This window comes from Prosthecobacter fluviatilis (assembly GCF_055388355.1).
Genome location: NZ_AP043782.1, coordinates 5,798,342 through 5,913,684, shown reverse-complemented (window position 1 = coordinate 5,913,684; position 115,343 = coordinate 5,798,342). Strand labels below are relative to the sequence as shown.

General features: G+C 61.8%; 78 protein-coding genes and 3 tRNA genes (2 of these 81 running past the window's edge). 38 read left to right on the top strand and 43 right to left on the bottom strand.

The annotated features are described in order from the left end of the window. From rpoC to ACZ5WW_RS23035, 12 genes are all read right to left on the bottom strand, one after another. Positions 1–2,338: the 5' portion of a DNA-directed RNA polymerase subunit beta' gene (gene rpoC, locus ACZ5WW_RS23090; RefSeq protein WP_377163349.1), read on the bottom strand. Its footprint begins 1,802 nt before the window's first position; the window shows 2,338 of its 4,140 coding nt (coding positions 1–2,338); the start codon lies at positions 2,336–2,338; the stop codon falls past the left edge of the window. A gap of 54 nt (positions 2,339–2,392) precedes the next feature. After that, positions 2,393–6,253, bottom strand: coding sequence for a DNA-directed RNA polymerase subunit beta (rpoB, locus tag ACZ5WW_RS23085; protein WP_377163347.1), 3,861 nt, complete (start codon positions 6,251–6,253; stop codon positions 2,393–2,395). An 86-nt stretch (positions 6,254–6,339) separates the two neighbouring features. Beyond that, positions 6,340–6,519 carry a hypothetical protein gene (locus ACZ5WW_RS23080; RefSeq protein ID WP_377163345.1) on the bottom strand — a complete coding sequence of 60 codons (180 nt, stop codon included), beginning with the start codon at positions 6,517–6,519 and terminating at the stop codon, positions 6,340–6,342. Between the two features lie 116 nt (positions 6,520–6,635). Continuing rightward, on the bottom strand, positions 6,636–7,013 hold the full coding sequence (rplL, locus tag ACZ5WW_RS23075; protein ID WP_377163343.1) for a 50S ribosomal protein L7/L12: 378 nt from the start codon (positions 7,011–7,013) through the stop codon (positions 6,636–6,638). Positions 7,014–7,142: 129 nt separating this feature from the next. Further along, positions 7,143–7,700, bottom strand: coding sequence for a 50S ribosomal protein L10 (gene rplJ, locus ACZ5WW_RS23070; protein WP_377163341.1), 558 nt, complete (start codon positions 7,698–7,700; stop codon positions 7,143–7,145). Positions 7,701–7,719: 19 nt separating this feature from the next. After that, positions 7,720–8,418 carry a 50S ribosomal protein L1 gene (rplA, locus tag ACZ5WW_RS23065; RefSeq protein WP_377163339.1) on the bottom strand — a complete coding sequence of 233 codons (699 nt, stop codon included), beginning with the start codon at positions 8,416–8,418 and terminating at the stop codon, positions 7,720–7,722. A gap of 54 nt (positions 8,419–8,472) precedes the next feature. Then, the gene (rplK, locus tag ACZ5WW_RS23060) at positions 8,473–8,898 is read right to left on the bottom strand and encodes a 50S ribosomal protein L11 (protein WP_377163337.1); all 426 of its coding nucleotides are present in this window, start codon (positions 8,896–8,898) and stop codon (positions 8,473–8,475) included. Positions 8,899–8,951: 53 nt separating this feature from the next. Beyond that, the gene (gene nusG / locus ACZ5WW_RS23055) at positions 8,952–9,521 is read right to left on the bottom strand and encodes a transcription termination/antitermination protein NusG (protein ID WP_377163335.1); all 570 of its coding nucleotides are present in this window, start codon (positions 9,519–9,521) and stop codon (positions 8,952–8,954) included. 38 nt (positions 9,522–9,559) lie between these two features. Beyond that, a complete protein-coding gene (locus ACZ5WW_RS23050) occupies positions 9,560–9,778 on the bottom strand; it encodes a preprotein translocase subunit SecE (RefSeq protein ID WP_377163333.1) in 219 nt (72 codons plus the stop codon). A 42-nt stretch (positions 9,779–9,820) separates the two neighbouring features. After that, positions 9,821–9,896 (bottom strand) — tRNA-Trp (locus ACZ5WW_RS23045). Positions 9,897–10,047: 151 nt separating this feature from the next. Next, a complete protein-coding gene (gene tuf / locus ACZ5WW_RS23040) occupies positions 10,048–11,232 on the bottom strand; it encodes an elongation factor Tu (protein ID WP_377163331.1) in 1,185 nt (394 codons plus the stop codon). Between the two features lie 74 nt (positions 11,233–11,306). Then, a tRNA-Thr gene (locus ACZ5WW_RS23035) sits at positions 11,307–11,381 on the bottom strand. Positions 11,382–11,646: 265 nt separating this feature from the next. Between ACZ5WW_RS23035 and ACZ5WW_RS23030 the strand changes: the two genes are divergently transcribed. The 7 genes from ACZ5WW_RS23030 (at position 11,647) to ACZ5WW_RS23000 (ending at position 19,611) form a co-directional block, all read left to right on the top strand. Continuing rightward, positions 11,647–12,999, top strand: coding sequence for a VWA domain-containing protein (locus tag ACZ5WW_RS23030; RefSeq protein ID WP_377163329.1), 1,353 nt, complete (start codon positions 11,647–11,649; stop codon positions 12,997–12,999). Between the two features lie 959 nt (positions 13,000–13,958). Continuing rightward, the gene (locus tag ACZ5WW_RS23025; RefSeq protein ID WP_377163327.1) at positions 13,959–14,231 is read left to right on the top strand and encodes a hypothetical protein; all 273 of its coding nucleotides are present in this window, start codon (positions 13,959–13,961) and stop codon (positions 14,229–14,231) included. A 746-nt stretch (positions 14,232–14,977) separates the two neighbouring features. Then, positions 14,978–15,325, top strand: a complete 348-nt coding sequence (locus ACZ5WW_RS23020) for a DUF6547 family protein (RefSeq protein ID WP_377163325.1) — start codon at positions 14,978–14,980, stop codon at positions 15,323–15,325. 70 nt (positions 15,326–15,395) lie between these two features. Continuing rightward, entirely contained in the window at positions 15,396–15,560 is a 165-nt protein-coding gene (locus ACZ5WW_RS23015; protein WP_377163323.1) for a hypothetical protein, read from the top strand. Next, positions 15,560–16,522, top strand: coding sequence for a tRNA (adenosine(37)-N6)-dimethylallyltransferase MiaA (gene miaA, locus ACZ5WW_RS23010; protein WP_377163321.1), 963 nt, complete (start codon positions 15,560–15,562; stop codon positions 16,520–16,522). Before ACZ5WW_RS23015 ends, miaA begins: the two co-directional genes overlap by 1 nt. Further along, positions 16,477–17,577 carry a 3-dehydroquinate synthase gene (gene aroB, locus ACZ5WW_RS23005; RefSeq protein ID WP_377163319.1) on the top strand — a complete coding sequence of 367 codons (1,101 nt, stop codon included), beginning with the start codon at positions 16,477–16,479 and terminating at the stop codon, positions 17,575–17,577. The genes miaA and aroB overlap by 46 nt, the downstream gene beginning before the upstream one ends. 201 nt (positions 17,578–17,778) lie before the next feature. Further along, on the top strand, positions 17,779–19,611 hold the full coding sequence (locus ACZ5WW_RS23000; protein ID WP_377163317.1) for a vWA domain-containing protein: 1,833 nt from the start codon (positions 17,779–17,781) through the stop codon (positions 19,609–19,611). Positions 19,612–19,891: 280 nt separating this feature from the next. Here ACZ5WW_RS23000 and tnpA read toward each other — a convergent pair whose 3' ends face one another. Continuing rightward, the gene (gene tnpA, locus ACZ5WW_RS22995) at positions 19,892–20,338 is read right to left on the bottom strand and encodes an IS200/IS605 family transposase (RefSeq protein WP_377163316.1); all 447 of its coding nucleotides are present in this window, start codon (positions 20,336–20,338) and stop codon (positions 19,892–19,894) included. 629 nt (positions 20,339–20,967) lie between these two features. Here tnpA and smc point away from each other — a divergent pair. Beyond that, positions 20,968–24,981 (top strand): chromosome segregation protein SMC, encoded by a 4,014-nt coding sequence (gene smc, locus ACZ5WW_RS22990; RefSeq protein ID WP_377163314.1) that lies wholly within the window; start codon positions 20,968–20,970, stop codon positions 24,979–24,981. A 444-nt stretch (positions 24,982–25,425) separates the two neighbouring features. Here smc and ACZ5WW_RS22985 read toward each other — a convergent pair whose 3' ends face one another. The 3 genes from ACZ5WW_RS22985 to ACZ5WW_RS22975 all read right to left on the bottom strand — a co-directional run bounded on the left by ACZ5WW_RS22985 (position 25,426) and on the right by ACZ5WW_RS22975 (position 26,809). Beyond that, positions 25,426–25,902, bottom strand: a complete 477-nt coding sequence (locus ACZ5WW_RS22985) for a hypothetical protein (protein ID WP_377163312.1) — start codon at positions 25,900–25,902, stop codon at positions 25,426–25,428. A gap of 99 nt (positions 25,903–26,001) precedes the next feature. Beyond that, a complete protein-coding gene (locus ACZ5WW_RS22980; protein ID WP_377163310.1) occupies positions 26,002–26,676 on the bottom strand; it encodes a ubiquinone/menaquinone biosynthesis methyltransferase in 675 nt (224 codons plus the stop codon). 48 nt (positions 26,677–26,724) lie between these two features. Beyond that, a tRNA-Leu gene (locus ACZ5WW_RS22975) sits at positions 26,725–26,809 on the bottom strand. 111 nt (positions 26,810–26,920) lie between these two features. Here ACZ5WW_RS22975 and ACZ5WW_RS22970 point away from each other — a divergent pair. Then, positions 26,921–27,805, top strand: a complete 885-nt coding sequence (locus ACZ5WW_RS22970) for a prenyltransferase/squalene oxidase repeat-containing protein (RefSeq protein ID WP_377163308.1) — start codon at positions 26,921–26,923, stop codon at positions 27,803–27,805. A gap of 174 nt (positions 27,806–27,979) precedes the next feature. On the opposite strand, the gene ACZ5WW_RS22965 is transcribed toward ACZ5WW_RS22970, so the two are convergent. The 3 genes from ACZ5WW_RS22965 to ACZ5WW_RS22955 all read right to left on the bottom strand — a co-directional run bounded on the left by ACZ5WW_RS22965 (position 27,980) and on the right by ACZ5WW_RS22955 (position 31,635). After that, positions 27,980–29,314, bottom strand: a complete 1,335-nt coding sequence (locus ACZ5WW_RS22965; RefSeq protein ID WP_377163306.1) for a DUF1501 domain-containing protein — start codon at positions 29,312–29,314, stop codon at positions 27,980–27,982. A gap of 103 nt (positions 29,315–29,417) precedes the next feature. Continuing rightward, positions 29,418–30,629: a hypothetical protein gene (locus ACZ5WW_RS22960; RefSeq protein WP_377163304.1), complete on the bottom strand. Its 1,212-nt coding sequence runs from the start codon at positions 30,627–30,629 to the stop codon at positions 29,418–29,420. Positions 30,630–30,699: 70 nt separating this feature from the next. Next, a complete protein-coding gene (locus tag ACZ5WW_RS22955) occupies positions 30,700–31,635 on the bottom strand; it encodes a D-alanyl-D-alanine carboxypeptidase family protein (protein ID WP_464694190.1) in 936 nt (311 codons plus the stop codon). A gap of 154 nt (positions 31,636–31,789) precedes the next feature. Between ACZ5WW_RS22955 and ACZ5WW_RS22950 the strand changes: the two genes are divergently transcribed. After that, entirely contained in the window at positions 31,790–32,677 is an 888-nt protein-coding gene (locus tag ACZ5WW_RS22950) for a peptidylprolyl isomerase (protein WP_377163300.1), read from the top strand. 60 nt (positions 32,678–32,737) lie between these two features. On the opposite strand, the gene ACZ5WW_RS22945 is transcribed toward ACZ5WW_RS22950, so the two are convergent. Continuing rightward, a complete protein-coding gene (locus ACZ5WW_RS22945) occupies positions 32,738–33,286 on the bottom strand; it encodes a hypothetical protein (protein ID WP_377163298.1) in 549 nt (182 codons plus the stop codon). 51 nt (positions 33,287–33,337) lie between these two features. On the opposite strand from ACZ5WW_RS22945, the gene ACZ5WW_RS22940 reads away from it, so the two are divergent. Both ACZ5WW_RS22940 and ACZ5WW_RS22935 read left to right on the top strand, forming a co-directional pair. Further along, entirely contained in the window at positions 33,338–34,471 is a 1,134-nt protein-coding gene (locus tag ACZ5WW_RS22940) for an outer membrane protein assembly factor BamB family protein (protein WP_377163296.1), read from the top strand. A gap of 14 nt (positions 34,472–34,485) precedes the next feature. Then, on the top strand, positions 34,486–34,905 hold the full coding sequence (locus ACZ5WW_RS22935; RefSeq protein ID WP_377163294.1) for a hypothetical protein: 420 nt from the start codon (positions 34,486–34,488) through the stop codon (positions 34,903–34,905). Between the two features lie 33 nt (positions 34,906–34,938). On the opposite strand, the gene ACZ5WW_RS22930 is transcribed toward ACZ5WW_RS22935, so the two are convergent. Then, entirely contained in the window at positions 34,939–35,505 is a 567-nt protein-coding gene (locus ACZ5WW_RS22930) for a cupin domain-containing protein (RefSeq protein WP_377163292.1), read from the bottom strand. A gap of 221 nt (positions 35,506–35,726) precedes the next feature. On the opposite strand from ACZ5WW_RS22930, the gene rsmD reads away from it, so the two are divergent. Then, positions 35,727–36,308 (top strand): 16S rRNA (guanine(966)-N(2))-methyltransferase RsmD, encoded by a 582-nt coding sequence (rsmD, locus tag ACZ5WW_RS22925; RefSeq protein WP_377163290.1) that lies wholly within the window; start codon positions 35,727–35,729, stop codon positions 36,306–36,308. Continuing rightward, positions 36,289–37,614, top strand: a complete 1,326-nt coding sequence (locus tag ACZ5WW_RS22920) for a 3-deoxy-D-manno-octulosonic acid transferase (protein ID WP_377163288.1) — start codon at positions 36,289–36,291, stop codon at positions 37,612–37,614. Before rsmD ends, ACZ5WW_RS22920 begins: the two co-directional genes overlap by 20 nt. 69 nt (positions 37,615–37,683) lie before the next feature. Here ACZ5WW_RS22920 and ACZ5WW_RS22915 read toward each other — a convergent pair whose 3' ends face one another. Then, positions 37,684–38,595 carry a nucleotidyltransferase family protein gene (locus ACZ5WW_RS22915; RefSeq protein WP_377163286.1) on the bottom strand — a complete coding sequence of 304 codons (912 nt, stop codon included), beginning with the start codon at positions 38,593–38,595 and terminating at the stop codon, positions 37,684–37,686. A 150-nt stretch (positions 38,596–38,745) separates the two neighbouring features. Between ACZ5WW_RS22915 and ACZ5WW_RS22910 the strand changes: the two genes are divergently transcribed. After that, on the top strand, positions 38,746–39,450 hold the full coding sequence (locus ACZ5WW_RS22910; RefSeq protein WP_377163284.1) for a zinc ribbon domain-containing protein: 705 nt from the start codon (positions 38,746–38,748) through the stop codon (positions 39,448–39,450). Between the two features lie 139 nt (positions 39,451–39,589). Continuing rightward, entirely contained in the window at positions 39,590–41,035 is a 1,446-nt protein-coding gene (locus tag ACZ5WW_RS22905) for a hypothetical protein (RefSeq protein WP_464694189.1), read from the top strand. A gap of 81 nt (positions 41,036–41,116) precedes the next feature. On the opposite strand, the gene ACZ5WW_RS22900 is transcribed toward ACZ5WW_RS22905, so the two are convergent. The 6 genes from ACZ5WW_RS22900 to ACZ5WW_RS22875 form a co-directional block, all read right to left on the bottom strand. After that, the gene (locus tag ACZ5WW_RS22900; protein WP_377163280.1) at positions 41,117–41,644 is read right to left on the bottom strand and encodes a hypothetical protein; all 528 of its coding nucleotides are present in this window, start codon (positions 41,642–41,644) and stop codon (positions 41,117–41,119) included. A gap of 128 nt (positions 41,645–41,772) precedes the next feature. Continuing rightward, positions 41,773–42,627 carry a peptide chain release factor N(5)-glutamine methyltransferase gene (gene prmC / locus ACZ5WW_RS22895; RefSeq protein WP_377163278.1) on the bottom strand — a complete coding sequence of 285 codons (855 nt, stop codon included), beginning with the start codon at positions 42,625–42,627 and terminating at the stop codon, positions 41,773–41,775. A gap of 61 nt (positions 42,628–42,688) precedes the next feature. Beyond that, positions 42,689–43,264, bottom strand: coding sequence for a 5-formyltetrahydrofolate cyclo-ligase (locus tag ACZ5WW_RS22890; RefSeq protein WP_377163276.1), 576 nt, complete (start codon positions 43,262–43,264; stop codon positions 42,689–42,691). 69 nt (positions 43,265–43,333) lie between these two features. Next, positions 43,334–44,578, bottom strand: a complete 1,245-nt coding sequence (locus ACZ5WW_RS22885) for a 2-oxo acid dehydrogenase subunit E2 (protein ID WP_377163274.1) — start codon at positions 44,576–44,578, stop codon at positions 43,334–43,336. A gap of 30 nt (positions 44,579–44,608) precedes the next feature. Continuing rightward, positions 44,609–45,574, bottom strand: coding sequence for an alpha-ketoacid dehydrogenase subunit beta (locus tag ACZ5WW_RS22880; protein WP_377163272.1), 966 nt, complete (start codon positions 45,572–45,574; stop codon positions 44,609–44,611). Continuing rightward, positions 45,571–46,617 (bottom strand): thiamine pyrophosphate-dependent dehydrogenase E1 component subunit alpha, encoded by a 1,047-nt coding sequence (locus tag ACZ5WW_RS22875; RefSeq protein WP_377163270.1) that lies wholly within the window; start codon positions 46,615–46,617, stop codon positions 45,571–45,573. The genes ACZ5WW_RS22880 and ACZ5WW_RS22875 overlap by 4 nt, the downstream gene beginning before the upstream one ends. A 223-nt stretch (positions 46,618–46,840) precedes the next feature. Between ACZ5WW_RS22875 and ACZ5WW_RS22870 the strand changes: the two genes are divergently transcribed. Both ACZ5WW_RS22870 and rfaD read left to right on the top strand, forming a co-directional pair. Beyond that, positions 46,841–47,407 (top strand): hypothetical protein, encoded by a 567-nt coding sequence (locus ACZ5WW_RS22870; RefSeq protein WP_377163268.1) that lies wholly within the window; start codon positions 46,841–46,843, stop codon positions 47,405–47,407. A gap of 67 nt (positions 47,408–47,474) precedes the next feature. Further along, positions 47,475–48,485, top strand: a complete 1,011-nt coding sequence (gene rfaD, locus ACZ5WW_RS22865) for an ADP-glyceromanno-heptose 6-epimerase (RefSeq protein WP_377163266.1) — start codon at positions 47,475–47,477, stop codon at positions 48,483–48,485. A gap of 452 nt (positions 48,486–48,937) precedes the next feature. Here the strand turns inward: rfaD and ACZ5WW_RS22860 are convergent, their stop codons facing one another. Beyond that, positions 48,938–49,498 (bottom strand): hypothetical protein, encoded by a 561-nt coding sequence (locus ACZ5WW_RS22860; RefSeq protein ID WP_377163264.1) that lies wholly within the window; start codon positions 49,496–49,498, stop codon positions 48,938–48,940. Positions 49,499–49,501: 3 nt separating this feature from the next. Further along, complete coding sequence (locus ACZ5WW_RS22855; RefSeq protein WP_377163262.1) at positions 49,502–50,380, bottom strand: hypothetical protein; 879 nt, start codon at positions 50,378–50,380, stop codon at positions 49,502–49,504. Between the two features lie 144 nt (positions 50,381–50,524). Here ACZ5WW_RS22855 and trpA point away from each other — a divergent pair, with 144 nt between their 5' ends. From trpA to dapA, 3 genes are read left to right on the top strand one after another with little or no spacing between them, the layout of a single operon-like run. Further along, the gene (trpA, locus tag ACZ5WW_RS22850; protein ID WP_377163260.1) at positions 50,525–51,337 is read left to right on the top strand and encodes a tryptophan synthase subunit alpha; all 813 of its coding nucleotides are present in this window, start codon (positions 50,525–50,527) and stop codon (positions 51,335–51,337) included. 49 nt (positions 51,338–51,386) lie between these two features. Next, positions 51,387–52,199, top strand: coding sequence for a diaminopimelate epimerase (gene dapF / locus ACZ5WW_RS22845; protein ID WP_377163258.1), 813 nt, complete (start codon positions 51,387–51,389; stop codon positions 52,197–52,199). Positions 52,200–52,228: 29 nt separating this feature from the next. Further along, positions 52,229–53,110, top strand: a complete 882-nt coding sequence (gene dapA, locus ACZ5WW_RS22840) for a 4-hydroxy-tetrahydrodipicolinate synthase (protein WP_377163256.1) — start codon at positions 52,229–52,231, stop codon at positions 53,108–53,110. Between the two features lie 260 nt (positions 53,111–53,370). Here dapA and ACZ5WW_RS22835 read toward each other — a convergent pair whose 3' ends face one another. Continuing rightward, positions 53,371–53,880, bottom strand: a complete 510-nt coding sequence (locus ACZ5WW_RS22835) for an HD domain-containing protein (protein WP_377163254.1) — start codon at positions 53,878–53,880, stop codon at positions 53,371–53,373. Positions 53,881–53,978: 98 nt separating this feature from the next. Between ACZ5WW_RS22835 and ACZ5WW_RS22830 the strand changes: the two genes are divergently transcribed. The 6 genes from ACZ5WW_RS22830 to cimA all read left to right on the top strand — a co-directional run bounded on the left by ACZ5WW_RS22830 (position 53,979) and on the right by cimA (position 59,552). Further along, a complete protein-coding gene (locus ACZ5WW_RS22830; protein WP_377163252.1) occupies positions 53,979–54,584 on the top strand; it encodes a hypothetical protein in 606 nt (201 codons plus the stop codon). Then, positions 54,581–55,768, top strand: coding sequence for a molybdopterin molybdotransferase MoeA (locus ACZ5WW_RS22825; RefSeq protein ID WP_377163250.1), 1,188 nt, complete (start codon positions 54,581–54,583; stop codon positions 55,766–55,768). The genes ACZ5WW_RS22830 and ACZ5WW_RS22825 overlap by 4 nt, the downstream gene beginning before the upstream one ends. Positions 55,769–55,812: 44 nt before the next feature. Next, on the top strand, positions 55,813–56,415 hold the full coding sequence (locus tag ACZ5WW_RS22820; RefSeq protein WP_377163248.1) for a hypothetical protein: 603 nt from the start codon (positions 55,813–55,815) through the stop codon (positions 56,413–56,415). Positions 56,416–56,479: 64 nt separating this feature from the next. Next, positions 56,480–57,124 carry a sigma-70 family RNA polymerase sigma factor gene (locus ACZ5WW_RS22815; RefSeq protein WP_377163246.1) on the top strand — a complete coding sequence of 215 codons (645 nt, stop codon included), beginning with the start codon at positions 56,480–56,482 and terminating at the stop codon, positions 57,122–57,124. Between the two features lie 45 nt (positions 57,125–57,169). Further along, positions 57,170–57,679 carry a hypothetical protein gene (locus ACZ5WW_RS22810; RefSeq protein WP_377163244.1) on the top strand — a complete coding sequence of 170 codons (510 nt, stop codon included), beginning with the start codon at positions 57,170–57,172 and terminating at the stop codon, positions 57,677–57,679. A 307-nt stretch (positions 57,680–57,986) separates the two neighbouring features. Continuing rightward, the gene (cimA, locus tag ACZ5WW_RS22805) at positions 57,987–59,552 is read left to right on the top strand and encodes a citramalate synthase (protein WP_377163242.1); all 1,566 of its coding nucleotides are present in this window, start codon (positions 57,987–57,989) and stop codon (positions 59,550–59,552) included. Here cimA and ACZ5WW_RS22800 read toward each other — a convergent pair. Both ACZ5WW_RS22800 and rfbD read right to left on the bottom strand, forming a co-directional pair. Continuing rightward, complete coding sequence (locus ACZ5WW_RS22800; protein WP_377163240.1) at positions 59,549–60,280, bottom strand: RluA family pseudouridine synthase; 732 nt, start codon at positions 60,278–60,280, stop codon at positions 59,549–59,551. The genes cimA and ACZ5WW_RS22800 overlap by 4 nt on opposite strands. A gap of 14 nt (positions 60,281–60,294) precedes the next feature. Next, positions 60,295–61,179 (bottom strand): dTDP-4-dehydrorhamnose reductase, encoded by an 885-nt coding sequence (gene rfbD / locus ACZ5WW_RS22795; RefSeq protein ID WP_377163238.1) that lies wholly within the window; start codon positions 61,177–61,179, stop codon positions 60,295–60,297. Positions 61,180–61,258: 79 nt separating this feature from the next. On the opposite strand from rfbD, the gene ACZ5WW_RS22790 reads away from it, so the two are divergent. Next, the gene (locus ACZ5WW_RS22790) at positions 61,259–62,530 is read left to right on the top strand and encodes an NAD(P)/FAD-dependent oxidoreductase (protein ID WP_377163236.1); all 1,272 of its coding nucleotides are present in this window, start codon (positions 61,259–61,261) and stop codon (positions 62,528–62,530) included. Here the strand turns inward: ACZ5WW_RS22790 and ACZ5WW_RS22785 are convergent. From ACZ5WW_RS22785 to ACZ5WW_RS22775, 3 genes are read right to left on the bottom strand one after another with little or no spacing between them, the layout of a single operon-like run. Continuing rightward, the gene (locus tag ACZ5WW_RS22785) at positions 62,469–62,942 is read right to left on the bottom strand and encodes a hypothetical protein (RefSeq protein ID WP_377163234.1); all 474 of its coding nucleotides are present in this window, start codon (positions 62,940–62,942) and stop codon (positions 62,469–62,471) included. The genes ACZ5WW_RS22790 and ACZ5WW_RS22785 overlap by 62 nt on opposite strands. After that, a complete protein-coding gene (locus tag ACZ5WW_RS22780) occupies positions 62,939–64,153 on the bottom strand; it encodes an acyltransferase family protein (RefSeq protein WP_377163232.1) in 1,215 nt (404 codons plus the stop codon). The genes ACZ5WW_RS22785 and ACZ5WW_RS22780 overlap by 4 nt, the downstream gene beginning before the upstream one ends. 58 nt (positions 64,154–64,211) lie before the next feature. Beyond that, positions 64,212–64,658 (bottom strand): hypothetical protein, encoded by a 447-nt coding sequence (locus ACZ5WW_RS22775; protein WP_377163230.1) that lies wholly within the window; start codon positions 64,656–64,658, stop codon positions 64,212–64,214. A gap of 120 nt (positions 64,659–64,778) precedes the next feature. On the opposite strand from ACZ5WW_RS22775, the gene ACZ5WW_RS22770 reads away from it, so the two are divergent. The 4 genes from ACZ5WW_RS22770 (at position 64,779) to ACZ5WW_RS22755 (ending at position 68,076) form a co-directional block, all read left to right on the top strand. Further along, positions 64,779–65,273, top strand: a complete 495-nt coding sequence (locus ACZ5WW_RS22770; protein ID WP_377163228.1) for an FHA domain-containing protein — start codon at positions 64,779–64,781, stop codon at positions 65,271–65,273. Positions 65,274–65,419: 146 nt separating this feature from the next. Continuing rightward, positions 65,420–66,691 (top strand): adenylosuccinate synthase, encoded by a 1,272-nt coding sequence (locus ACZ5WW_RS22765; protein ID WP_377163226.1) that lies wholly within the window; start codon positions 65,420–65,422, stop codon positions 66,689–66,691. Between the two features lie 76 nt (positions 66,692–66,767). Next, the gene (gene rpsU / locus ACZ5WW_RS22760; protein WP_377163224.1) at positions 66,768–67,004 is read left to right on the top strand and encodes a 30S ribosomal protein S21; all 237 of its coding nucleotides are present in this window, start codon (positions 66,768–66,770) and stop codon (positions 67,002–67,004) included. 187 nt (positions 67,005–67,191) lie between these two features. Continuing rightward, a complete protein-coding gene (locus ACZ5WW_RS22755; protein ID WP_377163222.1) occupies positions 67,192–68,076 on the top strand; it encodes a polyphosphate kinase 2 family protein in 885 nt (294 codons plus the stop codon). 39 nt (positions 68,077–68,115) lie between these two features. Here the strand turns inward: ACZ5WW_RS22755 and ACZ5WW_RS22750 are convergent, their stop codons facing one another. The 3 genes from ACZ5WW_RS22750 to ACZ5WW_RS22740 all read right to left on the bottom strand — a co-directional run bounded on the left by ACZ5WW_RS22750 (position 68,116) and on the right by ACZ5WW_RS22740 (position 73,917). Beyond that, positions 68,116–70,959: a PVC-type heme-binding CxxCH protein gene (locus ACZ5WW_RS22750; RefSeq protein WP_377163220.1), complete on the bottom strand. Its 2,844-nt coding sequence runs from the start codon at positions 70,957–70,959 to the stop codon at positions 68,116–68,118. A gap of 68 nt (positions 70,960–71,027) precedes the next feature. Further along, complete coding sequence (locus ACZ5WW_RS22745) at positions 71,028–72,467, bottom strand: hypothetical protein (RefSeq protein WP_377163218.1); 1,440 nt, start codon at positions 72,465–72,467, stop codon at positions 71,028–71,030. Positions 72,468–72,492: 25 nt separating this feature from the next. Next, on the bottom strand, positions 72,493–73,917 hold the full coding sequence (locus tag ACZ5WW_RS22740; protein WP_377163216.1) for a Gfo/Idh/MocA family protein: 1,425 nt from the start codon (positions 73,915–73,917) through the stop codon (positions 72,493–72,495). Positions 73,918–74,023: 106 nt separating this feature from the next. Here ACZ5WW_RS22740 and ACZ5WW_RS22735 point away from each other — a divergent pair, with 106 nt between their 5' ends. The 3 genes from ACZ5WW_RS22735 to ACZ5WW_RS22725 are packed head-to-tail and all read left to right on the top strand — an operon-like array spanning position 74,024 to position 77,085. Further along, a complete protein-coding gene (locus tag ACZ5WW_RS22735) occupies positions 74,024–74,995 on the top strand; it encodes an ABC transporter substrate-binding protein (protein ID WP_377163214.1) in 972 nt (323 codons plus the stop codon). After that, entirely contained in the window at positions 74,992–76,374 is a 1,383-nt protein-coding gene (locus ACZ5WW_RS22730; protein WP_377163212.1) for a sensor histidine kinase, read from the top strand. Before ACZ5WW_RS22735 ends, ACZ5WW_RS22730 begins: the two co-directional genes overlap by 4 nt. 36 nt (positions 76,375–76,410) lie before the next feature. Continuing rightward, positions 76,411–77,085: a response regulator transcription factor gene (locus tag ACZ5WW_RS22725; protein ID WP_377163210.1), complete on the top strand. Its 675-nt coding sequence runs from the start codon at positions 76,411–76,413 to the stop codon at positions 77,083–77,085. A gap of 392 nt (positions 77,086–77,477) precedes the next feature. Here ACZ5WW_RS22725 and ACZ5WW_RS22720 read toward each other — a convergent pair whose 3' ends face one another. Further along, complete coding sequence (locus tag ACZ5WW_RS22720) at positions 77,478–107,561, bottom strand: autotransporter-associated beta strand repeat-containing protein (RefSeq protein WP_377163208.1); 30,084 nt, start codon at positions 107,559–107,561, stop codon at positions 77,478–77,480. A 303-nt stretch (positions 107,562–107,864) separates the two neighbouring features. Here ACZ5WW_RS22720 and dnaG point away from each other — a divergent pair, with 303 nt between their 5' ends. Beyond that, entirely contained in the window at positions 107,865–109,715 is a 1,851-nt protein-coding gene (dnaG, locus tag ACZ5WW_RS22715) for a DNA primase (protein WP_377163206.1), read from the top strand. Positions 109,716–109,750: 35 nt separating this feature from the next. Further along, positions 109,751–111,604 (top strand): RNA polymerase sigma factor RpoD, encoded by a 1,854-nt coding sequence (rpoD, locus tag ACZ5WW_RS22710; RefSeq protein WP_377163204.1) that lies wholly within the window; start codon positions 109,751–109,753, stop codon positions 111,602–111,604. A gap of 60 nt (positions 111,605–111,664) precedes the next feature. Here rpoD and ACZ5WW_RS22705 read toward each other — a convergent pair whose 3' ends face one another. The 3 genes from ACZ5WW_RS22705 to ACZ5WW_RS22695 form a co-directional block, all read right to left on the bottom strand. Then, positions 111,665–112,309 (bottom strand): transposase, encoded by a 645-nt coding sequence (locus ACZ5WW_RS22705; protein ID WP_377163202.1) that lies wholly within the window; start codon positions 112,307–112,309, stop codon positions 111,665–111,667. Positions 112,310–112,440: 131 nt separating this feature from the next. Next, a complete protein-coding gene (locus ACZ5WW_RS22700; RefSeq protein WP_377163200.1) occupies positions 112,441–112,821 on the bottom strand; it encodes a gamma-glutamylcyclotransferase family protein in 381 nt (126 codons plus the stop codon). Next, on the bottom strand, positions 112,791–113,474 hold the full coding sequence (locus ACZ5WW_RS22695; protein ID WP_377163198.1) for a lipoate--protein ligase family protein: 684 nt from the start codon (positions 113,472–113,474) through the stop codon (positions 112,791–112,793). The genes ACZ5WW_RS22700 and ACZ5WW_RS22695 overlap by 31 nt, the downstream gene beginning before the upstream one ends. Positions 113,475–113,728: 254 nt before the next feature. Here ACZ5WW_RS22695 and ACZ5WW_RS22690 point away from each other — a divergent pair, with 254 nt between their 5' ends. Continuing rightward, positions 113,729–115,343, top strand: the 5' portion of a protein-coding gene (locus ACZ5WW_RS22690; protein ID WP_377163196.1) for an SMP-30/gluconolactonase/LRE family protein. Its footprint extends 137 nt past the window's final position; the window shows 1,615 of its 1,752 coding nt (coding positions 1–1,615); the start codon lies at positions 113,729–113,731; the stop codon falls past the right edge of the window.

Genomic DNA, 115,343 nt, shown 5'->3' with positions numbered 1-115,343 from the left:
TGGAGATGAAGTACTCAAGCACGCTCAGACCTTCGCGGAAGTTCGAGGTGATCGGACGTTCGATAATTTCACCGGAGGGCTTGGCCATCAGACCGCGCATGCCGGCGAGCTGTTTGATCTGCGTACGGTTGCCTCGGGCGCCCGAGTTCACCATGACGTAGAGCGGGTTGTGGTGCTTCTTGCCCTCGTTGTATTCCAGGGTGCGGAAGAGCTCGTCGGCGACGATTTCACCCACCTGCGTCCAGATGTCGATGATCTTCTGATAGCGCTCACCGTTGGTGATAATACCACGGCGATACTGCTTCTCGATTTCCTCGATCTGCTTGTAGGCGTTCTCAAGGCCACCGGCCTTGGCGGTCGGGATGACCATGTCGGTGATACCGATGGAGCAACCGGAGCGGGTCGCTTCGCGGAAGCCGAGCTGCTTGAGGCGGTCGAGCGCAAAGACGGTCTCCTTCTGGCCGAAGGTCTGGAAGCAGCGCCAGATGATGTCAGACACCTGCTTCTTGCCGACGGTGGTGTTGATGAAGCCCAGCCCTTCAGGCCAGATTTCATTGAAGAGCACGCGGCCGGCGGTGGTTTCGATCACAGCCTTGCTCGGGTCGCCATAGGGGCGCTTTGGCAGGCCGTGGTCGGGGTTGCGGAAGCGCACCTTGTCGTTCACGGCCAGGCCGCCTTCGGAGATGGCGAACTCGACTTCGGAGGCGTCGTTGAAGACCGGCACGCGGCCTTCCACATCGCCCTTCTTGCCTTTGGCGTCATGGTTCGGGAACTCACGCAGATAGGTGAGGAAGTAGCAGCCCAGAGGAATGTCCTGGGAGGGGTTCATCACGGGCTTGCCGCTGGCAGGGCTGAACAGGTTGTTCGGCGCGAGCATGAGCAGGCGGGCCTCCATCTGAGCTTCGATGGAAAGCGGGACGTGCACGGCCATCTGGTCACCGTCGAAGTCGGCGTTGTAGGCCGTACAAACGAGGGGATGCACGCGGATGGCCTCACCTTCGATGAGCTTCGGCTCGAAGGCCTGGATCGAGAGACGGTGGAGCGTCGGAGCGCGGTTGAGGAGGACGGGGTGGCCTTTGGTCACTTCGTCCAGGATGTCCCACACTTCCGGGGTGCGGCGCTCGATCATCTTCTTCGCAGAGCGCACGGTGTGCACCAGGCCCATCTCCTTGAGACGGCGGATGATGAAGGGCTCGAACAGAACGAGGGCCATCTTCTTGGGAAGACCGCACTGGTTCAGGTTGAGGTCAGGACCGATAACGATGACGGAACGGCCGGAGTAGTCGACGCGCTTGCCGAGAAGGTTCTGACGGAAGCGGCCGGACTTGCCCTTGAGCATGTCGGACATGGACTTCAGCGGGCGGTTGCCTGCGCCGGTCACCGGGCGGCCATGGCGGCCGTTGTCGAACAGGGCGTCCACGGCTTCCTGCAGCATGCGCTTTTCGTTGCGGATGATGACATCCGGCGTGCGGAGCTGGAGGAGGTTCTTGAGACGGTTGTTGCGGTTGATGACGCGACGGTAGAGGTCGTTCAAGTCGGAGGTGGCAAAGCGGCCGCCTTCGAGGGGGACGAGAGGACGAAGGTCTGGCGGGATGACTGGAAGCACTTCCAGGATCATCCACTCAGGACGGCTGTGGCTTTCGGCAAAGCCCTGGCAGAGCTTGAGGCGCTTGGCGAGCTTCTTGCGGATCTGCTTGGAGCGCGTCTTGGTCATCGCCTCTTCGAGTTCCTTGGTCACTTCGGCCAGGTTGAGCTGGGCGAAGATGTCGCGGATGGCCTGGGCACCCATGCCGACGCGGAAGGCGTCTGCACCGTACTGCTCTTCGGCTTCACGAAGGTCGACTTCGGTCAGGAGCTGGCCGCGCTGAAGCGGGGTGCTGCCCGGATCGATGACCATGTAGTCTTCATAGTAGATCACGCGCTCCAGCGAGCGGGCGGTCATGTCGAGCATGAGGCCGATGCGGGAAGGCATGCACTTGTAGAACCAGATGTGCGTCACCGGCACGGCGAGCTCGATGTGGCCCATGCGCTCGCGACGGACGCGGGAGAGGGTCACTTCGACGCCGCAGCGGTCGCAGACGACGCCCTTGTGCTTGATGCGCTTGTACTTGCCGCAGGCGCACTCCCAGTCACGGGTGGGTCCGAAGATACGCTCGCAGAAAAGGCCGCCCTTTTCTGGCTTGAACGTACGGTAGTTGATGGTTTCTGGGTTCTTGACCTCGCCGGAGGACCAGGAGCGGGTGCGGTCCGCCGAGGCGATGCAGATCGACACATAGTCGAACTCCTCGCCGTGCTGGGGTTCCCCGAAGATTTCTTTCAAGCTCGCGTCAGCATTCATGATGTGTGGAGATGGGTGGCAGGTTTATGCGCTGGGTTTCTGGGGAATGGCGGGTTAGGCACCCGCCGTGGTGACGAAGCCGTCGAGAGCTTCCGCATCAGCATTGGCGTTGGCGCGCTTGTGCACCTTGACGTCGAGACCGAGGGACTGCATTTCCTTGATGAGCACGTTGAAGGACTCAGGCGTGCCGGCCTCCAGAGCGTGGTCGCCTTTGACGATCTGCTCATAGATGCGCGTGCGGCCCTGCACGTCGTCAGACTTGACGGTGAGGAGCTCCTGCAGGGTGAATGCGGCGCCGTAGGCTTCGAGCGCCCACACTTCCATTTCCCCGAAGCGCTGGCCGCCGTATTGGGCCTTGCCGCCCAGAGGCTGCTGCGTGACGAGGGAGTAAGGTCCGACGGCACGTGCGTGGATCTTGTCTGCCACAAGGTGGTTCAGCTTCAGCATGTAGATGTAGCCGACGACGACATCGAGGCTGAAGGCGTCTCCTGTGCGGCCGTCGAAGAGCTTCGACTTGCCGTTGAGGCCCATCCATTCGTAGCCCGGCACCTTCTTGGCGTCCTTGATGTACTCCATGATCTTGGTCTCTGGAATACCGTCGAACACCGGGGTGGCGATCTTCATGCCCAGGGCCTTGGCCGCGAGGCCGAGGTGGGTCTCAAGCACCTGACCGACGTTCATTCGGGAAGGCACGCCGAGGGGGTTGAGCACGATGTCCACCGGGCAGCCGTTTTCGAGGAACGGCATGTCCTCTTCAGGGACGATGTTGGCGACGATGCCCTTGTTGCCGTGGCGGCCGGCCATCTTGTCACCCACGGAGAGCTTGCGCTTGGAGGCGAGGAAGACGCGCACCTGCTTGACCACGCCGCTGTCGGCGGTGTCTTCGCTGGACTCGATCTTGTCGAGGTTGCGCTCACGTTCCATGTCGGCATCGGAGAACTTCTGCTCGAAGGTCTGGATGATGTCGAAGATCTTGTTACGGATCGGGCTCGGGTCGATTTCGATGGTGTCGTAGCTTTCGGCCACGTGACGCAGCATCGTCTTGGTGATCTTCTTGTTCGCGCCGACGAGGGGCTCGCCGGTCTGGCCGTTGACGATGTCGAGAGGGATCTTCTCGTTGAGAAGGATGTCAGAGAGGCGCTCGGTGAGCTGCTCGGTGAGGTCTTCCTTCTTGGCGCGGTAGTCTTCCTCGATCTGCTTGATCTGCTTCTTGTACTCGGCCGGGGAGAGCTTCTCCTTCTCGGAGTCGCCGTTGGCGCCGCGCTGGGCGATGCGCACGTCCATGATGATGCCGGTGCAGCCGGAGGGCACGCGGAGGGAGGTGTCCTTCACGTCTGCGGCCTTTTCACCGAAGATGGCGCGCAGGAGGCGCTCTTCAGGAGCCAGCTCGGTCTCGGACTTCGGCGTGATCTTGCCGACGAGGATGTCCCCGGGCTTCACTTCCGCACCGATGCGCACGACGCCCTGGGCATCGAGATTCTTCAGCGCTTCGTCACCCACGTTCGGGATGTCGCGCGTGATTTCTTCAGGCCCCAGCTTGGTGTCACGGGCGATGACTTCAAAGTCCTCGATGTGGATGGAGGTGTAGATGTCCTCCTTGACCACGCGGCGGCTGATGGTGATGGCGTCTTCGAAGTTGTAGCCGTTCCATGGCATGAACGCGACGAGCATGTTCTTGCCGATGGCAAGCTCACCCTGGTCGGTGCAAGGACCGTCGGCGATGACGTCACCCTTCTTGATCTTCTGACCGCGCTTCACCAGAGGCTTCTGGTTGATGCAGGTGCCGGCGTTGGAGCGGCCAAACTTGCGCAGCGGATAGACGTGGGTGCCCTTCTCTTCGTCGGTCTGCACCGACTTGAGCGGGTTTTCGAGGAATTTCTCGTCCTTGACGGGCAGGTTGCCGTCCTTGGTGACGATGATCACGTCAGCAGTCGCAGCGGCGACGGTGCCGTTGGCGTCTGCGACGATCACGGAGCGTGAGTCGCGGGCAGCCTTGCCTTCCATGCCGGTGCCGACGAGGGGGGACTCACCTTCGAGGAGAGGCACGCCCTGGCGCTGCATGTTGGAGCCCATCAGAGCGCGGTTGGCGTCATCGTGCTCAAGGAACGGGATGAGCGCGGCAGCCACGGAGACGAGCTGCTTGGGAGACACGTCCATCAGAGTGACGAGCGAAGGCTCCACTTCGATGAACTCGCCGCGGTAGCGGACGGTCACCTTGGCGCCTTTGAAGCGTCCGTTTTCGTCGATCGGGTTGTTCGACTGGGCGATGTAGTGCTTCTCTTCCTGGTCGGCGGTGAGGTAGTCGATCTTGTCCGCCACCACACCATCCTTCACGGGGCGGTAGGGGGTCTCGATGAAGCCGAACTCATTGATCCGGGCGTAGGAGCCGAGGGAGTTGATCAGACCGATGTTCGGACCTTCCGGGGTCTCAATCGGGCAGATACGGCCGTAGTGGGACGGATGAACGTCACGCACTTCGAAGCCTGCACGGTCACGGTTCAGACCACCAGGCCCGAGTGCGGAGAGACGGCGCTTGTGGGTCAGCTCGGCCAGAGGATTGATCTGGTCCATGAACTGGGAGAGCTGGCTGCGGCCAAAGAAGTCGCGCACGACGGCGGAGAGCGCCTTCGGGTTGACGAGCTTGGCGGGCGTCATGGTGTCCATGTTCACGTCGAACAGGGTCATGCGCTCCTTCACCAGACGCTCGGTGCGGGAAAGGCCCACACGGCACTGGTTGGCGAGGAGTTCGCCCACGGCGCGCACGCGGCGGCTTCCAAGATGGTCGATATCGTCGAGGATGCCCTGACCTTCGCGCAGATGGAAAAGGTAGCGCAGGGCGGAAATGACGTCCTCAGCGGTGAGGATGCGCATTTCGGTGTCGATCTTGAGACCGAGCTTCTGGTTGATCTTGTAACGGCCGACGCGGGTGAGGTCGTAGCGCTTCGGATCGAAGAACAGGCGCTTGACGAGGGCACGGGCGTTTGGCGTGGTGGGCGGATCTCCCGGACGCAGGCGGCGGTAGATTTCCTTGAGGGCCTCGTCTTCGTCCTTGGCGGTGTCCTTGCGCAGGGAGGTGATAAGGAGGTCGTCCGGGGAGGCGGTGACGACCTTGACGGACTTGTGGCCGAGCTGGATGAGCTGGCGGATGACGCCGGAGGTCAGGGGCTCATAGGCACGGGCGACGATGAGCTCGCCGTCGAGGATGTCCTTGAAGAGGATCTTGGTGGCCACTTCCTCTTCGGAGAGGCTGTCCTTGAGCTTGAGGTCCTGGATTTCGTAGAAGAGCTTGAGGATGTCCTCATCGCCCGGGAAACCGATGACGCGCAGGAGCGTGGTGGCCAGGAACTTGCGGCGGCGGCGGCGGCGGTCGAGATAGACGTAGAGGAGGTCGTTCGTGTCGAACTGCACTTCCAGCCAGGTGCCGCGGTCAGGGATGATGCGGAAGCCGTGCAGCCAGCGGCCGTTGAGGTGCTGGCTGGTTTCAAAGCAGATGCCGGGGGAGCGGTGGAGCTGGGAGACGACGACGCGCTCCGCACCGTTGATGACGAAGGTGCCGCGCACCGTCATGAGGGGGATTTCACCCATGTACACACGCTCCTGCTTGGCGCCCTGCTCGTCCTTGAGCTCATAGGTCACGTAAAGAGGGGCGCTGTAGGTCTCGGCCTCATGGATGGCTTCGAGGGAGGAGAGCTTGGGCTCGCCGATTTCGTACATGACGAAATCGAGGGTCATCTTCTCATCATAGCTGGTGATCGGGAAGACTTCCCGGAACACGGCCTGGAGGCCAAGGTCCTTGCGCTTCGAGGGCAGGATGTTTTTCTGGAGAAACTCCTCGTATGAGCGGAGCTGGATCTCGATGAGATTCGGGGGCTCGGCGACTTCGTGGATTTTGCCAAAGTTGGTGCGCTGGGACATAAGGCAGTGATGAGGCGGTTAGGGGGCGATGGGCGGTGGCACGGGATGCGGAACGGTGAATTCCGCGAAGCAACAAAAGAACAATGTCAGGCAGCCAGCCCGGCATTGTTGACGATTGTCGCGAAAACGAAGCAGCCGGAATCCAGGTACAAACCCGGATTCAGGCCATGAAAATTGTCTGAAGCAGGCCTCGCATCGCGTGGTGTCCCGGAACCGTAGCACTTGCTGCGGAGGTTCAGGCGGGAATCACGGGCGGTTGCGGGCATGCGATGTAACGAAGCGGACGGGGGATTGGGACTGACACTGACTGGACACTCCTGACCGCGTGGCGCTGCGGATTGAGGGCAAACGCCACGCGGCAAAGAGCAGGAGGGACGAGAGATTACTTGATCGTGATCTTGGCGCCAGCGGCTTCCAATTTCTTCTTGATCTCTTCGGCTTCTTCCTTTTTGCAGCCTTCCTTGAGGGTCTGCGGAGCGCTTTCGACAAGCTTCTTCGCTTCTGCAAGGCCAAGGCCGGCAACGACGCCGCGGACTTCCTTGATGACGCCAATCTTGTTGGAGCCAGCGTCGGTCAGGATGACGTCGAACTCGGTCTTCTCTTCCACTGCAGCGGCAGGGGCGGCACCACCAGCGGCGGCGGCAGCGACAGGAGCAGCGGCGCTCACGCCCCACTTCTCTTCGAGGGATTTCACGAGTTCAGCGACTTGCAGGACGGTCAAGCCACTCAGTTCTTCAACGATTTTGTTCAGGTCAGCCATAGTATTTTGTCGGTATCGCCGCTTTCCGCAGCTGCGGATCATTTAAGAGCAAAAGCTTTTGCTCCGGCGAGGAACCATTGGGTGTTGGGGTATTCAGGCCGTTTGACGGGCCATCTGGTCAAATGGGGGTTACGCAGCGGGTTGTTCGGCAGGAGCAGCAGCTTCTTCAGCGGCTGCTGCGGGGGCAGCTTCCTCTGCAGGGGCGCCACCTTCCTTGTCGGCCTTGGCCTTGAGGACGCGGGCGAGGGCGGAGGCCGGAGCCTGGAGCACACCGAGGAGCTGGGCGAGCAGCACTTCGCGGGAAGGCAGATCGGCCAGGACTTTGATGGCGGCGGTGTCGAGCAGGTTGCCGTCAAGCACGCCGACCTTCATCACCGGCTTTTCAAACTCAGCCTGGAAATTCTTGAGAATTTTGGCCGCGCCGAAGACGTCCTTGGCACCCGTCACGAAGGCGCTCTGGCCGGTGAGGTGGTTGCCCAGGTCACCTGGGTAGCCGGCCTTTTCAGCGGCCTTCTTCACCAGGTTGTTCTTGTAAACGTGGATCTCAGATCCCACGGCGCTGAGGCGCTTGCGCAGCTCGGCAAATTTGTCCACCTTCAGACCGGTGTAATCGACGACGAACAGGAAGGGAGAGGCATTGACCCGCTTCAGAAGGTCATCAATGAGCAATGTTTTGAGTTCTTTCATGATACAGTGCTTCTATAAATTAGAGTTTGACGTACTTCGACACGTCGATGCGGAGAGCAGGCGACATGGTGGCGGCGAGGGTGATGGTCTCGACGTAGCGGCCACGGGCGGAGGCGGGCTTGGCGCGGACGACGGCCTCAATGAGGGAGGTGGCGTTTTCAGCGAGCTGGGCCACTTCGAAGGAAGCCTTGCCGACGGAGGAGGCGATGTTGCCGTTCTTGTCGAGCTTGAAGTCGGCGCGGCCGGCCTTGACGGCCTTGACAGCAGCGGCGGTGTCGTCTGTGACGGTGCCGGTACGGGGGTTGGGCATCAGGCCGCGAGGTCCGAGCTGCTTACCGAGCTTGCGGACTTCATTCATCGCAGCCGGGGTGGCGATGGCGACGTCGAAGTCGGTGAAGCCGTCCTTCACCTTGGCGATGAGGTCTTCGTTTCCGACGATGTCTGCACCGGCGGCCTTGGCGGCTTCAGCAGCGGCGCCCTGGGCAAAGACGGCGACGCGCACAGTCTTGCCGGAGCCGTGGGGCAGCGGGCAGGTGCCGCGCACCATCTGGTCGCTCTTCTTGGGGTCCACACCCATGCGGAAGGACAGGGTGACGGTCTGGTTGAACTTGGTGCCAGGGAGTTTGCGCAGGAGTTCGGCCGCTTCTTCGAGCGTGAATGCCTTGCCTGCCGGGACCATCTCGGCTGCTTTCTTGTAACGTTTGCTTCTCTTTTGCATGGTAGGTGTGCAGTGGTGGCGAACTGTGACGTTCTCCTGCTTCGGTTGGGGGGATTAGTCGATGATGTCGATGCCCATCTGGCGTGCGGTGCCTGCCATGATGCGGGAGGCCTGCTCGAGATTGGAGGTGTTGAGGTCGGCGATCTTGAGCTTGGTGGCTTCCAGGAGCTGGGCCTTGGTGATCTTGGCGACCTTCACCTTGTTGGCTTCCTTGGAGCCGCTGGCGATGTTGGCGACCTTCTTGAGGATGTTGGAAGCCGGGGGCTGCTTGGTGATGAAGGTGAAGCTCTTGTCCTTGTACACCGTGATCACGGTCGGAAGGACGTCACCACCGGCCTTGGAGGTGGCGGCGTTGAACTCCTTGCAGAAGGCCATGATGTTCACACCGGCCTGACCGAGAGCAGGGCCGATGGGCGGTGCGGGGTTGGCGGCACCAGCCTTGATCTGGAGCTTGATGAGTTTGATGATTTCCTTGGCCATGTCTTTGTGTTCCTTGCTTGCTTGAGTTGAGATTCAGGGGGCGGCGGGGCGGCTTATGCCTTCTCGACCTGCCAGTATTCGAGATCGACCGGTGTGGAGCGCCCGAAGATGTTGACGGAGACGCGCAGCACGCCGCGCTCGGGATCGATTTCTTCCACGATGCCGTTCTGGCTTTCGAAGGGGCCGTCTGCCACACGGACGGTGTCGCCGAGGCTGAAGGCGATCTTGGGCACGGCGCCGTCGTCCTTGTCACGCACCTGGGCCAGCATGGCGTCCACTTCCTTCTGACGCATCGGGATGGGGTGGTCCTTGGTGCCGGCAAAGTTGAGGACGCCGTCGGTCTCCTTGACGAAGTACCAGGTCTTGTCCACCAGGCGGTTGTGCTCGTCGAGCAGGTGGCAGTTGGCGATGACGTAGCCTGGGAAGAACTTGCGGTTGCTTTCCGAGCGCTTGCCCTTCTTGACTTCGGCCACGCGCTCCATCGGAACGAGGACCTGGAAGACATAATCACCCATCTCCTCTTTTTCAATGCGGCGGAGCATGCTGTCACGGACCTTCTGTTCAAGGCCGGAGCGGACGTGGATCACGAACCACTGGTCGCGGGGTGAGGGGATGGCTCCCATAAGGATTCGGAAAAAAAGGGGGTTGGGGGAAACGGAAATTACATGCCCAGCTTCTGAGCGGCCTCGAAGGCCCACTTGAAGCTGATGTCAAACGCTGCCACGAATCCTCCGAGAAGGATCATCGCGACGAAGACCACCACTGTGGATTCATTCAGCTCGCGGTATTTGGCAAAGCCCTTTTCCTTGGGGTCCCAGGGCCACGTGGCCTTCTTGAGCTCGAGGATGACTTCGCCGATGTATTTGCGGATGCGACTCATGTGAAGCGTTTCGTTTTCTGCGGATGATTCCGGGATTTTCGCTGGCAGGCCAGGAGGGACTCGAACCCCCAACCGACGGTTTTGGAGACCGCTACTCTACCAATTGAGCTACTGACCTGTATGAGCGAGAAATGCTTCCCGGAATGGATAACGGATGGAATGACAGAATGCAAGTCCGCAGCCTCTTTTCGCTCCCGGCTGGGAGACGAAATCACCGCCGGGTCTGGCGCACAGACCCGGCGGGATTCGAGACAAACGAACTGCGCGAACTAGTCGAGGATGTTGGCCACGCGGCCGGCACCCACGGTCTTGCCACCTTCACGGATGGCGAAGCGGATGGTCTTTTCCATGGCGATCGGGGTGATCAGCTCGACTTCGATCGAGACGTTGTCACCAGGCATCACCATTTCCACGCCTTCAGGAAGCTTCACGCTGCCGGTCACGTCCGTGGTGCGGAAGTAGAACTGCGGGCGGTAGTTGTTGAAGAAGGGGGTGTGACGGCCGCCTTCGTCCTTGGAAAGGACGTACACTTCAGCGGTGAACTTCTTGTGCGGGGTCACGGAGCCGGGCTTGGCGATGACCTGACCGCGCTCGATGTCGGTCTTCTTGGTGCCGCGAAGCAGAAGGCCCACGTTGTCGCCTGCACGACCTTCGTCGAGCAGCTTGCGGAACATTTCGATGTCGGTGACGGTGGTCTTGGCGGTCGGACGGATGCCGACGATTTCCACTTCGGACATCTTCTTGATGATGCCACGCTCGACACGGCCGGTGCAGACGGTACCACGACCTTCGATCGCGAACACGTCTTCCACGGGCATGAGGAAGTCCTTGTCGATCGGACGCTCTGGCAGCGGGATGTAGCTGTCCACAGCTTCCATGAGCTTGAGGATGTTGCCTTCATGCTCGGCGTCACCTTCCAGAGCCTTCAGGGCGGAGCCCTTCACGATCGGGATGTCGTCACCTGGGAAGTCATACTTGGAAAGGAGGTCACGGACTTCCATCTCCACGAGGTCGAGGAGCTCAGGATCGTCCACCATGTCCACCTTGTTCATGAACACCACGAGGGCGGGCACGCCGACCTGACGGGCGAGCAGGATGTGCTCACGGGTCTGGGGCATCGGGCCGTCGGCGGCGGAGACCACGAGGATCGCTCCGTCCATCTGGGCGGCGCCGGTGATCATGTTCTTCACATAGTCAGCGTGTCCGGGGCAGTCCACGTGTGCGTAGTGGCGCTTGTCGGTCTCATACTCCACGTGGGCGGTGTTGATCGTGATGCCGCGTTCCTTTTCTTCAGGTGCTGCGTCGATCTGGTCATATGCACGTGCCTGGGCGAAGCCTTTCTTGGAAAGGACGGTCGTGATGGCGGCGGTCAGGGTGGTCTTGCCGTGGTCAACGTGGCCGATGGTGCCGATGTTGACGTGCGGCTTGTTGCGTTGGAATGCTTCTTTAGCCATGGTGGAGTTAGTTGAGGGGGTGCGCTTGGGACTGGTTCGTTTGTCGTGTTTCGAAGATCCCCACGGACAGCCACTGGAGCTGTTAGAGGGACTTGAACCCTCGACCTCGTCCTTACCAAGGACGTGCTCTACCACTGAGCTATAACAGCGTAACCGGCGGCGGCCTGATGAGAGACCTCCTCCTCTTTCGACAAGAAAACCGGGATATGAACACCTCCATAACTGGCGTCAGGAGACAGTACACCCCGGCTTTTTTCCGAAAAAGTGGCGCGATACTAGGACGGCTGAGGTCACTGTCAAAGACTATTTCATTTGTTTGAGAAAGAATGGCGAATATTTCGCCGTGAATCACCTCCCCCCAAGGCGGCCATTGGCAGCGAATGCCAGCCCTCCCCTTCCCCACGCACCGCCACCATGCGCTACGCTCTCGCCAGCCTCGCCCTCCTGCTGCCTGCGGGCCTGAATGCGGCGGATGATGCGGCGGCAGTGCTGAAAGACCTCGTCAAAAACGTGCGCGCCGGCCGCCAGGAGGCGCTGGCCCCGCTGCAGGAGCTGCACGCCCAGCGCCTGGCCGGCGAGGCCGTGCTCTCCCTCGTCAATGACAGGCGCACGGGCCTGGGCATCAAGCTGCGGCTCGCCGAGATCGTGGCCGCATGGCCTGCGGGCGAAGGGCGCCGGACGCTGGCGGACTGGCTGGCCAGGCACCCGGGGTGCGATGGCGATGCGCTGCTGTTTTTCGCCAGTGCGCACCTGCCGGAGACGCGCAGCTTTTTCTGGGGCCTCCTCTCGCAGCCCAAGGGCCCGCTGGCCACGGCCAAGGAGCCGGTGCGCCTCGCGCTGGCGGCACGGGCGCTGGGCGCCTTTCCGGACCATCCGGACCCCGTGGTGGCCCGCGTGGCCGCACTGCTGGACGCCGCGTGCCCGCACGTCATGCGCGCCTGCGCGGCGGAGGCGCTGGGCGGCATGCGCAGCCCCGTGGCGCTGCAGGCCCTGCTGCCCTGGCTGAATGACGACGCCATCGGCCAGAGCGTGCATGCCTCGCTCTTCCAGCTCACCGGGCAGGACTTTGCAGACGATGCGGAGAAGTGGAAAGCCTGGCTGGCAGAGCAGGGCCGGAGCCTGCCGTGGAAGATGCTGCCCCGCAGCGACTACGCCGAATACCTCAAGCTGCAAAAGCTCCTCAAGCCCCTGGAGGACGACCCCGCCGCCATGGCAGCCATGGCCAGCTTTTACGGCGTGGAGTTTCGCGGCAAAGGCGCGCTTTTCATCCTGGACGTGAGCGGCAGCATGAACGCCGACGGCCGCATCGGCAAGCTCCGGGGGCAGATGAGCAACCTCCTCACCGCCCTGCAAAACAAACCGTCCCGGCTGCGCTACGGCATCCTCACCTTTGGCGAAGACGTCACCCCCTGCTTCTCCGGGCGCGGCATGGCGCTCAATGACGAGAAAAACCACCGGCAGGCCGTGAGCTTTGTGGACCGCCTCGAAGCGCGCGGCGGCACGCCTATGTGCGAGGCCTTCACCCACGCCCTCACCCGCATCCTCCCGGAGGGCGGCATCGACTCCATCTACTTCCTCAGCGACGGCCAGCCCAGCGACGGCACCCCCGCCATGGTGCTGGATCTCGCGCAGCGCATCCATGCCGAGTACCGGGTCCGCATCCACTGCATCAGCATCGGGGAGGAAACCCCGCCCGGCAGCGCCGAGCCCTCCCTGCTCAGGCAGATCGCGGAGGCCTGCGAAGGCACGTTTACCGTGCCGCCGTGAGCGCTCACAGCTCCGGCCGTAGGCTGGGTGTGTTTGGCGTCGAAGGCATTCCAAAGCTCCAACGCCCCTTCCGCCAAACCGCCCGACTGTCAGCATGTTCGCATGCCGTGACGATTGCCTTATGCTTCCAGAAGCACCCGCTTCCCTCCTCCGAGTTGCCCAGTTTCCACACCTAAGCACGGCAACTCGGCAACTCGCATTTTCAGAGATGGCAAAGCTGTGCAAGGAAAGGCATCCCAATGTCATTGCATGACCACTCATGGTATTTCATAGCTGAAACAGCCACCCACTGACGGCAACTTTCCAGCCCCGGCGAGTTGCCATGATTTCCGGGCGCGGAGGCTGCGTATCCAGCCCGGCGGAGAGGGATCGTCCCGATCCCTCAGCGCTCCGCTTTCAGCCCAAAACTCCGCACGAACAGAAGCGCCCAAGACCCTCCATTTTAAGAGCCGTGGGCAAGACGGCGCATGGAGGGATCAGGATGATCCCTCTCCTGCCAGAGGCTCTGGATGGCTTGAAGGAGGGGGACCATCCTGGCCCCCTTTCGGCAGCGCGACGCGATGCAGCGCCCTGGATAAAGCTGAGCGTTGGATGCACGCGGCGCGTGGAGGCATCAGGATGATCCCTCTCCTCCGGCAGCAGGCGCGCAGACTTCCACAGTTTCAACGGGGGCTGGTGTGTGTATCCGACCCAAGGCCGCAGAAGAAAGCATTGAAGAGCCAGAGATCTGGAAAAGGAAGCGGCTATCTTTGTGAGGGATCAGCAGGGTCCAAAGAGTGAAAAAAAGAGATCAGCGGAGGCAGTGCGCGAACTGCTTGATCTGGGACTTCGTGAGTTCATCGAGAAGTTTGAAGCAAAGCTCAATAAACTAGGGCCTCTTTTTACTGACCATAAAGTGAGAGTAAGCCCCGGAGCAATGGGTGGGGGGTATAACCAGTGAGTCCAAACCCTTGGCTATCTTGGAATGGCTCATTCAACTCTCCAACCAGCCTTCTCAATTCTCGGTAACGCATGAATTCCTTGGTTATGGGACAGCCCATCCATTTAACTTACAGGCCTCATTTAAACTTCAATTCGGTGAGTATCGTTACATTCCAACCTTCGATAATACAGAGCAGTTCCGCAGCCCCTACACCGAACCCGTCCTCCCAGACGAAGCCGAAGCCCTCGCCAACAAAGCCCTGGCTCACGCCTTCGCTGAGATCAAAAGACACAGCGGCAGCCAGGAGTAAACAGCGCTCTTGGACGGGATGCATTCATCCCCTGACACACACATCACAGTTCAGCTTTTCAAACCCAGCGCCTGAAAGGCTGCAGCGTTTTTGGAGTGCGGCTGCGCAACCCTGAAGGGGTGGAGCTGCCGCTTTCGAGCGTCTCGCGGCAGGCGTGTGCTGACCGGCCTGCGTCACTCCACCGGCTCCCGCCTTCGGACCTGCCAGCACGTCGAAAGCGGTAGCTGCGTTCGTCCCTCACTGCGCGACCGCAGTCCATATCTGAAGCGATCCGACCCGGGGCTTTTCGAAACTCCAGAACACGGTGCCATGACCAACTCACACACTCCCCCGTTGAAACTGTGGAAACAGTGGAAGTCTCCCATCGGCAGGCGGAGCCTCCCCGACGCGAGTTGCCGAGTTGCCGTGCTTAGCACTGGAAACTCGGCAACTTCGGGAGGGTGATCGCGCTGACGCCGTGCAGGAAACCGCAGCAGGATACAAACGTTGGAAAGCGGTGGCAATGCGATGCAGGCTGATGAAAGCGCTCAGGTCCAAAAGCACTCCAATGATGGCAACTCGGGAGGGTCTCTGAGTTGCCAGGGTTTCCACTCATGCTTCGGAGCCTTCCACGCGCCACCAGGCACAGACAGGGTCGTACCTGCCCCCGTTGAAAATGTGGAATTTGAGGAAGCTGCTTTTCGGCAGGACCGAAAAAGCTTGGCATGGTGGCTACGGCCTGATGTTTTGAAAACTCTCTCCCCAGCATGACCACTCCCTCCGAACTGACCGTGTACAAAGCCTTCATCGACGGCCTGATCTCCCGCCGAGGAACTCTGGATTACCGGCTCCAGGCCTTCAGTGCCGGGGAGTGGCCGCGCGAGCATGCCGAAAAGCTCAGCGCGCTGCCGGAAGACATCCGCGATGCCATTCGCTCCATCATGATCTCCACTGCGGAGGCTGCCACGCACGATGCGCTGGCCTACCTGGAGGAGCAGGACGTGCGCCTGGAAGCAGGCGGCGCAGCCCTGCCCCATGCCCCCTTTGGCTCTTCTTTGCACGAAGACTGGGCACTGCGTGTGCAGAATCTGCCGTGGCCGGATGAAGAGGAGTGAACGAGGACGCACCATTCCACCCTCACTCCCCGCTTGAGCCTTTCCGCCCCCTGCACTAGTTTGCACCGTCATGAAAATCATCGCCTCTTTCCTCATTGTCGCTGTTTTCTCCCTCGCCTCCTGCCGTGGCAGCGGCGGCCCCATGACCCGCGCAGGGCGCGGCGTGGACCACGCCTTTGAAAAGACCGGCCAGGGCATTTCCAAGGTCGGTCGCAAGATCGAGCACACCTTCTGATGCCCGCTCAGCCGGGCACGGCCATGCTCCCCGCCAGCACCTTCTTCATCACCGGGCCCACGGCCTCGGGCAAGTCCGCCTTGGCCATCGCCCTGGCGCAGCACGTGGGCGGGGAGATCGTGAATGCGGATGCCTTTCAGCTCTACGCGGGGATGGACATCCTCACGGCCAAGCCCTCCCCGGCGGAGCTGGCGCAGGTGCCGCACCACCTCTACGGGGTGATCCCCCTCACGGAGGCCTGCGATGCTGCCAGCTACCACGCGCTGGCACTTCCCGTCATTCAGGGCATCGCTGCGCGGGGCCGCGTGCCCATCGTGGTGGGGGGCTCCGGGCTTTACATCAAGGCGCTCACCCACGGGCTCTCTCCCCTGCCCGCCGCCTCGCCGCAGCTGCGGGCGCAGTTTCAGCACCTGAGCCCCGGCGAAAAAATCGTGTGGCTGCTGCAGCGCGACCCCGAGGCCGCCACCACCGTGAACCTGCGCAATCCCCGCTACGTGGAGCGCGCGCTGGAGATCTGCCTGCTCTCCGGCCGCCCGCAGTCCGGCCTGCGCCGCTCCTTTGAGCAGGCCGAGCCGCAGGTGAGCGGCGTCATCCTCACCTGGGACCGCGAGACGCTGTACCGCCGCATCAATCAGCGCACGCTGGACATGTTTGCCGCCGGGCTCATCGGGGAAGTCCGCGCCCTGGGCCCGCTCTCGCCCACGGCGGAAAAGGCCATCGGCCTGCGCGAAGTGCGCGCCCACCTGGCCGGGCAGGCCACGCTGGAGGACACCGTCGCCGCCATCCAGCAGGCCACGCGGCACTACGCCAAGCGCCAGATCACCTGGTTTCGGCGCGAGCGCTGCTTCCAAACGATTTGCCTCGATTCCCTTCCGGCGGCACAGTACGCGCTCCCCCATCTCCTCGAACTTTTTCCATGCCTCCGCCCGACCAGCCCGCCAGCCCCGTCTTCGTCAATCTAGGCCCCCGCAGCTACCTCGTGCAGGTGGGGCGCGGCCTGCTCAAAACGCTGGGTGAAGAGGTGAACTCAAAGCTGCCGGACCGCACGAGCTGCGCCGTGATCACCGACTCCACCGTGGGCCCGCTCTACGCCGAGACCGTGCTGCAAAGCCTGCGTGAGGCCGGGAAAAAGCCCCACCTCATCACCGTGCCTGCCGGGGAGGCCTCCAAATCCCTCGCCAAGAGCGAATGGGTGCTCAGCGAGATGGTCACCGCCGGACTGGACCGCAAAAGCTTCGTCGTCGCCCTCGGCGGTGGCGTCATTGGCGATCTCGCGGGCTTCTGCGCCGCCGTTTACCAGCGCGGCATCCCTTACGTGCAGGTGCCCACCACCGTGCTCTCCCAGGTGGACAGCTCCGTGGGCGGCAAGACCGGCGTGAACCTGCCGAATGCCAAGAACATGGTCGGCTGCTTTCACCAGCCCGTCCACGTCATCGCAGACCTGGACACCCTCGGCTCCCTCCCCGCCCGCGAATGGAACGAAGGCTTTGCGGAAATCATCAAGCATGCCTGCATCCGCGATGCCTCCATGCTCCAGGCCATCGAAGACGTCGCCGCCGGCAAGGGCGACATCGTCGACCTCATCCGGCGCAACATCGCCATCAAAGCCGCCGTCGTGGAGGCCGACGAGCACGAGACCCTCGGCATCCGTGCGCTGCTGAATTTTGGCCACACCCTCGGCCACGCCATCGAGGCCGCCGCAGGCTACGGCAGGCTGCTGCACGGGGAGGCCATCAGCCTCGGCCTGCGCGCCGCCGCCTGGCTCTCCACGCAGGTGGGCGATCTCACCAGCGCTGAGTACGAGCGCATCCTCGCCCTGCTCAAGCTCTACGACCTCCCCCTGCGCCTGCCCGACGACCTCGACACCGAGGAGCTCATGCGCATCACCCGCACCGACAAGAAATTTGAAAACGGCAAGATCCGCTTCGTCCTCCTGCGCAAGATCGGCGACGCCTACGTGAGCAAGGACGTCCTCGAAGGGCACCTGAAGCAGGCGCTGGAGGAGCTGCGCAAATGACGAATGAGTAAATCCGAATGACTCATTTCCAGCCACCGGCTTAGGACACTCCCGGGTCTTTGCTTCTTCCATCCCGCATTCGACGCTCAATGCTCGAGGGCGAGTAGGAGGACGAAATAAATGCCATGCCACATTCGTCATTCAGGCTTGGACATTGTTTCGTCATTCGGATTTACTCATTCGTCATTCTGATCCCATCCGATGCGCTTCCTCACCCCCAGCTACCTGCACCTCCTCTGGCTCGCGCTGATCCCGCTGGTGCTGTGGCTCTTCCGGCGGCAGGCGCGGCGGGTGCCGGTGTCCACGCTGCTGTTTTTCAAATCGCTCGCGCGTGAGCATCAGGAGTCCGCGTGGCTGCGCCGCATCAAAAAATGGCTCTCGCTCATCCTCACGCTGCTGGTGCTGCTCTTTGCCATCCTGGCGCTGGCGCGGCCCAGCGGCACGCTTTCCGCAGACGCCGTCAGCGCCGCCGTGGTGGTGGTGGACTGCTCCGCCTCCATGGCCGCGCAGGACGTGCAGGGCCAGACCCGGCTGGACGCCGCCAGGCAGCGCGTGAAGGAGCGCCTCCGCACCCTGCCAGACCAGGCCGTGGTCTCGCTCATCGCCTTTGACGCACGCCCCCGCGTGCTGCTCTCCCGCAGCCGCAACCACCGCGAATGCCTGCGCCTGCTGGAGGAGCTCACGCCCGCGCCCATCGAGGGCAAACCCGAGGCCGCCCTCACCGTGGCGCAGCGCCTCGCAGACCTCGAGTCCCGCTCCAGCATCTGGGTGGCCAGCGATCTGCAGCCGCCCGCCAGCACAGCGGTCGACTGGATTCCCGTGGCCCTCAGGGAGCCGCTCAATGTGGGCCTCACCGGCTTTCAGATCCGCCACAGCCCGCTGGCGCGTGACCGCTACGAGGCCTTTGTCAAAGTCAGCGCCTCCGCCGGCAACGCCGCCAAGGCCACCACCACGCTGGAGGTCACCATCTCCGGCCGCATCGCCCAGCTGCGGGAGCTGGAGCTCGCCCCTGGAGAATCCAGCGCGCTCATCCTGCCGCTGGAAGGCGTGCGCGGGCAGCAGATGGAGATCCGCCTCAAGACCGCCGGCGACTGCTTTGGCTGGGACGACGCCCTCGCCGCGCCGCTGCCCAAGACCAAGCCGCTCAGCGTGGCCTACTTTGCCGAGAAGCCCGACCCCTTCACCGAGCTGGCGCTCTCCGCGCTCATCGAAAACGGGCGCATCGAAATGCGCAAAGGCGACCCAGCGGCCTGGCCGCCCAAAGAGCAGCCGGACGTGTACATCTTTGAGCACTGGCTGCCCAAGGAATGGCCCGCAGGGCGCCCCGTGATCGCCCTCACCCCGCAGGGCAGCTCCGGCCCGGTGCAGACGCGCCGCAGCAGCAGCGTGCCGTATGATGGTGTGCGCAGCGTGCAGCCAGACCACCCCGTGCTTTTTCGTGCCAGCAGCAGCCGCATCGCCCTGACCCAGACCACCCTGCTGACCCTGCCCACCTCCATCGAGCCGCTGTGGTTTGCCGGCAGCGAGCCCGTGCTGGCCGCCGGGGAGTACGAGGGCCAGCGCCTCGTCTGCACCGCCTTCTCGCCCGCGCAGTCAGAGCAGCTCGCGCTGCTGCCCTCCTTTCCCCTCATCCTCGGCAATGCCCTCTACTGGTGCGCCGAAAACAGCGAAGCCCTCACCGACACCCGCACCCTGCACACCGGCGAACTGCTGCACACCGGCAGCCTGGTGCAATGGCATGCGTGGAATGGCAGCTCCTTCATCGAAGTGGCGGACGATCCCGCGCACGGCCTCCTCGCCCTCAGCCGCATCGGCGCGTGGGAAACCGGCGACCGCAGCGGCGCCTGCGCCCTGATCTCCGCCGCCGAGACGGACCTGCCCGCCCTCGCTGCTGATGCCGCGCACTCCACACAGCCCGCCGCCCCGCTCATCACCGCCAGCGCCTTCAGCACCTGGCCGCAGCGCCTCATCTGGCTCGCACTCACGCTGCTGCTGCTGGAGAGCTTTCTGTTTCACCGCAAGGCGGTGTATTAAAGTAGCCCTGTTCCTGCGGAACAGGGGAAAGCGCCGCAAACACCTGCGGTGGGAAGCACCGTAAAACTTGGGCGATCCAGTGATATTCCTTGTTGCACAGCAAGAAGGCTACTTTGCTGGCGAAAGCTCTCCGCCCACTCCCGGAGGGAGCATGGAAATTAGCCGGTGGTGAAGGGAGCGTAGCGACCGGGAACCGCCGGATTTACGCATTATCCATCGTTTATATTGGGCCGCGCCCTGGAAGGGCGCGAGAAGCGTTCAAACCACCCTGCATTCCCTTTCACCACAAATACCGTTCGTCGTATTCCACCATCCCGCGCTGCAGCATTGCCTTGTATTCCTCTTGAAAGGTCTTCACCCGATGATGCTCCTCCTGGTTCAGCACGTACGAGCGCACCGACTCCAAATCGGGTGCGGCAAACGTGAACGCACCATAGCCCTCCTGCCAAGTGAACCCTGCCTGCCGCAATTCCTCATGAATCCAGCGTGATGACTCGCTTTTGATCTCGCGCATCACATCAGCCAGGCAATGCGTGGCCCGTAAACCCGCAGCGATGTGGATATGGTCGCCTGTTCCGCCCACCGCATGCGCGGTACCATTCATGCTGCGGATGATGCCGCCGATGTATTCATGGACACGTTTGCGTGCGGTCGGGGCCAGCCGGGGTTCACGGTTCTTAGTGCTGAACACGACATGATAGTGCAACGATAGATGCGTCGAGGGCATGGGAAACGTTTTCCGCCACATGCGCTAGTTCGCAATCATCGATTTCTGGCGTGCCGGAGGCACGAGAGATATTAGCCGGTGGTGAAGCGAAACCGCGAAGCGGTGCAGCGAGAACCACCGGAATCGCGCCATCCACCGCACCCGAATCACGGTAGCGCCCTTGAAAGGCGCGAGAATCAATCCTGGGTCATGCATCCACATTTGCCGGGCGGCATTCGAACCCTTCTCGCGCCCTTTCAGGGCGCATCGCTTGAAGATGCGATAGGGCGACTCGATCCGGTGGTTCCCGCTCGCCAAGCCTCGCTTCACCACCGGCTAATTTCCGTGCACCCTCCGGGAGCCCTTTGCATGACAGACTGCCACGCCACAGAGCACATGCGGGTCCGCCCCCCAAACCCCGCCCTTGAAAACTTGTTCACAGCCGTTACGATTATTCACAGGAAAAACGCCCTGAAAAATCCCACATCTTGTTTAAGATGTCTTAATGACCCCCAAGATAGCGTGGAATTTTGGGTTCACTCTTGCGGGCATCTGGCGCGGAATGGTTCAGTCCATCTCAGTACTCACCGCGAAGTCATTCGTCCTTCGGATTTCTTCACCCGTCTTTTCATCTCCGCCCCTTCATCGTCATGTATCTCAAGAGCCTCACCCTTCACGGCTTCAAGTCCTTTGCGGACAAGACCCATTTCGAATTCCACAAAGGCGTCACCGGCATCGTGGGCCCCAACGGCTGCGGCAAGTCCAACGTGGTCGATGCCATCCGCTGGGTGCTGGGCGAAACCTCCGCCAAAGCGCTGCGCGGCGATGAAATGGCGGACGTCATTTTCAACGGCACCGACAAGCGCAAGCCCGTGGGCCTCGCGGAAGTGACGCTGACCATGGCGGACTGCGAGCAGTCGCTGAACGTGGACTTCAACGAAGTCGCACTCACCCGCCGCGTCTTCCGTGACGGCCGCAGCGAGTACCGCCTCAATAACACCATCTGCCGTCTCAAGGACATCCACGATCTCATCGCGGGCACCGGCATCGGACGCGCGGCCTACTCCATCATGGCGCAGGGCCAGATCGACATGCTCCTGAGCTCCAAGCCGGAAGACCGCCGTACCGTTTTCGAAGAAGCCGCAGGCATCACCAAATTCAAATCGCAGAAGCGTGAAGCCCTGCGCAAGCTGGAATACACCGAGGCCAATCTGCTGCGCGTCGCCGACATCGTCGCCGAAGTGAAGCGACAGATGGGCACGCTGCAGCGCCAGGCCGCCAAGGCACGCCGCTACCAGGCCCTGCTGGAGGACACCCGCCTGCTGGACACCCACCTCGCGCACAAGCAGTACACCGAATTCAGCGGGGAGAAGTCCGAGGCTGAAAACCAGGTGCGCATGATGGCGAACCAGATCGAGGAGCTGCAGCACCGCCTGCAAGTGGCCGAGACCGAGGCCGCGCAGACGCGCGAGGCCTACCACGCGCTGGAATCCCAGATCAGCCAGGCACGCCAGCAGGCGCAGGAACTGCGCTCGCAGATGCAGAGCGCGCAGAGCCGCATCGGCTTCAACCGTGAGCGCACCGAGGAGCTGGAAGGCCGCCTGCGCCAGAACGAGGAGCAGATCGCCGCCAACGAAGAGCTGCTGGACCAGGCACGCCGTGACCTCGCCAGCGCCGACGAACAGCTGCTCGCCATCGCGGACAACATCCAGACGCGCCAGATGGCGGTGAACGAGCACGCCAGCCAGCACCAGAACATCATGCCGGAGCGCAACCGTCTGGAAAGCGACCGCCGCGCCATCCGCGAGTCCATCCGCCAGTTTGAAGGCCAGATCGCCGCCAGCGAGGCGCGCGCGCAGTCCCTCGGCAATCAGATCTCCGGCGACCGCCAGCGCTTTGAATCCCTGGCGCATGACCGCATGACGGCGCAGCAGGCGCGCGAGGCCAGCCAGATCGAATTCGACGAGCTGCAGCGCAACATCCAGGAGCTGGAGGACACGCGCAACCAGCTCGAAGAAAAGGCCAAGGACTGCGCCCGCGAGATGATCGAACGCCGCCGCCAGCGCGACGCGATGAACAACGAGCTCAACGACCTGCAGCGCAACCTGACGCAGCGCAAGTCACGCCTCGAGATCATCGAGCAGCTCCTCCAGAAAGGCGAAGGCCTCTCCGCCGGCACGCAGAAGGTCATCAGCGGCCTCGACAATCCCGAAGTCTATGGCGTCGGTGTGCGCGGCCTGCTGGCCTCCAGCATCGAGGTGGAGCCCGAGTACATCACCCCCATCGAAGCCGCGCTCAAAGACCACCTGCAGGCCGTCCTTCTCACCGAGAGCGAGCTCGCCGCGCAGATCATCGACCGCCTCACGGACCACAAGATGGGCCGCGCCGCGCTGGTGCCGCATGATTTCTGCAACCTGCGCAACGCCGCCGACCGCGAGCTGCTGCCCGCCGGCGCACTCGCCTGGGCCACGGACAAGGTGCGCGTGAAGACCGGCGTGCAGGGCCTCATCGACCACCTGCTGCACAATGTGGTGGTCGTGGACGACCTCCACACCGCCCTGCGCATGAAGCGCGAGATGCCCCACCTCGCCATCGCCACCATGCGCGGAGAGTTCATCACACATGATGGTATCATCACCGGCGGCGCCAGCAAGGAGGAGGGCTCCTCCACCCTGCGCCGCGAGGCCGAGGTGCGCCAGCTCCGCGCCGAGGTGGAGGCGCTGGAGTACCAGTACATGGAAAAGGAGGACGCCGTGAACAGCGTCACCGCCCAGCTCGAGGAAATGCAGCGCGAGGAAGTCTCCCTGCGCGAGCAGTCCCAGCGCGCCCGCGAGGGCTTCTCCCAGTTCCAGGGCAAGATGAGCGTCGTGCAGCGCGCCCTGCAGCAGGCCACCACCAAGCTCGAAAGCGTCGAGTGGGACCAGAACCAGATCCAGGAGCGCATCAGCGGCTCCGAAAGCCAGATCACCCAGCTCCGCGAGGCCGTGGCCATCGCCCAGGAGCAGCTCGAAACCTCCCGCATCCGCGAGGCCGAGCTGGAGCTGGAAATGGAGTCCTTCCTCCGCCGCGAGCTGGAGTCCAGCGAGCGCCTCAACGAGCTGCGCACCGCGCTGGCTCTGGAGCAGAGCGCCCTGCAGTCCATCGAGCGCCAGAAAGCCCCGCTCGGCGTGCGTCTGCAGGAGCTGCAGGCCGGCATCAACCGCTTCTCCGAGGAGATGAACACCTGGCGCATGCGCATCCAGCAGAGCGAGGCGGAAAACGCCCGCTTCCAGGAGCAGATCGAGTCCCAGCGCGACACCATCGGAGCGATTGAAGAACACCTGCAGTCCAAGACCGAGGAGCGCGCCGGATTGTTTGAGCAGGTCAGCCAGCTCGAGTCCCAGCTCACGCAGCTGCGCCAGAGCTTCAACGGCCTCAACGAATCCCGCAACCGCGCCGAAGTCACGCTCACCCGCGTGGACCTGCGCCTCGAAAACCTCATCAACCAGGTGCAGGAGCGCTACAGCTTCCACATTGAAGCCTTTGAGCCCGACTACCACGTGCTCATGATGACCATCGAGGAGCAGAAGAAGAACCGCAGCCGTGGAAAAAAAGGCGCCGCCAGCACCGCCGAAAGCAGCTCTGCCGACGACAGCGCCGACGCCACCGCCGAAGCCCCTGAAGAGCCCGAGGCCGAAGAAGCCCCGCAGGTGCGCGCCGTCTCCAACCGTGACGACGATGCCGTGGACATCGACGAGGTCGTCATCCCCGGCCAGGAGGCCGAGCCCGACTGGGCCTTCGTCATGGAGGTGGTCTATGAGCTGCGCCAGAAGCTCGAGGGCATCGGCCCGGTGAACCTCGACGCCATCCAGGAGTTCGAAGAGCTCGAAGAGCGCCACAACTTCCTCGACACCCAGCACAACGACCTCGTCAAATCCAAGGACGAGCTGCTGCAGGTCATCGCCAAGATCAACGACACCACAAAGACCATGTTTGTGGAGACCTTTGAGCAGGTGCGCGGCTTCTTTAACAACAATTTCCGCGAGCTCTTCGGCCCCGCCGCCAAGGCCGACCTCATGCTGGTGGATGAAAACGATCCGCTGGAGTCCGGCATCGAAATCATCGCCAAGCCCCCGGGCAAAAAGCTGCAGACCATCAGCCTCCTCTCCGGTGGCGAGCGCAGCATGACCGCCGTGGCCCTGCTCTTCTCCATCTACCAGGTGAAGCCCAGCCCCTTCTGCGTGCTGGACGAGCTTGATGCACCTCTCGATGAAACGAACATCGGCCGCTTCCTCAAGATGCTGGACGCCTTCATCGACAACTCCCAGTTCATCATCGTCACGCACAACAAGCGCACCATGAGCCGCGCGGATGTGATCTACGGCGTGACCATGCAGGAGTTCGGCGTCAGCAAGCCTGTGGGCGTCCGCATGACCACGGAGGACACCCGCACCCTGGCCAAGTCCGCCCAGGAGCTGGCCCTCGAAGCCCCGAACCAGCAGAAGCGCCGGAAGAAGTCTGACGACGCCAATGCCGCTGAAGGTGAAGACGCCGACGAAGCCGCAGACGCAGCGAGCGCCGAGGCCTCCGAGTCCACCCCCGTCAACGAAGACCTCGATGAGGAGCAGGCCCGCCTGACCGCCATCGAGGAGCAGGAGGAGCAGACACCTGCGGCGCTGGTGTAAACACACCGGAGCAAGGTCCTGGTTGATTCGCTGCGCTGCCCTTCGGACTCCATAAGGTCGTCTGTCTCGCTTCGCTAGGCTGTCCTCGATTCTAACGCTCCCGAAAAGCGCGTGCCACGTCCTTGGTCCGCAGCGCATGTATTGTAGTTCCGCCTTCAGGCGGCTTCGGATTCTGGACTCCACACGCTGGATTCCAGGCTCCTTGCTTTCTTAATACCATGATGCGTTGAAAACGACTCTGAAGGTGGAGGCACGATCCGACGGAGGGGGATCATCTTGATCCCCCCACCTGCAGCGTGTTCGTGGATGTTCGAGGGCGCTGGGCGACGCGTGAGCGTGTGGGATCGGGACGATCCCACTCCTCCAGAGCGCAGGCTGGCCGCATGGAATGCTGGCTTTCACCCATGAGACCCGTTTTCAGCTGTACGTGGTATAAAGCCGGTACTACAATACGGTACTGGGTGGCTGGGAGCTTCCAGGGCTTGGCGCGAGTGCTCGCCTCATCATCCCCTCAAACCTCTCCCGCAGTTCCTCGTCCCCCACACGCTGCGCCAGTTCGATGAGCTCCAGGTATGCGCTCCGTTCCTCCGGGTAGTAAAACAGGATCTTCTCATACTCCTGCACTGCCGCCTCCACCTTGCGCTCCTGGCTGTACTTGCGTGCCAGCACGTAGGACAGCGGCGGCTTCTCAAACTCCTCCGAAGGGTAAAACAGCTCTGCAAACGGCTGCGCAATCCACTCGGCCAGCTTTACAGCCGTGTCCGGCGCCAGCAGCAGCACCGCAGCCACGAGCAGCAGCATGCTGCCGATCACCAGAAAGGCCGCAGAAAGCCAGTCCATCCTCAGCGCTGCGCACATCAGCCACACACTCGCCAGCAAGGCGAGTCCGGCGAGAATCCTGCGAGCTTTCTGCCAGTGCATGCACAGGGATAAATCCGATCACAAGCTCTGCAACTGCGAGGCCAGCACCTTCGTCTGCCGCACGCATGCCCCGGCGCTGTTCCAGCTTTGCGCGCCCCGCTACTTCACCGCCTCATACAGCGACGCAATCCCCAGCGTGAGCTGGCGTGAGCCCGCGCTGCTGAAGCCATTCGCACAGATCAAAGACTCCATCTCACGGCCGGAGGGGAAGCGCTCGATGGACCCGCAGAGATAGACATAAGCCTCGCGCTTGCCGGTGATCCACCCAGCCACGCGGGTCATGACCTCCTTGAGATAAAACAGGTACAACTGCCGGATGCCCGGGATGCGCGGGATGGAAAAATCGAGCACAAACAAGCGCCCGCCGGGCCGCAGCACGCGGCTCATCTCCTGCAGGGCGGCGGGCCAGGAGGCCATGTTGCGCAGGCCAAAGGCAACCGTGAGCACATCAAAGGAATTGTCCTGAAAAGGCAGCGCCAGGCCGTCTGCAGCCACCAGGGCGCGGAGCTGGCGCTTCTGCGCCTCACGCATCATCGGCACCGAGAAATCCGCGCCCAAAACTTTGGCCTGCGGACAGGCAGCCTGGATGGCCTGGGCGAGATCTCCGCTGCCGGTGGCGAGATCGAGCACACGCTGCGGATTCAGCTCTGCAATGCGCCGGGCCGTGGTGCGGCGCCAGAGGCAGTCGATGCCGAGGCTGAGGACGTGATTTGCCAGCACATAACGCGATGCGATTCCCGCAAATGCCTGCCTCACAAATCCTGCGTCTTGCATGTGGCTTTCTGTGTAACCGGTCACCCGGGCGGCACTGTTGCCGCTGGATGGTGCTCACGAGAGGACTCGAACCTCCACGATGTTACTCACTAGAACCTGAATCTAGCGCGTCTACCAATTCCGCCACGTGAGCAAAGGAGTCGGGTTGACCGGGGACGGGAGTTTTGACCAAGCTGGAAAATACTCAAGCGAGAAAATGACTTTCTTCTAGCCGCAGGGCTGGCCCGGGTTTAGTCGCATGGGCATGTCCTTTCGTCTTGAAATGCTGCAGGTGGCGCGCCTGGCGCCCAAACTCCTCGGAGAATCGGCGGAGCTGGTGGAGGCTTTTCTGCGCTCCCGCCTCTCCCCCGAGGGTGGTTTCCTGGACCGCAACGACAAGCCGGACCTCTACTACACCGTGTTTGGCCTGGAGGGCCTGCAGGCTCTTTCCGTCGATGCCGCCACCCTTCCCGATGTGCGCCCCTGGCTGAAGCCCTTTGGCGACGGCGAGCGGCAGGATTTCGTACACCTCTGCTGTCTGGCACGCTGCTGGGCCAATGCGGGCATGGCGGACTTTTCAGCGGCCTCACGTGAAGCGCTGGCGGCACGCATCGAGGCCTTTCGCTGCCCGGACGGCGGCTACCATCAGGCCCCCGGCCGGGCCAAAGGCAGCGCCTACGGCTGCCTGCTGGCCTGGGGTGCCTACCAGGACCTCGGCGGCATGCCTCCCGAGCCCTGGCGGCTGGCGGAGTGCATGGGCGGCCTGCGCACGCCCGATGGTGCCTGGTCCAATGAGCCCGGCATCCCCGTGGGCTCCACCACCGCCACCGCAGCCATGGTGGCCCTGCACCGCCACATGGACATGGCACCGCCCGCTGAGGCCGTGGACTGGCTGATGCGCCAGTGCCTGCCCGCAGGCGGGTTCCTGGCCCTCCCCGCCGCCCCCATTCCCGATCTGCTCTCCACCGCCGTGGCCCTGCATGCACTGGATGCCGTGCAGGCAGATTACTCACGCCTCAAAGAGCCCTGCCTCGACTTTGTCGATTCCCTCTGGGATGCCACCGGCGGCTTCCATGGCAACTGGACCGACGACATGCTCGACTGCGAGTACACGTATTACGGGATGCTCGCGCTGGGGCATCTGGCATAGAAGCTTGGAAAGGAGAGGGATCGTCCCGATCCCTCACGCTTCCGCACCGCCCATCTCACACTATCCAAACCAGGGGATCAGGATGATCCCCCTCCGCCAGATTCGACACACCAGGACACAAAAAACCCGGACATCGCTGCCCGGGTTTTCTGAAGAGTTCTGGAAGGCGTCGTGTTACGCGATGACTTCGCTGAGGATGCGGCCACCGTTGACGATGTCGATGGGGCGTCCGCCGTCGGCCATGATGCGCTTCTCGCTGTTGATGCCGAGGAGGCGGTACATGGTCTTGGCAAGGTCTTCCGGCCCCACGGCGTCACGGTCAGGCTCACCGCCCAGCGCGTCGGAGGCGCCGTGGATGTAGCCTTCTTTGACACCACCGCCGGCGAGGGCGACGGAGAACACGCGCGGCCAGTGGTCACGGCCGTTGGTGCCGTTCACCTTCGGCGTGCGGCCGAATTCTGAGCTGACCATGACGAGCGTGCGCTTGAGCATGCCGCGGTCGGCGAGGTCGGTGATGAGGCGTGCAAAGGCCTGATCGAAGTTCGGAGCCTGACCGGTGAAGGCATCCTTGATGTTGGAGTGGTGGTCCCAGCCGCCGTAGTTCACGGAAACCATGCGCACACCGGCCTCGACGAGGCGGCGGGCCAGCAGGAAGCGCTGGCCGGCGGTGTTGCGGCCGTATTCGTCGCGCAGCTTGTCAGACTCCTTGGTCAGGTCGAAGGCTTCGCGGGCCTGCTTGCTGCTGATCAGGCCGTAGGCGGCCTGGTAGAAGCTGTCCATGGCGCTGATGGAGTCGGCTTTTTCCACGGCTTTGAAGTGCTCGTCCACCGTGCCCAGAAGGTTGCGGCGGCGGTCAAAGCGCTTCTCATCCACGTCCTTCGGAGTCAGGAGGTCACGCACGGTGAAGCCTTTGTCCGCAGGATCGCTGCCGAGGGCAAAGGGGCCGAAGGCGCTGCTCATGTAGCCGGTGCCCTGGTCTGGAGCGACCATGTTTGGCACCACCACATAAGGAGGCAGGTTGTTGCGGCTGCCCTGCTCATGGGAGATCACGGAGCCGAAGCTTGGGAACTTGATCGCCGGGCTCGGACGGTAGCCGGTGAACATGTTGTGCGTGCCACGCTCATGGGCGGCTTCACCGTGGGTCATCGAGCGGATGACGGTGAGCTTGTTCATGATCTTGGCGATGTTCGCAAACTTCTCACCCACGTATTCCCCGGGGATGGAGGTCTTGATCGGGGTGAACGGGCCGCGGTAGTCAGGCGAAGCAAAGGGCTTCGGGTCCCAGGACTCGTGCTGAGCCATGCCACCGGGGAGGTAGATGTGAATGATCGAGTCAGCGACGGGCTTGAAGCTTTCCACTTCAGGCATGACCTGCGCCGCCTGAAGGCGCATCATCTCAGGCAGAGTCAGGCCGAGACCGCCGAGCATGCCAACGTAGAGGAAATCACGACGGCTGACACCGGAGCGCAGATCAAGGTGATTGCCTTGGCAGAGAGAATGCATTTTCATAAGGAGGGAGGGGTGTTGTTGCTGGAATCGAGATGAATTACGGGAGTGCCCCGGCGATCTTGCATATCTTGCTAAAAATGCCGCAAATCGTGCGCCACCCGCCTCAGGGCGTCACCCAGCCAGGCTGGATGATCTTGTGGATCCACACCTGGAAATCCACCGGAGCATCCGGCGGAAATTTCAAATTCAGCATCATCGGCACCGTGGCGTCCTCGCTGAGCTGCAGCTGGTAGTCCAGCACCTTGGAGATCGGGCCGCCCTTCTCGGCGTAGCCATACACCACCTTGGCGCCGGGTTCGGAAATGTTGCGCAGGCTGTAGCACTGCAGCCTGGAGGGGTCACCAAACTGGTTTTCAAAATGCCCTGCCGGAGACACATACACCCGGAAGAGCGTGGGAATGGCCTGCCTCTGCTCCAGAAAATCCGACCACGCCATCTCGCCAGCGCCCACGAATGACTCCCAGTCCACCCGCGGCCCGGCCGGCGTGTGCTCCACCGTGGCCACGCGCCTGCCCCCGCCTTCCAGCACCACCACATGCTGGCTGAACTTGGGGGAAAGCTCCGTCGCCTCGACGATGGAGTCAAACGAGATGGCCCCGTCCGGATTTTTGGAATAGTAGGTGCTCATCAGCGGGGCCACGCGCAGGCGGTCGCGCACCAGCAGCACGCGCTCCTTCCAGGTGGCCGTCGCGAGAAACTTGCCCAGCACCTCCTCCGCCGCAGCCAGCTTTGCCAGATCTCCGCCCTCGACCTTGGACATGGCGCTGGCCGTTTTCAGCTCTTCACTGCCCGGGGGGCGAAACACCAGATTTCCCGGGCTCACCATCTGTGGCGTCGGCTCCTCAGGCTGCATGAGCGCAGTGCCTGGCGGCAGCACAGCAGCGGGCTTGTCCTCCTGCTGGGTCTCCGCAGCCTTGGCCAGCTTGGAGGCCAGCGTCTCCTCCTTCTTCGGCTCCGAGGGCAGCAGGCTCCAGACCACGAGCACAAGCACTATGAAGCCCACCACTCCGGCGCCGATGAGCAGGCGCTTGCGGAACTGCTGGATCTCCGGGTCCATGCGCATGCGGTCAAAGGCATCTCCGGGCAGCGGCTGCGGCTCCTGGTCTGCGGCGGCTGCGGCGCTCGGCTCGGCTGCGCCGGTGGGCTCGTTCTGCGTCATCAGCAGCGCGCGGCGCTTGGTCTTGGTGGTCTTTTCCGCCATCTGCAGCATCACCATCTGCCCGCACTCAGGGCACGGGCGTGAGCGCGTCACTGAAGAAACCTGGATTTCGACAGTCTTTTCGCAATGGGGGCAGACGAGGGTGGTGGCCGGCATTCTGGGCTGGTCGTTGATGAAAGGGTGGTCAATGTGGCTGCTGGAATGAACTGCCGCAACCTGTGGTTGTTCAATTTCCCGTCCACACATCCGCCGTCATGCCGCCGCTGCCGCGCAGGCGCAGCAGGCCCCAGCTCATCATGATGCGGGCATCCTCCCAGATGTACTTCGTCTTGGTGCCCAGCTGCACCAGGATCACCTCCCGGCTGCCGCTGGCGGCGCTGGAGATCAGGCAGCGTCCGCTGGCCACGGTGTAGCCGGTCTTCATGCCGTTGCACTCGGGCATCACGCCCAGCAGCTCGTTGGTGTTGGTGAGCGAGATGTAGCGCCCGCTCGCAAACCGGAAGCCGAAATGCTTGCGGCGCACCACATCGCGGATCACGCCGTTGCGGTACGCAGCCATCGCCACACGCGCCATGTCACGCGCGGTGGAGTACTGCCCGCCCACGGTGAGCCCGTGCGGGTTTTTGAAATGGGAGTTTGCACAGCCCAGCGCGCGGGCCTTGGCGTTCATTTTGGCGGCAAAGGCGCTGATGCTGCCCGCGTTGTCACGCGCCAGCACGTTGGCCACATCGTTCGCGCTCTTGATGAGAAAGGCGTAGAGCAGCTCCCGGCGCGAGTACACCTCCCCCGGCTTGATGCCGAGCCGCGTGGGCTCCACCGCCACGTCAGAGGCCTGCACGCGCACCATCTTGTCCAGGTTGCCTGCGTCCAGCACCACCAGGGCCGTCACCAGCTTCTGGGTGCTGGCCACGCCGCGCGCGGTTTCAAAATTGCGTCCCGCCAGATGCTGCCCGGTGCGCGCATCCAGCAGCAGGTAGGAGGCGGCGCGGATGGCAGGGCCGGAGGTGGCCACCAGCATGGGGCGCTCCGGCAGCAGCACCGGCATGACCAGCGCATCATCCCCCTGGGCATACATGTGCTGGGTGTTTGGCGCGACCGGGATGGCACGCACCACCCCCTGGCCGGCACAGCTCGCCAGCAGCGCGGCTGCAGCTCCAATCATCAAAAGTTGGGTCAGTCTCATCATCGTGAAGGAACGCCACATCCGCCTGCAGTTTTCATGCCGGGCAGGGCGGCCATGGCGTGCCGCATCTAGGCCACCCCGCGTTTGTTGTCAAACCTTGCGCCCTCCGCCGCGCGCTCCATGTTCCGCCCATATGGCACTTATCATCAACGGCGAACAGATTGACGACGAAAACATCGAGGCGGAGTTCCGCCACATCAAAGGTCACTACGAGCGCACCCTCCAGGTGGCCTGCTGCGAGCGCGACCCCGAATTTCGCGGCATCGCCAAGGACAACCTCATCTCTCGTGCCCTCCTCGGCCAGGAAAGCCGCCGCCGCCACCCCGAAGTCTCCGAGGCCGAGGTCACCGCACGCCTGCAAAAGCTCATCGAAGAGGCTGGCGGCGAAGATCAGTTCTACATGAACATCGGCATGCCCGTCAAAAACGAGGCCCTCATCCGCGACAACGTGGCAGGCGGTGTACGGCTGGACAAAACCCTGCAGGAAATCTACGCCCCCGAGCCCGAGCCCACCGAGGCCGACCTGCGCGCCTGCTACGAGGCCAACCTCAAGCACTACATGACCGACGAGGAGATCCAGGCCTCCCACATCACCAAGAGCCTCTCAGGCGCCAGCAGCCGCCAGGAAATCTACCACACCATGCGCGACGTCCGCCAGCAGCTCCTCGCCGGGGCCGACTTCAACAAGCTGGCCGAAGAGCATCGCACCGCCGAGCAGCAGCAGATCGACCTCGGCTGGTTCAAGCGCGGCGAGTTCATGGAGGAGTTTGAGACCATCGCCTTCTCCATGGGAGAGGGGGAGATCAGCCCCGTCTTCACCACCCAGCTCGGCTTCCACGTCTGCACCGTCACCGGCCGCCGCCCGTCCGTGGCACGCCCCTTTGAGGAGGTGAAGGCCGACGTGAAAAACCGCTTCATCGAAGAATACCGCGACAAAAAGTTCAACGCCTTCCTCGAAGAGCTCAAAGCCACCGCGAAGATCGAGGACACCGACCCCGAAGGCACAAACTGCGGGCATTGATGGGAAAGTGAAAAGTAAAAAGGGCGGAGAAGCCCCTCCCCCTTTTCACTTCTTCCACACTCACATCTTCGCGATCACCGGCAGCGGTGTGCGGCCCGACTCCACAGGCTCCGGCAGCGAGTCCATGGGCGGCGGGCCGGGGAAGTTGTCGTCCACAAAGCGCCGCCAGGTGTCGCGCGTTTTGGCTGAGATGAAGCCCTGCACCGTGTCACCGCACTTGCCGCAGATCATCACGCTGTGCAGGAGGGAGAGCCCCTCGCACACGCCCGTGATGACAAAATCATCCATGCCAGGCGCATCCCGCCGGGCATCACAGACAGCACACGAGTCCAGGCCGCGCTCCAGCGTCACCTGCTCGTTCTGAAACTGCGACAGCCGGTTCTTCGACTCCTGGGAAAACTCCTCCATCATCTGCGTGCGGCAGTGGTCGCACAGCGCATACTCCATCACGCATTCGCCGCGCTTGTAGGCCTTCGAGATCTGAAAGCCGCCGGGAAAGTCCGGCAGCGACTCGCCGCAGCGCGTGCAGTTCTGGAAAGGGCGCTCTTCATACTCGCACCGCAGGTCGGGCGGGATCGGCGGCGGCTGTTGGAGATCGTGATCAGACATCGGCTTGTTTGCAACAAAGCGCACACCATGCCAGTTTCACAGTCCAAACCCATGCGCGCAACGCTTTTCCTCAGCCTCCTCCTCTCCGCCGCCCTGCATGCCCAGCCTGCGGAATGGCCGGACTCCCGCGGCAACGCGGCCATGACGGGCGTCTCCCCCGTCGAACTGAAGTTCCCGCTGGAGCTCGCCTGGCAGTTCAAGCTCATGGACAAGCCCAAGGGGCAGGCGGAGATGCTCGTCTCCAGCGCCATCGTCCGCAGCGGCAAGGTCTATCTGGGCAGCAAGGACGGCAAATTTTTCTGCCTCGACCTCGCCACCGGCAAGGAAGTCTGGAAGGCCGAGGCCAAGGGGGCCTTTGACGGCGCCGCCGCCTTTGCGGGCGATCTCGTCGTCGTGGGCTGCCAGGATGGCTTTGTCTATGCCTGGAACGCCGACACCGGCAAGGAGGCCTGGAAATTTGAAACCCAGGCCGAAATCCACGCCGCCGCCAATGTCTGGACAGACCCCGCCACCAAGGCGCAAAAAATCATCATCGGCAGCTACGACTACTCCGTTTACTGCCTCGACGCCAAGACCGGCGCCAAGGACTGGGCCGCTGAAACCGGCTATTACATCAACGGCGGCTGCGCCATCGGCGACGGCAAGGTCGTCTTTGGCGGCTGCGACAGCGTGCTCCACGTGCATGATGTGAAGACCGGCAAGGAGGAGCGGCAGATCGAGGTGGGGGCCTACATCGGCAACAACGTCGCCATCGCAGACGGCGTCATCTATGTCAGCCATTATGGCAACCGAGTCGGTGCCTACCGCGTCGCCGACGGCATGAAGGTCTGGGAGTACGGCGAGCGCGAATTTGAATACTACGCAGCGCCCGCCATCTGGGAAAAGGGCGTCTATGTCGGCGGGCGGGACAAGCGCTTCCACGCCATCGACCGCGTCACCGGGGCGCAGCTCTGGGAATTCCGTGCGCGCGACCGCATCGACAGCAGCGCCGTCATCTGCGCCGGCAAGGTGGCTCTCTTCGGCAGCGACGACGGCTACCTCTACGCCCTCGACCTCAAGACCGGCAAGGAAGTCTGGCACAACGAGATCGGCGCGCCCGTGAAGACCTCGGCCGCCGTAGCCGGAAACCACGTCCTCTTTGGCGCGGATGACGGGGTGCTCTACGTGTTTAAGAATGGGAAGTGAGATTGGGAACCATCATGACCATCTTAAAGCTGTCTCTCGAAGAGTGCTCAATACGTCTCGATACTCCATTCGATCCTCCTGAGTCTTCCGTCAGCGACCAAGAGTTTGAGGAGGAGTATTATCGACTCTTCGACACTCTCGAGGGGTTCCTCGCTGCTCATGGAAAGAACGATGCCTATGGACAAGGCGACTACTATCTTGAACCAAACGTCATGCGCTCACGTGGCATGGGATTTGAAGTCGCCAACTCAGCTATCGTGACAATGGATTTTTTGCACGGCTTGCAAAAGCTTGTATCTGAGCGTGCCCCTGCATGGGAGATCTACTTTCGTTCGGACAACTTTGACTATGACGTCTTTATCAATCCTTCAGAGGTGAGGATCTACCGCGACAGCCCTGACTTACTGCCACAAGTAGGAAACAACAGTGCTTGAAACTCCCTTGTTCCAAGCGCGTTTCCATCAAGGTCACGCAAAGCTCAGCGCCTCCACGGCCGTCTCCATGTGGACCATGGCCCCGTAGCAGCCCAGGCCCGCCTTTGCCCCCAGCCCGAGGAGGTGACGCATTTTGCGCTTCAGGCGCCAGAAAAAGGAGCGGCGGATGGTGCGGTGAATGGCAAACTTCCTCACATAGTTGGTCACCGTCCAGTGCGTGGTCAGTCCGTCCGGGAAAAGCGCCGTGTCGCCGACGCGCAGCGTGTGGACCTTGCGCTCCGGAGTCTGCTCCTCGATCACCACCTCCCCCTCCAGGATCTGTATAATCTCGTCCAGCCCAAACACCCACTTGAACTTGCCCGCGCTGCATTCCCAGACTGCGCATGAAAGCGTCTGGTCAGGCGCGATCGCCAGCGTGGTGGCCCGGGCGATGGGGTTTCCCTCCAGAATCCAGTCGGGGTTGATGGGCGAAGGCTGGAGATCTTGATTCAAAATCGAGCCCGTCTGGATGCGCGCCGAGTCGCTGGACAGTCGGCGGGCGGCAGAGCTGGCGGAGTTGCTGTCAATGAATCCGAGGGGGGATTTGAATGCATTTTCCATATTTTCTGTCTTTATAATCAATAGCCAAATTGCCTATTGTCGAGAAAACTTGTGTAGCGAAATTCTGACACACCCAATGGGCTATATCTTTATTCGCGTTAAAGCATGCCCTAGGCACCGCCAGAGCACGCCGCTTTGCCCCCTGCCCCGCGCATGACTTGTGCGGTCCTCCAGTTGCAGCCCCTCCTTGCATCCCCGCAACCCACCGCTAAAGGAACTGGGTGCGTATCATTTCTGGCAGCGCGGGAGGGCTCGCTCTCGAAGTCCCCAAAACCGTCACACGGCCCACGCAGGACCGTGTGAGGCAGGCTGTGTTTTCGATGCTCGGGGAGCTCGTGCCCGGTGCCCATGTGCTGGATTTGTTTGCCGGCACAGGAGCTCTGGGCCTCGAATGCCTGAGCCGGGGCGCGGCCTCCGCCATGCTGGTGGACGAAAACAAAGGCGCCTGCGAAGTCATCCGCAGAAACATCGCCAAAACCCGCCTCACCGGTGCCACCGTGCGCCACAGCGATGTCTTCCGGCTGCTGCCCCTGCTGCAAAAGGATGGGAAGCAGTTTGACCTGATCTTTGCGGACCCGCCCTACACGCACAGCGACGAGGACACCGACTTCATCGCCAAACTCCTGGCCGAAGAGGCGCTGCCTGCGCTGCTGCATGCAGACAGCCACCTCATTCTGGAAAGTCACCACTTCAACCGCGAAACCAAACACTGGCCCGGATGGGAGGTGCTGACGGACCGCCACTACGGCTCCACCCGCATCGTCTGGCTGCGCAAAATCCCGCATGGCATCGAAAGCGCTTAGCCTCACCCTGTACAATCTACTGCTGCCGCTGGGGCTCGTGCTGATGCTTCCCGGCGCCATCATCAAGATGCGCCGCCGCAACGGCCGCTGGCAGGACCTTGCCCAGCGCCTCGGCTTCCTGCCGCGCGAGGTCAGGACCGCCATCGATGCCCTGCCCCAGCGCGAGCGCTTCTGGGTGCATGCCGTGAGCGTGGGAGAGGTGGGCGTGGCCAAAAAGCTCATCAGCCGCCTGCTCAAAACGGACGCACATCTTGGAATCGTCCTCAGCACCACCACCCCGACCGGCTACGCGCTGGCCGCAGAGCTGGCGGCGCAGCACGCCGGGCGCATGGTGGCCATCTACAGCCCCATCGACCTGCCCGGTGTCGGCAGGCTCATGCTGGAGAGCATCCAGCCCACGCAGCTCGTGCTCGTGGAGGCCGAGGTGTGGCCCAACCTGACCGCCAGCGCCACCCGCCTGGGCATTCCCGTTTCCCTCGTCAATGCGCGCCTCTCCCCGCGCAGCGCACGCCGTTACCAGAAGTTTCGCGCACTCATCGGCCCCGTCTTTGGCATGCTGAAGCAGGTGCTGGTGCAGGAGCCGGAAGATGTGGCACGCTGGCAGGGCTTTGGAGTCGGGGCAGGCCACATCCACCTCACCGGCAGCATCAAGTATGACCCCGAAGGCTCGGTCGTTCCTGCCATCAAAATCGAGGAACTGCATTCGGTGCGCGCTCTCGCCGGCATTGCCGAAGCACAGCCCACGCTGCTGGCCGCCAGCACCCATGCGGGTGAAGAAGTCGAACTCGCCCGCGTCTTCCTGCGCCTGCGCGCCCACATTCCCCAGCTCGCACTCCTCATCGTGCCACGGCATGTGGAGCGCCGTACCGAGATCTGCGCGGAGCTGCAAGGCATCGGCATCTCCCCTGCCCTGCGCAGCGTGCCCAACTCGCGCGTGGATGCCAGTGCGCCTGTCTTGCTGATCGACACCACGGGCGAACTCGCCGCGTGGCAGCATCTGGCGACGCTGGTGGTCGTGGGCAAAAGCTTCCTCGCGGAAGGCGGCCAAAACCCCGCCGAGGCCGCGCTGGCGCAGAAGCCCGTGCTTTTTGGGCCGCACATGGAGAACTTCACGCCGCTGGTGGACCTGCTGCTTAAGCACGGCGGCGCGCAGCAGGTGGCTGACTTCGCTGAGCTGGAGTCTGCCTGCCGCACCCTGCTGCAAAAAGCAGACAAAGCCGCCCTCATGGCCAAGGCAGGCCACGACGCCCTCAGAACCCACGAAGGCGCGACGATGCGCAGCGTGGAGCGGCTGCTCGGAAAGTAATCCGGAGCTTCAGCCCGTTTTGGGAGCGATCAGACCTCCCCGAACGAGCCAAAGCTCATCGCTGCTTTCTCAGCCCCACAGAGACTGCGGGTACTCGCCTGCATCCACCAGCGCACGGATGCTGGCCACCACCTCCGCCTTGTCTTCAGGATAGGTGACGCCGAACCACTTGCCCGTCGTCTCCAGCACACGCACGTCCGCCTTGCCAGCCGCGATCAGGGCATCCACCTGCGCAGGCACGTAGCACTCGGATTTCTGCTCGTGGCCGCGCTCCTTCAGGAAGGCGGTGAAGGCCGCGCGCAGATGCGCAAAGATGTCCGGCGTGAAGCCGAAGAAGTTCATGGAAACCACTTCCTCTCCCGTCAGCGGCACATAGGCGCCCTCCACCTCGCGGTTTTCCGCGCCGGTGTCGCATTTGAAAATCTTGGTCATCTCCAGCACCGTGCTCAGCATGCCGTGGGAATCGCAGGTGCACACGCCGCGGGAGACACTGCCGTGGTCGGAAAGCGTGTTTTTCAAATAGAAGCCCACCATGGACCAGTGGCTCTTGCCATCCTGCGGGCGCGGCTGCACCAGATCTGCGGCGATCTTTTTGTACGCATCCTGGCCGTAGAAGTCGTCCGCATTGATCATGAGGAAGGGCTCGTTCACCACTTTCTCCGCGGAGAGCAGCGCGTGGGCGGTGCCCCAGGGCTTGGTGCGGCCCTCGGGCACGGTGAACCCGGAAGGCAGGTCGTTGATGTCCTGAAACGCGTACTCCACCTCGATGCGGCCGGCGTACTTGGAACCGATCTGCGTGCGGAAAAGCTCCTCAAAGTCGCGGCGGATGACAAAGACCACCTTGCCAAATCCGGCGCGGATCGCATCAAACACGGAGTAGTCCAGCACCACCTCCCCGGATGGCCCCATGGCGTCGAGTTGTTTGAGGCCGCCGTAACGGCTGCCCATGCCGGCAGCAAGGATGAGGAGTGTGGGTTTCATCAAATGAATGTGGAAATGGAGTGAGGGCGCGCATCTTTTCGTCGGGCGGCTGTCAGGTCAAGACGAAGTGCTGAGCTCAAGACACGCGCCGAACCTCCCAACAGAGCACTTGTGCTCTTCCGCCGTTTCGGCTTACATCCACAAAAACACATGCTTCAAGACATCACGAAACTTATTCAGCTTCAGGAACGTGACCAGCGCATTCGTGCCCTGCAAAAAGACCTCAAGGACATCCCGACGCTGCAAGCACGTGCCAAAATGCAGCTGGCTGGAGACCAGGCCGCCGTGGATGCCGCGAATCAGGCCGTGAAGGAGGTCGAGGTGAAGATCAAAAACATCCAGCTCGATGTCCAGACGCGCCAGAACAGCATCAAGCGCATGCAGGACCAGCAGTTCGAAACGCGCAAGAACGACGAATTCGCCGCCCTGGGTCATGAAATCAAACGCTACCAGGACGATGTGACCAAGCTGGAAGATGGCGAGCTGGAGCAGATGGAGGCGCTGGAAGCCGCCAAGTCAAAGCTGAAGGATGCCCAGGCCAAGCTGGCCGGCACACAGACCCGCGTGAACGAGGAGCTCAAGGCGCTCGATGAACGCGGCGTGGGCGTGAAAAAGCGCCTCGACGATCTCAACGCCGAACGCGCCACCATGGCCGCTCCCATCGATCCTGACGCGCTGGACCTCTACACACGCATCTTCAACAAAAAGGGAGACGCCGCCATCGTGCCCATGGAGAACTCCATGTGCGGCGGCTGCCACATGAAGGCCGTCGTCGGAGTCATCCAGTCCCTGAAGCAGTCCGAAAAGCTGACTCAGTGCGAGAGCTGCGGACGCATTCTCTATCTGGTGGAGTAACGCTGAAAGCGTGGCCGGGCACGGCTGCGCCCGGCACGAAAGGCATGCCCGGAGCTGAAGCAGGAGCGCGGCGCATTCGTCGCTGTCTTCATCTCCTGACTCCTTGACCGCAGCATCATTGAAAGGTCTTTTCTCCCACATGACCTTTGCCATCGAGTCCTTCCACTTTCACGTGCTGCCCATGCACACGCGGTTCCCGTTCAAGTACGGCATCGCCAGCATGAATGCGCTGCCTCATCTTTTCGTGACGGTGAACCTGGTGGTGGATGGCAAGGCGGTGAGCGGGCTCGCCAGCGAAGGCCTGCCGCCGAAGTGGTTCACCAAGAATCCGGACACTCCCTTCGAGCTGGATCTGGCCGAGATGATCGCCGTCATCCAAAACGCCTCGCGCATCGCACGCCTGGCCGCGGAAAAGCCCACGGGCTTCTTTGGCTGGTGGCAGAACCTGTACGCAGAGCAGAGCCAGTGGGCAAAGGTCAGGGAACAGCCCGCGCTGCTGGCCAATCTGGGCGTGAGCCTCATCGAGCGCTCCGTGCTCGACGGTCTGTGCAAAGCACTGGGTCAGCCCCTGCATGCCGTGCTGCGCTCCGATGTGCTTGGCATTGATCTCGGAGCCGTGCGCGAAGAGCTGTGCGGCATGCGTGTGGCCGATGCCATGGCCCCCGCGCCCCTGTCTCACGTCAGCGCACGCCACACCGTGGGCCTTGGAGACCCCCTCAGCGCCGCCGATGGCGCGCTGGATGATGGCCTGCCCTACACGCTGGAGGAAAACATCCGCGCGTACGGCCTGCGCTATTTCAAGATCAAGGTCTGCGGCAAACCCGACCAGGACCTGCCACGCTTGCGCGAGATCACCCGCGTCATCACTGCCAACTGCCCCTCCGGCTTCCACGCCACGCTGGATGGCAACGAGCAGTTCTACGATCTGGCCTCCTTCCGCGACTTCTACGCCACGCTGCGGGCAGATGCCGCACTGGCGCCGCTGTTTCAGAACCTCATCCTCATCGAGCAGCCGCTGCACCGCTCCCAGGCGCTAAACGAAGATGTCGCCGCCACGCTCAGCACCTGGACCGAAGGCCCGGGGATGATCATTGATGAAAGCGACGCCTCCCTGGCCGATCTGCCTCGTGCGCTGGATCTCGGCTATCGCGGCACCAGCCACAAAAACTGCAAAGGCGTCGTCAAAGGCCTGGCCAATGCCGCGCTGCTCAAAAAGCGCAGCCCCGCCATTCGTGGCGGCCCCATCCTCAGCGGCGAAGACCTCGCCAACGTCGGCCCCGTGGCCCTGCTGCAGGATCTCAGCGTCATGGCCCTGCTCGGAGTGACGCACGTGGAGCGCAACGGCCACCACTACTTCCGCGGCCTCAGCATGCACTCCGCCGCCACGCAGGAGGCCGTGCTCGCCACCCACGCCGGCCTCTACCGCCGCCATCCCGCAGGCTTTCCCACGCTCCAGATCGAGAACGGCAGGCTCGATGTTTCCACCGTCAACTCAGCCCCCTTCGGCTGCGGCATCGCCTTGGATGTGTCCCCGTTCGAACCGCTCAACACCTGGATCAAACGCGGCGGTATGGGCGAGTTGTAAGTCTGGAGGCAGAAGCACCGGCCTGTCTGCAAACTTGCTTCAGCAATGGCCGGCACTCAATCCTGCCTGTGCTCAGACGCGCTATCCTGGCTCACTTTCCAGCTCAAGAAAATCCGGACTGGCTTCCTCCGCTGCAGCAAAATAGTCCTTCAGGTGGCGGCGGTCCGCCTCCATATGGCAGCCGCGCCCCAGCAACTGAAGCAGACGCAGACGCACAGTCTGCCACAAGCTCACCGGCACCGGCAGAATGGGAATGCCGGCATTTTTCACGACGCCCACAGCACGGTCATCCCACAAGGCGAGCATCTTGTGGTCTTTGCGGTTGGTGATTTCAAGCTGCGGCAGTCCATGCCGGATGCACCACTGATGAATCCTGTCCTCATCCTGAAGGTTGCCAGCACGCGCTGTGAATATTTTGACCGTCCGGCCTGTTTTGATCCAATACTTCACCCGCTTGAGCATAGGCGAAACGGGAACGCCGATGTGATGAGAGGGTGCGGCGGGGTCAGACCTGGCCAGCGTGCCGTCCAGGTCCACACCTATCCAGCCCCTTCTGGGATAATTGGGATGTTGCAGCAACTCCTGGTCAAGCCTTTGAATATTCAGCATTGCTTATACGATAACCCACTATACCCACCCCCATGTGATGAATCTTGATTCATTTGCTGCAGCCGGATGTTAGGTTTGTCGCAACCGTGCGTCACAGCCACGTGTTGCGGGCAGAATGGCCCCGGCCGCTATGCCTCAGCAGCCTGGCTTGCGGGTGCCACAGCAAACACAAAGCGGTGTATCCCCGCCAGATCCGCCGCCGTGCTGGCATTCAGATAGCCCAGCTCCGTGCATCTCGCCGCCACCGGCGCGCCTTGATCATGCCCCACTTCCAGAGCGATGAGCGCACCGGCATTCAGATGCGGCAGAGCCTCATTGAGAAAACGCTCCACGATGCGAAGGCCATCGGGGCCGCCATCAAGTGCGAGGATGGGATCTCGCTGCACCTCGGCACTGAGCGTGGGGATCTCGGCGGTGGGGATGTAGGGCAGATTGGCGGCGACGAGATCAAAACTGCCGGTGATCTTTTCAAAGAGATCGCTGCGCAGAAACTTCACGTTGCAGCCCAGGCGCGAGGCATTGAGCCGGGCGAGGTCCAGCGCGTCTTCGCTGATGTCTGCCAGCACCACCTCGCTCAGCGGCCAGGCTTTGGCGAGGCTGAGGCCGATGCAGCCTGAGCCGGTGGCCATGTCCAGCACACGCGCGGGCGCGGCGGGGCATTTTTTGAGGATGAGTTCCACCAGCGTCTCCGTCTCGGGGCGCGGGATCAGGGCGCGGTGGTCGCTGACAAATTCATGGCCGCAAAACTCCACCGTGCCGAGCAGATGCTGCAGCGGCTCCCCTTCCCCGCGACGGCGCAGGAGATCGCGCAGCTTGACCAGTTCGGTCTCAGGCACAGACTCGCCAAAGCGCAGATAAAGGTCGAGCCGGCGGCATCCCAGGACATGCGCCAGCAGGTGCTCCATGTTCAGCCGGGCCTCCTCGATCTTGCGCTTCTCCAGGTAGGCGGTGCCGGACTGGACGATTTCGAGGATGAGCTTCATGGAGAGGGTGTGGAACGGATGCGCTGGCACAAACGGCACAGGCCGCCGCGCTGCGCACTAATCAAGACGCCACGGCCTCGATCAAGCCGGATTCCGTGATGATTTGCGGCACCCGCTGGTCATGGGCCTCACACGGGATGTCTTCGATGATCTGCGCCTCAAACGCCACGGCGAGACGTCTCGCACGGCACTGCGACTGCGCCAGCAGACGGTCGTAATAACCGCCGCCACGCCCCAGACGCGCGCCCGTGCGCGTGAAGGCCAGACCGGGCACCAGAATGACATCCAGCTCCGCCACCGGCACCGGAGCGCAGTGCACCTGCGGCTCCCACACATTCATCGTGCCACGTTTCAGATCATCGACCGAGTGCACCACACGAGGCTGCAGCTCGTGTTTCTCGATATGGAAGAAGCACACGCGCACGCCGCGCTCCAGCAAACGGGGCAGCAGATGCGTCACGAGGTCAGGCTCATTGCGCAGCCCGCCAAAGAGCGCCCAGGTCTGCGCTGCGGCACCGCTCCCGCAGTGTGTGAGGATGTGTGCGGCGATCTTCGCACTCGCGGCGTCACGCATCTCCTCGTCCAGCGCCCGCAGGCGTTCGCGCAGGGTCTGGCGCAGCATGGCTTTGTCTTGCATGGCTGGGGTAAATGGATGCGCTGTGGCTCGCGGGAGCGCTGATCGACAGACAGGAGTGTCTGTCGCACCTTAAAGAAGCTCGGGCTTCTGCAGCAGCTCGGCCACGCGCTTGAGCAGGCGCCCGGCACCGCCGCCATCCAGCACGCGGTGGTCAAAGCTCAGCGTCAGCTCGGCTTCGGTCACGGGGATGAACTGGTTCACCTCCTCGCTCCAGTGCGGCACCTTGCTGCCAGCACCGAGGCCCAGCACGAGGTTCTGCTCCGGCAGCGGGATAGGGGTGGCCCACACGATGCCAAAGGTGCCGAAGTTGGTCACCGTGGCGATGCCGGGGCGTTTCACGTCATTGGGCAGGCGGCGGGCGCGTGCCTGCTCCACCAGCTTGTTGTAGGTGGGCACCAGCTTGATGAGCGGGGTCTTCTCCACCTCGCGCAGCGTTGGCACCATCACACCGTCTTCCACCTCCACAGCGAAGCCGATGTCGATGGCCAGCGGGTGCACGATGCGGTTGCCCACCAGACGCCCGGCAAACGCGGTGTTTTCAGAGAGGGCGATGGCCAGCGCGCGGATGACATAAAGCGCGGGGCCGGGCTTGGGGTCGGCTTTTCTGCGGTGTGCCAGCATGGCGTCCAGCATGATGGGGCTGCCCACGGTGGCGAGCGGGCGCGTCCAACTGCGGCGCATGGAGTCCGCCACAGCGATGCGCATGGGGGAGGCAGGCGTCATGCGGTGCTGCTCCAGCCCGCGCAGGAAGGACTCAAAGTCCTCCACCGTCACACGGCCGCCAGCTCCCGTGCCGGGCACGCCGGCGAGGTCGGACGAGTTAAGCCCCAGCTCAGCCATGCGGGCCCGCATGCGCGGCGAAATGTAGGAGGCTCCGGCGGCACCCGCAGGCACCGGCAGGCCGCCCACCACCGGCTCCACGGTGGGCTGGCGGGTGGAGATGACGTCGTTGTCGCTGATCTTGAAGTGAAGGTTTTCCACCTCATCGGAGCCTCCGCCTGAGCGGTCGTGGCTGGGGGCTTCGGCCTTGGCAGACGGCTCGTCGCTGAGGCCCAGCAGCTGGGCGTCCTCGGCGCTGATCTCAAAGGCCGCCAGCGTCGAGCCAACGGCATAGCTGGTCTTTGGCGTGGCCACGATCTGGCCCACCTTGCCGGCACACGGGGCCGTCACGGCCATGGTGGCCTTGTTGGTCTCGACTTCAAAGAGATCGCAGCCGGCCTCGACCACCCGGCCAGGCTCGACCAAGATGCGAATGATGGTGGCTTCGGCGATGGACTCGCCAAGCTGAGGCATCAAAATGGGGATGGTACGCATGACAGGATGCTGAAAACGGAAAGCAGGAAGTTAATTGCGCAGCAGACGGCGGAGCGCCGCGGCAATGGTGGAGGTGGTGGGTCGATGCGACTTCCAGAGATTCGGATGGTATGGAATCGGAGTGTCCTTGGAGTTCAGCCGCATGGGCGGTGCGTCGAGCAGATGGAAACCGTCCGTGGTGACGCGGGCGATGATTTCCGCCGTGACTCCGCCCCAGGGGAAGGCCTCGCCCAAGGCCAGCAGACGCCCGGTCCGCGCGACGGAGGCGAGGATCGTGTCCGTGTCCATGGGCTTCACCGAACGGAGATCGACGACTTCGATCTGATAGCCGTCCAGCTGGAGTTCCTCGGCGGCACGCAGCGCCTCATGCACCATGGCGCTGTAGGTCACGATGGTGGCATGCCGCCCGGGGCGGGCGATGCGCGCCTTGCCGATGGGCAGCTCGCGATCCCCGATGCGCTCAGCCTTGAGGTGGTAGTAGAGGAACTTGTGCTCGCAAAAAATGACCGGGTCGTCCAGCTTCACGCTGTCCAGCAGCATCCAGTAGGCGTCTTCCACGGTGGCCGGAGTCACGATGACCAGCCCGGGGTAATGCGCGTAGAGGGCCTCCATGGACTGGCTGTGAAACGGGCCGCTGCCGGCCGTGCCACCGGAGGGCATGCGGATGGTGATGGGGCACGGCACGTTGGTGCGCCAGTAGAGAGTGGCAGCCTGGTTGACGATCTGATTGAAGCCGATGGAGGAGAAATCGGCAAACTGCATCTCAATGATGGGCCGTGCGCCCTCCACGGCTGCGCCTACCGCCATGCCCACCATCGCGTCCTCGCTGATGGGGGCGTCAAACACACGATTGGGAAACTCCTTGCTGAGGTTCTTCGTGGCCTTGAATGCGCCGCCGAAGGTGGCGATGTCCTGGCCGTAGAGGAAGACGGAGGGGTCGTCACGCAGAGCCTCATACTGGGCCTCACGAATGGCTTCGAGATAAGTGATGCTCATGCCTCGTGCTGTCCCTCCACCAGCTCAGCGCAAGACAGTGCCTGCCAGTTTTCTTTAAAGGGGTCAGGTGCGGGTTCTTTGGACACTTTGGAAACGGTTTGATCGACGTTACGACGCACTTCCTCATGCAGCTCACGCAGGTCTGAGGAGGACATCCAGCCATGGTCACGGGCGAAGTTTTCCGCCACCTGCAGGCAGTCACGCGCCGCAGCTGCCTGACGCTTGGTGTCAGGAATGTAGGAGGCGTCATCGTGCTCCCCGTGCCCCGAAAGGCGCAGCAGCGTACCCACGATCATCTGCGGGCCGCCTCCGGCGCGCGCCCTGGCAGCAGCCGCCCGGAAGGCCTTGAGACAGGAGGCGAGATCCGTGGCGTCCACCGTCACGCCCTCGACCCCATACCCTGCCGCACGATCCACCAGGTTTTCACACGCATACTGGCGGGTGTTGGGCGTGGAGTAGGCATACTGGTTGTTCGCGATGCTCACGATGATGGGCAGCTTTTCCACCGCCGCCATGTTCAGGCCTTCGTGAAAGGCACCCGTGGAGGTGCCGCCATCGCCAATGCTGGTGGCACCGATGCTGTCTGCCAGAGTGCCGGCCAGCCGACGGGCGAAAAGCCCCCCGGCCACCACTGAAAGCAGACTGCCCAGGTGGCTGATCATGGCCATGTGCCCTTCTTTCGGCCTGCCGCGGTGAATGTTGCCATCCCGGCCACGCATGGGGCCGGTGACCGCCCCCAGGTAAGTACGTACGGTATCGATGATGGGCTCACCAAAGGCGATGCGTCCGGCCTGGTCACGAATGAGCGGGCCATAGATGTCCCGGCCTTTGCGCAGCTGGATGCCCAGCGCCGCACTGAAGGCCTCCTGCCCTTTTCCCAGATATACCCCTCCTACGATGCGCCCACCTGCCCGGTAAAGCGAACCAAGCTTCTCCTCCAGCACTCTGGCGAGCAGCATGTGCTGGAAGGTAAGTAGAAATTGATCGCGAAAATCGGCCGTCAGGTCGATTTCAGCGCAGTTGATCGATGAAGCGAGTGCCACGAGGTATACTTGGTATCTACGGCAACAGTTTCGTCAATAGCGCGGCGGCAAGTAATCCGCTAGTCTGGCAGAAATTTCAGCGCACATGGCACTCGTCCCGCTATGCCTCTAAATGACTTTTTAAGATTTTAAGTGACAAATGCAGGACAATTTGAATAAAATATTTGAAATTATAATAATTGAGTGCATTTTTGATAAACATATCCTAAATTTTTAGAAAACCATGGAATCGCTCAACGCCACTGCTGCTGCTGATCCCGCTTTCTCAGGCTTCCAGCTGCAAAGCTACGGAAGCCTGCTGCTGCCGGACCATCCCATCCGCTTTGGGTTTCAGGTGGACATCGTTCCCGACAACTGCCCCACGAGCATTCTTTTTGGCCTTGTCAGCCGCGATCCAGTCAACGGCGGCCAGGCCGCCAGGACCAAGGGCTTCGCCGTGCGGGTGGACCTGGAAATGCGTGAAGTCTGGGACGCCCTGAACGGCAGCGGTCTTGTCGGCTGGGTGGAGCATCCCAAAGGTCTTGCAGGGTTCACCGATGAAGAACCCCTCCTCCTCGGATGGGAGATCGAATATCACGGCAGCGCCTTGATTCCCAAGCTCATCGTGGCAGACCAGCAGTGGCTCTACCCGGCCATCCAGTGCCCCAACCCCATCATCATGGAAACCGTGATCGGCTGGCAGGGCCAGTGGGACCGCGATCCCCGCAGCACCTTCCTGCACCCCGCCCTCTGGCGCGAGCAGCTCCCTGTGTTCCATACCCCGCAGCAGCCCGAGGCCATGGCGGCGTAGCGATGGCAGGCAGCTATCTCAAGCTCCGGCTTGAATCCCGCTGTTTTCCCCGTTACCAGACGGGCTCATGAAAAACACGGAAAGTCGCATCCTCATCACCGGCGGAGCCGGATTCATCGGCAGCGCCCTCGTCTGGGAGCTCAACCGCCGGGGCTGCGAAAACATCGTGGTATGCGACCGCCTCAGCACCGACGAGAAGTGGAAAAACCTCGTCCCGCTGAAATTTGCCGACTACATCGACGGCAACGACCTCCTGCACGCCGTGGTAAACAGCCCCGCCAAGCTGGGCCGCTTTGACCACATCCTGCACCTCGGGGCCTGCTCCGCCACCACCGAGCGGGACGCCGACTACCTCATGCGGAACAACTACGAGTTCACCAAGCAGCTCTGCCAGTGGTCGCTCGCCACCCAAGCCCGCTTTGTCTATGCCTCCTCCGCCGCCACCTACGGGGACGGAGCCCACGGCATGGACGACCAGATGCCCGACATCCACGCCCTGCGCCCGCTGAACATGTACGGGTACTCCAAGCACCTCTTTGACCTGCACGCCAAGCGCGAAGGCTGGCTGCCGCATATCGTAGGCCTCAAGTACTTCAACGTCTATGGCCCCAACGAAGACCACAAGGCCGACATGCGCAGCCTCGTGCACAAGGCCTGCGGCCAGATCCTCGCCACCGGAAAGGTGCAGCTCTTTAAATCCCACCGCCCCGACTACAAGCACGGCGAGCAGATGCGCGACTTCCTTTACGTGAAGGACGCCATCCGCATGACCCTCCACCTGGCCGAAACCCCGAGCGCCGGCGGCCTCTTCAACCTCGGCTCCGGCCAAGCTCACACCTGGATCGAACTCGCCACCGCCATCTTCACCGCCCTCGGCAAGGAGCCCAACATCGAGTTCATCGACATGCCCGAGCACCTGCAGTCGAAGTACCAGTACTACACCTGCGCCGACATCGCCAAACTCCGCGGGTCAGGGTTCCAGACGGAAATCACGCCGCTGGCCGAAGCGGTGCGGGATTACGTGCAGGGGTATCTGGTGCCGGATAAGCGATTGGGGGATGAGGTGGGGGCAGGGTGAAGTGACTCAACGACTTACGACCCAAGCAAAGCGATCCGAAACACGAGTCGTGAGAAAGCAACCAGAGCGCGATGCTTGGATTCGTTTCGAGGCATGGCGGAGCACCTGCTTCACCGTCACACTCTCAAAGTCCCTTCCATGTGCTGTTGTACTTACCGCAGCGACAATTCGTCTGCCAAACTTCTGGACCGAGCGCCCTTATCTCAAGCAAACCACCGCAGACGTGACAACAAATGGTCGTGACTCTGCCATCTCGCTTAAACTCGCCGAATGCATCGTCACACATCTTCATAATTAGACTTACCTCGTCCTCGGACATCTTGTTCATGTGGTAGATTAACTTGATGGCTGACGTTCAGGCTCAGTGTGCATGGCACAGGCTCCGAAATCAGGGATAGAATGTGAGGAGGCCATCATACACCATGAACACACTTGAGGGCAGTCGAATTCCTTCATGGCCTGATGGCTGAAAGCCGAAACTGGTCGGCATGAGCGGGAAGAATGTCCTCCAACTGCTCGGTAAAACGATGATACCAAGCAGCAACAGCCTCACAGCCTTTCGGTGACTCACACCACCAGCTGAACTCAAACGTCTGGCTAAAACTCTGCCTTCGAAAGCCGTAAGTAACTCCGTCGATACCGAAGCAGGATGCAGCATCAAATGCCGGCACCGAAAGCGAAGACAATTCCTCCAAGGCGGATGAGACCAAACCGGGCGGACATAGCGCATCTGCTCCGTAAGTCGTTGGCAGCTTAATAGTCAATCCACATGACTTCGCCTGATAGTCCGCAATGAAATCCCAACGCACCCGCCTCACCATGAAGGCCGCGTCCGGCTGCTGGAAAAGAGTCCAGCTCATCATCGGGCGAAACGAGGGCATGACGTAAAGCTGAAGAATAAAGTTCCGTGCATCCTGCGGCTGAAGGGACGGATAGCCGGAGGGATCGCAAAGCCATTCCACAGCTTGGCGCTCGTCCGGTCTCGTGTAGATCTGTTTCAGTTTTTCCAGCATGGGTCAACTTGGTAAGTGGCGTGGCGCACCTTGTCTGGCCGCACTCTTTTGGGTCCACACCCACTTGCGGCAATGCGGACATTTTTCATAGCGCTTATCTCCGAAGTTGACGGCCATCGGTGAAGGCTCGAAGTCGGTGCCACACTCTGGGCAGTGGCGGATGCCATAGAGGAGACGCCAGGGAAACGAGCGGCCCGTGGTATAGCGGGCGAGCAAGGCCAGCGCTCCCACCAAGAGCACCACCAGCCACAATCCCACGATCCCCCCCCAGGTCGTCCGGCCCAGGCCGCCCACATTCCACGCCATGAGGCTGATCGGAAAGTTCGCCGCCCAATGCGCGACCATGGCTCCGCCCAGCCCGAGCCATAGGCTGCGGCGCAATTGGGAAAGCGTGATGGCCGCGAAAGCGCTGTGAAACACGCAGGTCATCAGCCGCTCATTCACGTAGCCGCCAAACTGATAGAACGGCAGCTTGGCCAGAGCGGGCTGGTGGGACACACGCTCGGCGATGAACCACATCTCCCCCAGCGCAAAACCGAGTCCGATGGCGAGGGCGTAGCGGGTGAAATTCTCAGGCCGCACATCCCGCAGGATCGCTGGAATCAGCAGCACCAGCAGCTTCGCAGGCTCCTCCGTCAGCGGCGCGTACAGCGTCACCAGCCATTGATACGCCATGGACTTCCGCGTCAGCCATCCGGCCAGCCAGTGATCCAGCGGCAGGCGCACACAGTAGAAAGCCAGCGGCTGCAGCGGCAGACAGATCAACACCGCCGCCAGCAGCAGCCAGCCATTGGCAGGCTTGGGCAGCTTATGAATGAGCACGCCAAAAACCGCGATGGCGATCAGGTTGGTCAGAATGGCGGCGATGTAGATTCCGGGCATTTTGGATGTTTATTTGAGAAACTGACCGAGCCCAAGCTCAGCCACCACTGTCTGAGGGGCAAGAGCGACTGTGCCATCCGGCCCTCTCTCCGACTCACTCCAATATTCGACAACAGCTAGTTTGCATGCTAAACACCCCTCCCCATGTCTGCCACCACCAACCGTCTTGACGCCCGTTTTGCCCAGCTTCGTGCCCAGAAGAAGAAGGCCTTCGTCGCCTATGTCTGTGCGGGGGATCCCACGCTGGAGGCCACCATCGACATCGTGCTGGGGCTGGAGCGTGCCGGGGTGGACGTGGTGGAGCTGGGCGTGCCCTTCTCCGATCCGCTGGCGGACGGTATCGTGAACCAGATGGCGGCGGACCGCGCGCTGAAGGCCGGGGCATCCACGCCCAAGGTGCTGGAGATGATCCGCCAGCTGCGCACCAAGTCGCAGATCCCCCTGGTGCTTTTCACCTACCTGAACCCCGTCTATGCCTATGGCTACGAGCGCTTCCACATCGATGCCGCTGCAGCAGGAGCGGACGGCGTGCTGGTGCTGGACCTGCCGCCGGATGAGGCCGCGCAGAATGCCGAGCTGAAGCCCACGCCGGACCTGCGGCACATCCAGCTCATCGCCCCCACCTCCCCCGCGGACCGCATCGCCAGCATCGCAAAATCGGCGGAAGGGTTTGTTTATTACGTCAGCCGCCTCGGCGTCACCGGCGCGCAGGCGGAGATCGCCACAGGCATCGCCGAGCAGGTGGCGATGATCAAAGCCGCAACGGATGTGCCGGTGTGCGTGGGCTTTGGCGTGTCAAATCCCGCCCAGGCAGCCGAGATCGCCAGCAAAGCCGATGGCGTCGTGGTGGGCAGCGCCATCGTAAAACTCATTGAGCAAAACGGCGCCAGCGCCGACTGCGCCGCGAAGGTGGAAGCCTTCGTCAAACCTCTGGTGGACGCCGTCCACGCGCTCTGATCCGCCGCTTTTCCATTCCGTATTCCCCATTCCCAATCGCCTCCCGACCATGACTCTCACCTTCACCAAAATGAACGGCGCCGGCAATGACTTCGTCATGCTGGACAATCGCGACCTGAGCCTCAAGCTGACCAAGGAGCAGATCGAAAAGCTCTGTGACCGCCATCGCGGCATCGGTGCGGACGGCCTGCTCTGCGTGGAGCCCGCCACGGCGGACGGCGACTTCAAGATGCGCTACTACAATGCCGACGGCGGCGAAGCCGAGATGTGCGGCAACGGCGCGCGCTGCTTTGGCCGCTTCGTGAATCACCTGCATGGCGACAAGCTGACCAAGATCCGTTTTGAGACCCTGGCCGGCATCATATCCGCCGAGTTTGAGGGCAGCCAGGTGCGCATCAACATGAGCGCCCCGCACAATCTCAAGCTGTCCCAGCACCTGGAAGTGGCCGGCGCCGGACTGACCGTGCACAGCGTCAACACCGGCGTGCCGCATGCCGTGGTGATGGTGGACGACCTGGAAACCGTGCCCGTGCGCGAGTGGGGCGCCGCCCTGCGCTACCATGAAGCCTTCAAGCCCAAGGGAACAAACGCCAACTTCTCCAAAGTCGTGGCCCCAGGCAGCATCGCCATCCGCACGTATGAGCGCGGTGTGGAGGATGAGACCCTGGCCTGCGGCACCGGCATGGTGGCCTGCGCTCTGATCTATCACGAGCTGACCGGCGAGCCCGGCCCCATCAGCGTCCTCGTCAAAGGGGGCGACACCCTCAAGGTGGGCTTCGAAGAGCCCAACAAGAGCGAATACACCAATGTGACGCTCTTTGGACCCGCAGATTTCGTTTTCCAAGGCACAGTTCAACTCTAAGGTATCCGCCCTTTCCCCTTACCGCTCCCATGTTCGCAGGAACCCACACCGCCATCGTCACCCCTTTTCGCAACGGCCAGATTGACGAAGCCGCGCTCAAATCGCTGATCGACTTCCAGTTCGACAATGGTGTCACGGGCGTCGTGCCCTGCGGCACCACGGGCGAGTCCCCCACACTGGACCACGAAGAGCACTCCCGCGTGGTGAAGCTGACGGTCGAGTTTGCCAAGGGCCGCGGCGTGGTCATGGCAGGCACGGGCTCCAATTCCACCCGCGAGGCCATCGAGCTGACGCAGGAGGCCGAGGCCGCAGGTGCCACCGCCTCCCTGCAGGTCGCGCCTTATTACAACAAGCCCACCCCTGAGGGCCTGTATCAGCATTTCAAGGCCATCGCCGACAACACCAAGCTGCCGCTCATGCTTTACAGCATCCCCGGCCGCTGCGGCATCGAGATCGGTCTGGATGTGCTCGTGCGTCTGGCAGAAAACTGCCCTAACATCCGGTCCATCAAGGAAGCCGGTGGCAACCCCGAGCGCGTGAGCCAGATGAAGCAGCTCCTGCCTGCCGACTTTGAAATCATGTCCGGCGACGACGGCCTGACCCTGCCCTTCATGTCTGTGGGCGGCGTGGGCATCGTCAGCGTGGCCTCCAATCTGATTCCAAAGCCCATCAGCGAGATGGTGCAACTGGCGCTCAAGGGCGACTACGCCAGCGCGCTGAAGATTCACACCAAGTACTACCCGCTCTTTGCCGCCTTCCTGAAGCTGGCCACCAACCCCATCCCGATCAAGACCGCCATGGCCCTCGCCGGCCACTGCACCGACGAGCTGCGCCTGCCGCTCGTGGGCATGGAGAAGGAGAAAGTCGCCGAGCTGACCGCCACGCTGAAGAAGCTGGGGATCATCGGATAAGGCTTTACGACGGCAGCCTCTGCATGGGGGTCCGCACAGTCTTCTGTGTGGTTCGTGCTACCCAGCATTCGCTTCCACTCAAACCTCCGCTTGCCCTGCCAGCTCAAGCCTCCACTCAAACCTCCGCTTGCCCTGCCAGCTCAAGCCGTAAGGCATGCGCTAGAGTGGAGCACTGGATTCTGCACAGGGCTTCTTGGCTTGTGAATTATGGAGCTAGCGTGCTGCACAGAGGACTGTGCGGACCACTATGGGGGCAGCCATCAGTCCGTATCTGCCAGATACGGCTCGGCCAAGTGCAGCCACGGATGGATCACGCCATGGTCGGCGATCTCCTTGCCAAAGACCGTGCTCATGAAACGCGCACTCGGGATCATGCCCACACGCCCGAGGTCCAGCCGGTCGGCATCCCAGCAGGTGCCGATGGTGGGATCCTCATGGTGCACACCTTCCGTGTGCCAGATGCATGCCTGACGAAAGAGCTCGTAGTCCTCATCAGGCAGATCAAAAAAGCGGTCGCGAAAGGTGTCCGCAAAATCCGCCCCGCGTTTCCCGTGGCCGGGGTCCCAGCCCTCGTTCTCGCGACGGCTGTCGTGAAACAGCGCAAACAAGCGCACCACATGGATCTTGGCCCCCGTCTTCGCGGCAAGGATGCAGCCGTTGCGCTCCACCCGCCGCCAGTGGTCGGGCCCGTGTGCTGAATAGGGATCTCGGTGGTGCGGCACCTGGGCCACGGCCAGCCACAGGCGGTGAAAGTCGATGGAATCGGGCATGCGACATCTTTTACCAGCACACAGGCTTTGGGCGCCAGTCTAAATGACCAGCCTCGCTGCAGGCTGGACATGCAGCTGCGAATGCGCATCAGTAGTGCATGAAATTTCTGCGTCATCTGTGCCTTCCATTGCTGCTGGGGCTGTCCAGTTGCACCTACCTCGAAAAGAAGTTTGGCGGCTTTTCGTCCGGGTCCGATGATCCCGAGGACAAGCGCGTCGGCGAGGCCAAGGTGATCGGGGTGATCGAGCTGGTGAACCCGGAGCAGAACTACGTGCTCATCAATTGTGAGCACCGGGTGGACATCCCGGCAGGGACCGAGATCATCTCCCAAGGCCTCAATGGCACCGATGCAAAGCTCAAAGTAACCCCGGAGCGCAAAGGCAACTACATCACAGCAGACATCACCCAGGGCACGCCTCAGCTGCGCGATCTGGTGATCTATCAGATCAAACGCGACGCGCCTCCGCCGCCCCCAGTCGCGACTGCAGGAGGAGCCGTCGTTCCCATGACGCCCGTCATGCAGGCGGACGTGATTCCACCGCTGGACACACCTTTTCAGCCCATGGCCCCGATCAAGGCGGCCCCCACGCCTGTGCAGCCTCCGCTGCGGCAGCCGCAGCCCATGGTGCCGCAGCCCACCGCCCCACCCCAGGCAGAAGAACCTGCGGCGGACCTGAGCAAACTGCCGCCTGTGATCCGATGATCTCTGAAGACGAAGCGCTCGCACGTGTGCTGGCAGCAGTGAAGCCGCTTCCGGCTGAGACGCAGCCCCTCCAGGGCGCGCTGAATCGCTATGCCGCCCAGGAGGCGACCGCCACGGTGCCGATCCCTGCCTTTGATCAGTCTGCGATGGACGGCTATGCCGTGGTCGCGTCTGAGAGCTCGGAGTTGCAGCCCCTGCGTGTGACGGGTGAGCAGGCCGCCGGGCTGAATGCCGGACTGCACCTGAAAAAAGGCTGCGCCATACGCATTTTCACCGGGGCACCGGTTCCCACAGGAGCCGATGCCGTCATCATGCAGGAGGATGTGCGGCGCGAGGGCGACTTCATCGTCTGCACCGATCCTGTCACCGCAGGAGAAAACATCCGGCGTGCCGGGGAGGATCTTTGCCAGGGCCAGTTTGTGCTGCGCAAGGGAGAGCCGGTCACGCCCGGACGCATGGCTTTGCTGGCCTCTCAGGGCCTTGATCGCATCTCCGTGCATGCGATGCCACGCGTGGCGGTGCTTAGCACCGGGGACGAACTGGTCCCCCCTGGCGCGGGCCCGCTGCAGCCCGGGCAGATTTACAATACCAACGGCCTCATGCTGCACGGCATGCTGGCGCAGCTGGGCATACCCACCAGCACTCTGGCCCATTGCCGGGATGACTTGAGCAGCACCGCTGAAACTCTGCAGGACCTGCTGAAAAAGCACGAGGTCGTGCTGATCAGCGGTGGTGTGTCCGTCGGAGATCACGATCAGATCAAACCCGCGCTGAAAGGGCTCGGCATTGAGCCTGACGTGTGGCGTGTGAAGGTGAAGCCGGGCAAGCCATTCCTGTTTGCACAAGGCTCCTCTGCGTATGTCTTCGGCCTGCCGGGCAACCCGGTGTCATCCTTCGTCACATTCCTGCTCTTTGTGCGTCCTGCCCTGCTCAAAATGATGGGAGCAGCGGAGGACCGGCTCAGGCCACGCCTGCTCCCGGCCACCTGCGGAGCCGCGCTCTCAAACCCAGGCGACCGGCCCCACTATCTGCGCGGCACGCTCAGTCAGGGCCAGTTCATGCCGCTGGGCCTGCAGCAGAGCCACGCGCTGCTCTCCCTGAGCCGTGCTGATGCGCTGCTGCGGCTGGAGGCAGGGCAGCACCTGCAGGCGGGAGACGCCGCCAAAGTGTGGTTGCTGGATTGATTGGTTGCGCACTCCGCACGGCCATCCATTCTGCCCGCCATCCCATGGAACACGTTCTCGTCATCACCCGCCAGCTCTTCGATCAACTCGGCAGTTTTCAAGGCTTCCAAGCCGACGCCACACGGTATCTGCACGCGATGCTGGCCCCGGGAGCCAACCACTTCATGGAGCGCCCGTCCGCTGAAAAGGACCCCTCCCACAAGCAGCTCATCCCCTATGCCGTTTTTCATCATGAAGGCCGGTTTCTGAGCTACACGCGCGGCGGCAGCTCCGGCGAGAAGCGCCTCGTTGCCAAGCGCTCCATCGGCATCGGCGGCCACATCAATCCCGTGGATGCCGGCCAGGACGGGCTGGGTGAAACCATGTACTACAACGGCGTGGAGCGCGAGATGGCGGAAGAGCTCATCATCGGCGGCACGCACACGCAGAAGGTCATCGGACTGATCAATGATGACGCGACGGAAGTCGGCAGCGTGCACCTTGGCGTGGTGCATTTCTTTGACCTCAGCAGCGACGATGTGAAGTCGAATGAAGATGCCATTCAGGACCTGCGCTTTCACACGCTGGCGGAGCTGCATGCCATGCGCGAGCAGCTTGAAACCTGGTCACAGATCTGCGTCGATCACCTCTGGAGCGTTCAAAAATAATTGAAATTTACGCCTCCATAAGAAACGCTTGTTTGTTTAGGCAACGGGTGTTTCTCTTACTTTAATGGAAGAATCATCACTCAGCGCCGCAGCGACCCCCATCGCATCGCTGAACCAGCCCGCGCAGAGCAGCAGCTCTGCCGAGGACCGCATTCTGGTGGACAAAGCCCAGGCCGGAGACACGCATGCATTTGATGACCTCGTGCGCAAGTACACGCCCAAGCTTTACGGCTTGATCTATAACATGACCTCGAACCGCGAGGACACGGCGGACCTGCTGCAGGATGTGTTTGCCAAAGCCTACCGCTCCATCAAGCGCTTCATGGGCAAGTCATCGTTCTACACCTGGATCTACTCCATCGCGGTGAACATGACTTTGAACTTTCTCAAGAAGCGGGGAAGGCACCACAAGGTGAGTCTTGACGATGTAGATACAGGCATTGAGAACGACCCTGAGTTTATCCGCGTCACGACGGCCAACACGGGCACCTTGCGCGAAGTGACCATCCATGAACTTCAAAAAAGGTTGAACGCAGCCATGATGAAGCTGTCGGAAGATCACCGCACGGTGGTGACCTTGTACGATGTCCAGGGTCTCCAGCATGCCGAAATCAGCAAGATACTAGGAGTCTCGGAAGGGACTGTCAGATCACGACTGTTTTACGCACATCGCCTGCTCCAGACTTATCTTGAAGATTTCGTGAAATAAACTGTGCCATTACACTTTAAGAAGAAACACGATCCACAGCACGCCATGAGTGAGTTTGAAGACATCCAGCGGTTGATTCGATTGAAGCGCTTTGAGCAGCCTGAGGAAGATTTCACCGACAGCTTTTTGCGCCAGTTTCATCAGAGGCAGCGGGCAGAGATGCTGCAGCAGTCCTCCTTGGAACTTTTTTGGGAGCGTGTCGCCACGTGGTGGAGCAATCTTTTGGTGCCCAAATGGGGCATGGTGGCCGCAGCTGTGTCCGTATGCGCCATGAGTCTGTGGCTGATGTCCCATCCCGCAGAGAGCCCCACCGCAGCACTTTCCGCCAACCAGGAGAAGCCTTTTGTGCCCAAGCTCGATCTGAGTGATCTCTCCCTTGCACGCATGTCTCAGCATGATGACGCCGCTGTGGCCGACATGCTGATGCGCAAGCACCTGGAAGTGCGCCCCTCTCTCGAAGGAAATTTGCTGCCCGTGGACGGCTGGCAGCAGCCCTCGCTGAAAAACGCCATCCCCGCCATTCAGGCAGGGCAGGAAGGCATGCTGGGCAAGTAGCGCCCCACCAGCCAGCCGGGCTGTGAACCAGCCAGCGGCACACAGGCAGGCTAAAACTTCCCTTTGCCAGCAGGGCACCCCCGGCGTAATCCTAACGCTGCTCATGGGAAACCGCCCTGACATCTGCCCGACCATCCGAATTAGTTTCGGACTCATCCGCGCCTGACGCCGCCGGAAGAGTCCGTTTTTTCATGCATGCCTGCGCGAAAAGCGCCCCTGGCTGCCGGCGTCACGGAACTTATGGCACCCGCCACTCCGGTTTGTTTTCCATTGCATCCCCCCTTCATCTCTTCATTTCCCCTCCCTCATGTCTCCAGTTACCATCTATGACACCACCCTGCGTGACGGCACGCAAGGCACCGGCATCTCCTACAGCACCCTCGATAAAATCCGCGTGGCGGAAAAGCTCGACGAATTCGGCGTGCACTACATCGAAGGCGGCTGGCCCGGCTCCAACCCCAAAGACGCCGCCTTCTTTGAGGAGGCCTCCAAGCGCTCCTGGAAGACTGCGAAGATCACCGCCTTTGGCATGACCCGCCGTGGCAAGATGAAGGTCGAGGACGACCCGCAGGTCAAAATGCTGCTGGACGCCAAGACCCCTGCCGTGACCGTGGTGGGCAAGACCTGGGCGCTGCACGTCACCGAGGTCTTCCAGGTCAGCCTGGAGGAGAATCTGGCCATGATCTCAGACACGGTGGCCTACCTGAAAAAGCACGGCCGCGAGGTGCTCTATGATGCGGAGCATTTCTTCGACAGCTTCAAGGAGAACCCGGAATACTCCCTCAAGACCATCAAGGCCGCGCAGGATGCCGGAGCCGACCTTATCGTGCTCTGTGAGACCAACGGCGGAGCTCTTCCGGAGTTTGTAGAAGAAACCACGCGCAAGGTCATCGCCCATCTGGGACGTCCGGTCGGCATCCACACGCACAACGACGGCGGAGTCGGCGTGGCCAATGCTTTGGCAGCAGTGCGCGCCGGTGCCTGCCAGGTGCAGGGGACGATCAACGGCTACGGCGAGCGCGTGGGGAACTGCAACCTCACCACCATCATGCCGAATCTGCAGATCAAGATGGGCATCGACCTCGGCCTCGACCTTACCCGCCTGCGCGAACTCGCCAATTTCGTCGATGAACTCGCCAACGTGCCGCATGACATCCGCGCTCCCTATGTGGGTGTGGCTGCATTCACGCACAAAGGCGGCCTGCATGTGCATGCGGTGCAGAAGCTTGCCCGCACCTATGAGCATGTGGACCCAGCGCTCGTCGGCAACCAGCGCGTCATCACCATCTCGGACATGTCCGGCCAGTCCAATGTGATGATGAAGGCCGAAGGCATGGGCTTTAAATTCGCCAAAGGCGACGCCCGTGTGCAGACCATTCTCTCCGAAGTGAAGCGCCTCGAGAGCGAAGGCTATGAATTCGAAGCGGCAGAGGCCTCCTTTGAGATGCTCATCCGCAAGCAGCTGGGACAGCACAAGCCGGTCTTTGACCTGATCGAGTACCACTCCACGCACCGCTTCCACGGCGGTGAGCATGGCTTTGAAACCTGCGAAGCCACGATCAAGCTCGAAGTGGATGGCAGCCGCGTTTACACCGTGGATGAAGGAGACGGCCCCGTGAATGCGCTGGACAACGCGCTGCGCAAAGCCCTGCTGCCCTTCTTCCCGGCGCTCAAGGACATGCGCCTGGCAGACTACAAGGTGCGCATCATCGACGGCGGCACGGGCACTGCGGCCAAGACCCGCGTGCTCATCACCAGCACCGACGGCAACGCCACCTGGGGCACCGTCGGCGTGAGCTGCAACATCATCGACGCCAGCTGGAAGGCGCTGGTCGATGGCATCGAATACTTCCTGCTCAAGAGGGCGGCTTAGCAGCCGACAGCCTTCATCCCCGCTGCCTCCAGCACCGCGCTCAGGTCTGGCGGCAGCGGTGCTTTGACCGTGAGCTGCTGACCAGATGCCGGGTGCTTCAGGCTGAGCTCATGCGCGTGGAGAAAGAGCCGCTTGGCCAGGATGGATTTGCGCAGCTTGCGGTTCAGCTCAAAGGAGCCGTAAACATCATCCCCCACCAGTGGGATCTGGCGTGAAGCCGCCTGCACACGGATCTGGTGTGTCTTGCCGGTGATCAGCTCGACCTCGATCAGGACCACTCGATTGAGAGCATTCACCTCCATCACGCGATATTTCGCCTCTGCATTGGGCCGCACGCCATGACGCACGGTGGTGCGCACCTGATGCCCGGCATGCGCGGTGACCAGGTGGTCCAGCCAGACGCCTTCAGGCTTGAGCGCACCTCCGCCGCTGCAGAGCGCGAGGTATTTTTTCCGCACGAGCTCGGCCTCAAAGGCTGCACGGCATGCAGCGGCTGTTTTTTCATCCTTGGCCCCGAGCAACACGCCCGAAGTGTCCTGATCCAGGCGGTGCATCAGCCACACGATTCCAGCCGCCGTTTTGAAGCAGCGCCGGTCCTGGTCATAGCTGCCCTCAAACGCGGCGGCCTGCGGCTTTCCAGCCTTGGGGTTCGGGTGAGAGAGCACCCCGTGCGGTTTGTTCACGACAATGAGGAAGCGGTCCTCATGCAGGATGTCGCAGCGGGTCATGGCGGAGGCAGGAGTCATTGGGGCTGATACTTCTGCACCAGGTACTCTTCCAGCGCATCATGCCAGTGGCGGATCTCTCCGCCGAGCAGGTTTTGTAATTTCGAATTGCTCATCACCGTCAGCAGCGGGCGTGGTGCCCTGAGCTGGGTGAGGCTGGCCAGCTCCACCGGCTGCACGCGGGAGGTTTTGACCGGCACCTCCAGCCGGGCGGCAATCGTGAGCGCAGCCTCCGCCCATGAATGCCAGGATGCGACCCCGCTGTTGCAGAGATGCAGCACGCCAGAGATTGTCGGATGCCGGACAATGAGTTGTTCGATCCAGCCGCAGATGTCTGCGTGGCTGGTCGGCACTGAGATCTTGTCTGCCACAGCGCTGAGGTCGCCAGTCTGAAGGGCTTTCTGGATCATGCTGTCAGGATGGCTCGGTTTGTCTGGCCCAAACAGCCACGAGACACGTGCCACGAGAGCACCGGGGGCAGCCCTGAGCACGGCCTGCTCTCCGGCCAGCTTGGTGCGGCCATAGACGTTGATGGGAGCCGTTTCGTCCGACTCAAACCACAGGTCACGCCCGGTGCCGCTGAAAACGTAATCCGTGCTGAAATGGATCATGCGTACGCCACGCTCATGACAGCATTCCGCCAGAATCTGTGGTACCACGGCATTGGCCAGAAAAGCCAGCTCAGGCTGCACCTCGCAGGCATCCGGGCTGGTCATGCCTGCGGCATTGAGCAGCACATCAAAATCATGTGCCGCCAACGTGGCCGCCACGGTGTCCGGCCGCCCGAAGTCCAGCTCGGCACGGGACCATGATGTCACTTCGTATTCAGGGGCAAAGTGGCGCCTGAGAGCGCAGCCCAGGCCTCCTGTGGCACCAAGAATGAGGATGCGCGGTGATGGCATGCCGCATGCTTGCCACACCTCCCGCACTTGCAAAGCCAAAAGGCATCTCCAAGGTAGGTGCGCGACTGATTAAGGATGAATGAGTGAAGCACAGCCCAAGATTGTTATTGTAGGAGCCGGCCTTGCGGGGCTGGCATGTGCCCGCGTACTGGCGGCAGCAGGCCGCCCCTTCACCATTCTGGAGGCGTCCAATGCCGTAGGCGGCCGGGTGCGAACGGACGAGGTAGATGGCTTCCTGCTGGATCGCGGTTTCCAAATTTTCCTGCCGGGTTACCCGGAGGCCAGGCGGGTGCTTGACTATGAGGCGCTCGACCTGCGTTCCATCTACAGGGGGGCGGATGTGTTCGTGAAAAACCGCTTCCACCGAATGGCCGACCCCCTGGCACATCCGCTCGCGGCACTGAGCAACTTCAATGACGTGATCGCAAGCCTGCGTGACAAATGGACCACCCTGCTGCTGCGCAAGGAGGTTTTCGGCCTTCGCGCCCCTCCGGTCGACATCCAGGAAATGGAGACGGAGGACTACCTGCGCGACTTTGGCTTCTCCGAGAAAATGATCGACCGCTTCTTCCGCCCGTTCTTCGGAGGGGTGTTTCTCGAAAAAGACCTGCGAACCAGCGCACGCATGATGCTGTTTCTGTTTGCCATGTTTGACCGTGCGGGCAGCGCGCTCCCCGCACGCGGTATGCAGGCGATCCCGGAGCAGCTTGCCCAGGCGCTGCCGCCAGGCAGCCTGCGGCTGAATGCGCCAGTGGCCGCAGTGCGCGCCGGTGAGGTGACCCTGGATACAGGCGAGGTTTTTCACGCCGACCATGTCATCGTCGCAGTCAGCGAGGAAGTGGCGCACAGGCTGCTGCCAGCAACCGACAACACCCCTTTGCTTCCCAGCCGGTCAACCACGTGCATGTATTTTGCCACCGACAGCCTGCCGCCGGGAGATCCTATCCTCTATCTGGATGGAGATGGCCGGGGCCCGGTCAACAGCGTCCTCGCGCTCTCGCGCGTCTCGCCCCATTACGCGCCGCCGGGACAGCACCTCCTCTCCGCCTCCATCATCGGCGCGCCATCCAGCACGGAACTTGAGCAGGTCGTGCGTGAGCAGATGAGCCAGTGGTTCGGAGCGGATGCCGTTTCCAAATGGCGCCAGCTGCGCACCTATCAAATCCGCCATGCGCAGCCGGAAAGCAGGCAGCTGCGGCTGGGTGAAGGCCCGCTTGCGAGCGTGATCCAGCCGGGCCTCTACCGCTGTGGAGACTGGTGCGAGAATATCTCGATCAACGGGGCGCTTCTCAGCGGCCGTCGATGCGGAGAGGCGGTAATGAGAGCGTTGGGAGAACCGAGCCCGGATTAGGCGCGGCCGGCGCGGACTCAGTGGGAAGCACAAAAGGATTGATCGTGGCTGCAGCGTTGTTGAGCCTCACCTCCACCTTCGTGGTGCCAAACTTCCCCGGATTCTTGCCAGCGATGGTGCGCAGTTCCTGGGCGACACTTTCGGCGTCGGCCCGGTTGGCGAGATCTCGTATGGTCACCGTCGTGAAGCCCGGCCCCGCCTGCACCTCGATCTTGCTTGCCGGAACCCCCATGTCCACGTGAATGAGCTTTTCCCAGGCGCTGGCATGCTGCAGATCTGGCAGCGTGACGAGCCCGGCCTTGTGATACCGCTCCTCCTCTTTTGAATGACTGGCCGGTGTGGCAGAGTCCTGCTTGTGCTGGCAGGCAGCAAGACAAGCGATGGCGGAGAGGAGCAAGAGTCGGAGGATCACAATTTGATAAAAGCCTTTTGTTTGTACAGCCACCAGCAGATCAGCCACAGCACGAAAAGCACCCCGCAGCGCTCAATGACAGGCAACCAATACGCCGGAAAGGCCGCCTCGGGCAGATGCTTGTGAAGATTTTCAGAGATCCAGCCCGCGCAGAGGCTGTGCAGCAGGTAAATCACGATGCTGTTCGCGCCCACGACCACCAAGGGGTAAACTAGGCGCCGCATGCCGCCGATCTCCACCAGCCAGTAAAACACTGAAAGCATGATGAGAACCCAGCCACCGCTGAGGATGGCCCAGGACGGGGTCCAGATGCGCTTCACGACAGGCAGCAGCGTGTATTGGTCAAACTGAGCGCCGATCACGGGCAGAATCTTGACGTCCAAGGCCGTGCCCACCACCACCAAAACAAGCCCCACGAGCAAAAGCGCGCCGCATTTGCCCTTGTCCGTTTTCCGGCTGGACATCAGGAACATGCCGGCGAGAGCCCCCATGAGCATGGTGGCAAGAGCGGGAATGAAGTTGAGGGTTTGATAACCGCCAGGATTGTACAGAAACGGCTGCGCCTGCGGCAGCTTGTTCAGCCAGGTGCGGTCAAAGGCAGCAGCAGCGTTGGTGTGGATGTTCCAATGCCCGGCAAACCCCGGCAGGATGGCATGCTCAGTGCCCTTCATGCCGGCGATGGCGGAAAGCTCGTCCGCCGTCGGCAGCGGATGATTGATGAAGAACCAGGTGTAGCCGACGAGGATCAGTATGACCCCGGACAGGATGTATTCCCAACCCATGCGGGACAGAAGGAACAGCACGAAGTAGCCGAGCCCGATCTGCGCCAGCACATTGGTGAACAGGAACACCGTATGCTTGTCCGCCGCACGGGTGGCAAGCATCACGCCCAGGGCCACCAGAAGGATGGAGCGTGAGAGCGCATGCCAGGCCATGCCAAAAAACGACTGCCCGTGCTCGCGACGCTTTGCATACGAAAAAGGCACCGCCATGCCCACCATGAACATGAAGCTCGGCTGAATGAGATCCCACAGGGAGCAGCCCTGCCAGTCCTGATGGGCGAACTGGGGTTTGATGAACTCCCAGACGGAGCCGGGGTGGGCCGCTGCCATCTGCACGATGCCAAAGCCCGAAGAGGCCATCAGCAGCATGATGAACCCCCGAAAGGCATCGAGGGACAGAAGACGTGGGTTGGAAGTGGTCGGGTTCATGGAGCAACCACAAACGCCGCTCGCACCGGCCTGCTATCGAAAGCAGTGAAGGAACTGATCAGGCCGCCTTGAGCACTTCGTGCGTGTGAATGGCGGGATTCACAATATCTCGCACGAACTGTGCAGGCTCGGCTCCGGCGCCGAACACATAGATCCGTGTGCGCAGGGTGAGCTTCTTGATCTCAAAGCCCGGAGTATGAATGCTGCGGTAATAGTTGAGGATCATTTCTTTCTCCAGATCCAAGGCCGCGCCTTTCATACCGTATTCGAGCACAAAGGCGGCCTTTTCAAAGGCGGGCTGTCCGCCGATGCGGGCCTCCTGGCTGATCGGATCGATCAACACTTTTTCCACGAAGGCCTTGAGCGCCGCCTCATCCCCCTCGAATTCGATCTTGTACACACGTCCCTCGCGGTATTTCAACGGCAGCGGGTGGGGGGCGTACAGCAGCTTGTGACAGTCGCTTTCAGTGTCGAATTTACCGAGGATTTCAAAAATTTGGGTCACGAGGGTGGCGGGGATGGTTGAGAGCTTTCCTAGCAAGAACGCCCGCCCGCGCAAGCCCGCAACGACCTCCTGTGAATCCCTCTTGCCTCCCCTGCCCCGGCCTGCTACAACTGCGCCGTTATGCCGCGAATTCAATTCACCACTCCTGACGGTGCCACTGGCACCCTCGAACTCGACGCCGAACGCATGTCCGTAGGGCGTGCTGATGACAACCAGCTCATCATCGCTGACGACTCCGTGTCCAGTCACCATGGTGAGTTTAGTTTTGACGGCAGCAGCTGGACTCTCACCGACCTTGGCTCCACCAATGGAACCAAAATCGGAGGCTCCCGTGTGGAAAATGCCAGCCTCACCCCCGGAGCTGCGTTCCAGCTCGGCCATGTGAACTGTGTTTTCGTCGGCGACGGTGAAGAAGCGTATTCCGCCCAGACCACCACAGCCACCACTCCTTCCACCGGCTACGGCAGCATGCCATACAACGGTCGCATGCGTGCGGGTTTCGGCCCCAAGGTGAAGCAAAAAAATCCTGGCGCAGCCTTGACCATCCTGCTCGGAGTCGCCGGCATTCTGGCCTGCGCCGCCGCCATTTATTTCGCCAAGCAAATGGGAGCCTGAGACCGTCACACACAGCACGCGCTCGCGAACTTGGCTCCGGATCTGGAGCACTTTAGCGGCCCTTCAGGCTGCCATGGCACGGCTTGCGCATCTTAAAAAACAACCCCTTGCGGCTTCCCCATGCCGCCACCCCAAGAAAAGAATCCATGTCTAACACAATCATTGTCGGAGCCCAGTGGGGCGATGAAGGAAAAGGTAAAATCGTCGATTACCTCACTGAAGGCGCAGACCTCGTGGTACGTGCTGCCGGTGGCAACAATGCCGGCCACACCGTCATCAGCAACGGCACCAAATACATCCTGCACTTGATCCCCTCGGGCATCCTGTGGAAGAACAAGGTCTGCGTCATCGGCAATGGCGTCGTGATGGACCCCGTGGGCCTGCTGGCAGAAATGGCCAAACTGCGTGGCCAAGGCGTGGAGATCACCCCCGAAAACCTGCTGATCAGCGAGACTGCCCACCTGGTGATGCCCTACCACCGCGGCCTGGACAAGGTACGTGAGGCCAAGCGTGGCGACAAGAAGATCGGCACCACCGGTCGCGGCATCGGCCCAGCCTACGCAGACAAAGTGGAACGCGACGGCCTGCGCACCATCCTGATGACGCAGCCTGAGATCTTTGAGGAAGAGCTGCGCGACCGCCTTGCACGCCACAACGCCACCTTTGCCGAGCTGGGCGTCGAACTGGTCCCCGTGGAGGAAACCGTGAAGGAAATGCTCGAAGCAGCCAAAGCGCTGGCCCCGCACATCACCAACACCACCGTGTATCTGCACGAGGCGATCAAGGCCGGAAAAAACCTGCTTTTTGAAGGCGCTCAGGGCACCTACCTCGACATCGACCACGGAACCTACCCGTTTGTCACCTCGTCCAACACCACCTCCGGCGGCGCCTGCACCGGTTCCGGTGTGCCTCCGCGCATGATCGACAAAGTCGTCGCCGTGGGCAAAGCCTACACCACCCGCGTGGGCAGCGGACCGTTTGTCACCGAGAATGACGCCATCGGCGACATGCTGCACAACATGGGCCGCGAATTTGGAGCCACCACCGGCCGTGCACGCCGCTGTGGCTGGCTGGACGCCGTGCTGGTGCGCTATGCTGTCATGCTCAATGGTGCGGATGAGCTCGCCATCACCAACCTCGACGGGCTGGACGGCCTGGACACGGTGCAGATTTGCACCGCCTACACGCTGCGGGGCAAGACGCTCAACTACCCGCCGAGCACCGCCGCCGACCTGGCCGCCTGCGTTCCCGTCTATGAAACCCACCAGGGCTGGAAGCAGGATCTGAGCGGCATCAAGAAGTTTGACGACCTGCCGCCACTGGCCAAAGCCTACCTCAAACGCCTCGAAGAGCTGACCGGAGCACGCATCAGTCTGGTGGGAGTCGGCCCTGACCGGGAGCAGACTCTCATCGCATGAGGTCATTATTCCATTTGACGCCCGCTCTCATTCCCCTATTTTCACGCCCCTTTTCCCAAACCACCCAGACCCGTTTATGACCGAAATCCAGATCCGTAAAGGCGAGCCCGTTGACCGCGCTCTGAAACGCCTCAAGACCCGCCTTGAAATGGACGGCATTCTTGAAGAAGTGCGCCGCCTCCGCGCGCACGAGACCCCGAAAGAACGCACCAAGCGCAAAGCCCGTGCCGCAGCCAAGCGTGGCAAGATCCGCTATCGCTTCACCCTGCCAAAGGCCCCCGGCGCTGCGGAAGCACCGGTCACCGCTGCTTAATCAGGCACAGGGAAAAACTTTGAAGGGCGGGCTCAAACCCCGCCCTTTTTTGTGCCCTCACGCCACCCCTGGGCCCGGCTGGGGTGAGCAAGCTTGCCAGACGCACCGGCCCGGCTGGCTATGCGCCCGCAGTTCCTTCTGTCAATCGGGGCGCAATGCTGTTTAGTTCTTCAGTCCCTTTCACTCCATGAAGCTCAAGCTCGACCTCGATGATTTCCGCGTGCCGGATGGCAAAGCATTCCGTATCAAGAAAGCAAAGACCAAGATCAGGGACCTCTACAAGGACGATGCCCACTATGAGTCGCTGATCGCCGAGTTCCGCACGGAGATCGACGACCTGCAGCAGAAAATGTACGCGCAGGACCGGCAGGCGCTGCTGCTGGTGTTTCAGGCCATGGATGCCGCCGGCAAGGACAGCACCATCAAGCATGTGATGAGCGGCGTGAACACCCAGGGCGTGGAGGTGCATGCCTTCAAGCGCCCCACCTCTGCGGAACTGGACCATGACTTCATGTGGCGCACCACGCGCGTGATGCCACCGCGCGGCCGCATCGGGATCTTCAACCGCAGCTACTATGAGGAGGTGCTCGTCTGCCGAGTTCACCCCGAGATCGTGACCAAGGTCCAACGCCTGCCCGCACATACGACGAAGAACATCAACAAGCTTTTCGCCGACCGCCTCAAAGACATTGCCAACTTCGAGGCCTACTGCCACCGCAACGGCATCCTGATCCTCAAGTTTTTCCTGAATGTCTCCAAGGGCGAGCAGAAAAAGCGTTTTCTGGACCGCATCAACACGCCGAGCAAGAACTGGAAGTTTGAAGAAGGAGACGTTGGAGAGCGCGGCTACTGGAAGGAGTACATGGAGGCCTATGAGGATGCCATCCGCGTCACCGCCACCGAGGAATGCCCGTGGTATGTCATCCCGGCGGACGACAAGAAAAACATGCGCCTCATCGTCAGCGCCGCGATCCTGAATGAGATGCAGAGCATGAAGCTCAAATACCCTGAGCTGCCGCCGGAGCAGCAGAAACACCTGCAGGCGGCGAAACGAATGCTCGAGTCAGAATAGTGGCGCTCTCAGGTTAACAGAGCGCCACTCCCCGTGCGGCTATTTCAGACTCCGCAGCCAGGCCACGAGATCGAGCAGATCGGTTTCGGGCATTGTTTGATCCAATCCCTGAGGCATGAGGCTGGTCGTCAAGGTCGTGTCACCAGCAATGGTTTGATGAGCGATGGTCTTTTCCTGACCGGCGATGTCCACCACGAGCAGCCCCTCAGCGGTGTGGGATTTGATCACACCTAGCGTCTGCTGACCATCGCTGGTTTCGATGACATGGGCCTCATAATCACGGGCGAGCGTGTTGCTGGGGAAGAGAATGCTTTCAAGAAGGTCGCGCTCGGTGCGGATGGCTCCGATGTGGGAGAGATCCGGGCCGATGGGACGACCTGCGGAACCGATCTTGTGGCAGGCGATGCAAGTCCCCTTCCCCATTTCGAAGTTCTTCTTTCCATTCGATGCGTTGCCGCTGGCGATGACTTTGTCTGCGAGCGGACCGAGAAGACGTTTCTTGGACTCGGAAGCTGCAATGGCAGCATTGTATGCGGGCAGGACAATGGTTTCGAAAATGTCGGGCGGCAAATCGCTGAATGCGGTGCGGTAGGCGCTTTCCTGCTGGCTGGCGATGACGGGATTTTTTGCGATCTCAGAGGCGAATGCGCGAGCGACTTCAGGCTCCTTTGATTTGCGCACGATGCCGAGCAGCGATTTGAGCTCAACGGGGCCCAGGGTGGCAAAGAGCGGTGCGATTTCGAGGAGCTGTGGCTTTGCCAAAGGTGCGCTGGCGATCATGCCTGCTGCCTGAATCTTCGCTGCCGAAGAGGAGGCGGCATCAGCGAGCACGCCCTTGACCATCGTGAAGGTTTCACCGGCGAGCTTGACCGACTTGGCGGCATCCAGCGCCTTGAGGCGAATGGCCAGCGGACGCTTGGTATCATTGGCCATGGTTTGGAGCGCGGCGTCAAAGTGCGGCGTCTTGAGTTTCTTGATGGCGTCGAAGACGAGCGGTGTGGGTGATTCGGCGAGAAGCTTGTCCAGTGCCGGGAACCAGGCATCGTTGGTAATGCCCGAGGTTTGGGCGGCGAGGATGCTCAAAGCCGCCATGCGGACGTCCACCAAGCCATGGCCGAGCATGGCAGTCATGAGCGACTGCGCGGATGGCTTCGCAAGGTGTCCGGAAATGACCTGTTTGATAAATGACACTCTTCCTTGAGTGATGTCGGATGCTTTGAGCCATCCAGTGAAGGCCGCTGATGCTATTTGGTCGCCATCTGGCATCACTTCAAACGATCTCCGAATGGCATCCGCCAGAGAGGGGGACGTTTCGGGATCGAGACGACGAAGGGAACCCTCGATTTCATTGGCAAAGCTTTTTTCGGAACCATGACGGGCTAGTTCGACCAACAGCCAGCGGCTCATGTATCGGTCTGAGGCAGGGCCACTGTGAAAAGGGGGCTTCATTTGACGAAGCGCATAAATTAAAAGGTGCTCAGATGAAGGATCGAGCTCCTGCTCCATCAACTGTCCCAGCACGCTCATCACCTCACCTTCCTGCGGCAGATTTTTTGCAACCCATTCCAGCGCAAGACGCCGTGTGTGATCATCATTCGACTTCAGTGCTGCGATTTGGGATTGGAGATCGTCTTTGCGGACGGAGTCATTCGTGGTCTGAACGGCGAGCTGCGGATTCTTCGGCTTGATGCGATATACCGCGCCGAGCAGATCGGATTTTGCCATAAGGCTGGAGGGACAGCCGATGCGGAACCAGCCGCCAGTGTCGAGCAGGAGCAGCGAGCCGTCGCGCGGGTCTTCCATCACATCGGTGAGATGAATGTCGGGGTTGTAGAGTTTGAGAAATTCGTTTTCGACGGCCTTGTAGGTGCTGCCGCTGGGTGTGAGCTCCATGCGTACAAGACGCTGGGTGTTGAAGTGGGTGACCATGAACTGCTGTGCGCTCGTGTTCTTCGTCGGATAGCTTTTCCAGAAGCAGCAGCCGCTGACAGCAACGTGACCGAAGTTGTACATCACGGGCATGGTTTCCAGTGTGCGTGGCAGGTGCGCGATGGCTTTGAGCTGGTCGCTGCGCTCATAGACGCCGCCGTAGAGCCAGTGGATGATGGTGTCCCCGCGCGGCTGGCTGTAGTAGAGGTTCTGCACGCCGATGATGTCGCCGTCACGGGTGAAATCGACTTCGACCGGGTTGTCGCCGCAGCCGAGGGAGTGCCAGGCGACGTCGGTGCCGTCAGGCTTGCAGCTCCAGATGCCGCAGGCGAGGGATTCATCCACGAGAGTGCCATCCTTCTGCGTGACCTTGTGCCCTTTGCGGCCATGGCACCAGTAAAGGCGTCCATTGGGATGCAGGAAGGGACCGTGGATGTCTGCAGCGTTGCCTGTGTAGTCGAAACCGCCCACGATCATTTCGCGCTGGTCGGCCACGCCGTCGTTGTCAGTATCGGTGAGTTTCCAGATGCCGGGTGGCGAGCCGACGTAGAGGCTGCCGTTCAACCAGCAGGCGCCCTGGGGAAAGGTCATCTTGTCGGCAAAGACAGTGCTTTTGTCGAAGGTGCCATCTTTGTCTGTGTCCTCGAGAAGAAGCACTCGGTTGGGCGGACTGGCCTCAAGCTGAGCCTTGTTCCAGTTCACGCCGACGGCATCTCCCACAAAGAGACGCCCCCTGTCGTCCAAGCAGCCCATGATGGGGTGGGTGACGAGCGGCGCCGCAGCCACGACTTGGAGCTGGTAGCCTTCGGGGAGATCGTGCTTGGGCAGCGCGGGAGATGCCTTGCCTGTCACAACGCCGGGCCGCTTTCCGCTTTCAGGAATGGTGAGCCCTTTGTCGGGAGGGAGGTCGGCGGCGAAGGCGGGGATGGCTGCAAGGAGAAGGAGACGTCGCATGGTGGGAGTCATACGTAGCGCCCCCCGCGTCTCATTGCAGACAGCCGGCCTAAATCCAAAATCCTGCCCTACAATCTCCTCACTTCCTGCACCTCCAGCCCGGTGAGCTTCCATTCCTCTTTGACCGGGGTGATGGTGATGCGGGCGTTGTAAATATTGACGCGGGGATGGCTGTGCCCCCAGTGGCCGACAATGCCCCGGGCCATCCAGTTGCAATCTGCGACAAACCCCTCGCCCGTGGGCGCGGCCTCCACCTTGTCCACAGTGGCGGAGAATTCGGCGATCGTGACGCGTGTTCCTTCGCGACCATCAAGCGTGAGAGCCTGGATGGTTTCGAGGTACAGTTTGCGCAGCAGCTCGCCGTCCACGCTGCGTGCCAGCACATCATACACGTCTGACTCTGCGTGGTGGTCAAAAGCACGGTACACATTGCGAAGGAGCGGAGACACGATCTCCTGCGCCTCTTCGACCTGAGTGACGGCCGGAGCGTCGGGCTCCGTGTATACCGGCACCACCAGAAGCTGGCTCATGAGCACGGCACCGAGAAGCCAGACAAAAAAATAGGGCAGACTCCCGCCTGGGAGCCGGTGCTCTTTGACTTTGAGGTAGATGTAAAAGCACAGGCCGGTGACCACCCACAAAATGCCGCCCAGCGGCAGGCGCAGCGGCTTGGGCTGGGGAATCTTCGGCACCACGGCCAGCGGTGCCGGGCGGGGCATGCGCCCCTGATTGCGCCAGCGGAAAGTTTTAATCGAAGAATGGATTTCCCCAGATTCGCTGAGCCTGGTCTCACTCATCGGCCCAAAGAAAACGCGTATCGGCAGATTGGTCAGGCCATTCATCCAGCCTTTCCAGGTGACATTCATCTCCTCCGGCCCTGGCGGCGTGGCAAACTCCCAGATGAAACCAACGAGCATCTGGTTCACAGCCACCGGCTCCCCCTCCTTCAGCGGCAGCGTGTTGCCGGGCAGGCCTTTGACCACTGCCACCAGCGGCAGCGGCACGGGCAGCGCCTGGTCGCCCACGCTCAGCGCACACCAGTCTGCGGCCCGAGACGCCATGGTATCGACCACCTGCTTTTGCTGATCTGCCGGGAGAGATTCCGGCAGGCTGGCTTCAGGAGACAGCCATTTGAGCACGGTGGCCGCATCAAAGAGCACCTCAACGCGTGTCTGATAGGTTTCGATGTACAGATAAGCCTGCGCCACAGGGCCAGTGATGGTGAAAGAACTGGCCGTAGGCAGGGGCGGCGGCGCCGCTGGCGGTGGGGACTCAGGCTTCGGCTCAGGCTTGGCTGCTGGGGGCGGCGGCATCTGCGCGGGCACAGGCGCCGTCTGGGGCACTGCCGGGCTGGCGGGAGCCAGTGAAGGCAGTGTCTCCAGAGGCTTGAGCGGGCCTATTCTGATGGTGTCCTGCGCCCGCATGTCAAAGGCTGTGCCAGCGCTGACAACTAGGATGACGGCCGAGATGAAGCGGCTCCAGAGCGATGACAGGGGACGTTTTGACATGCGGCGAAGTGGGAAAGACACCGAATCAAAGCACCCACGGCTTGCGCCATTCCTTGGAAAGCAGCGCCGATGCGGCGGCATTGTCTGCGATGGTCTCCGACTTCGGATCCCACTTCAGCCCTGTGCTGCCACTGCGCAGGGCGATGTTTGCCAGGTGAGCAATGGTGATGCTGCGGTGGGAAACCTCGATGGGTGTGGCTGTCGGTTTGCCGTCATAAATGCAGGAGAGGAAGTTGTCCGTATGGTCTTTGCTCTCGTAGAGGTGGATCTCTTCCGGACGAGTTTTCTCCCGGAGAATCTCAGGGCTGCTGGCTGTGATCTTGCCGCGATTGACGTAGATCCATTTGCCCTCATCTCCTTCAAACATCACGCCGACGTGATCAAAGGGCTTCTTGGCATTTGGCGTGGCCAGCGCTGCCTCCACCTCGGGCATGAGCTTGTGTGTCGGGCTGGCCACATGCATGACGAGGCCGTTTTCATAGACGCACTCAAAGGAGAATTCGGAAGCCGTGTTGTAGAGCGCGGCCCTGTCCATCGTCCCGGAAACATTGCGCAGTTCGACGGGGCCGCTGAGCTGGGTGCCCATGCCCCACTGGGCGATGTCGATGTGATGAGCACCGAAGTCCGTGATCATGCCACCGGAGAAGTTGAAGTTGTGGCGCCAGTTGAGCGGCAGCAAGGCGGGGCGGTAGTCCATCTGTTCGGCCGGGCCGAGCCACATCTCATAGTCAAAATCTGGCGGCAGTGGCGCCGGGTTGATCTGGTCCGCCATGCCGTTCCAGTTGCTGTGCCCGCCGGGCAGGCCCACGCGCACCCGCTTGAGTTTGCCGATGCGGCCATTCTGCGTCATCTCGCAGGCCATGCGGAAGTACTGGTCGCTGCGCTGCTGGCTGCCCGTCTGCCAGGTCACGCCGGCCTTGGCCACTTCATCGCTCATGCGGCGCCCCTCGGCGACGTTGAGGGCCAGCGGTTTCTGCCCGTAGATGTGCTTGCCTTTGCGCGCGGCATAGATGGCCATATAAGCATGCCAGTGGTCCGGCGTGGACACCTGCACGGCGTCCAGGTCTTCCTTCTCCATCATCTCACGAAAGTCCGCATAAGCAGCGCAGGCCTTCACCGGCTTGTTTGCCGACTGCGAATAGTGAGCGTCGATGGTCTTTTTACCCGCCTCACGGCCACCCGTCTTCTTGCCATCATAACCATAGTGGCCGTACTCCTTCATGGGGTCTGCCACGGCAATGACCTGGCATTTGTCATTGTTAAGGAAGGTCGGTGTCCAGTCCGTGGCGATGGTGCCCCAGCCGATGGCACCGACGGTGATCCGCTCCGAAGGCGCCGGACGCCCGCCTTTGCCGAGAGCCGTGGCGGGAATGATGGTGGGAAAACCGAGAGCGGCGGCGCTGACGGTCAGAAAATGACGACGGGTGACGGCGGATGTGTCTGGGGCCATGGGGATTAACTTAGCGGAGGCTCCCGCCGTGGCCAGAAAAAGAAATGACGAACTCCAGCACAAGCAAAAGTGGACATGCTGCGCCGCTTTGCTGCATGATGGCCGGATGAAAGACCCGAAGGCACTGCTGCAACGCTTCCTGCCCCTGCTGTTCGCAGCACTGCTGCTGACAGTCTCTTTTTTCCCTTACCAAGAGAAGAAAAACCGGCTGAGAGTCGTGCCCGGGCTGGGCACAGCGGCGGAGTCCCTGCTAGTGGCGGGAGATCTGCAGAAACTGCCCGCCAATCATTTTCAGGTGATCGAGATTCCCTGGTCGTCAGCAGTGGTGCGGGCGTTTGGCAGCGGCGCTGCTGATGTGGCTGTGGTAACGCTGGACTCTGCCGTGCGCATGCGGGAGGCGGGCCAGAAACTCAAGGTGCTCAAGGTGCTCTGCAGATCTGCAGGTGCCGATGCAGTCATTTCACACGGCGACATTCTCCGGCTGCAGGATCTCAAAGGGAAACGAGTGGGCGTGGAGCGCAGCGCAGGCTCCTACCTGATGGCCAGCGCCCTCGAAAGCGTCGGCATGACCATGGCAGACATCGAGCTCATCCCCATGTTTCAGTCTGAGATGGAGCAGGCGTTGCAAGTGCGGCAGGTGGATGCGGTCGTTATCACCGAGCCCTGGCTTACGAAGCTGTCGCGCGGCAGCATCCACCGCCTGTATGACTCCAGCCAGCTCAAAGTTCCCATCATCTATCTGCTTGTCGCTTCCGAACGGGCCTGCACATCCTCCCGTGAAAACCTGCTGTCACTGATCAAAGTCCAAAGTGAAATGGCAGACAGCATATGGTCCGGGCGGCCGTTTCCAGGGATGGATGCTGTCCTCAGACGTGAGAACCTGAGCGCAGAGGAGCTGGCAGAATGCCTTGGACGGCTGCACACGCTGGACCGTGCAGAAAATGAAAAAATGCTGCGCCTGCTCCCTGAGCTGGCAGGACAGACCGAAGATCTCATGCTCCGCCATGGCATCATCGTGGCCAAGCCGTCTGGTGGCGAATGGATCGACACCAGCTTTATCAAGGAGGCTCTTCCATGAAATTGTTTCACTCCATCCAAAGCCGCATCACCCTGACAGTGCTGTCGTTCGGGCTGCTGATGATCCTGTTCAACAACTGGAGAAATCAGGACTGGCTGGTGGATCGCCGTCTGGCACGCCTGGAACAGGAGGCCACCGAAACCGGCAGCCGCCTGGCCGGTCTGCTGCAGCATCTTTCCCGCAAGCAGCAGCAGCGTGCCGCCGAACTCGAGATGGCCTATGTGTCACTTTCTCCGGACGTCGACCTGGGACTTGTCTGCAACAAGGAAGGTGTCGTCACGTGCGCCACACACATGCAATGGCAGCAGATGGACGTCCTGAAGACGCCCCTGGCAGACGAGTGGCGGCGGCATGCCTCAGTGCTTCAGACCATGGTGCCCGTCTTTGCATGGAACGCAGAAAAGACCTCCCTGGTGGCGATGGTGCCATTCTTTGAAACCTATGAGTCCACCAGCCGTGCGGCGGTGCTGATACGCTATGATGCGACGCTGGCGATCGAGGATGTGCGCGAGGAGGCCTGGCAGGAGTCTCTGCGCCAGGCCGGTGTGCTGCTGTCCCTGTGCCTGCTGCTCTGGTATGCGCTGTACGAATTCATCACCCGCCGTGTGCGCAGGGTGGTGGAGATCCTGCGCTCCGCGAGCTCCAAGGACGGCATCCTCATGACCTTGGAGGGGAATGACGAACTTTCCATGATATCCGAAGAATTTACCGGAGCTGTGACCAAGCTGCGCCGGGCGGAAAACATGGTGCTGGAAGCTGCCGAGCAGGAGCGCAGAAAGATCGGCAAAGATCTGCATGATGACCTGTGCCAAAGACTTTCAGCGATCAAGATGAAAGCTGGCGTCGTGCAGGGCATGCTCCCGGAAAAGGACGGCAAAATCGCCGCCCTGGTAGGGCAGATGGCGGAGGATCTCTCGGAGTCCACGGTGATCGCCCGCAGCATGGCATGGGGGCTCGCGCCGGTGGGAATCGAAAATCATGGATTGAAGGATGCGCTGGAGAATGTGCTTCGATTTGCCGAGAAATCGTACATGGTGAAGTGCTCGCTCGACTATTCTGATTTGAGCCCCGCACTGACCGGAAGCTCGCAGGAGCTGCTGTTCCGCATTGCCCAGGAGCTGGTGGTCAATGCCTGCAAGCATTCCAAGCCAGATGTCATCAACATCACCGTCAGAATGGAGGACTCCTGCGCTGTGCTCAGCGTCATCCATGACGGGACGCCTTTCGCTGAGTCTGCTGAGACACAGGGGCGCGGCATGGGGCTCATTCTCATGAGCCAGAGGCTGCGCACACTCTCCGCCACGCTGGAGAGAACTGTGGAAAGCGGTGAACGGGATTTCTCGATTGCCATTGTGCGGATTCCGCTAAAGAATCCATGATATAAAAAAGCATTTCCCCCATTGAACCGCGCACCAATGAAAACCAACACCCCACAAGCACCCATCCGAATTGCCATCGTGGATGACCACACCATGATGCGCGAAGGCTGGAGACTTTTCATTGAAAACGCCGAGGATCTGGCCTTTGCGTGGATGGCCGGAGATGCCTCAGAAGCCGTGCGTAAAGTGGACGAAGACACCCCTGATGTACTGGTGGTGGACATTTCGCTGCCGGACCGCTCCGGGCTCGAACTCATCAAGGATCTTCGCCTCTTGCGCCCCAAGCTGCCGATGATTGCGATCTCCATGCACGATGAAAAGCTTTACGCACAACGCGCGCTTAAGGCGGGCGCCCGCGGCTATGTCATGAAAAGCGCCCCACAGAAGGTGCTGGAGCAAGCCCTGCACCGCGTGGCTTCGGGTGGCATTGCCGTCAGCGAGGAAATGTCCGAAGAAATTTTGAAGGCCTTCTCCTCCGGCAATGCCACGGAGTCCAAGGACTCCATCTCCGAACTGAGCGACCGTGAGTTCGAAGTCTTCGTGCTCATCGGCCAGGGCAAAAACACTGGCCAGATCGCCGAAGCCCTGCGCATCAGCACCAAAACTGTGGATGTGCACAAGATGAACATTCGCGCCAAGCTGGGCATGAACGAGACCGGCGAGCTGGCCTACTTCGCCATACGCTGGGCAGAAGGCCAGAAGACCAACTGATACCGCAGGCCGTTGCTGACGGACCCGCTCCTCAACCGAAGAAGGGCCGCTGGCTTGAGATCTTGACCGGCTTTATGCGAAAACAGCAGCGGAAGAATGCTGCTCTGCAACGCCAGCGCACTGAAATCACCTCAGGCATCTGGATAATTTCCAAAGAGCAAGAAGCAGCGAGTCTTGGATGTTCGCATTCAAACAAAGGCCAGCCCTCATTTAAAGAACTCGTCGCGCCTTCCAAAAGCCACGGATGGTGAGCATGCGGCGGCGGCACTTTCCGCCAAGCATTCAGAGACACCCGGCAGAGGCGGGCACCTCCTGACCTCCCGCCTTAGCAGGCAGGTCAGGCACCTGCCTGCGGCCCGCAAACCGCGTGAGCGCGCGAGCCTGGGCGCGCATCAAATGACCGAACGGCGGCGACGGCGGATGACCAGGCCCATGAGACCAAGCAGCAGCAGCAGCAGTCGTCCGGGTTCTGGGACAACCACGACGATGATGCCCTGACTGTCAAAGAGGCTCACATCCCACCGGAAGCCTGATCCAAGTTCAAAGAGATCAAGATCCGTGCCCGTCTCTGCACCAGTGCGCAGCAGACCGCCGTTGTAGGCGACACCGCCGACATTGTATGTCAGATCAGCACCCGTCCAGTCGAGGAGCTTAAACACGTCTCCAGCTGTGGCATTGTAGCCATTGTTGACGAGGGTGATTTTGGAACCCGTGATGATGGTCAGAGTTCCGCCGACAACGATCTGATCGTGCTGTGCGGTGGTGACAGGGTCATTGAGCATGTGGCTGTACGTCGGATCTGTGGCGAGCGCACTCACCCAGCTGCCATACCCTGCACTGTCATATCCGACGGCATTCATCGCAGTGTAGCTGGAGCGCTGGGCCTGGAGTGAAATGTCCGAGGTGGCGCCGAACGTTGTGTTTGAGGCAAAGGTCAGCGTACCCATGGTGGTGCCTGCCTCATCCCCGGGCCTCAGATTGCCAAGAATGAGCGAGGTGCCCTGAATCTGGCCGGTACCAGCCACCGTGGTGCCGACGGCGGATGTGAAACCGGCTGCATTGGCGGCACCGGTGTCCCCCACCCCGTTGCGTCCCACCTGCAGGATGCCGGCAGAGACTGTCGTCGTGCCAGTGTAGTCATTGTCCAGGGTCATCGTGGCCCAGCCGTTGCCAGCTTTCACCACATTGAGCGCTGCGGAAGCCGTCGGGCTGGCACCCGGAGCGAAGAACTGGCTGTTCAGAGTGCCGTCACGGAATTTGGCGTCCCAGAGCACTTCTGTCGTGCCGGGTGTGCTTTGGGTGATCGTGAGCGTGCCCTGTGTGGCTGCGGCGTTTTCGATGATTTCTGTGCTGCCATTGGTGCTGGCGCTCATCGTGCCGGTGTCTCCGGTGAAGGGGCCGACTCCTCCGTTGGTGCTCAGAGAACCAATGACACGGCTGCCGCCACCGATCTGCAGGATGGAGTTGTAGCCCATGTCCACATCATTCGCAGCCGAGAGCGCCTTGTCGTTTTCGAGACGAACGATGGTGGTCTGGTCCTGGTCGTAGCCCGTGTTGGCACTGATGCGAACATCCCCCGTCCAGCCGCTGTTGTCAGCCTTGAGCACAGCGTAGTTGTAGGTGCGGCCACTGGTGTTGTCGTTAGCACCCCCTGTGTCGTCACCAAAGAAGGTGATGTTGCCGCTGGTGACTGCGCCGTCGATGAGCCTGCCGTTGAAGTTGACGTAGTTCTGACTGCCGCCGTTCTCAGCAGCGTCATTCATGTAAACGAGGAGGCTGTCGTTCAGCGTGATGTCGCCGTTGATGTTGATCAGGTTGCCATTGGCGACCGTTTCAACGGAGAGCTGCTTGGTCTGCGTGGGATTGTAAACCACATTGATGTTGTGGTTGATCTCGACGGTGTAGTTCTGAACCTGATCCTGGTTCTGGATCACCAGTCGTGCCGTTCCCTGACGGTTGTCAGCACCCAGGGTGATCGTCTTGCCCGTCAGGTAGCCAGTGCCAAAGACATCCGCCTGGACAGTGCCATAGACGGTGCCCTGCAGAATGGTCAGGTTTCCGGTCCAGTCAGGATTGTTCGAGCGGAACTCCATCTGGCCCAGGCCATCCTTGATGATGTCGCCGTTTCCGGTGAGGAAGCCCGCACCGTTGCTGAAACGAACGACCTGACCGCTGACTACATCAAAGGTGGTGGTGCCTTCAAGTGTGATGACGCCGTTCAGATTCACCGTGCGGAGGGCCGGGTTGGCAAAACCTGACGGTGTGGTGACATTCGGATTGAGCGAGCCGACAGTGACATAGTTGCCGCCTTCAAAGGTGATCCATTCTTCAATGGTCCAGTCCACGGCCGCATTCATGGCCCCCATCTGGATGGCCAGGTTCGTTCCGGTGCGGAAGATGGTGCCATCCGCGAAGGAATTGTTGGTGCCGAGGATGGTGGAAACCTGCGTGGCCGTGGCGGTTGTGTTGTCACCATTCAAGCGCAGGGTTCCCTGACGGATGTCGAGCAGGCCTTGGAAGCTGGCGTTGTTTCCGGTATTCAGCGTGCCTTCCAGAGTCAGCGTACCCGCGCCAACCTTGACAAGGTCACCGCGATACAAGGCGGTGGAGGCGAGTGTTCTGACACGCAGCTCAGCCGCTCCATCGACCACGTCAATGACGCCGCTGCCGCCTGTCACCATCACACCGCGGTTGCCAAGGTCTGCATAACCGGTGCCGGTGAAACGCAATGTGCCGCCGCCGAAGGTGATCTGATCCACGACGGCCGCCCCGGGATTGACCCCGAGCTGGGACACATCGCTGATGGAGAGGATGGCACCATCAAGGAATGTCTTGCCCGTGTAGCTGTTGGCACCATTGAAGACCACAACGCCCGTGGTGCCAATGGTGGCGGCATCCACCGAACTTGGGCCGGCGATGGTCACATTGATCGCGCCGGTGATCGGCACGTTCACATTCAGGTTGCCGGTGCTAAACTGATGGAAAACAAGCTCGGAAAGCCCGCCCGTGGTCGTCAGAGCTGCCCCCGCGCTGCCAATGATGGTCTTGTTGGCTGCGCCGACATTGCTGCTCACCAAGATAGCGCCGCCCGAGGAAGCAATGCCAGTGCCGGCGACTGTCAGCACGCTGCTGCCGAGATCGACCACGCTTTCCGCGTTGGCGTCAAACCTCAGGGTGCTGATGCTCAGCGCCGCGCCACGAGTCCCGCTGAAGCCCGCACCGCCATTTTCGGAGATGTTACCGTTCAGCGTCCAGCTGCTCACATCGTTGTTGTAGTCGCTGGCGACACGGATGGTGCCAAAAGAGGCGACGTCATTGCCACTGGCGCTGACCACCATGGCAAAGTCCGTGGCGGTGCGCAGCTGGGTGCCATAAGTCATCCATGCAATGACGGCATCCTTGAGCGCCGCATTGGAGGTGGCATTAAAGTCCAGAGTGATCTGGGCGATGCCGCCAGCAGCGCTGTCTTCGACCAGGTTGGCCGTGGACCCGAGCGCACGGGTGAAGTTGCTGGTGGTGTTATTGGCGTTCGCATTGCCCATGTTGATGGTCATGTTGCGAGCCGTGCCTGTGTTGGTCGTGCGCGCCATGATTTCATTGCCGCCCAGCGTGAAGTCCACCACCCGGATGGCCGCATTGTTGGTGGCAAAGGCGGTGCTGGTATTGGCGTCAGCGCTGGCCAGGGCGATAACCGTGCCGCCATCAAAGCGGACATTCTGGTTGCCCACCAATGCCTGCACTGTGGTGCCGGTGTGATTGAGCACCAATGTGCCGCCAGCAAGGACGAAATTGGAGTCGGAAGCGGATGCAAGACCGGTGTTTTGCAGGATGACGGTGCCGCGGCCCTGCTTGAGGAAGCCAAAATTCGGAGCCGTGGTGCTGCCGGTGTTGCCGGTGATCACCTGGTTGAACACCACGGTGCCGCCGCTCTGGGCCTGGAGGTTTGCCACGATGCTGCCCGTCACCAGCGAGCCGGTGCCGGTGCCAAAGGTGACGGTTCCCTCTTCATTCAAGCCGCCCACGTACTTGGCTCCGGTGCCCACCATGGACCAGGCAGCCATGTTAAAGAACTGGCCATCACGGGTCAGGAAAAGCGAACTGAAGGCATTCCCGGTATTTCCCATGACAAAGCCCTGCATGCTTGTGCCACCGTTGATGGCAAAGGAGGTGGTGTTGGAGTCGGCGTTCGGAATCCGGCTGATGGCGGTGTTGGTCCAGAAACCGGTGCCGTCATTGCCCACAGCGTTCGGATCATAGGTGATCATCATGTTGCCACGGATCAGAGTAAGACGGCCGACAGCATTGTACTGCTGCTCGAAGATGAAGGCCGTTTGATCATTTCCTGGGGCAAGATTGACACGCAGCACCTCATTCTCGTTTGTCCGCACACCTGCGAGTGTTGGTAGAGTGGAGATCGTGTCGGCAATCGGGATGGCGTTGCCGTTTGCGTCCAGCTTGTCCCCAAAGGTTCCACGGAAGATGAAGAGCTGGGTCAGTTCACCCGATGTGTCAAACTGCACGATGCGGGAGTCGATCTGGGTGATGTCATTGGAGATGGCGGTGTTGCCACCGGCAATGTTGCCATTGATGATGGTGTTGCTGTTGCCATCCAGACGGATGCGAGGCGTGAACAGAGCCTGGCCGGCCAGGTCCACGTTGTCGATGGTGATGTTGCCAAAGTAATTCAGCGTGCGGCTGAAGTTGCGAAGGATCTGCTGGTCGCCCGAGAGCACACCCACGTAGATGTCTTCGCGCGCCGTCTTGCTGCCGATCTGCACACCGGAATTGGCACTAAGATTGCCGTTTCCGGTGATGACGACACCATTGCCTGCACCGCCGGCTCCGAGGCCGGAGCGGCCATTGGCCACCTGCAGGTCGCCATCGCTGATCGTGGTGATGCCCGTATAGGTGTTGTTGCCCGCCAAAACCACCTGGGCCCAGCCCGTTTTGAGCAGCCCGCCGGTGCCGATGATGTTCGAGCGGATGTGCAGTGTGCCGCTGCCAATGGCGCCCGTTGTGGTGGCATAGAAGCCGTTTTGAGAGTTCAAGATCGCTTCACGGCTGCCGAAGTCCAGGTTCCCACCCAGGATGTACGTCGCCGCATCCGCAGTATTGCCCACCGTGAAGGTGGCGCTGCTGATCATGCCTGACGAAATGCTCAGTGTCCCGTCAACATAAAGCAGCACTGCATGATGGTTGGTGTAGGAGGTCAGGGCCGTGGTGCTGTTCACGCTGCCGCCTGAGCCGTTGCTGTCAAAGACAGGTCCGAAACGCAGGGCGTTGATCGTCGTGCTCTCCTTCATCACGGTTGCCAGATCATTGAGGCTGACATTCTGGTTCAGCCCCAGGGCGGTGCTGTTGCCCAGAAGCCCGCCGGAGGCCGTGAAGTATTCGGAGTCATCCAGCGGGCGCAGGTAGCCGCCGTCATAGGTCATGAAATTGCTGCCGCCCAGATACTGAAGGTTGCGCTGCTGGTTCCAAAGGTCGCTGATGTTGCCATTGTTGAAGCCGAGGATGCGCAGATCGGTGTCCAGCCCCAGCGGAATGATGCCCCCCAGAATGCCGATGGCGATCTGCTTGTCGGTGGCCATGGTGTTGTTGCCAACCAAGTCGGTGCCGAGCGTTCCGACGGCCACACGCACGCTGTCTCCCACAGCAGATGTGCTGAAGGTTGATGTGGCGTCCAAATCCACAAACCGCACGACTCCGCCAGCTGAGCGGTTCAGGGTGTTGATGGTGAGTGTCATGTTGGCGCCAGCACCATCGGTCGGGTAGAAATCAATGATGTTCGTTCCGGTCAAGATGTTGACGGTCCCAAGAGTTTCCGTGTTGTTGACGGTGCCTCCGCTGAGGCGCAGCCAGCCGTTGCTCATGCTGGTGATGGCATTGTCATTGATGCGGTTGTTGTTGTTGCCGCCGGTGACACCGGAGGTCGCATCAAGACGATTGGTGTTGTCCAGGGTGATCATGCCACGGCGCTGGAGGTTGATGTTCGTCACCCCCGAAAGCACGCCGTTGGCACCATTGAGCGTCAGGCCCCACTCGGCCCATCCTTCAGCCTGCCCCTGAGTGGTGTACGTCACACCATTGATGGTGTAAGCGTGGCTTTCCCAAGGCAGGGCGGCGTAGCCATAACGCAGCACGTTCAGGTCTCCGGTGAAGGTGTTGTTGGCCGTCAGCCGAAGCTCGCTGAAGCCGATCTTGGTGAAGCCGCCGTTGCCTTGAATCACACCGCCAATCACCAGCTTGGCTGCGGGTGACTCAGTGGTGTTCCCCTGCTCTACCACAGAATAGTTTCCGATGGAGTCGGAGATGATGATGTTGCGGTCGGCAGTGCCGGAGAGTGTGAGGTTGCCATCGAGGAAGGTGGAACCGTCCTGAATGGTGAAGAAATCGACCTGCAGGTAGTTGTAGCCATTGTTGGCTGCCGCGATCACGCCGTTCATCGCGATGTTCACCGTATTGTGAGTGTTGAACTGGTTTTCAAAGAGCAGGCGCGCGCCCGTGTTGGCTCCGAGCCCCAGCCCAGGGTTGGTCACATCAGCCTGGGTCTGACCACCGTAGCCGATTTCAATGCCGTTGATGATGTCGGTGCTCTGGATGCCGTTGTCCGCGATTGAAGCGGACACTTCATGGCGGAAGCGGACGCTGCTGCCGCGGATCAGCAGCTTGTCGAGCGCGCTGGAGAAGCTGACGTCTGCAAAGACCATGTTGTCACTGGCGTTGCGTCCGCCGATGATGGTGAGGGTTCTGTTGTTGCCTGCGATGACAGGGCGGTTCCGGGTCAGCGCCCCATTCAGGCCGTTGGCGTTGCTCAGGTTGGTATCATAGGTGCCGATGACAAATGCAGAGCCGTTGGCCGTGCCGCCGCTGTTGATCGTTGCATCACCATCGAGAGTCAGGAAGGAAATCTGACCTGTGCCTGTGGAGTTGCGCAGAGCCCCGGTGCCGTTGAATCCTGCGCCAGTGATCTTGAAGATTTCACGGAAAGGATCGCTGTCATCTCCAAGGTTGAGAGCCTGGCCGCGAAGATCGACCGAGGCACCGTCTGCGACGACTGTTTCGTTGCCGACGCCGAATGCCCCCAGCGCACGAGTGCCCCCGACATAGAGGATGCCCTCGTTGACCATGATCTGGCCGTACAAGGTCGGCGTCTTGTTGATGCCTGTGTAGCCATCATAGACGTCGGAGAAATTATTGGCGCTGATCTGCAGGATGCCGGCGCCGGTCTTGGTGAAGCCGTTCTGCGCATAGACAATGCCGGAGATGTTCAGGCCGACGCTGGTGGAGGTGACTGGCGCAACAATGTTGAAGGTGAGCCCCGCAGCAGTGGTGTTGTTCATGCTCTGCTTGCCGCTCAGCGTGCCCGCAGCAGCAGCCAGCGTGGTGACGGTGGCACCGTCGTTGTAGGTGATGAATTCACCGATGTTTCGACTGTCATTGAACTGTAGAATGCCGGTGCCACCGATGGTGGTGATGCCACGCACGTTGCCGAGCGCATTGTTGTTCAAACCGACCTGGATCGTGCCGCTGTTGACGATGATGTCGCCGTAGAAGTTGCCGTTGTCGTCATCGAACAGCAAGACGCCGAGGTTTCCGACATCGAGAATGATCGTGCCGTCACCGGTGATGATGCCGGTGTTGTAAACGGCGGTGTTGGTGGTGAGGAAGCGGAGAGTGGAGCCTGCCCCCATGTTGATGACGTTGCCCTGCGGTGAGAGGCCATACCCGCCGAGGAAGGCATTGGTGGCAACAGAGGGCGCAGCAGCGGTGCCGCCCACCTGGATTTCGCCCTCATTCAAATTGATCGCTCCGCTGAAGGTGTTCAGGGCATTGAGGTAAACGATCCCGGTGCCGGACTTGGTCAGAGCCTGTGCTCCCGAGTTGTTCTGAATGACTGCATCGATCTGAAGCGCCCGGGTGCTGTTCTGCAGGATGATGAGAGCCTCCAGACCGGCCGTCGTCGCCGCATTCTGCAGGAAGCCATTGCTGATGATGACGTCTCCCGAAGTCACATTCGGGGTCACAAGCAGGCCGCCGCCGGTCATGGCCAGAATGCCGCCGCCCAGATCAAGGGTGCCGCCAGCGGCGGTGTTGAAACGCAGCGTGTTGGCTGCGGTGCCCGTGATGGAGTAATTGGTCACGTCCACGTTGTTTGTGGCACCGTAGGTGTTCACACTGTAGGCCGTGTAGGCGGTCACTGCACCGTCGCCGCCATTGGTCGAGTTCACGGCCCAGTCGGTCTTGCCCACAGTGGCGTAACCGATGCCAAGAATGCCATTCGTGTTGGTGGTGTCCACCTGCGCGATATTCGCAGCCCCAAAGTCGATGGTGCCCCCGGTGTTGCGGGTGATGGCATTCATCCTGAGCACCGAGGTCCCGCTGGTGCGGATGACCGCGCTGGAGCCTGGAGCGATGGTGGTGGCGCTCACCACTTCGGTGTGGCTCCCGCCTTTCAATTCGATCAAGCCCCCGGACGTGCCGATGATCTTGCTCTGGCCAGGCACGTTTGCATCGACACCCACAGTCGTCAGCGCGGTGATGGTGCCCAGTGTCAGGGCCGCGCCATCTGCCAGCTTGCTGTTGTTGTTGGTGCCGTAATCAAGAACCAGCCTGCCGTCGCGCACCACTGTCTGACCGGTCCAACCGGAGCCGTTGACACCGGACAGGATCACTGTGCCCTTGCCAAAGATGAGCAAGGTGCCGCTGCCTGTGACTGAGGAGGTGGCGTTGTTGAACTCCACGGAAGCTCCGGCGTCGACGGACAAGCGTAGCTGGTTGCTGATCGTGAGCAGACCGGTCAGAACACTGGAGCCGCCGGTGACGCCAATGCCGCCGTCTGTCGTGGAGTTGGTGATGTTGTTGGCCAGGGTGATGCCGCTGCGGATTTCCAGGCCGTTGCCAGACGCTCCATTGATCGTGACGAGGCCGGTGCCCAGCGCATTGCCGGCAAGGATGGCCAGCGTGCCTGCAGTGATCGTGGTGCCACCCGTGTAGGTGTTTCCTGCGCTAGGTGCGAGAACCCACATGCCACCGTCCACTTTCGAGAGAGAAGTGGCACCACCCTGATCCGTGATCTTGAGGCTGAAGGTGTTGTCTGAGATCGTGGAACCACCCAAAGTCAGGGTGCGGGCTCCGCTGCCAGTGAAAGCGATGGCGCCCGTATTGCTGAATGTGAGAGTCGGCGTATTGGTGCCTACGACGGTGCCGGAGGCATTGATGCGTGCCGCAAGAGCGCCAAGGCCCATGGTGAAAAGACGGTCTGTGCTCTGGTTTGTCAGCCCCTGCCAGGTGAGTATGCCGCCTTGATTTGCCGCGGTGTTGCTCACAAAAACGAGATTTCCTGCCGCGCTTCCTGAAGCACCGATGCCGCTGGCAAAGCCGCCATCGGCAAGATAGTAAACAGTCATGCCAGCGCTGGCGGTGGCACCGCCGGTGGCACCGATGGTGGTCACACCAAGATAAGTGTTGCTGCCGGTGGTGGTCAGTGTGGCTCCAGTGGAGGAGGACACCGTTCTTGTGAGACCGCCGCCGCCGGTGAAGAGACCGTTCATGGTGCTGCTGCCGCCGGTGATGCTGAGGGTCTGGCCGGCAAGGATTTCCGCCTCGGTCAGCACATCCCCGGTGACCGTGGCCACCGTCTCTGAGTTGATGATCCTCAGCTTCGCAGTGCCTGAGAAGAAGCCGTCTCCGCCATCAGCATTGAGGGCGACTCCGGCGCTGTCTGCGAGGGCGGCACCGCCCGCGAGTTCCAAAATCCCGTCGTTGATGGTGATGGTGCCCGTAAAGGTGTTCGCACCGCTGAGCCGCCAGGTGCCCGCACCTTCCTTGGTCACGGAAACCACATTGCTGGTGCCATTCGAGATGACCCCTGAAATCGTGTTTGTTCCCGTGTTGGAGCCGTCCAGGATCCATGCACGGTTCCCGCTGGCTCCAGACGTGAAGCTGCCCTGGAGCACCACGGCACCGGCTCCGTTGTTGATGATCTGGCCTGCGCCAGGATTTGTGGTGCTGCTGTAGGACTGCGTCCAGGTGATCGCCGTCGGCACCACAAAGGTGGTGGTGTCTGTGCTGTTGAAGATGATGGTGCCTACGGAACCCGAATTCGGCGTGATGGTATTCGTCCCCTGCGACACGCCTGCAGCTCCAATCTGGTCGGTGTTGCCATACTGGTCGTAGCGGCGACCGTCGAAGTTGTTGGTGCCCAGATCAATCGTGCGCGCAACGGTGAGATCGCCCATCTGGCTGGTGCTCACAGAGCCGCCTGCGCCCAGCGCACCGCCAAACTCCAGCATGCCGATGCCAACCGTGATCTTTCCTGAGAAGTCGTTGGCCGCATTGGTGAGAGCCCAGAGATTGGTCAGGCCAAAGCGATCGTCATTGGAAGAGGCCGGGATGGCGAGAGAAAGCACAAAGGCGCCTTCGCTGATGATGCCTGAGACCGTGTTTTTGATGGGGTTGAAATAGCCGCCGGTCTGACCAATGAGACGGAGGGTGTTCGTGGCGGTGGCTGTGAGATTTCCACTGAGAACGAGAGCGCCGCTGCCGTTGGCGGCGATGTAGTTGCCCGTCGTGTTCGTACCTGCCAGGATGATGTTTTTGGCAAACGTCTCACCAGAGCCCACATACTCAAGCCCACCCACGCCCGTGCCTGCGCCGAGGGTGATCGAGCTGAAACTTCCCAGGGCGTTGGCGAAATTGGCAGACTGGATGGCCCCGTTGCTGTTGTCCGAGAGCCTGCCCAGCTGAAGCGCCCCCGTGATGGTGTTGGTGCCATACATGGCCATGAAATTCCCGCCGCCCAGGGTCAGATTGCCCAAGCCTTGGAAAGAGCCAGCGATGAGCTGCGCACCGCTGTCATCCACAGTCAAAGTCTGACCGGCAGCAATGGTGGTGATGGCCCCGCGCTGCATGTAGAGCTGGCCAATGGTTTCTGTCATGGCAACACTGAGGGTGCCGCCATTGAGCACATGGGTGTCGTTGTCATCCTGAATGGCCGCACCGCCGGTGAGCACGACCGTCCCTTTTTCAATGTAAGTATGGCCGGTGTTGAAGGTGTTAACGCCAGCCAGCGTGGTGACACCCGAGTTCTGGAAGACCCAGACATTGTTGCCGGAAAGGACGCCGTTGTAGGTGTTGCTGGCGCTGCCGCCGAACACGATGACACCGTTGTTGACCACGTTCAGCAGATGAGTCGAGTCGGCGTTCACCAGAGTGCCGTTCATGAACAAAACACCGCCGCCCTCAGACTGAAGAACCGCCACCTGGGTGTTGGGCGCACCCGTGGTGGAGCCGATGGTCAGGTTGCCAGTGAGAGTGATGTTGCCCAGCCCCTGGCGGAGCAAGGTGGCATTGCGCGCCGTAGAGCCGTCGGTGTTGGGATTGAGCGTGATGTTGTTGGCAACGACGGTGTCACCGATCAGGTGCCAGCGAAGGTCGGTTGATCCACCCGTGGTGGACTGAAGAATGACATCGCCTGTGCCAAGTGAGCCTGTGTAGGTGTCATTGCCGATCCGCAGGGAGGTCGCGGCATTCACGGACTGGAGCCCCAGCGTGGTCGTGCCTGTGTAGGTGTTGTCTGCGGTGAAGTAAACCGTGTTGCGAGTCTGCACGAAGTTGCCGGATCCGGAGATCTTGCTGCCCAGCACCAGGTGGCCGTTGTTGGTGTTTGTGATGACGGTGCCGTTGTTGACGATCTCAGACCGGGTGCCGAGACCGCCGGCGCTGTTGTTGCCGAACTGGACAGTAGCGTTTGTGCCGATGGTGAGCGTTCCGTTGATCTGATTGGCCGCATTGGTCAGGATGAGGGTGCCTCCTGCGACGGTGCTGTTGACCGTGAGTCCAACACCCGTGGCGGACATGATCTGACCACTGACAACGTGGCCGAAGGCCGAGTTGAGATTGATGGTGCTGCCGCTGGTCAGCATCACCGGGCCGGCAAGCGTCTGCGCCGCTGTGCCGCTGAGGGTGAGTGTACCACCATCGAGATTGAGGAATTCAGTCGTCGTGCCACCACCGGCAACGTTGATGTTGAGCGTACCGCCGGTATTCACCGAGGTGAGATTGGCCCAGCGGTTGGTCACTGAGCTGGACGCGGCGCCCAATCCGGAGGTGTTCTGGATTTCCAGGGTGCCGGCACGCACGGTGACGCGGCCTTGGAAGGTGTTCGTTCCGGTGACAATGGTCGTGCCGGAGCCAAGCTGCTCAAGATTGCCAAGGCCGGAGATAACGGCGGCGATGGTCACTGAGTTGCTGCGGTTAAAGCCGAGGGTGCCGTTGTTCAGGATGGCTCCGCTGCCCACCATGCCGGCGGAACTGCCGCCAATGGAGGCGTCTCCAAGCTGAAGGTAGCCATAGCCGATGTTGACGCCGCCGGTGCCACCCATGTTGTTCGTGATCAAAGTGCGGCCACCGCCTGCGGTGGTGATAATGGTGTTGGTGCCGCCCACATTGGAGAGCACCAAATCTCCAAAGACATTGTACTGATTGAGGATCAGTTCACCGCCTGCGCCTGACGCGAGGCTGGCGGAAATGGTGGATGTATGAGCACCCACGCTGCTGCTGACGAGCACGCCCCCAGTGGCCAGAGTCACAGCCCCGGTGACATCGGCGTCATTGGCACCGCTGAAGCGGATGGTCGCGGTGTCTGCCCCTGCCACAGCTCCGGCTGCCGTGATGTCAGTGTTGAGATCCGTGCCAAAGGCATTGGCCGAGTAAGTGGCAAGCCCGGTGATGGCTGAGCCTGCCCCGTTGGCAACGGCCCAGGTGTCCCCGCCAAATGTAGCCCAGCCACCCAGGATGCCGCTGGTGCCATTGGCTGTGGTGGTCGCCGCAGCGCCCCCGCCAAAATTCATGGTCGCGCCAGCCGCCCGCGTGATGGTACCGAGATTGATGCCGGCAAATCCGGGCAGCTGGTAAGACTCATCGTCAGCATTAAAGCTGATCCAGGATTCGATGGATGAAGCACCGGCATTGAGCGCGGTGGAGGCGACAGACTCCAGGATGCCACTGCCCGTGCTGATGATGCGGATGGTTCCGCCATTGAGTGTCAGCGCGCCGGTGGACGGCAGGATGTCGTTGCCGGCACCGTAGTTGAGAATGATCGTCGAATTGGAAGACAGCGTGATGCCGCCGGTGTGTGCGAGAGTTCCTGACAGTGTCAGCCCGCCAAAGTTGCCAAGCACCAGAGCGCCTGCACCGCTGGTGGCACCAGAGAATCCAAGGGCGGAGACCGCACCGCTGCGGGCTTCGCGCAAAGTCAGCGTCTGGGTGAGCACGACATTGCCCGCGCCAGCCAGTGAGCCGATGGTGTCCGCCAGAGTGACAGTGAGCTGAGTGCCTGTGCCGTTGAGATTGATGCGGGCGGCGGGGATTCCTGTGCTGTTGATGGCGCCGCCAGCACGATTCAGCGTCAGTGCGACGTTGGCGTTCACATTGATGGTGCCGCCAAAGCCCACGTTATTGCCTGTCAGTGTCAGGGTCTGGGCGGCAACGGTGGAGCTGATGTTGAGCACGCTGTTCAGGTTGCCGGTAAGGGCCGTGCCAACTGTCTGGGTGTTTTGATCCACCAAAGTAAGCGAGCCGTTCACCAGCTGGATGGTGCCAGCGGTGGATGCTGCGGCAAAGCGGGAGACGGTCTGGGCCGTGCCGTTCAGGTCCAAGATGCCGGCGACGCCACGCAGGCTGCTGCCCAGAGCCAGGGTGCCGTTGCCACCAGTGCCGAGCGCGCCCACACCTGCGCCAGCGCCATAGACGCCCAGGCGCAAAAAGCCGCCATTGAAGATGGTCTGACCCGTGTAGGTGTTGGCACCGCGAAGTTCGAGAGTGGAAGACGCGTTGTCCTTCTGCAGGTCACCCACGCCGGAGATGATGCCACCGAAGATGGAGCTGGTGCCGCTGCTGACGATGAGCCTGATGCCCGCCGTGCTCAGCACGACCGAGCCATCCGCGCCGTTGATGTAGTTGGCATAGAGACCGCCCACGTTGCCGCTGGGCAGCACACGGTAGGCACCTTTGCCGCCGCCTTGGAGGATGGCGACGGTGTCGTTGACTGAAACGCCCGAGGTAAAGACACCGCCGTTATTCTGAATGAACAACGTCTGCGCACCGTCGAGCCCGAAAGCCCCGGTGGTGGTGAAACCGCCTTTGTCCAGCAGGACGGTGCCGTCAAAAGTAGCCCCGTCGGAGATCGCATTGTTCCAGGTGAAGGTTCCGGAGCCTTCCTTGATGAGCCAGGTGCCGCCACCCCCAAAGATCTGGCCGTTGTAGGTGGAGCTGCTGTTGTCCCCGCCGATGGCGAGCGCACCGATGCTCGCTGTGGCTGTTCCTGCACCAAAGCCTCCGGTGGTGAGCGCGCTGAGGTTGATGGTGGTGCTGGTTCCGTTGCCCCCGCTGATCGAGCCCACACGCTCAAATGGCACGAGGTTGGTGGCGTTGACGGCAAAATTCAGAACCTGGGAGCCTGTATTGGCAAAGACAATCTGCGAGCTGTCGCTCAGGACATCCTGAATGGCATACCTGGCCCCGTCCCAGATGCCGCCACCGACCCAGACTGTTCCGGCATTGATGGTGGTGGCACCGGAGTAGGTGCTGAGCCCGGTGAGGAAGAGATCGCCAGCACCATTTTTGGTGAACCCGCCAGCACCTGTGATGGCGCTGCTCAGCACACCGGTGGGTGTGATGGTGAGGGTGGGGATGTTTGTGACTGTGGCGCCGGGGAGCTGGTTGATGAGCACACTGTTGCCATCAATGATCTGCAGAATGATGCCTGTGGCATTGGTAACTCCGGTGCTGCCGGAGATCAGCATGCCCGGAGTGAGCCCTGCGGTGCTGGAGTCCAGCTTGATGACGCGGATGGTGTTGTCAGAGTCCGCCAGAGCGCTGACGGTGGTGGGGGTTCCATTGGTGTAGGTGGTCGTCAGCGTGGCTCCGGCCCCCAGGGCAAGCACGGTGTTACGCGTGCTTGTCAGCGTGGTGATGGTTTCGTTTCTGTTGATGCCGAAAACGGTGTTCCAGCCGGTGTTGCGGACCTTGGCCGTGCTGGCAAGCACAGCTCCACCTGCGAGAATCAACCCGCCACCAGACTGGCCGCCGTAGTTGCTGATGGCCACATCTCCGGTGAAGTCGATGGTGCCGGCGAGCGTTTGTGTGCCGCTGCCGAGCTTGGTCAGACCGCCTGTGCTGCCGCCGATGATGCCTCCGGCGAAGACCACGTCTGCATTGTCCAGCCCAAGGGTGAGGGAGCTTGTGCCCGTCAGCAGCACATTCCCGCCCGTGCTGCCACCGCCTGAGAGGGAGCCCAGCGTTTCGCTGTTTCCGCTCAGATCCAGCGCGACTCCGGCTGCGTTTGCCAGCACCACACCGGAGCGGTCCGGAATGATGGAGACCGGGCTGGCGCCGGCGAGCTGGATGATGCCAGTATTGATGATGGTGCTGCCGGTGTAGGCGTTTCCGCCTGACAGGAACAGCGTGGAAGAGGCTCCGTCCTTGACCACGGACACTGGTCCGCGCTGGACGAAACCATCGGTGTCGCCGATGGTGCCGATGTAGTTGAAGACCCCCGTGTAGGAGCCGGTGAAGGTCAGCGACTTGGCCCCCAGGGTGGTGGAGGTGGTGTTCCCGATGAATGTCAGATCGCCACTGCCATTATTGGCAATGACACCGCCACCCGTGGTGCCGGCGAGGTTGAGGACACGGTCGATGGTCTGGCCCAGCCCGGTGTAGATGAGCGTGCCGGTGTCTGCACCCAAACCGAAATACAAGGTGCCGTTGGCCACGGTGACAGGCGCACCCAGATTGCTGCTGGAACCGCCGCCGGACACGTTGCTGATGGTGCTGACACTCAGCGCGCCGTTTTGGATCCACGTGCGGCCCGTGTAGGTGCTGTCACCCGTCAGAGTCAGGGTGCCGGTTCCAGCCTTGCTGAAGTTCAGGATGGAGTTGGCATTGTTGGTGATCGTGCCGCCAAAGATGGTGCTGGAATTGTCCGCACCTGCCGTGAGCGTGACATTTGTGCCAGAGGCCGTGTTGGTGACCACGCCGCCCGCTCCTGCACCTTCGCTGGCGAGAGAGCCCACCGCGCCGTTGAAACCGTTCATGTCCAGCGTGCCGTTGGCCAGCACGGAGAGCGCCGTCAGCGTGGGCAGCGCATTGGTGACTCCGTAGGTGATCCTGCCATTCGTGATCGTGGTGGCTCCGGAGTAGGTGTTGGCCACCTTGAAGGTGAGGTTGCCAGTCCCGGTCTTGTTGATGCCGGATGCGCCAGTGCCGGTCAGCGGAGAGCTGATGTCCAGAGTGGACAATGTGGGCGAGAGGATCTCGCCATTCCACTGCACCGGGCTGATGTCAAACGTGCGCACCGCGCCGTTCAGATCGACCGCGCCGAGGCCGAAGAAGACCAGCTGATTGGTGGTGGCGGTGGCGTTTGCATTCACTGAGAGCGTGAACTGCGTCGGGCTGACAATGGAGGCGATGGTTGCACCGGCCGGAACACCAGCGCCGATGACCGGCGTGCCAACCACCAGTCCTGCCGTGCTGGTAACCGTCACCGTGGCGTTGCCGCTGGTGGTGGCTGCAGTCATGACGACGCCGAGCTGCGAGACCGCCCCAAGGTTCTGTGATGTGGCGGTCAGGTTGCCGTTCAACGTGAAGGCCCCCGTGCCGACGTTCAGCACCGGAGAATTGCCGCCATTGTTGTTGAACACCACGCCACCAACCGTCTGGTTGAAGTTGTTGGTGTCAAAGGTGGCACCGCCCAGGATGGTCAGGATGCCGGTGTGAGCCATCTGATCGGCAGCCCCGAGAATCACCTGGGTGTTGCGGTCAGTGTAGTTTGCAGGATTGCTGCTGTAGCCGCCGGAGATGGTCAGATTTCCAGGCACAGCGAAGGTGGTGACGCCATCTGCCGCAGCATTGTTCAGCACGATGCGACCTGAATTCACCCATGTCCCGCCCGTGTAGGTGTTCGAGCCGGTGATGAACACGTCGTTGGTGTTGTTCAACGTTCCGCGTCCCTGGTTCCCGTCGATGACCAGGGCCACGGAGCCGCCGGCGGCATTGTCCACAATGTTTGCCGAGACGGTGACGTCCGCGTTGCCGGTGTTGTCAGCCTGGTTGTTGAGCCAGCTCAGCGCGTGCAGGTAGAGATCCGCAGGACTGGACGTGGTGCCGGCGGTCAGCGAGCCGTTGATGATGTTGATGCTGTTGGCCGACGCCGTGGTGGAGATCGGCGATGCGATCAGGCCTCCGCTCGCAAGCGTCAGGGTTTTGCCGCCCAGATCCAGCACGCTGCTGCCGGTGGCACCGGTGTTTGCCTGAAGGTTCAGGCTGTTGAGCGTGGTGTCTGCCGTGAGGGTGGTGGTTGAGCCGGCGACTGGCAGCAGAATGCGGACGTTATCAACCGCAGTGCCGCTGAAAATGGTGTTGGGTGAGTAGCCCGCGTAGCCGTTGTTGGTCAGACCGCCAATGCCCTGAGACGGGGTGTAGGTGGCAAATTCACGCTCAAACGTGGCCCAGCCGCCGATGAGGTTGTTGGTGAGACCGTCCCCGATATTGGTGGTGGCGACACCGTTGAGGTTGGAGATGAACAGGCGCTGTAGGGCGGAAATGTTGCCGTCAATGTTCAGGAAACGCACCGTGCCGTGCTGACCGGCGAGCTGCGCAAAGCTGGCAAAGGTGACATCTGACTGGTTCACGCTCGTGCCGGGCTCCGCCATATCGATGATGCTGCTGCCGTAGCCGAGGGAGACGGCACCGAGCTGCTCCGTGCTGTAGAGCGCGGCGCGGCTGCGCCACTGGAACATGGCACCGTTCAGGGTGATCGATGCTGCGTCATTGATGCGGTCCGTCAGGCTGAGCGGCTCCGTGGAAATGTTGCCGGCGCTGATAAGAAGTGTGGAGTTTGTGATTTCGATGGAAGTCGTCCCGCTCAGACGGCCGCCTTCGATAAGCTGCGTGCGACCGCCGTTGAGCAGGGTGGCTCCGGTGTAGGTGTTGTCCCCGTAGAGATTCCAGTCCTGGGTGAGACCTGCGGCCTGGGAGCGCACGACGGCGATGTTGCTCTGCGCCGCATTGCCATTGCCGATGGCGCCGCGGAAAGACACATTGGCGGTGGTGAGCCCCAGGGTGGCCTGAGCCAACGAGGTGTTGATGACGTAGCCTGCCGTGTTGACGGCGAAGGCGTCGTTCACGGCCAGAGTGCCGGTCTGGGCCTGCAGGTTGTTGATGTTCTGCACGGTGCCGTTGAGGTCAAGGTTGCCGCCCAGGAGCTGCATGGTCTGGTTGGCTGTCAGGCTGAAATCCGTGCCATCGAGCTTCAGGGTGCCCTGGTTCACCGTGACAGCACCGGTGAAGGTGTTGCCAGCGGCGAGGGTCAGAGTGCCGCCACCCGACTTGGTGAGCCCTCCGCTGGTCCCGGCGATGGCGACTCCCAAAGTGAGATCTCCAACGTTGTAGATGATCAGCTCACGATTGCTGGCGGTGGTGAGCGTGCCGGAGCCGGAGATGCCGGAGTTGCCAGCCTGCACCAGGAGGCCACCGCTTTCCAGAGTCAGGACCGCACCGCCGGAGAGGGTGATGCCGCCGCCGCTGCCGAGCTGCAGAGAGTTGATGGAAAGAGAGGCGGCCAGATTGGCGGAGGAGGTCAGGTTCACGTTGGTGCCTGCAGTCGAGAGCGTTGTGACCTGCTCGGAGCCGCTGAGCAGACGGAGGCGGTTGGTGCCTGCATTTGCCCCGGCCGCAGCAGAGTCTGCCGTGACAAATCCGATGCCCGTGCCACTCAGGCTGGTGTCTCCGATGGCCCAGGGAAGGATCGATTTGTTGGTCGTGCCGGTGGCACCGAGCTGGCCGGTGAAGGTGTAGGTGGCGGTGCTGCCCTGAATGGTGGCCACATTGGCACCCGCCGCACTGCCAAAACCATCCGCACGGATGAGAAGCGTGGAGCCTGCGTTGCGAGTGACTCCGGCCGTGGTGAAGTTCAGCTGCTGCCCTGCCCCGGCGTCCAGGGTGAAGACCAGCGCGCCGGCATTGATGGTCATGGAACCCGTGGTGGTCTCCGTCGTGGTGGCGCCGCTGCTGCCAATGATGCGGAAATCGGAGCCTTGGAAAATCAGCGCCGCATTGCCGAGGCGGTTGCTGACGTTGGAGCCGGAGTTGTCGAGCACCAGAGCGCCAACATCATGCACAATGACGTTGCGCGTGGTTCCCTGGCCGGAGCCGAGGGTGCCCAAGGTGCCTGCGCCATTCAAGGACAGCGTGCCCTGCTTGACGATGACGTCACGGCCGGAGAAGGCGTTTGCCACCTGGAGGTTCAGGGTTCCGGTGCCGTATTTGTTCAGCTGGTAGATGCCCAGGGTGCCGGTGTTGGTGAAACCTGTGGTGGTGATGTTGATGGTGCCGTCTCCTCCCAGTCCGACCCAGGAATGACGGTTGGCACCTGCGGTGCCCACCTGGCCCAGCACGCCGCCGGTGATGTTGAGCGTGGCACCGGCATCCGCCGCGAGAGTGACGGCACGCATCTGGTTGTCCGCTGTGGAGGTCGAGATGGTGATCAGACCCGACACGGTGTTGACGCCTGCGGTGGCCCGGATGGCACCACCAGCGTTGATGCCCGCGCTGGTGGCATTGTTGGATGCATTGACAAAAATCCCGTCCGCCACGGTCACGCCGCCGGTCAGTTCGAGAGCAGCGCCCACGTTTGCCAGGATGATGCCGCCTGCGGAGGTGGTGATGGTCGGATTCGCGGCCGTGGTGTTGGCGCTGAGAGTGATGGTGGTGGCGGTGACGGCGGTGATGAAAGTGTCCGCCGCGATGCCTGTTCCAAACACCATCTGGCCGACGCCGTAGCTGGCGGTGCCGCCCGTGGGTGTGAGCACCGTCTGGCCGGAGGCTCCCGTGGTGGCCGTGGCGCTGGTGGTGGAGGAGGCGTTGCCAAGCTGGTTGCCATTGGAAACTCTCAGCACGCCCTGCTGGAGAAACATGACGCCATTCCAGCCGGTCTCAGGGCTGGTGAGCACGAGCGTGCCGATGTCATACTTTCTGAGAGCGTTGTTGGCCGAGGCAAAGGTGAAGGCGTTGTTCAGCGTCAGGGTGTTGCCCTGGGTCACTTCGATTTCACCTGCGGCGGAGTTGAGGTTGAACGTGCGGGAGGTGGCAAAGGTGCCTGTGGCGCGGAAGCCGTAGCCGAGGTTGTTGCCGCTGAGGCGGATGACGTTGCCAGCATCCCCCAGCATCGCGTCAGAAGATGCGGAAATAAGACCCGCAGTGATGTCGATGATGGAGCCGCCACCGCCAAAGGTGTTGCCAGCATTGGTCAAAGCGAGCACACCGGCTCCAGCCTTGGTAAGAACCACGGCGGAAGCACCGGTCGGGCCGCCGGTGAGCAGTCCGCTGAGGATCAGCCCGTCCAGCTGCAGGGAGGTGCTGCCGTTTGCCACGGTGAAGGTGGGCCCCTGATTAGCGGACACGGTGTTGAAGGCGATGTTGTCTGACAGCAGCAGGCCGTAGTTGTTGTTATTGGTCACAGACAGTCCGTTGGCCAGCTGGGACGAATTGAAGCTGGAGGGGGCGACCAGCTTGTTGACCGCCAGCGGGAAGTAAGCAGCCGTGCCTGCGCGCCCGATGGTGAGGGACAGGGCTGTGCCCGTGACCGAAGACTCCCAGGTGATGTCCCCGATGCTGATCGTCTGCAGGGAGCCGGTGCTGTCGCCATCGACCAGCAGAGAGAACGCGGTGCTGTTGTTGATGCCGCCGATGTTGATGGAGGCGGTGCTGCTGAGTCCGTTGATATTGATGCCGGTGATGTTGCCCAGGCCGGATTTGGTGATGGTGTTGGCCCCGGTGGAGCCTCCGATGGAGGTGACCGAGCCGATGTTCGCAATCGGGCCACCGAGCACCACATTCAGGTAGGGGGTCGGAATATTGACGACCAGCCCCGTGGTGGTCAGGGTGGCAAAGCTGAGCGCGCCGTTCAGGGTGAGCGTGGGCAGGCTGGTGCTGGTGTTGTTGAAGATCGGGTTGCCGGCAAAGCTCATGGCGTTGGCAACCGTGCGGCTGGTATTGTCCACGAGCAGGCTGGTGCCGTCTGCAAACGACACGGAGCCGATGCCCAGCGGCCCGGAGGCCAGCGAGTTGGGCACGGTGGAGGTGCTGCTGGCAGAAAGGATGATCCCCCCGCCCTGCACCACCATGCCGCCGTCAAAGGTGTTCTGCCCGCTGAGCTGGAGCAGGCCGCTGTCCGTCTTGATGATGCTGCTTCCGGCGCCGGTGATGACCGACGAGATGCTCAGGGCTGCGCCGATCTGCGTGTAGAGCACGCCGTTCAGCGTCGGCCCCTGGATGCTGAAGGTGTTGGCTCCGCTGCTGAGAGCCAGGAAGCCGCCGGCAATGGTGGGAACGGTGGAGGCATTGCTGCTGGTGACGGTGACCGGCGCGGAGGAGGTGAGCGTCAGGATGCTGTTGGCCTGATTGGTCACGGTGGGCGTGCCCGAGCCGCCGTTGTTGTTGAACGTGATGCTGTTGAGCGTGTTGTTCTGCCCCAGACCGCCGGCCAGGGTCAGGGAGGAGCTGCCCACCAGGATGACATCGTTGGAGGCATCGATCTGCCCGACGTTCGTAAGCATGACGACTGCCGCGTTGTTGATGGTCAGGCCGCCGGCAGGCAGGACCACGCCGGTGCCGATCAGGTTCAGCGTGCCCTGGTTCACAACCGTGCCGCCGGTGTAGGTGTTGTTGGCGGACAAATTCAGAATGCCGGTGCCGGATTTCACCATCGCCACCTTGTTGCCATAACCATTGTCCGCGATGACCGAATTGATGATCATGTTGCTGACCCCGACGGCAAAGGAACTGGCGGTGCCGCTGGCATTGGCGGCCTGGCTGAGGGTCACCTGGGTGGGGCTGTCCACAGACACCACATAGGTGCCGGCAGGAATGCCGACGCCGGTCAGGGTCTGGCCGGTGGCGGATGCGGTCGCATTCTGGCTGACGGTGATCTGCGTGAGGCTGTCCACAGACACCACGGTCGTGCCGGCAGGCAGGTTGCCGTTGGTCAGCGTCATGCCAGGGAGGATGCCTGCGGTGGAGGTCAGCGTGACCGTTTTGGAGCCGTTCGTGGTCGCGGCTCCGCCGAATGTGGCGTTGACGACGGTCATCCCTGCCGTGATGCCGGCGGTCGAGTTCATCGTGATCTGGGTCGAGCCCTGCGTGGTGCTGCCATTGACGAACGAACCTGCGGTGAAGGTCTGGTTTTGCGCGCTGTTGATGGCCGGGTTGCTCAGGGTGACCTGCGTGAGGCTGTCCACAGAAAGCACGGTCGTGCCTGTCGGGAAATTGGCGTTGACCAGCGTCATGCCGGGCTGGATGCCGACGGTGGAATTCATGATGACCACGGAAGAGCCTGCGACGATGCCGCCTGCCGTGTTGGGATTTGTAAACGAAGGGTTCGAGGTGTTGGTGTTGTAGATGATCAGCTCACGCACTCCGCTGGTTTCCGTGCCGCCGGCGGTGATCACGCCGCGGATGGCGGCGGTGCCAAAGCTGGTGTCGAAGGGATTGTTGGTGCGCAGGATGCCGCCGAGTTCGAGGTTCAGCACATCGCTGTTGCTGGTGAAGGCGATGTTGTTGGTGAAATTGCCGCTGAGCCTCAGCATGCTGGCGGTCGTGGTACCGGAGAGGGTGGTGGTCAGAGGGGTGACGGAGTAGGTGCCGAGGTCCGTGATGTTGCCGCTGCCAAACACGGCCGAATAGCCGGCAAAGCCGCCGTTGCCCACGGTGCCCACGCCGTTGGTGGTGTTGTAGGCGGCGTAGTCGTTGGAGTTTGAAATGGCCCAGGCTCCCAGCACGCCGTCACCATACGTGGTGGGCGCGGAGGTGAACACGATGCGGGGGAAGTTGCCGATGCTGCCGAGCGCCGTGGAGTTGAGGAAGTTCACGGTGGTGCCAGCGGCACGTGTCAGGCTGGCAATCGTCAGATCCATGGAGGTGAAGGCTCCGGCGGTGCCGGTGCCGCCAGTCGCGGCCTGGATCGTGTTGGCCCCTTGGGCTGAGATGATGTCCCCCAGCCGTTCGGTGGCCGCCGTGTTGACCCTGCCGTTGACCTGGATGGTGCCGCCCCGCAGCGTGATGGTGATGCCATCGCCAATGCGGTCATTGTTCTGCGTCTGCAGGCTGGTGTTGCTGGTGGCGATCAGGGTGGCCGCGTTGATCTCAATGGCGGAGGTGGTCAGCAGGGTGGCGTCGTTTTCCAGGGTCGTGGTGCCGCCCAGCAGCGAGGTGGTGCCGGTGTAGGTCTGCGCGGTCTCCAGCGTCAGCGTGTTTCCACCGACGCGGCCCAGATTGATGTCGCCTGAGATGATGCCGCCAAAGGTGCCGCCACCGTTGGTGACGAAGGTGCTGGTGGTCAGCGCCGTGTTGGTCAGGGTGCCGGCGGAGTTGGGCATGTTGCCGCTTCCAGTCAGGTTGCCGAGGTATTGAGTGCTGCCGTTGAGATCGACGGTGGCGCCGATGCCGATGTTGAGGCTGTTGACCGCAGGGAAGATGGCATTGAGCCCGGCATTGAGCACCAGGGTGCCGCCCATCACGTTGGTGGTGCTGTTGTAGTAGCTCGTGCTTTCCAGGCTGAGGATGCCGCCGCCCACCTTGGTCAGCTGGCCGTTGAGAAGGGCGGACTGCACATGCAGCGTCGTGCCATCCTGCACCTGGAAGTAGCCGGACTGGCCATTCATGGTGATCTGTGAGATGGCCAGCGTGTTGTCGCCGCCCGTGCTGATGACGGAGCCGGTGGTGAGTGTGAGCAGGCGGTTGCCCGTGCTGGTGATGGAAAGACCGCTGCCGCTGATCTTCAGGGCATTGAGCGTGCGCGAGTAAGCCATGTTGGCAGACGAGTTCACGCTCATGGTGTCCCCGTTGGCCGCCGCATCCAGATTGTTGGTGGTGTTGTACGCGGTGAACCGCACCACTCCGTTGGTGCCGTCATAGGCGGCAAAGTCATCCAAGATGTAGATGCGTGGCAGGATGGCGTTGGTGAAGGTGGTGCCGCCATGCTGGTAGGTGGTGATCTTCACCTTGTTGGTGCTTCCCAGTCCCTCAACCCCGGACAGATCCCAGGAGGAGCCGGAGTTGGCAAAGTTGACCGTGGCAAAGGTCAGCGTGTTGCTGCCGGTGCCGGACATGCTGATTGTTCCCATGATGTTGTTCACGGTGGCGTTGCCCACGGTTTCAGTGGTGCCGTTTCCGATGAGGCTCAGAGCGCCGCCATTGAAGGTGAAGGCACGCCCGGCCACACGGCCGCCGGCCTTGTTTCCGGCGGTGTTGTCCAGCACCAGGGTGCCGCTGGCGGTGAGGTTGATGCCCGAAACCGAACCGATGCTGCCATTGGCGCCGCTGATGGTGACGGTGCCGCGGTTGACCGTCAGTGCACCGCCGAAGGTGTTGGTGCCCGTGAGGTTCAGGGCATAGCCCTGGAACTGCAGCGCCGAGGCGGTGGAGGTGCTGCCGTTCACGATCGCGCTGGTGATGTTGGTGATCCCGGAACCGGCGATGACCATGGTGCGGTTGGTGGCGGATTCAGTCAGATTGACCCCGCCAGAGAGGGTGAGCTCAGCGCCGCCGCCGAGGTCATTCTGCAGCACGCGGTTGGCACCGTTGTTGGTCACGGCACCTCCAAAGTCGATGCTGCTGGAGCCGTTGATGATGGCAGGGTCGCCGGCGAGCGTGAGCGCGTTCACCAGCTTGTTGGCTCCCGTCAGGTCAAACACGGAGGTCAGCACACCGCCGTAGAGGATCACCGCGTTGGCGGCTGTGCCGAGGGCTTTGACATTGCCGATGATGAGCGTCCCCTGGCCAAGGGCGATGCCGCCGGTGAGCGAGGTGGCGCTGCCGAGCGTGAAGGACGCGTCGTTGGCGATGCGAATGTCCAGGCGTGTGAGGGAGGTGGAGACCAGGGCGTTGTCCCTGATGTCACCATTCCACACCGTGGAGCCGTAGCCGCGGATGTTCAGCAGGCGCGTGGCGTTGGCGGCGTTCTGGAAGTTGAGGAAGTTGCCGTTGACGGTGAGCATGGCGCCGCCGTCCAGATTGTTGCTCAGGGTGTTGTCGTTGCCGCCGGAGTTTTTGATCACGTCACCATTGATGGTGATGGCGTTGGCACCGGCGAAGACGGCTGCCGTGTTGTTGTTCATGATGATCGGCTGCGAGATCGTCAGCCCGCCGGGATCGGTGGCGAAAACGCCGGCGTTTGACATCATGAGCCCGCCAAACACGAGCTGCGCGTTCACCGGGATGGTGCGGGCGGCGGAAATCGTGAACGTCGTGGCGCTGGTGATGGCGGTGATGGTGTCACCATAGGCGATGCCGGTGCCGTTGATGTTCATGCCCACCACGAGGCCTGCGGTGGTCCCGCTGGCCAGTGTGATGGTGGAGGAGTTGTTCACGGCGGCTGAAGTCAGGCCGGTGGGGCCGACGGCGCCGAGAGCTGCGCCGGAGGCGAGGCCGAGCATGCCGCTGTCCACCCGGGTGCCGCCCGTGTAGGTGTTGATGGCGTTCAGGATCCAGACACCGCCGTCGCTTTTGAGCACGCGCAGGGCTCCCACACCGCCAAAGGCAGGTGTTCCCAGCCCCTGGGCGTTGTCTGCGAGCACGGAGGTGATCATGTTGGCATCCGTGTTGGTGCCGCGGAGTTCCAGGGTTTTGTCTCCCCCGACGGTGTTCACCGAAGTGGCGGTGGTGTTTTGCAGGTTGGTGATGATGAGCGCCCCGGTGCCGCTGGAGTCGATGCGGCGGGTGCCGGTGGTGCCGGTGAGGTTGATCTCGCGCGTGGTGGTTTCACCGGCACCCACATACATCAGGCTGACGGTGGTGTTGCTGCCAGGATTTCCCAGCTCCAGAATGCCGCCGTTGACGTTGGTGCCAAAGCTGGACGAGGTGGCACCAGCCGCACCGATGGAGGTCACATAGACTGCGTCCTGGCGGATGACGGTCCTGCCGCTGTAGGTGTTGGCATCTCCGAGAATGAGGCCTGCGGAGCCGATCTTGCTCAGCCCGCCGGTGCCGCCGATCGAGCCGGAGACGGTGGCGAAATCAAGGTTGGTGCTGCCGTTGTCGTCCACCTGGATCTGACGCCAGCCATCTCCGTTCACCGTCGTGGCCACTCCAGTGGCGGCCGTGACTCCGGTGCCTGAGCTCAGCACAAACTGGGTGGAGCTGTTGATGGCGGTGATGTAGAGCCCGGCGGGAATGCTGGCGTTGCCGCTGAATGTCTGGCCGATGGTCATTCCATCCGTCGTTCCGCTGACCAGATTGACCGTGGAGCTTCCGGCTGTGGTCGTCACGATGATGGACTTGCTGACGCCAGGGGCGAGGTCGAAATTTCCTTTGATCTCGACGTCTGCCAGGGAGGTGGCGTTGTTGAGCACCAGCGCCCCTGCGCCGATGAAGTTGGGGGTGACTCCCCAGACCGGTGTGCCGAGGCCGCTGAAGTCCACCGTCAGCTTGGAGGTGCCGGAGGAGAAGCCGCCGTTGCCGTAGGCATTGAAGCGGAACTGCCCTGCCCCGGTGCCCAATCCCCGGCTGAAGGTGCCGGAACTCTGGAACACGCCGCCGTTGAGCAGGAGATTGCTGCTGGAGGAGAGGCCCATGCCGTCCGCCGCCTGGAGTGCGCCACCGTTGATGGAGGTCGTTCCACTGTAGGTGTTGGCCGTGGCGGGGTTCAAGATCCAGAGACTGACGCCGTTCTTGGTCAGAGAAAGTGTGCCGCCGTTGGGATTGTCGATCAGGTGGATGGCGATCTCATTGTCTCCCTGGGAGTCGCCGTCCAGTGTCAGGGTGCGGTTGCCGCTGCCGCTGAAGGCCACATCCGCCGTGTTGTTGAAGATCAGGGCCGCATTGTTCAGGATTCGTGAGGCTGAAAGGTTTCCATAACTGCCGAAGGAGGCGATGGTGCCGTTGCCTGCGAGCGTGAAGAGACGGTTGATGCTGACCGAGGGAGTCTGCGTGGCGGTGACTGCACCGCCGGAGTTGGTCCCCACATAGCGCAGCGCGCCGCCGTTGAGAATGAGGCTGGCCGCATTGGTGGCGTCGCTGGTGGCGTCCCCCATGCCGATGCCGCTGGCCACGCCGATGTCGGCGATGTTCGGGATGTCCAGATTTCCACCGAGAATGGTCACCGGCCCGGTGAAGGTGTTGGCATCCGTGAGGGCCACCGTGCCGGACCCGGTCTTGACCAGAGACACCGTTGCGCTGGCTCCGTCCTGGATCAGTCCGGTGAAGACGCCGCCGCCATTGGCACTGCCAAAGCGCAGGGTGGCGGTGCCGCTGGCCGCGCTGTTGGTGATGATGCCGGCACCATTGAGCGAGTTGATGGAGTTGGTGCCCGAGGCTGCGGTGCCGAGGTTGACGCCGTTGAGGTCAAAGGTGGCTTCCTGACGGATCGTGAGATTGATGTTGGCGCCGCCGAGCGCACCGGTGCCCGCCATCTGCAAGGTGCCTTCGTTGACGGTGACGGTACCCGTCTCGGCATTGGCGCCGCTCAGGACCAGGGTGCCGAGGCCGTTCTTGGTGAGGCCGCCCGTGGTCGTGGCGGTGATGGGGGCGGAAATCAGCAGGGTGTCGGTGAGCCCATCCACACGAACGACGAGGTCCTGATTTCCCCCTGTGGTCACACCAGCGCCGCTGATGACGCCGGAACCGCCTGTCTGCAAAATGCCCCCCGAGGTGTTGGCCCCGACGTTGATCGTGAGCAGCCCGGTCTGGGCCACGGTCTGGCTGCCCAGAATTTTCAACGAACTGATGGTGAGGACATCGGTGGATGTGTCGCTGGTCACCAAGTTGTGGCTGGCAGCCGTGAGCGAAGCGCCTGCGGTCACAAAGCCTGCATCTGTGTCATAGACGGGCGCCACCAGCAGGCCGCTGCTGGAGCGGGCGAAATCCGCCCCGTTGATGTAGATGTGCCCATTGCCGGCCAGCGTGGTGGCGGTGCTGGTGGCCACGCCGTTGAGCGTCACCGTGCCGTTGCCGACAACGTTGAGCCCGGTGCCGATGGCGGGTGTGACGAGGGATGTGAAGATGAGCCCCGTGGCACCGCCGCCAGCGGTGATCTTGATGGTGCCGGCACCTGCCGTCATGGTCAGGGCGCCGAGAGTTTCCGTCAGCGCACCGCCGCTGTAGCCCAGGTATTCAAAGGTGCCGCCCGCGACCTGGTTCGTGTTCAGCGGGTCCGCATTGAAAATGAGGGCGGAGGCGTTGTTGATCACGTCCGACCCGTTGCCACTGCCTGCGGTGGCCTGGATCTGCAGGGTGCCGCCCGCGACGGTGACGCTGCCGGTGAAGGTGCCCACCGTGCCAAAGGTGAGCGCCGTGCCGTTGGCGACCGCCGTGCCGATGGTGGTGTTGATCGTGACGGTGTTGCCGCTGATCGCGGTGATGATGGAGCCCGCCGGGATGTTGGTGCCGGAGACTGTCTGGCCCACGACGAGGCTGGCAGCATTGGAAACGGTGAAGGTGTTGGACTGCGCCGCACCGCCGCCCGTGGTCGTGACGCCAGCGGCACCCGCCGTCACATAATTGGAGGCTGTGGGGGCATAGAGCCAGGTGCCGGAGCCGATCTTGACGAGGGAGGTTTTGTTGGTGCCGCTGTTGTCCTGGATCACGCCCAGGATCTGATTCTGCAGCGTGTTTTCACCCCCGAGGTAGAGGTTTTTGATCCCCGCCCCGGTGGCGGCGATGTTGTTTGCAATCACCAGCGCGGAAGCTCCGGAGCCTGTCTGATTGGCCAGAAGGATGCCGGAACCTGTGGTGCCGGTGAGATTGACAGCCTTGGTGACCACTTCGCCGGATCCGAGGTAGTTGAGCGCACCGCTGTTGAGCTGCAGCGCGCCGCTGGCCCCGCTGTTGATCGCGCCAAAGGTGTTGAGCGCCACGGTGCCGGAATTGACGTTGAAGCTGCCGAGGAAGTTGCTCGAAGTCCCGAGGATGGTCAGGGTGCCGCTTCCGGACTTGGTCACCACGTGGGCGGCGCCTGTCGCGGTGAGGTTGCCGGTGAGCAGGGTGTCGCCATTTCCCTGGAGGGTGAGCGTGCGCGCCGTGGCGTCCGCCTGGTTCCACAGGCTGGAGGTGGCCAGGGTGAGGAGGCCGTTGGAGTTGTTTTCGATCAGGGCATTGTTGCCGCCGCCGGTGCCCATGACTCCCGCCGCAGAGTTGTTCAAGCCCAGCAGGGTGACGTTGAAGCCGTCGCGGCCGGTGATGCGGAAGTTGGTGTTGGCGCCGGTGGCGCGGGTTTCCCCAAAGGTCACGGTCTGGTTGATGGCGCTGCCATCGACGCCACGGCTGACGAAGATGCCCGTGTTGGTGTTGTCACGGTTGAATATTTTCCGGGTCGAAAAATCGGCACTGCCCACGCCGGGGGTGTCGGTGCGGACTTCCAGGATGCCGTTGTTGAGATCGACGGACTGTGTGCTGGGGTTGTTGCCCAGGGCGCCGTTGCTGGAGACGCGCACCGTGCCGGAGTCAATGCGCAGGGACTGGGCAAAGTTGTTGTTCGCATTCTGCAGCCAGAGCGTGGTGGCGTAGCTGTTGCCAGATTTGGAAAAGCGGTCATTGGCCACGTCAAAGCCGGTCACCTGGCCGGAGATGATGAAGTTGCCGTTGCCAAAGAACGTCTGCGTGCTGCCGGTGCCCAGCTGCACGTCTCCCGTGATGGTGGTGACGCCATAGACAGAAACGATGTTGCCCTGCGACGCCGTGCCGCCGACGACCAGGTTTCCGGCGATGGTGTTGTTGCCCACGCTGATGAGGGCGCCGCTGTTGTTGCTGGCACCGGGGCCGCGTCCGGAAAGGCTGATGTCACGGGTGAAGGTCATGCCGCCATACGCGCCACTGAGCACCAGGCTGCCGCCGCTGAAGCCCGGATTGCCGCTGTTTGCCAAGCCATTGACGGAGATGACCGTCTTGCCGGTGCCGAGCTGGGCCTGGTCTGTGACGATGAGGGCGCCGCCGTTGATGACCACATCTCCGCTGAAGGTGTTGGCGACGCTGCCCAGCCTCAGGGTGCCGTTGCCGGTTTTCGTCAGACCCGAGGTGCCTGCGAGCACGGAGTCAATCCGTGCACCGATGAAGGCGGAGACGTTGATGATGGGTGAAGGCATGCCGTCCACAGCATTCAGGGTCAGGGTGTCCCCGGTGATGACATTCCCGTCGATGCCAAAGCTGAGCCCGCCTGCGCTGATCGGTCCGCTCACGGTGATGATGCCCGGATCCCCGCCAAACACAGCGATGAGATCGTTGAACCAGTTTACGAAGTCGGTGCGGCTGCTGTCATAAGACCAGTTTGTCGTGGTTGTGTCCCACTGCCCGTCAGAACCGTTGTAGTACAAGGAGGCTCCTCGAACCTGCACAGCCCAGAATGGGAAGAACACAGCCAGGAGAGTGATAACCGGACGTCTGAAGTGACGACGCAAGGTGTCCAAGAGGATGCTGGATTTCTTCATCTTATGGTTGAATGATCTGAGGGCTGCGGGAGACAAAAAGGTTGGGCCTAACGCGCGGGTGTGAGACCGCCGTTATTTTCTGAACTTATTGCTTACTTTGTTCTAACCCACTGATTCAGAGCCATTGGGGAATGGCTTGTTGATGGGTAAATTTTGAAGGAAGACCGCCCCTCGTTTTTTCTTTATTAGAAATAAAGGCATCTCCCCCATAAGGTGCCTGCGCTGGTTGGGCGGATATTTGGCGTCTGCCACTGCATCACCAGTTGCGGGTGCGTCCCCCCTCAACACTGTCCCGCACCTGACATGTCTCGCATCCCGGAAGAAACCATCCAGCAAGTCATTGCCGCCACGGACATCGTGGCCTTGGTGGGGCGTTCCGTGAAGCTGCGCAAGGCGGGCACGAACTACCTCGGCCTGTGCCCTTTCCACAATGAGCGCACGCCTTCCTTCAACGTCAGCCCCTCGCGCAACACCTACCACTGCTTTGGCTGTGGTGCGGGCGGCACCGCGATCCGGTTTGTGATGGAGCACGACGGCCTGTCATTTGTGGAGGCGGTCAAGCGCCTGGCGGATGCCGCGGGCATCCGCATCGAGGAGGAGGTGTGGGACGCGAACGCGGAGGCGGAGGCCAAGCACCGCAGCCTGCTGCTGCGGGCGCACCGGGAGATCGCAGAATGGTTCCACCAGCTGCTGATGAAGCACAAAATCGCCGCGCCGGCGCGCGACTACCTGAAGTCACGCGGCATCACGGCCGCCGTGGCCAAGAACTGGCAGATGGGCTACGCCCCGCCACACGGCGCCTTTTTCCGCGAATGGGCCCAGAAGGCGCGGATCCCCGAGAGCGTCCTCGTGGAGGCCGGCATCTTTGTGCAGAGCGACGAAGACTCGGGCCGCCGGGGGGCCTACCCGCGCTTCCGCGACCGGCTGATGTTCCCCATCCGCAATGATCATGGGGACGTGATCGCCTTCAGCGGGCGTGTGCTGGACCCCGAGGCCAAGACCGCCAAGTACCTGAACTCCCCGGAGACCGCGCTCTTCAGCAAGAGCAAGGTGCTCTTTGGCTTTGACCGCTCCAAGCGCGCCATCTCCAAGGCAGGCGAGGCCATCGTGTGCGAGGGGCAGATCGACATGATCATGGTCTATGAGGCGGGCTTCCAAAACGTGGTGGCAGGGCAAGGCACCGCCTTCACGGAGCTGCACGCCAAGCTGCTCAAGCGCGTCTGCAATGAAGTCGTGCTCTGCTATGACTCCGACAACGCGGGCTACAAGGCGGCCGAGCGCGCCTTTCAGATCCTCTCCCCCATCGGGCTGACGGTGAAGGTGGCCTCGCTGCCGCAGGGGGAGGACCCCGACTCGCTGCTGCGCAAGCAGGGCACGGAGGCGCTGCAGGAGGTGCTGGGGGGGGCTACGGACTTTCTGGAGTACCAGATAAGCCGCCTGCGGGCCAGCGCCAAATCTGACAGCATGGTGGAGCGCGTGCGCATGGCAGACCAGGTCGCGGCGGCCATCAGCATCTTCTCAGGTGTGGCCCAGCGCATCACCGCCGTGAACAAGGTGGCCAAGCTGCTGGAAATCTCCGAGGAGCAGCTCACCGCCATGGTGAACCGGGCTGCCAAGGAGGCCAAAAACGGCCAGGGCGCCCCGCAGGCTGCGGCCTCGGGCGCCAATGTGGTGGATGAGGCCAAAAAGCTGCTCGCCTCCCAGCACAAGACCGCCCTGCTGCTGTGCCAGATGGCCCTGACGGATGCGGAGGTGATGTACTGGCTGCGCGAGGCGGACTTTGAGGAGCTGCTCAATGCGGTGCCCGGCACCGAGCTGCTGGCCCTGCTGGTGCACAGCCGCCACGACCCGCTGGAGGAGGCCTCCCAGCTCGCCTTCTTTGCCGGGCTGGAGCGGCACCAGGAGGCAGCCTTTGCCCAGCTGCAGGTGAGCCCGCGCCCGGCTGGCGGGCTGGAGGAGGCCAAGCACGCGATGGACGCCCTGGAGATCGCGCGGCTGCACAACCTCATCCTGGGCCTGCAGGCCAAACAGCGGCAGCCAGGGCTCTCCGCGGCAGAGATCACAGAGTTGCAGGAGAGGGTGATAGAACTCATCGCAAGGCGCAAAGAATGCCTTGACCGTACGAAACCCGCCCCGAATAGTTTCTCCCCCTGACTGACCCAGGCTCCGGCACCCCCACCGAGGTAAGTATGGCTGTCTCCAAAAAACCACTGAACGGATCCCATTCTCGCAACGCAGCCGGAAAGGCAGGCGAGCCTGCTGCTGCCGAAGACTCGGCGGCACCTCAAAAGCGCGGCCGTGGCAGGCCCCGCATCCACCCGCCCAAAGAGCAGCCCGCCTCCCAGGTGGGGCCGGATGGCCAGCCGCTCAAACGCCGGAGGGGACGCCCGCCCAAGAACGGCCACACAGGGGGCATCACCCACTATGCGAACACCACGCATGACGACATCCACTCCCCGGATGTGCAGGCGCGGCTGCGCGACCTCATCCGCACGGCGCGTGAGCATGACCACCTGACCTGGGACGACATCAACGAGGCCCTGCCCCCAGGATTCGTCACCCCGGATCTGATGGACGCCCTCATCACGCGGCTGCGCGCGATGGAAATCAAAATCACCGACGATGTGGACGGCATCGCCAAATCGGCCGCTCGTGAGCGCATCACGGCGGAGCGTGACGCGGCCTCCGCCAGGCTGGATGTCTTTGATGACCCGGTGCGCATGTACCTGCGCCAGATGGGCCAGGTGCCCCTGCTCACCCGCGAGCAGGAGATCAACATCTCCAAGCGCATCGAAAAGGCGGACCTCAGCCTGCGTCAGTGCCTGCACACCATCGGCTTCATCGGCCAGGCCTACCTGCAGTTTGCCGAAGCGCTGTGCAACGGCGTGGAGCGCTTTGACCGCCTCGTGAGCGACCGCAAGGCGGACGAACGCGACGCTTACTTCAAGAAACTGAAGCCGCTGCTCGACCAGGCGCGTGAGACGCACGAAAAGACCAGCAAGGCCTTCACCGCCCTCGTCCAGGCCGGCCCGCGCAAGAAAGCCGCCGCGCAGGAGGAGTTTGAAACCCTGCGCACCGCCTTTTTCCGCACCTGCGAGAAGTTTTACTTCAAGTCCAAGATCACGGAAGACTTCGTGACCCTGCTGCAGCAGCGCCTGACCGATCTCGGCAACCTGGAGCGCAACCTCAAGGAGCAGCCCGGCAACGAGGAGGCCCAGGAGGCCATCAGCACCTTTGAGCTGGAGTCGTGGATGACAGCGGCGGACTACCGCACGCTCATCACTGACACGCTCAAGCATGTGGCGGGCTCCACCCGTGCGAAGACCGAGATGATCGAGGCCAACCTGCGGCTGGTCATCTCCATCGCCAAAAAGTACACCAATCGCGGCCTGTCCTTCCTCGACCTCATTCAGGAGGGGAACATGGGCCTCATGCGCGCGGTGGAAAAGTTTGAGTACCAGCGCGGCTACAAGTTCAGCACCTACGCCACCTGGTGGATCAGGCAGGCCATCACCCGCAGCATCGCGGATCAGGCGCGCACCATCCGCATCCCGGTGCACATGATCGAAACGATCAACAAGCTCATGCGCGTGCACAAGCAGCTGCTGCAGGAGCTGGGCCGCGACCCGACCCCGGAGGAAATCTCCGAGGAGATCCACCTGCCCGTCGAGCGTGTGAACGCCGTGCTGCGCCTCTCCCAGCAGCCCGTGTCCATGCAGGCCAAGGTGGGCGAAAGCGAAGGCGACACCGAATTTGGCGACTTCATCGAGGACAAGGAGGCGAGCAACCCCATGGAGCTCACCGCCATGCACCTGCTGCGCGACAAGCTGCGCGACGTGCTGGACACCCTGAACCCGCGCGAACGCGAGGTGCTGGAGCAGCGCTTCGGCCTCGGCGACGGCGCCGGCCGCACGCTGGAAGAAGTGGGCAAGCAGTTCCAGGTGACGCGCGAACGCATCCGCCAGATCGAAGCGAAAGCGCTGCGCAAGCTGCGCCATCCGACCCGCATCCGGAAGCTCGGCGGCTTCTTTGGCGCGGGGTGATAGTAGCACGGGCAATCCTGCCCGTGTCGTGCGCCCTCTTTGCGGGCAAGATTGCCCGCGCTACTTCATGACCTGCCAGCGCTGGACATAAGTAAACTCATCCGGTTTCAGCCCCGCTTTGACTGGATTATGGCGAATGTATTCCTGCACACGCTCCAACTGGTCCAAGCTGCGCATGATATGGTCAAAAGATTCGCCCTGCCACAAGGCGCCCGAAGAGCCCGAGGCTTGATTGATGTTGCGTGCGCTCACGCCTTTGATGGGACGGAGCAGCGTTTGAAGCTGCCCGGGACACGTCGGCTTCAAGAGCAGATGCACGTGATTTGGCATGATGACGAAATCACCGAGATCATAGTGGACGGCATCGCCATGTAGCAGACAGCGCTGCATCTCTTCGCGGTGCATGGGCTGGCGCAGCAGGCAGGAGCCATGCCCGGCGTCCATCCATCGCTCCATCCTGAGGGTGAACAATCGCCTGAACTCGGTTTCCTCCTGCTCTCCCCAGGGTTTGGGATGGCTTTGCATCCACGCATCTCTTTCCTGCCCCCACCGCGCTGCCACTGGTGCTGGAACGGCATCCGCGAGCCGGAATGTGATGAAGTAAATGACGCCCGGCTGGGTGATATGCGGCAGATTTCGCTGATAGCCCGGGGCGACAGCATTCCAGTCAAAAGGCACAAAATCTTTCGGGCCGATGGAGAGCATGAGGATCTGAAGTAGCACGGGCAATCCTGCCCGTAAAGGCCGGCCAACGCCCCCAAGCAGCCAGCAGTAGCACGGGCAATCCTGCCCGTGTAGAGCGCCCTCTTTGCGGGCAAGATTGCCCGCGCTACCCCTCACCACCTCTCGCCCACGTCCCGCCGTCCCTCCACACTGCGCAGGTAAACGTACCCCTCCACGCGCTTCGTCGCCCACTCGCCTTCGAGCTGCATCGTCACGCGCTCATACTCACCACCGTCGGTGTCTTCCAACACATCCAGCTTGATGAGTCCTGCCTCGTCCACGCTCCACACCTCGCCATGGATGGAAAGGCCGTTTTCATCCCGCACCATGCCCGGATACCCACCCAGATCATACATGCGGTAAACGGGAGCCGTGCGCGCCTCCGCCACAAACTGCTGCTGCTCGATCCACGCATGATTGCTGCCGCCACGTTTGAGCGTGCCGTACACAAACACCAGCGTCCTCACAGCGCGTCCTCCCGTTCGTTCAACCACGAAGCGAGGCTGTAGCGCTTTTGCGTGAGTTCATTCGCACGCTTGAGCATGGCAGGCGGCATCTCGTGAGTGGTGAGCACGTTGGCGGCCAGTTGCGCGGCCCAGCGCGGCCAGAAGTCTTCGCCCAGGGTCACCTGCTGCACGCTGCCCTGGTGCAGCAGCCCCAGCTTGCCGCGCCGCTGCCCTGCCCCGGAGACTTTCACTTTATCGCGAATCACATCGTGCAAAGCGGGCGCCACAAAGCAGAACGGGTTTTCGATCAGGTCCTCCATCCCCGCGAGGCGGCTGCCATCATCCAGCGCGCGCGCCAGGGAATCATGCACGAGCCGGTAGCTTTCGAGCGGGTTGGTCTGCGACCACGGATGCACGGCGGGAACGATGACGGAATAGGTGTAGTCGTTGTCATGCAGCACCACGCCACCGCCCGTCCAGCGCCGCACGATGGGCCACTGCGGCAGCGAATCGCCCAGCTTGGTCAGACTCTGCGCGTAGCCGATGGTCGCCGTGGGTTCCGTCCAGCGATACACCCGCAGCACCGGCACCGCGCTCAGCTCCAGCCAGGCCTGATCGGCGGCCATGTTCCAGGGGCCGTCATGCGGCGGCGCGTCGAGGTGCAGGATGAGTTCGTTGAAGAGAGGTTGGTGAATATCCACCCTTCATGATGCCGCAAATTTTCACAGGTGCAGCCAGGATGTTTTTGATCTCACCCACGTCCTGGAATGAAACACCGCAGAGGCCGGAACGCCGCAGCGTTTTTTTTCGGAAGAGTCTCTTCATTCTCCGCGCCTCCCCGGTGCACCTGCCTGGAAATCTCTGCGTCTTTCCCATCTCTGCGGTGCAAAATCCGGCCTCCCTCAGACGGTATGTTTCTTTGACATCCGTCCCCCGATTTCCCACACTCCGCCTCATGCGCCCAACCTGCCTCCTCGCTCTCGCACTGTCCCTGCTCCCTGTCCTCTCCCATGCCGCAGACGACTACCAGCCCGGCCCCGACTCCAAGCCGCAGGAAGGCGTGCCAAAGGGCGACGTGCTGAAGTTTGAATTCAAAAACAGCAAGATCTTCCCCGGCACCGTGCGCGACTACTGGGTGTATGTGCCCAAGCAATACACGCCCGACAAACCCGCCTGCGTGCATGTGAACCAGGACGGCATTCAAAACCTCGCGCCTGTGGTGTTTGACAATCTCATCGCCAAAAAGGAGATCCCCATCATCATCGGCGTCTTTGTGATGCATGGCCGCGTCCCGGCGGCAGATCCCGCAACGCAGCTGGACCGCTACAACCGCAGCGTGGAATACGACGGCCTGGGCGAGAACTACGCGCGCTTCATCCTCGAGGAGCTGCTGCCCGAGGTGGAAAAGATCACGCTGCCGGACGGCCGCCCCATCCGCCTCTCGCACGAGGGCAACGACCGCAGCATCGGCGGCAGCAGCAGCGGGGCCATCGCCGCCTTCACCGCCGCGTGGGAGCGGCCCGAGGCCTTCAGCCGCGTGTTCAGCAGCATCGGCACCTACGTGGACCAGCGCGGCGGCAACGACTACCCGGTGATGATCCGCAAGGCCGAGCCCAAGGCCCTGCGCGTCTTTCTGCAGGACGGCAGCAACGATGCCAACGGCACCGGCGGCAACTGGTTCCTGGCCAACCAGGAGATGCTCTCCGCCTTTGAATTCGCAGGCTATGAAGTGAACCACGTGTGGGGAGACGGCGGCCACAATGGCAAGCATGCCACCGCCATTTTCCCCGATGCCATGCGCTGGCTGTGGAAGGACTGGCCCAAGGCCGTGACCAAGGGCACAGGCTCACGCGCTCCGGTGATGGAAGTGCTGGGAACTGGTAGCGAATGGCAGCTCGTGGGAGAGGGCTACGGCTTCACCGAAGGCCCGGCGGCTAATGCGAAGGGCGAGGTCTTCTTCACCGACATCCCAAACAGCCGCATCCACAAGGTAGCGCTGGACGGCACGGTGAGCGTCTTTGCCGGAAACACCGGCAAGGCCAACGGCCTCATGTTCGGCCCGGACGGCCGCCTCTTTGCCTGCGCGAATGGCAACAAGCAGATCGTGGCCTACGATGAAGCCGGCAAGATGAGCGTGATCGCCGAGGGCATCGAATCGAACGACCTGTGCATCGGCCAGAACGGCAATCTCTACGTGACCGATCCGCCGCACAAGCAGGTGTGGCTCATCAAACCGAACGGCGAGAAGAGCGTGGTGGACACGAATGACAAAGGCGGCATCGCCTTCCCGAATGGCATCCGCCTTTCGCCCGACCAGAGCCTGCTGCTGGTGGCGGACATGCGCGGGCAGTTTGTGTGGAGCTACCACATCGAGGCCGATGGCACGCTCTCCGCCAAGCAGCCCTACCACCACCTGCGCATCCCCGATGGAGTCATGGAAAGCGGCGCCGATGGCATGACGCTGGACAGCAAAGGCCGCCTCTACGTGGCCACGCACGCAGGCATCCAGTTCTGCGACCAGGCCGGGCGCGTGAACGGCATCATCGCCAAGCCGCAGCGCAAGTGGCTGG

Bases quoted from the DNA above. Each gene is read 5' to 3' on its own strand.
- rpoB (WP_377163347.1), bottom strand. From the start codon at position 6,253: ATGTCCCAGCGCACCAACTTTGGCAAAATCCACGAAGTCGCCGAGCCC.
- ACZ5WW_RS23080 (WP_377163345.1), bottom strand. From the start codon at position 6,519: ATGCCCGCAACCGCCCGTGATTCCCGCCTGAACCTCCGCAGCAAGTGC.
- rplL (WP_377163343.1), bottom strand. From the start codon at position 7,013: ATGGCTGACCTGAACAAAATCGTTGAAGAACTGAGTGGCTTGACCGTC.
- rplJ (WP_377163341.1), bottom strand. From the start codon at position 7,700: ATGAAAGAACTCAAAACATTGCTCATTGATGACCTTCTGAAGCGGGTC.
- rplA (WP_377163339.1), bottom strand. From the start codon at position 8,418: ATGCAAAAGAGAAGCAAACGTTACAAGAAAGCAGCCGAGATGGTCCCG.
- rplK (WP_377163337.1), bottom strand. From the start codon at position 8,898: ATGGCCAAGGAAATCATCAAACTCATCAAGCTCCAGATCAAGGCTGGT.
- nusG (WP_377163335.1), bottom strand. From the start codon at position 9,521: ATGGGAGCCATCCCCTCACCCCGCGACCAGTGGTTCGTGATCCACGTC.
- ACZ5WW_RS23050 (WP_377163333.1), bottom strand. From the start codon at position 9,778: ATGAGTCGCATCCGCAAATACATCGGCGAAGTCATCCTCGAGCTCAAG.
- tuf (WP_377163331.1), bottom strand. From the start codon at position 11,232: ATGGCTAAAGAAGCATTCCAACGCAACAAGCCGCACGTCAACATCGGC.
- ACZ5WW_RS23030 (WP_377163329.1), top strand. From the start codon at position 11,647: ATGCGCTACGCTCTCGCCAGCCTCGCCCTCCTGCTGCCTGCGGGCCTG.
- ACZ5WW_RS23020 (WP_377163325.1), top strand. From the start codon at position 14,978: ATGACCACTCCCTCCGAACTGACCGTGTACAAAGCCTTCATCGACGGC.
- ACZ5WW_RS23015 (WP_377163323.1), top strand. From the start codon at position 15,396: ATGAAAATCATCGCCTCTTTCCTCATTGTCGCTGTTTTCTCCCTCGCC.
- miaA (WP_377163321.1), top strand. From the start codon at position 15,560: ATGCCCGCTCAGCCGGGCACGGCCATGCTCCCCGCCAGCACCTTCTTC.
- aroB (WP_377163319.1), top strand. From the start codon at position 16,477: ATGCCTCCGCCCGACCAGCCCGCCAGCCCCGTCTTCGTCAATCTAGGC.
- ACZ5WW_RS23000 (WP_377163317.1), top strand. From the start codon at position 17,779: ATGCGCTTCCTCACCCCCAGCTACCTGCACCTCCTCTGGCTCGCGCTG.
- tnpA (WP_377163316.1), bottom strand. From the start codon at position 20,338: ATGCCCTCGACGCATCTATCGTTGCACTATCATGTCGTGTTCAGCACT.
- smc (WP_377163314.1), top strand. From the start codon at position 20,968: ATGTATCTCAAGAGCCTCACCCTTCACGGCTTCAAGTCCTTTGCGGAC.
- ACZ5WW_RS22985 (WP_377163312.1), bottom strand. From the start codon at position 25,902: ATGCACTGGCAGAAAGCTCGCAGGATTCTCGCCGGACTCGCCTTGCTG.
- ACZ5WW_RS22980 (WP_377163310.1), bottom strand. From the start codon at position 26,676: ATGCAAGACGCAGGATTTGTGAGGCAGGCATTTGCGGGAATCGCATCG.
- ACZ5WW_RS22970 (WP_377163308.1), top strand. From the start codon at position 26,921: ATGTCCTTTCGTCTTGAAATGCTGCAGGTGGCGCGCCTGGCGCCCAAA.
- ACZ5WW_RS22965 (WP_377163306.1), bottom strand. From the start codon at position 29,314: ATGAAAATGCATTCTCTCTGCCAAGGCAATCACCTTGATCTGCGCTCC.
- ACZ5WW_RS22960 (WP_377163304.1), bottom strand. From the start codon at position 30,629: ATGCCGGCCACCACCCTCGTCTGCCCCCATTGCGAAAAGACTGTCGAA.
- ACZ5WW_RS22955 (WP_464694190.1), bottom strand. From the start codon at position 31,635: ATGATTGGAGCTGCAGCCGCGCTGCTGGCGAGCTGTGCCGGCCAGGGG.
- ACZ5WW_RS22950 (WP_377163300.1), top strand. From the start codon at position 31,790: ATGGCACTTATCATCAACGGCGAACAGATTGACGACGAAAACATCGAG.
- ACZ5WW_RS22945 (WP_377163298.1), bottom strand. From the start codon at position 33,286: ATGTCTGATCACGATCTCCAACAGCCGCCGCCGATCCCGCCCGACCTG.
- ACZ5WW_RS22940 (WP_377163296.1), top strand. From the start codon at position 33,338: ATGCGCGCAACGCTTTTCCTCAGCCTCCTCCTCTCCGCCGCCCTGCAT.
- ACZ5WW_RS22935 (WP_377163294.1), top strand. From the start codon at position 34,486: ATGACCATCTTAAAGCTGTCTCTCGAAGAGTGCTCAATACGTCTCGAT.
- ACZ5WW_RS22930 (WP_377163292.1), bottom strand. From the start codon at position 35,505: ATGGAAAATGCATTCAAATCCCCCCTCGGATTCATTGACAGCAACTCC.
- ACZ5WW_RS22920 (WP_377163288.1), top strand. From the start codon at position 36,289: ATGGCATCGAAAGCGCTTAGCCTCACCCTGTACAATCTACTGCTGCCG.
- ACZ5WW_RS22915 (WP_377163286.1), bottom strand. From the start codon at position 38,595: ATGAAACCCACACTCCTCATCCTTGCTGCCGGCATGGGCAGCCGTTAC.
- ACZ5WW_RS22910 (WP_377163284.1), top strand. From the start codon at position 38,746: ATGCTTCAAGACATCACGAAACTTATTCAGCTTCAGGAACGTGACCAG.
- ACZ5WW_RS22905 (WP_464694189.1), top strand. From the start codon at position 39,590: ATGACCTTTGCCATCGAGTCCTTCCACTTTCACGTGCTGCCCATGCAC.
- ACZ5WW_RS22900 (WP_377163280.1), bottom strand. From the start codon at position 41,644: ATGCTGAATATTCAAAGGCTTGACCAGGAGTTGCTGCAACATCCCAAT.
- prmC (WP_377163278.1), bottom strand. From the start codon at position 42,627: ATGAAGCTCATCCTCGAAATCGTCCAGTCCGGCACCGCCTACCTGGAG.
- ACZ5WW_RS22890 (WP_377163276.1), bottom strand. From the start codon at position 43,264: ATGCAAGACAAAGCCATGCTGCGCCAGACCCTGCGCGAACGCCTGCGG.
- ACZ5WW_RS22885 (WP_377163274.1), bottom strand. From the start codon at position 44,578: ATGCGTACCATCCCCATTTTGATGCCTCAGCTTGGCGAGTCCATCGCC.
- ACZ5WW_RS22880 (WP_377163272.1), bottom strand. From the start codon at position 45,574: ATGAGCATCACTTATCTCGAAGCCATTCGTGAGGCCCAGTATGAGGCT.
- ACZ5WW_RS22870 (WP_377163268.1), top strand. From the start codon at position 46,841: ATGGAATCGCTCAACGCCACTGCTGCTGCTGATCCCGCTTTCTCAGGC.
- rfaD (WP_377163266.1), top strand. From the start codon at position 47,475: ATGAAAAACACGGAAAGTCGCATCCTCATCACCGGCGGAGCCGGATTC.
- ACZ5WW_RS22860 (WP_377163264.1), bottom strand. From the start codon at position 49,498: ATGCTGGAAAAACTGAAACAGATCTACACGAGACCGGACGAGCGCCAA.
- ACZ5WW_RS22855 (WP_377163262.1), bottom strand. From the start codon at position 50,380: ATGCCCGGAATCTACATCGCCGCCATTCTGACCAACCTGATCGCCATC.
- trpA (WP_377163260.1), top strand. From the start codon at position 50,525: ATGTCTGCCACCACCAACCGTCTTGACGCCCGTTTTGCCCAGCTTCGT.
- dapF (WP_377163258.1), top strand. From the start codon at position 51,387: ATGACTCTCACCTTCACCAAAATGAACGGCGCCGGCAATGACTTCGTC.
- dapA (WP_377163256.1), top strand. From the start codon at position 52,229: ATGTTCGCAGGAACCCACACCGCCATCGTCACCCCTTTTCGCAACGGC.
- ACZ5WW_RS22835 (WP_377163254.1), bottom strand. From the start codon at position 53,880: ATGCCCGATTCCATCGACTTTCACCGCCTGTGGCTGGCCGTGGCCCAG.
- ACZ5WW_RS22830 (WP_377163252.1), top strand. From the start codon at position 53,979: ATGAAATTTCTGCGTCATCTGTGCCTTCCATTGCTGCTGGGGCTGTCC.
- ACZ5WW_RS22825 (WP_377163250.1), top strand. From the start codon at position 54,581: ATGATCTCTGAAGACGAAGCGCTCGCACGTGTGCTGGCAGCAGTGAAG.
- ACZ5WW_RS22820 (WP_377163248.1), top strand. From the start codon at position 55,813: ATGGAACACGTTCTCGTCATCACCCGCCAGCTCTTCGATCAACTCGGC.
- ACZ5WW_RS22815 (WP_377163246.1), top strand. From the start codon at position 56,480: ATGGAAGAATCATCACTCAGCGCCGCAGCGACCCCCATCGCATCGCTG.
- ACZ5WW_RS22810 (WP_377163244.1), top strand. From the start codon at position 57,170: ATGAGTGAGTTTGAAGACATCCAGCGGTTGATTCGATTGAAGCGCTTT.
- cimA (WP_377163242.1), top strand. From the start codon at position 57,987: ATGTCTCCAGTTACCATCTATGACACCACCCTGCGTGACGGCACGCAA.
- ACZ5WW_RS22800 (WP_377163240.1), bottom strand. From the start codon at position 60,280: ATGACCCGCTGCGACATCCTGCATGAGGACCGCTTCCTCATTGTCGTG.
- rfbD (WP_377163238.1), bottom strand. From the start codon at position 61,179: ATGCCATCACCGCGCATCCTCATTCTTGGTGCCACAGGAGGCCTGGGC.
- ACZ5WW_RS22790 (WP_377163236.1), top strand. From the start codon at position 61,259: ATGAGTGAAGCACAGCCCAAGATTGTTATTGTAGGAGCCGGCCTTGCG.
- ACZ5WW_RS22780 (WP_377163232.1), bottom strand. From the start codon at position 64,153: ATGAACCCGACCACTTCCAACCCACGTCTTCTGTCCCTCGATGCCTTT.
- ACZ5WW_RS22770 (WP_377163228.1), top strand. From the start codon at position 64,779: ATGCCGCGAATTCAATTCACCACTCCTGACGGTGCCACTGGCACCCTC.
- ACZ5WW_RS22765 (WP_377163226.1), top strand. From the start codon at position 65,420: ATGTCTAACACAATCATTGTCGGAGCCCAGTGGGGCGATGAAGGAAAA.
- rpsU (WP_377163224.1), top strand. From the start codon at position 66,768: ATGACCGAAATCCAGATCCGTAAAGGCGAGCCCGTTGACCGCGCTCTG.
- ACZ5WW_RS22755 (WP_377163222.1), top strand. From the start codon at position 67,192: ATGAAGCTCAAGCTCGACCTCGATGATTTCCGCGTGCCGGATGGCAAA.
- ACZ5WW_RS22750 (WP_377163220.1), bottom strand. From the start codon at position 70,959: ATGCGACGTCTCCTTCTCCTTGCAGCCATCCCCGCCTTCGCCGCCGAC.
- ACZ5WW_RS22745 (WP_377163218.1), bottom strand. From the start codon at position 72,467: ATGTCAAAACGTCCCCTGTCATCGCTCTGGAGCCGCTTCATCTCGGCC.
- ACZ5WW_RS22740 (WP_377163216.1), bottom strand. From the start codon at position 73,917: ATGGCCCCAGACACATCCGCCGTCACCCGTCGTCATTTTCTGACCGTC.
- ACZ5WW_RS22735 (WP_377163214.1), top strand. From the start codon at position 74,024: ATGAAAGACCCGAAGGCACTGCTGCAACGCTTCCTGCCCCTGCTGTTC.
- ACZ5WW_RS22730 (WP_377163212.1), top strand. From the start codon at position 74,992: ATGAAATTGTTTCACTCCATCCAAAGCCGCATCACCCTGACAGTGCTG.
- ACZ5WW_RS22725 (WP_377163210.1), top strand. From the start codon at position 76,411: ATGAAAACCAACACCCCACAAGCACCCATCCGAATTGCCATCGTGGAT.
- ACZ5WW_RS22720 (WP_377163208.1), bottom strand. From the start codon at position 107,561: ATGAAGAAATCCAGCATCCTCTTGGACACCTTGCGTCGTCACTTCAGA.
- dnaG (WP_377163206.1), top strand. From the start codon at position 107,865: ATGTCTCGCATCCCGGAAGAAACCATCCAGCAAGTCATTGCCGCCACG.
- rpoD (WP_377163204.1), top strand. From the start codon at position 109,751: ATGGCTGTCTCCAAAAAACCACTGAACGGATCCCATTCTCGCAACGCA.
- ACZ5WW_RS22705 (WP_377163202.1), bottom strand. From the start codon at position 112,309: ATGCTCTCCATCGGCCCGAAAGATTTTGTGCCTTTTGACTGGAATGCT.